Annotated in this window: 77 protein-coding genes, 1 tRNA gene and 7 pseudogenes; 38 read left to right on the top strand and 47 right to left on the bottom strand. The window is 72.3% G+C overall.

From position 1 onward, the window contains the following. Nucleotides 1-125: 125 nt before the first annotated feature. Nucleotides 126-731, bottom strand: coding sequence for a helix-turn-helix domain-containing protein (locus IMZ35_RS25130; RefSeq protein ID WP_199443655.1), 606 nt, complete (start codon nt 729-731; stop codon nt 126-128). Between the two features lie 91 nt (nt 732-822). Here IMZ35_RS25130 and IMZ35_RS25125 point away from each other — a divergent pair, with 91 nt between their 5' ends. Next, complete coding sequence (locus IMZ35_RS25125) at nt 823-1,848, top strand: alpha/beta fold hydrolase (RefSeq protein ID WP_199443654.1); 1,026 nt, start codon at nt 823-825, stop codon at nt 1,846-1,848. Between the two features lie 79 nt (nt 1,849-1,927). Here IMZ35_RS25125 and IMZ35_RS25120 read toward each other — a convergent pair whose 3' ends face one another. From IMZ35_RS25120 to IMZ35_RS25085, 8 genes are all read right to left on the bottom strand, one after another. Then, nucleotides 1,928-2,605, bottom strand: coding sequence for a TetR/AcrR family transcriptional regulator (locus IMZ35_RS25120; RefSeq protein ID WP_199443653.1), 678 nt, complete (start codon nt 2,603-2,605; stop codon nt 1,928-1,930). A gap of 33 nt (nt 2,606-2,638) precedes the next feature. Then, nucleotides 2,639-3,100 (bottom strand): carboxylesterase family protein, encoded by a 462-nt coding sequence (locus IMZ35_RS31945; protein WP_307868746.1) that lies wholly within the window; start codon nt 3,098-3,100, stop codon nt 2,639-2,641. Then, the gene (locus tag IMZ35_RS25110) at nt 3,081-4,442 is read right to left on the bottom strand and encodes an MFS transporter (RefSeq protein ID WP_199443651.1); all 1,362 of its coding nucleotides are present in this window, start codon (nt 4,440-4,442) and stop codon (nt 3,081-3,083) included. The genes IMZ35_RS31945 and IMZ35_RS25110 overlap by 20 nt, the downstream gene beginning before the upstream one ends. Nucleotides 4,443-4,603: 161 nt before the next feature. Continuing rightward, on the bottom strand, nt 4,604-5,944 hold the full coding sequence (locus tag IMZ35_RS25105; RefSeq protein ID WP_199443650.1) for a glycoside hydrolase family 10 protein: 1,341 nt from the start codon (nt 5,942-5,944) through the stop codon (nt 4,604-4,606). 120 nt (nt 5,945-6,064) lie between these two features. Beyond that, nucleotides 6,065-7,594: a glycoside hydrolase family 43 protein gene (locus tag IMZ35_RS25100; RefSeq protein ID WP_199443649.1), complete on the bottom strand. Its 1,530-nt coding sequence runs from the start codon at nt 7,592-7,594 to the stop codon at nt 6,065-6,067. An 85-nt stretch (nt 7,595-7,679) separates the two neighbouring features. Beyond that, the gene (locus IMZ35_RS25095) at nt 7,680-8,528 is read right to left on the bottom strand and encodes a carbohydrate ABC transporter permease (protein WP_199443648.1); all 849 of its coding nucleotides are present in this window, start codon (nt 8,526-8,528) and stop codon (nt 7,680-7,682) included. Then, a complete protein-coding gene (locus tag IMZ35_RS25090) occupies nt 8,525-9,472 on the bottom strand; it encodes a carbohydrate ABC transporter permease (protein ID WP_199443647.1) in 948 nt (315 codons plus the stop codon). Before IMZ35_RS25090 ends, IMZ35_RS25095 begins: the two co-directional genes overlap by 4 nt. Before the next feature lie 6 nt (nt 9,473-9,478). Further along, nucleotides 9,479-10,741, bottom strand: coding sequence for an ABC transporter substrate-binding protein (locus tag IMZ35_RS25085; RefSeq protein ID WP_199443646.1), 1,263 nt, complete (start codon nt 10,739-10,741; stop codon nt 9,479-9,481). A gap of 800 nt (nt 10,742-11,541) precedes the next feature. On the opposite strand from IMZ35_RS25085, the gene IMZ35_RS25080 reads away from it, so the two are divergent. Beyond that, nucleotides 11,542-13,101: a non-reducing end alpha-L-arabinofuranosidase family hydrolase gene (locus IMZ35_RS25080; protein WP_199443645.1), complete on the top strand. Its 1,560-nt coding sequence runs from the start codon at nt 11,542-11,544 to the stop codon at nt 13,099-13,101. A gap of 91 nt (nt 13,102-13,192) precedes the next feature. Further along, on the top strand, nt 13,193-14,224 hold the full coding sequence (locus IMZ35_RS25075) for a poly(ethylene terephthalate) hydrolase family protein (RefSeq protein WP_199443644.1): 1,032 nt from the start codon (nt 13,193-13,195) through the stop codon (nt 14,222-14,224). A 280-nt stretch (nt 14,225-14,504) separates the two neighbouring features. Here the strand turns inward: IMZ35_RS25075 and IMZ35_RS25070 are convergent, their stop codons facing one another. The 3 genes and pseudogenes from IMZ35_RS25070 to IMZ35_RS31940 all read right to left on the bottom strand — a co-directional run. After that, on the bottom strand, nt 14,505-16,139 hold the full coding sequence (locus IMZ35_RS25070) for a glycoside hydrolase family 27 protein (RefSeq protein ID WP_199443643.1): 1,635 nt from the start codon (nt 16,137-16,139) through the stop codon (nt 14,505-14,507). Nucleotides 16,140-16,266: 127 nt separating this feature from the next. Further along, nucleotides 16,267-17,568 (bottom strand): glycoside hydrolase family 6 protein, encoded by a 1,302-nt coding sequence (locus IMZ35_RS25065; protein ID WP_199443642.1) that lies wholly within the window; start codon nt 17,566-17,568, stop codon nt 16,267-16,269. 103 nt (nt 17,569-17,671) lie between these two features. Beyond that, nucleotides 17,672-17,854 (bottom strand): annotated as a pseudogene (locus IMZ35_RS31940) (cellulose binding domain-containing protein); the annotation flags it as partial. Between IMZ35_RS31940 and IMZ35_RS31935 the strand changes: the two are divergent. Next, on the top strand, nt 17,784-18,248 hold the full coding sequence (locus IMZ35_RS31935) for a hypothetical protein (RefSeq protein WP_307868742.1): 465 nt from the start codon (nt 17,784-17,786) through the stop codon (nt 18,246-18,248). The pseudogene IMZ35_RS31940 and the gene IMZ35_RS31935 sit on opposite strands and share 71 nt — an antisense overlap. A 716-nt stretch (nt 18,249-18,964) precedes the next feature. Here IMZ35_RS31935 and IMZ35_RS25055 read toward each other — a convergent pair. Both IMZ35_RS25055 and IMZ35_RS25050 read right to left on the bottom strand, forming a co-directional pair. Further along, entirely contained in the window at nt 18,965-20,116 is a 1,152-nt protein-coding gene (locus tag IMZ35_RS25055) for a glycoside hydrolase family 62 protein (RefSeq protein WP_199443641.1), read from the bottom strand. A 642-nt stretch (nt 20,117-20,758) separates the two neighbouring features. Then, nucleotides 20,759-21,799 (bottom strand): LacI family DNA-binding transcriptional regulator, encoded by a 1,041-nt coding sequence (locus IMZ35_RS25050; protein WP_199443640.1) that lies wholly within the window; start codon nt 21,797-21,799, stop codon nt 20,759-20,761. A 104-nt stretch (nt 21,800-21,903) separates the two neighbouring features. On the opposite strand from IMZ35_RS25050, the gene IMZ35_RS25045 reads away from it, so the two are divergent. Genes IMZ35_RS25045 through IMZ35_RS25035 form a run of 3 tightly spaced genes read left to right on the top strand, consistent with a single transcriptional unit; the run spans nt 21,904 to nt 24,868 of the window. Beyond that, the gene (locus IMZ35_RS25045) at nt 21,904-23,244 is read left to right on the top strand and encodes an ABC transporter substrate-binding protein (protein ID WP_199443639.1); all 1,341 of its coding nucleotides are present in this window, start codon (nt 21,904-21,906) and stop codon (nt 23,242-23,244) included. 2 nt (nt 23,245-23,246) lie between these two features. Continuing rightward, a complete protein-coding gene (locus tag IMZ35_RS31045; protein ID WP_199443638.1) occupies nt 23,247-24,065 on the top strand; it encodes a carbohydrate ABC transporter permease in 819 nt (272 codons plus the stop codon). Further along, nucleotides 24,062-24,868 carry a carbohydrate ABC transporter permease gene (locus IMZ35_RS25035; RefSeq protein ID WP_199443637.1) on the top strand — a complete coding sequence of 269 codons (807 nt, stop codon included), beginning with the start codon at nt 24,062-24,064 and terminating at the stop codon, nt 24,866-24,868. The genes IMZ35_RS31045 and IMZ35_RS25035 overlap by 4 nt, the downstream gene beginning before the upstream one ends. A 155-nt stretch (nt 24,869-25,023) precedes the next feature. Here the strand turns inward: IMZ35_RS25035 and IMZ35_RS25030 are convergent, their stop codons facing one another. Next, complete coding sequence (locus IMZ35_RS25030) at nt 25,024-25,746, bottom strand: MerR family transcriptional regulator (RefSeq protein ID WP_199443707.1); 723 nt, start codon at nt 25,744-25,746, stop codon at nt 25,024-25,026. A gap of 111 nt (nt 25,747-25,857) precedes the next feature. On the opposite strand from IMZ35_RS25030, the gene IMZ35_RS25025 reads away from it, so the two are divergent. After that, complete coding sequence (locus tag IMZ35_RS25025) at nt 25,858-27,075, top strand: erythromycin esterase family protein (RefSeq protein ID WP_199443636.1); 1,218 nt, start codon at nt 25,858-25,860, stop codon at nt 27,073-27,075. A 175-nt stretch (nt 27,076-27,250) separates the two neighbouring features. Here the strand turns inward: IMZ35_RS25025 and IMZ35_RS25020 are convergent, their stop codons facing one another. Then, nucleotides 27,251-28,117 carry a hypothetical protein gene (locus tag IMZ35_RS25020; protein WP_199443635.1) on the bottom strand — a complete coding sequence of 289 codons (867 nt, stop codon included), beginning with the start codon at nt 28,115-28,117 and terminating at the stop codon, nt 27,251-27,253. Between the two features lie 228 nt (nt 28,118-28,345). Here IMZ35_RS25020 and IMZ35_RS25015 point away from each other — a divergent pair, with 228 nt between their 5' ends. Both IMZ35_RS25015 and IMZ35_RS25010 read left to right on the top strand, forming a co-directional pair. Then, nucleotides 28,346-28,726, top strand: a complete 381-nt coding sequence (locus tag IMZ35_RS25015; RefSeq protein WP_199443634.1) for an enolase-like domain-containing protein — start codon at nt 28,346-28,348, stop codon at nt 28,724-28,726. Beyond that, nucleotides 28,723-29,469, top strand: coding sequence for an SDR family NAD(P)-dependent oxidoreductase (locus tag IMZ35_RS25010; protein ID WP_199443633.1), 747 nt, complete (start codon nt 28,723-28,725; stop codon nt 29,467-29,469). The genes IMZ35_RS25015 and IMZ35_RS25010 overlap by 4 nt, the downstream gene beginning before the upstream one ends. Nucleotides 29,470-29,617: 148 nt before the next feature. Here IMZ35_RS25010 and IMZ35_RS25005 read toward each other — a convergent pair whose 3' ends face one another. Further along, nucleotides 29,618-32,614, bottom strand: coding sequence for a 3-keto-alpha-glucoside-1,2-lyase-like domain-containing protein (locus tag IMZ35_RS25005; RefSeq protein ID WP_199443632.1), 2,997 nt, complete (start codon nt 32,612-32,614; stop codon nt 29,618-29,620). 283 nt (nt 32,615-32,897) lie between these two features. Further along, on the bottom strand, nt 32,898-34,205 hold the full coding sequence (locus tag IMZ35_RS25000; protein WP_199443631.1) for an MFS transporter: 1,308 nt from the start codon (nt 34,203-34,205) through the stop codon (nt 32,898-32,900). Nucleotides 34,206-34,739: 534 nt separating this feature from the next. On the opposite strand from IMZ35_RS25000, the gene IMZ35_RS31040 reads away from it, so the two are divergent. From IMZ35_RS31040 to IMZ35_RS24980, 3 genes are all read left to right on the top strand, one after another. Further along, the gene (locus tag IMZ35_RS31040) at nt 34,740-36,740 is read left to right on the top strand and encodes an aminotransferase class I/II-fold pyridoxal phosphate-dependent enzyme (RefSeq protein ID WP_307868740.1); all 2,001 of its coding nucleotides are present in this window, start codon (nt 34,740-34,742) and stop codon (nt 36,738-36,740) included. Nucleotides 36,741-36,742: 2 nt separating this feature from the next. Next, a complete protein-coding gene (locus IMZ35_RS24985; protein ID WP_307868739.1) occupies nt 36,743-37,726 on the top strand; it encodes a UbiA family prenyltransferase in 984 nt (327 codons plus the stop codon). A 70-nt stretch (nt 37,727-37,796) separates the two neighbouring features. Then, on the top strand, nt 37,797-39,062 hold the full coding sequence (locus IMZ35_RS24980) for an FAD-dependent oxidoreductase (protein ID WP_307868738.1): 1,266 nt from the start codon (nt 37,797-37,799) through the stop codon (nt 39,060-39,062). A gap of 8 nt (nt 39,063-39,070) precedes the next feature. Here the strand turns inward: IMZ35_RS24980 and IMZ35_RS24975 are convergent, their stop codons facing one another. After that, nucleotides 39,071-40,063, bottom strand: coding sequence for a methyltransferase (locus tag IMZ35_RS24975; protein ID WP_199443629.1), 993 nt, complete (start codon nt 40,061-40,063; stop codon nt 39,071-39,073). Between the two features lie 171 nt (nt 40,064-40,234). Here IMZ35_RS24975 and IMZ35_RS24970 point away from each other — a divergent pair, with 171 nt between their 5' ends. After that, the gene (locus IMZ35_RS24970; RefSeq protein ID WP_199443628.1) at nt 40,235-41,068 is read left to right on the top strand and encodes a TauD/TfdA dioxygenase family protein; all 834 of its coding nucleotides are present in this window, start codon (nt 40,235-40,237) and stop codon (nt 41,066-41,068) included. 84 nt (nt 41,069-41,152) lie between these two features. On the opposite strand, the gene IMZ35_RS24965 is transcribed toward IMZ35_RS24970, so the two are convergent. From IMZ35_RS24965 to IMZ35_RS24950, 4 genes are all read right to left on the bottom strand, one after another. Next, on the bottom strand, nt 41,153-42,361 hold the full coding sequence (locus IMZ35_RS24965; protein ID WP_199443627.1) for a cytochrome P450 family protein: 1,209 nt from the start codon (nt 42,359-42,361) through the stop codon (nt 41,153-41,155). Between the two features lie 55 nt (nt 42,362-42,416). Next, nucleotides 42,417-44,093: a prenyltransferase/squalene oxidase repeat-containing protein gene (locus IMZ35_RS24960; RefSeq protein ID WP_199443626.1), complete on the bottom strand. Its 1,677-nt coding sequence runs from the start codon at nt 44,091-44,093 to the stop codon at nt 42,417-42,419. A gap of 121 nt (nt 44,094-44,214) precedes the next feature. After that, the gene (locus tag IMZ35_RS24955; protein ID WP_199443625.1) at nt 44,215-44,439 is read right to left on the bottom strand and encodes a hypothetical protein; all 225 of its coding nucleotides are present in this window, start codon (nt 44,437-44,439) and stop codon (nt 44,215-44,217) included. A gap of 238 nt (nt 44,440-44,677) precedes the next feature. Continuing rightward, nucleotides 44,678-45,661, bottom strand: a complete 984-nt coding sequence (locus tag IMZ35_RS24950) for an NmrA family NAD(P)-binding protein (protein ID WP_307868737.1) — start codon at nt 45,659-45,661, stop codon at nt 44,678-44,680. 64 nt (nt 45,662-45,725) lie between these two features. Here IMZ35_RS24950 and IMZ35_RS24945 point away from each other — a divergent pair, with 64 nt between their 5' ends. Further along, nucleotides 45,726-46,094, top strand: coding sequence for a winged helix-turn-helix transcriptional regulator (locus IMZ35_RS24945; RefSeq protein WP_199443624.1), 369 nt, complete (start codon nt 45,726-45,728; stop codon nt 46,092-46,094). 486 nt (nt 46,095-46,580) lie between these two features. Here the strand turns inward: IMZ35_RS24945 and IMZ35_RS24940 are convergent, their stop codons facing one another. The 9 genes from IMZ35_RS24940 to IMZ35_RS24900 all read right to left on the bottom strand — a co-directional run bounded on the left by IMZ35_RS24940 (nt 46,581) and on the right by IMZ35_RS24900 (nt 55,341). Next, on the bottom strand, nt 46,581-47,000 hold the full coding sequence (locus IMZ35_RS24940; protein ID WP_199443623.1) for a hypothetical protein: 420 nt from the start codon (nt 46,998-47,000) through the stop codon (nt 46,581-46,583). Next, complete coding sequence (locus IMZ35_RS24935; protein ID WP_199443622.1) at nt 46,997-48,028, bottom strand: trypsin-like serine peptidase; 1,032 nt, start codon at nt 48,026-48,028, stop codon at nt 46,997-46,999. Before IMZ35_RS24935 ends, IMZ35_RS24940 begins: the two co-directional genes overlap by 4 nt. Before the next feature lie 351 nt (nt 48,029-48,379). Further along, entirely contained in the window at nt 48,380-49,657 is a 1,278-nt protein-coding gene (locus IMZ35_RS24930; RefSeq protein ID WP_199443621.1) for a YncE family protein, read from the bottom strand. Nucleotides 49,658-50,147: 490 nt separating this feature from the next. Continuing rightward, a complete protein-coding gene (locus IMZ35_RS24925; RefSeq protein ID WP_199443620.1) occupies nt 50,148-51,347 on the bottom strand; it encodes an isochorismate synthase in 1,200 nt (399 codons plus the stop codon). 220 nt (nt 51,348-51,567) lie between these two features. Beyond that, complete coding sequence (locus IMZ35_RS24920) at nt 51,568-52,359, bottom strand: 2,3-dihydro-2,3-dihydroxybenzoate dehydrogenase (RefSeq protein WP_199443619.1); 792 nt, start codon at nt 52,357-52,359, stop codon at nt 51,568-51,570. 477 nt (nt 52,360-52,836) lie between these two features. Further along, nucleotides 52,837-53,109 carry a hypothetical protein gene (locus tag IMZ35_RS24915; RefSeq protein WP_199443618.1) on the bottom strand — a complete coding sequence of 91 codons (273 nt, stop codon included), beginning with the start codon at nt 53,107-53,109 and terminating at the stop codon, nt 52,837-52,839. A 73-nt stretch (nt 53,110-53,182) separates the two neighbouring features. Next, nucleotides 53,183-53,710: a hypothetical protein gene (locus IMZ35_RS24910; RefSeq protein ID WP_199443617.1), complete on the bottom strand. Its 528-nt coding sequence runs from the start codon at nt 53,708-53,710 to the stop codon at nt 53,183-53,185. Nucleotides 53,711-53,876: 166 nt separating this feature from the next. Continuing rightward, nucleotides 53,877-54,626 carry a thioesterase II family protein gene (locus IMZ35_RS24905; RefSeq protein WP_199443616.1) on the bottom strand — a complete coding sequence of 250 codons (750 nt, stop codon included), beginning with the start codon at nt 54,624-54,626 and terminating at the stop codon, nt 53,877-53,879. Between the two features lie 115 nt (nt 54,627-54,741). After that, a complete protein-coding gene (locus IMZ35_RS24900; protein ID WP_199443615.1) occupies nt 54,742-55,341 on the bottom strand; it encodes a TetR/AcrR family transcriptional regulator in 600 nt (199 codons plus the stop codon). Between the two features lie 92 nt (nt 55,342-55,433). On the opposite strand from IMZ35_RS24900, the gene IMZ35_RS24895 reads away from it, so the two are divergent. The 5 genes and pseudogenes from IMZ35_RS24895 to IMZ35_RS32320 all read left to right on the top strand — a co-directional run. Further along, a complete protein-coding gene (locus tag IMZ35_RS24895) occupies nt 55,434-55,889 on the top strand; it encodes a nuclear transport factor 2 family protein (protein ID WP_199443614.1) in 456 nt (151 codons plus the stop codon). Continuing rightward, entirely contained in the window at nt 55,886-56,722 is an 837-nt protein-coding gene (locus IMZ35_RS24890) for an NAD(P)H-binding protein (protein ID WP_199443613.1), read from the top strand. The genes IMZ35_RS24895 and IMZ35_RS24890 overlap by 4 nt, the downstream gene beginning before the upstream one ends. Nucleotides 56,723-56,797: 75 nt before the next feature. Further along, nucleotides 56,798-57,655 (top strand): helix-turn-helix transcriptional regulator, encoded by an 858-nt coding sequence (locus tag IMZ35_RS24885; RefSeq protein ID WP_199443612.1) that lies wholly within the window; start codon nt 56,798-56,800, stop codon nt 57,653-57,655. A 307-nt stretch (nt 57,656-57,962) separates the two neighbouring features. Further along, a pseudogene (locus IMZ35_RS24880) lies at nt 57,963-58,835 on the top strand (NAD-dependent protein deacetylase); the annotation flags it as partial. A 41-nt stretch (nt 58,836-58,876) separates the two neighbouring features. After that, nucleotides 58,877-59,063 (top strand): annotated as a pseudogene (locus IMZ35_RS32320) (transposase); the annotation flags it as partial. Between the two features lie 105 nt (nt 59,064-59,168). Here IMZ35_RS32320 and IMZ35_RS31930 read toward each other — a convergent pair. Continuing rightward, a complete protein-coding gene (locus IMZ35_RS31930; RefSeq protein WP_307868761.1) occupies nt 59,169-59,471 on the bottom strand; it encodes an SDR family oxidoreductase in 303 nt (100 codons plus the stop codon). A 116-nt stretch (nt 59,472-59,587) separates the two neighbouring features. Then, nucleotides 59,588-59,830 (bottom strand): annotated as a pseudogene (locus tag IMZ35_RS31925) (SDR family NAD(P)-dependent oxidoreductase); the annotation flags it as partial. 78 nt (nt 59,831-59,908) lie between these two features. Here IMZ35_RS31925 and IMZ35_RS24865 point away from each other — a divergent pair. Next, entirely contained in the window at nt 59,909-60,544 is a 636-nt protein-coding gene (locus IMZ35_RS24865; RefSeq protein WP_307868759.1) for a TetR/AcrR family transcriptional regulator, read from the top strand. 579 nt (nt 60,545-61,123) lie between these two features. Here the strand turns inward: IMZ35_RS24865 and IMZ35_RS24855 are convergent. Beyond that, complete coding sequence (locus IMZ35_RS24855) at nt 61,124-62,188, bottom strand: cobalamin-independent methionine synthase II family protein (RefSeq protein ID WP_199443608.1); 1,065 nt, start codon at nt 62,186-62,188, stop codon at nt 61,124-61,126. A 238-nt stretch (nt 62,189-62,426) separates the two neighbouring features. On the opposite strand from IMZ35_RS24855, the pseudogene IMZ35_RS32315 reads away from it, so the two are divergent. Beyond that, nucleotides 62,427-62,937, top strand: a pseudogene (locus IMZ35_RS32315) (helix-turn-helix domain-containing protein); the annotation flags it as partial. 44 nt (nt 62,938-62,981) lie between these two features. Next, a complete protein-coding gene (locus IMZ35_RS24845; protein WP_438816895.1) occupies nt 62,982-63,830 on the top strand; it encodes a GAF domain-containing protein in 849 nt (282 codons plus the stop codon). A gap of 321 nt (nt 63,831-64,151) precedes the next feature. Here IMZ35_RS24845 and IMZ35_RS31030 read toward each other — a convergent pair. Next, nucleotides 64,152-64,343 (bottom strand): annotated as a pseudogene (locus tag IMZ35_RS31030) (IS5/IS1182 family transposase); the annotation flags it as partial. A gap of 539 nt (nt 64,344-64,882) precedes the next feature. Next, on the bottom strand, nt 64,883-65,977 hold the full coding sequence (locus IMZ35_RS24835) for a serine hydrolase domain-containing protein (RefSeq protein ID WP_307868733.1): 1,095 nt from the start codon (nt 65,975-65,977) through the stop codon (nt 64,883-64,885). A 263-nt stretch (nt 65,978-66,240) separates the two neighbouring features. Here IMZ35_RS24835 and IMZ35_RS24830 point away from each other — a divergent pair, with 263 nt between their 5' ends. Beyond that, entirely contained in the window at nt 66,241-69,366 is a 3,126-nt protein-coding gene (locus tag IMZ35_RS24830) for a SpoIIE family protein phosphatase (RefSeq protein WP_229373172.1), read from the top strand. On the opposite strand, the gene IMZ35_RS24825 is transcribed toward IMZ35_RS24830, so the two are convergent. After that, nucleotides 69,367-69,678, bottom strand: coding sequence for a hypothetical protein (locus IMZ35_RS24825; protein WP_199443603.1), 312 nt, complete (start codon nt 69,676-69,678; stop codon nt 69,367-69,369). A gap of 202 nt (nt 69,679-69,880) precedes the next feature. On the opposite strand from IMZ35_RS24825, the gene IMZ35_RS24820 reads away from it, so the two are divergent. Next, nucleotides 69,881-70,504, top strand: a complete 624-nt coding sequence (locus IMZ35_RS24820; protein ID WP_199443602.1) for an SGNH/GDSL hydrolase family protein — start codon at nt 69,881-69,883, stop codon at nt 70,502-70,504. A gap of 31 nt (nt 70,505-70,535) precedes the next feature. Here the strand turns inward: IMZ35_RS24820 and IMZ35_RS24815 are convergent, their stop codons facing one another. The 5 genes from IMZ35_RS24815 to IMZ35_RS24795 form a co-directional block, all read right to left on the bottom strand. Next, the gene (locus IMZ35_RS24815; RefSeq protein WP_199443601.1) at nt 70,536-72,131 is read right to left on the bottom strand and encodes a S8 family peptidase; all 1,596 of its coding nucleotides are present in this window, start codon (nt 72,129-72,131) and stop codon (nt 70,536-70,538) included. Between the two features lie 252 nt (nt 72,132-72,383). Further along, nucleotides 72,384-72,551: a hypothetical protein gene (locus tag IMZ35_RS24810; protein ID WP_199443600.1), complete on the bottom strand. Its 168-nt coding sequence runs from the start codon at nt 72,549-72,551 to the stop codon at nt 72,384-72,386. After that, a complete protein-coding gene (locus IMZ35_RS24805) occupies nt 72,548-73,504 on the bottom strand; it encodes a carbon-nitrogen hydrolase family protein (RefSeq protein ID WP_199443599.1) in 957 nt (318 codons plus the stop codon). The genes IMZ35_RS24810 and IMZ35_RS24805 overlap by 4 nt, the downstream gene beginning before the upstream one ends. Nucleotides 73,505-73,583: 79 nt before the next feature. Further along, a complete protein-coding gene (locus IMZ35_RS24800; protein ID WP_199443598.1) occupies nt 73,584-74,555 on the bottom strand; it encodes a PAS domain-containing protein in 972 nt (323 codons plus the stop codon). Between the two features lie 481 nt (nt 74,556-75,036). Further along, nucleotides 75,037-75,876: a class I SAM-dependent methyltransferase gene (locus tag IMZ35_RS24795; RefSeq protein WP_199443597.1), complete on the bottom strand. Its 840-nt coding sequence runs from the start codon at nt 75,874-75,876 to the stop codon at nt 75,037-75,039. A 130-nt stretch (nt 75,877-76,006) separates the two neighbouring features. Between IMZ35_RS24795 and IMZ35_RS32310 the strand changes: the two genes are divergently transcribed. Next, nucleotides 76,007-76,954: an MSMEG_6728 family protein gene (locus tag IMZ35_RS32310; RefSeq protein ID WP_199443596.1), complete on the top strand. Its 948-nt coding sequence runs from the start codon at nt 76,007-76,009 to the stop codon at nt 76,952-76,954. 7 nt (nt 76,955-76,961) lie between these two features. Here IMZ35_RS32310 and IMZ35_RS24785 read toward each other — a convergent pair whose 3' ends face one another. Further along, entirely contained in the window at nt 76,962-77,324 is a 363-nt protein-coding gene (locus tag IMZ35_RS24785; RefSeq protein WP_199443595.1) for an STAS domain-containing protein, read from the bottom strand. 198 nt (nt 77,325-77,522) lie between these two features. On the opposite strand from IMZ35_RS24785, the gene IMZ35_RS24780 reads away from it, so the two are divergent. Continuing rightward, on the top strand, nt 77,523-78,056 hold the full coding sequence (locus IMZ35_RS24780; RefSeq protein ID WP_199443594.1) for a GNAT family N-acetyltransferase: 534 nt from the start codon (nt 77,523-77,525) through the stop codon (nt 78,054-78,056). Nucleotides 78,057-78,077: 21 nt separating this feature from the next. On the opposite strand, the gene IMZ35_RS24775 is transcribed toward IMZ35_RS24780, so the two are convergent. Continuing rightward, complete coding sequence (locus IMZ35_RS24775) at nt 78,078-78,230, bottom strand: hypothetical protein (protein ID WP_199443712.1); 153 nt, start codon at nt 78,228-78,230, stop codon at nt 78,078-78,080. Here IMZ35_RS24775 and IMZ35_RS31920 point away from each other — a divergent pair. The 9 genes and pseudogenes from IMZ35_RS31920 to IMZ35_RS24735 form a co-directional block, all read left to right on the top strand. Further along, nucleotides 78,174-78,468, top strand: a pseudogene (locus IMZ35_RS31920) (ATP-binding cassette domain-containing protein); the annotation flags it as partial. The gene IMZ35_RS24775 and the pseudogene IMZ35_RS31920 sit on opposite strands and share 57 nt — an antisense overlap. Before the next feature lie 424 nt (nt 78,469-78,892). Beyond that, complete coding sequence (locus IMZ35_RS31015; protein ID WP_307868730.1) at nt 78,893-79,336, top strand: ABC transporter permease; 444 nt, start codon at nt 78,893-78,895, stop codon at nt 79,334-79,336. A gap of 49 nt (nt 79,337-79,385) precedes the next feature. Then, nucleotides 79,386-80,258: an oxygenase MpaB family protein gene (locus IMZ35_RS24765; protein ID WP_307868728.1), complete on the top strand. Its 873-nt coding sequence runs from the start codon at nt 79,386-79,388 to the stop codon at nt 80,256-80,258. 48 nt (nt 80,259-80,306) lie between these two features. After that, on the top strand, nt 80,307-80,885 hold the full coding sequence (locus IMZ35_RS24760; RefSeq protein ID WP_199443593.1) for a hypothetical protein: 579 nt from the start codon (nt 80,307-80,309) through the stop codon (nt 80,883-80,885). Nucleotides 80,886-80,951: 66 nt separating this feature from the next. Next, nucleotides 80,952-81,034, top strand: a tRNA-Leu gene (locus IMZ35_RS24755). A gap of 710 nt (nt 81,035-81,744) precedes the next feature. Beyond that, the gene (locus IMZ35_RS31010) at nt 81,745-82,251 is read left to right on the top strand and encodes a helix-turn-helix domain-containing protein (RefSeq protein ID WP_307868726.1); all 507 of its coding nucleotides are present in this window, start codon (nt 81,745-81,747) and stop codon (nt 82,249-82,251) included. A gap of 186 nt (nt 82,252-82,437) precedes the next feature. Beyond that, nucleotides 82,438-82,842 (top strand): integrase core domain-containing protein, encoded by a 405-nt coding sequence (locus IMZ35_RS31005; protein WP_229373171.1) that lies wholly within the window; start codon nt 82,438-82,440, stop codon nt 82,840-82,842. A 125-nt stretch (nt 82,843-82,967) separates the two neighbouring features. Beyond that, the gene (locus tag IMZ35_RS24740; RefSeq protein ID WP_368857025.1) at nt 82,968-83,507 is read left to right on the top strand and encodes an 8-oxoguanine DNA glycosylase OGG fold protein; all 540 of its coding nucleotides are present in this window, start codon (nt 82,968-82,970) and stop codon (nt 83,505-83,507) included. Beyond that, complete coding sequence (locus IMZ35_RS24735; RefSeq protein WP_199443591.1) at nt 83,504-84,070, top strand: hypothetical protein; 567 nt, start codon at nt 83,504-83,506, stop codon at nt 84,068-84,070. The genes IMZ35_RS24740 and IMZ35_RS24735 overlap by 4 nt, the downstream gene beginning before the upstream one ends. A 138-nt stretch (nt 84,071-84,208) precedes the next feature. Here the strand turns inward: IMZ35_RS24735 and IMZ35_RS24730 are convergent, their stop codons facing one another. Continuing rightward, complete coding sequence (locus tag IMZ35_RS24730) at nt 84,209-84,472, bottom strand: tachylectin-related carbohydrate-binding protein (protein WP_199443590.1); 264 nt, start codon at nt 84,470-84,472, stop codon at nt 84,209-84,211. 283 nt (nt 84,473-84,755) lie between these two features. After that, nucleotides 84,756-89,966 carry an NACHT domain-containing protein gene (locus tag IMZ35_RS24725; RefSeq protein WP_199443589.1) on the bottom strand — a complete coding sequence of 1,737 codons (5,211 nt, stop codon included), beginning with the start codon at nt 89,964-89,966 and terminating at the stop codon, nt 84,756-84,758. Nucleotides 89,967-90,129: 163 nt separating this feature from the next. On the opposite strand from IMZ35_RS24725, the gene IMZ35_RS31545 reads away from it, so the two are divergent. Next, a complete protein-coding gene (locus IMZ35_RS31545) occupies nt 90,130-90,261 on the top strand; it encodes a hypothetical protein (RefSeq protein WP_267877258.1) in 132 nt (43 codons plus the stop codon). A 150-nt stretch (nt 90,262-90,411) separates the two neighbouring features. Beyond that, nucleotides 90,412-91,318, top strand: a protein-coding gene (locus IMZ35_RS24720) for an IS5 family transposase (RefSeq protein ID WP_307868723.1) whose coding sequence is annotated in 2 segments (ribosomal slippage) — nt 90,412-90,593 and nt 90,592-91,318 — 909 coding nt in all. Because the reading frame shifts where the segments join, the coding sequence is not laid out codon by codon here. Nucleotides 91,319-91,649: the final 331 nt, after the last annotated feature.

Here is a 91,649-nt window from a genome sequence, read left to right as displayed (position 1 = left end):
GCCCCACCGTCGGGCGGGGGCCCCCCCCCCCCGGGGTCTCGCTGTTCGGGGGGCGGGGCGGCCGGGGCGGCGGGGGCCCGGGCCGGCGGGGCCCCGCGACGCGGTCCGCGCGCCGCCTCTCGCCCTCAGCCCCAGGTCCCGGTCCGGGACGACCGGCCGAGATCGGAGCGCACGTGCGCACGCACCCCCTGAGGGCCGTAGAGGACCAGCAGTTCCACCGCGCCACCGTCGGCGCTGCCCAGCCAGTGCGGCGAGGACGTGTCGAACTCGGCGGCCTCGCCGGCCGGCAGCGTGAGGTCCTGCTCCCCGAGCACCAGCCGCAGACGGCCGCTGAGCACGTACAGCCACTCGGAGCCGTCGTGCGTCTGCGGAGTCGGCTCGAGCGGCGCCGACCGGGCGGGGATGATCATCTTGAACGCCTGCGTCCCACCGGGCCGCCGGAACAGCGGCACGAAGATCATCCCGAACCGGTGGACCGGCTTCAGGTGGATGCGCGGGTCACCGGTGCGCGGAGCGCCGACGAGGTCGTCCAGCGGAACGTCGTAGACGCGGGCGAGCGCCAGCAGCAGCTCCAGGGTCGCCCGGCGCTGCCCGCTCTCCAGCCGCGACAGGGTGCTCTCCGACACCCCGATCGTCATCGAGAGCTCGGCGAGGGTGATGCCCCGGCCACGACGCAGTGCCCGCAGTCGCGGTCCCACCGCGTCGAGCACGTCCTCAGTTGGTCCTTCCACACGAGCGAGCTTGCCACTACCGCAAGTTCTCGTGCCAGATCGAGGTGAGCGCGGCGAAGGTGGACGCATCCCGATCGGAGGACCAGAACACGTGATCACCACACCTCGGAAGCCGTACCGCTTCCCCGTTTCCGCACGCCGGGCGGTCGCCACCGCGCTCGCCCTGCTGCTCGCGATCAGCACCGCGGCCTGCTCCGCACCCGTGACCGACGCCCCCGCTCCCCACACCGCCGCGACCGGGCAGGACCCGCAGTTCCAGAGCACCTTCTGGCACGAGTTCGCCGACGTCGACGGCGTGCGCATGCACTACGTGACCGGTGGCAGCGGTTCGCCGGTCGTGCTGCTGCACGGCTGGCCCCAGACCTGGTTCGGCTGGTGGTCGATCATGCCCGCCCTCGCCGAGCACCACACCGTCTACGCCGTCGACCTGCCCGGACTGGGCGACAGCACCGGTTCCCCGACCGGCTACGACAAGGCCACCCTGGCGCGGTACGTGCACTCCCTGGTCGCCGAGCGGCTCGGAGTGCGCGACGCCCGCGTCGTCGGGCACGACCTCGGCGCCGCGGTCGCCTTCCAGTACGCCGCCCAGTTCCCCGCCGACACCGCACGCCTGGGCTACCTCGACCTGCCGCTTCCGGGACCGGGGATCGACGCGCCCACCTACCGCTCGCTGAGCTGGCACATCGCCTTCCACTCCCAGCCGCGGGTTCCCGAGGCGGTGGTCGGCGACGACGTCCGCGAGTACCTGGCGCTGTTCTACCCGCAGGTCTCCTTCGGCGGCACGGCGTTCGGCGGCACGTCGGACCGCTCCCCGTTCACCGACGCCGAGATCGACGAGTACGCGCGGACCTACAGCAGGCCGGACGCGCTCTCGGGCGGCTTCGAGCTCTACCGCGCTCTCGACGAGGACGTCCGCGACACCGTGGCGGCCGCACCGGTGCGCGTCCCGGCCCTGCTCATGACCGCCGAGGGGCAGCTCGACGCGATCCGGACCATCGCGGCCCCGCGCATGACCGACGTCGTGCGAGCCGTGGACGTGCCGAACGCCGGGCACTGGCTGGTTGAGGAGAACCCGGAGTTCGTCACCGCGGAGCTGCTGCGCTTCCTCGACGGGTGACCGTCTCCGGCCGTTGCCCCGCACGCTCGTCACCCGTGCGGGGCAACGGCTCCCGGACGACGCGGGGACCACCGCACCGTCAGATCAGGTCCCTGGCCTGGTCGCGCAGCGCCGCCAGCGACTGCCGCACGGCCGCGGTGTCCGGCAGGACGGCCAGCAGCAGAGGGCCGCCGGTGCTCGGATCGGCGGCCAGCACCCGGCGAACCCACTCCACGCCCTCCTGGAGCTCGGCGCGCGCGTCCGAGGTCCCGCCGCTGCGGGCGAAGTTGCCGAGCGCCGAGCGGTGCATCGCGTCGATCAGCGCCGAGAGCGCCACCGGCAGGAACGACGGACCGTCCTGTGGCAGGTGGTCGCGCAGGTAGGCCCTGGTCAACGCGACGTAGCGCTCGTTCTCCAGCACCTCGCGCTTGCGGAGCTCCGGCACGAGACGGGTCAGCCGGTAGCGCCGCAGCACCAGTTCCGGCCGACCGAGGAAGTCGAGCATCACCGCCTCGGTGGCCGCGATGACGACGTCGACCGGCGAGCGTCCACCGGTGGGTTCCACCAGGGTGCGCGCCAGCAGTTCCAGGCGCGCGGAGTGGTCGGGGAACGCCAGCTCGTCCTTGCCGTCGAAGTAGCGGAAGACCGTGCGCCGGGACGTCCGCGCCGCGTCGGCGACAGCCTCGACGGTGACGCTCTCGTAGCCCTGCTCCAGGAACAGCGCCATCGCCGTCTCCGCGATGCGGTACTTCGTCTCCAGCGCGCGTTCGACCGCCACAGATCCTCACCTCCCCGACGTCCGGTGGCGAGTCTAGGACGGCGGGCAGGTGGGGTGGCGTCCGCCACGAACGGTCCGCGGTGCCCGGCCGAACGAGAACGCGAACACCCCCTCGGCGTAGGTGCGGACCGCCGTCCGCGTCGCGAACAGCAGGCCCCCGCCGAGGGGGATCACCTCGGCCACCAGGCCCTCGGTCAGAGGTGAGACCACCGGCGCCCGCACGTCGACCGCCCCGGCGGACCGGCCCGTCACGGTCACGTTCGCCGGGTCGCCGCCGAAGGCCCGCGCGTTGCGGTCGACGAAGCGGAGCGCCTCGATCTGGTCGAGGGTGCCGAAGTTCCCGGAGTCGTCGTCCGGCTTGCCGGTCTGGAGCCCCGGCGCGGGCTCCCGTGCGCGTTCGCGGACGAGGTCGCGACCACCGCGGTGGCCACCAGCACGACTCCGAGCAGGACTGCGGCGACGCGGTTCCGCACGATCACCGTCTCCCCTGCGCACCGGCCGGAGCTCCCACGTCCGGCGCACCACCGGAGCGCCGGTCCTCGGAGCGCACCGCCCACCGCAGCAGCGGCACGAGCAGCACACCGGCGACCGAGCCGCCGACGAGCACGACGAACGCCGCCGACCCGCTCCCCCGGCTCTCGACGAACCCGTACAGGTAGGGCCCGACGAACCCGCCCAGCAGCCCGACCGTGTTGATGAACGCGAGACCGGCCGCGGCCATGAGCCCGGACATCCTCGCCATCGCGACCGACCAGTACAGCGGGAGGACGCCGATGAGCAGCATCATGGCGACGTCGATCAGCAGCACGCGCAGGACCGGCCCGTCGGCGAACGCGTAGGCGAACGCCACCACCGCCGAGGCGACGGTGACCAGCGACAGGACCCGGATCTCGTTCTGCACGCGGCGCTGGATCCACGGCACGACCAGCACGCCGACGAACGCACCGATCCCCACGCTGCCGCTCACGACCCCGACGAGGAACGGCCCCTCGACGTCGAGGCCCTCGACGATCGACGGGAAGTTGTACTGGACGGCCACGCTGGTGATCTGGTTCGCGAAGTAGACCGCCGACAGCGCGAGAACGACGGGTCTGCCGAACGCGACCCGGAAGTTCCCCCTCAGGGTGCTGTGCGCCGGAGCCGTGCGCACGACCGCGCGGTCGTTCAGCACCTCGGCCTCCCGCGCGGTCAGCCACGGCGCGTCCTCCGGCCGGTCGGGCACCCGGCGCCACACGAGGAAGGCGACGGCGATCGTGATCGCGCCCTCGACGAGGAACATCCACTGCCAGCCGTGCAGGCCGCCCGCTCCGCGCAGCTCCATGAGCGCGCCGCCGAGGGGACCGCCGAGCGTGAGACCGGCGCACACGGCGAGGTAGACGATCCCGACCACCGTCACCCGCTGCTTCTGCGAGAACCAGACGGTGACGACGTACATGAGCGCCGGGTACAGGCCGGCTTCGGCCGCGCCGAGGAGGAACCGGACGACGTAGAACGACAGTTCGCCCTGCACGAAGGTCGTGCAGGCGCAGAGCGCGCCCCAGGTCACCGCGATGCGGGTGATCCACCGTCGCGGACCGACCCGGTGCATGATCAGGTTGCTCGGGACCTCCAGGAGCGCGTAGCTCAGGAAGAAGATGCCCGCGCCGACCCCGTAGGCGGCGGCGCCGATGCCCACGTCGGCTTCCAGCGAGCTCTTGGCCAGACCGACGTTCGTGCGGTCCACGAAGGCCATGAAGTAGACGAGGCACAGGATCGGCAGGAGGTGGAGCGCGGCTTTGCGACTCGCCGTGGCGTGCAGGACGTCGCCGTCGTCCGGCACGGTCCGCTGCTGGTTCACGTGAACCTCCGGTAACACTGAATGTCATCGTTATGACACTGCGTGCCAGACGACTGTGCCACGGGTCACATCAGCGCACAAGGGTCTCGGGACCCGCCGCTGCTCGGCGCCGAGCAGCGGCGGAGCGGGAGGGCCGGGGTCACCGGCCCTCCCACCGCGGTTCAGCCGACCCGGCAGGAGACGCTGGGCCAGTTCCAGTTGCCGTTGTGCTGCACGGTGAACCCGAACGCGCTGCCGCTGCCGTTGGGGCGAGCGGTCATCACGTTGCCGCTGGAGTCCCAGGTCGCGCTGGTGTTCCAGGTCGCGATGACCTTCTGGGGCGAGGTGACGGTGACCGTGACGATCCAGGCGTCGGTGCCCGAGACGGTGATCTGACCGTTGAAGCGGTCGTTCCACTTGTCGCCCTCGGAGTACGTCGCGGTGCAGTCACCGGGGTTCGGCGGCGTGGTGGTCGGCGTGGTGGTCGGCGGGGTCGTGCCGGAGCCGCTGTTCAGGACGTCGAGGACGGAGGTGTAGGCGGCCTTCTTGTTGCCGGAGCCGTCGAACAGCAGCGGGGTGCCCGACGCGCGCCAGGAGTCGGTGTCCCTGATGCCCCACACGGTGATGCCGGTGCAGCGCGCCACCGCGAGGCAGGCCTGCGTCACGCCCTGGTACTGCTGGGCCTGGCTCGACCCGGAACCCTCGATGTCCAGCTCGGTGATCTGCACGTCCACGCCCAGGTCCGCGAAGTTCTGCAACGTGGTGTGGTAGTTCGACGGCACGGGGTTGCCGCTGTTGAAGTGCGCCTGGAAGCCGACGCAGTCGATCGGCACGCCGCGGGACTTGAAGTCCTGCACCATGCGGTAGACGCCCTGGGTCTTGGCGTGCGACCAGTTGTCGGTGTTGTAGTCGTTGTAGCAGAGCTTCGCGCCGGGGTCGGCGGCCCTGGCGGCGCGGAAGGCCGCCTCGATCCAGTCGTTGCCGGTGCGCTGGAGGTTGGAGTCGCGGCGGCCTCCGCCGCTGCCGTCGGCGAACGCCTCGTTCACCACGTCCCACGCGTAGATCTTGCCGCGGTAGTAGGTGGCGACCTGCGTGATGTGGTTGAGCATCGCCTGGCGCAGCGCGCTGCCGCTCATGCGCTCCATCCACGGCGGTTGCTGCGCGTGCCAGGCCAGCGCGTGCCCGCGCACCCGCTTGCCCTGGTTGCGGGCGTGGTTGACGATCCGGTCGGCGTTGCCGTAGGAGAACTGGTTCTGGCCCGGCTCGGTCGCGTCCATCTTCATCTCGTTCTCGGCCGTGACCATGTCGAACTCGCGGTTCAAGATGTTCACGTAGGTGGAGTCCGAGAGTCTGTTCGCGGCGACCGCCGTACCGAAGTAGCGACCGTTCTGCTGCGCCGCCGCGGCGAGCGTGGAGGCGGCGCCGCTGGCGGGTGTGGCCACGAGGACCGCGGCACCCGCGGCGACGGCCACCAGTGTCGACACGAGTGCGACTCGTGAGACCGACTTCGCTGTCAGTTTCATGTTCAGCGCTTCCTGAGGAGCACCCGCGAGAACGCGGGCGGGGACGGGGACGGGGTGGAACTGGTGGTGCAGGTGCTGACCGGGTCGCCGTGCGGCGGCCCGGTCAGCGCCGGTACGTGGTCAGGAGTGCTCCTGAGCGTCGAGCGGACCGTGCTCGAACCAGTCGAACGACGCGGTGCCCGCGGTGACGTACACGCCGACGACCCGGCCGGTGAAACCGGTGGCGACCTCAGTGGACAGGTACCTGCCGTCGAGTTCCGCCAGCGGTTCCGGGTCGTCGCCGACGTGGAAGGCGAGGAAGTCCGGCGCCCCGACGTGCAGGCCGGAGGGTTCTCCGTCGGCCGGTGGGCGCTCCCGGGCCGGCCGGGTGGTGATCGCGAGGGTCACCGGGCCCGGCGGCACGGGGCGCGTGGCCGTGCTCTGGCGCAGGGGCCCGATGCGGGCGATGACGCTGGCCCGTCCGTCGGCGACCTCGACGTCGTAGTGGTGGGCCTCGTCCAGCCGCACCGACAGGCCCGCGCGACCGGACTCCGGGTCCAGGCGCACGACCGTCCGGCTCTCGGGGTACTGCTGACGCCAGCCGACGAAGGTGCAGCCGGGGTGGTCGAGCGAGGAACCGGTGGCGTGCAGGGTCAGCCATCCCGGTCGTCGCGTCAGCGACCACGAGTCGTCCGGGCGCGACCGGGGCGAGATCCACCGGGGATCGAGCTCGGTCGCGTCGAAGTCGTCGCGCCGCGGGGCCTCCTCCAGCGGCCGCGGCCGGCCCGGTGCCCGTTCCCGGAGGTTCACGGGGCCGACGCGCGGCCAGCCGTCCTCCCAGCGCACCGGCGTGAGGAAGGTTTCACGGCCCAGGACGTGGAAGCCGGGGCTGTACCCGCGGGGACGGGTGGCGAGCAGGACCATCCACCACTCGCCGTCCGGGGTGCTGACGAGGTCGGCGTGGCCGGTGCTCTGGACCGGGTGGTCGGTGCCGCGGTGGGTCAGGACCGGGTTGACCGGAGCGGCCTCCCAGGGGCCGCGCGGGGAGCGGGCGCGCGCCACCGCCACGGTGTGGCCGCGTTCGGTGCCGCCCTCGGCGATCACCAGGTACCACCACTCGCCGACGCGGTGGAGGTGAGGCGCCTCCGGCCACTGGAGCCCGGTTCCGGACCACGCCGGAAGCGGTCCCTCCAGCACCTTCCCCGTCTCGGGGTCGATGCGGGCCACCCCCACGCCCTGGAAGGCGCACCAGCAGTTGCCGTCCTCGTCCCACGCCAGGTCCGGGTCGATGCCGGGCAGGTCGATCCACACCGGGTCGGACCAGGGACCCGCGGGCTCGTCGGCGGTGACGATGAAGTTGCCGCCGCTCGACACGTTCGTGGTGATCAGCCAGAACCGGCCGTCGTGGTGCCGGATCGTGGGGGCGTAGACGCCGTCGGAGGCCGACGCGTCGGGCGGCAGCGGGAGCTGCGAGGGTCGGTCCAGGACGTTGCCGATCTGCCGCCAGTGCACCAGGTCGCGGCTGTGGAAGATCGGCACGCCGGGGAAGTACTCGAAGCTGGAGCACACCAGGTAGTAGTCCTCACCGACCCGGCACACGCTGGGGTCCGGGTGGAATCCGGGGATGACGGGGTTGTCGTAGTACCAGCCGGTCGTCGTCGGTTCCGGCAACCGGGTTCCGGGGGTTTCCGCGTGCACTGGTCTCTTCGCTCCGGGGTGTCGTGGGAGAAGGCGGGAACGGGTGTCCGAGCGGGCCTCAGCCCTTGAAGGCGCCGTCCAGGACGCCCGCGACCATGCGCCGCCCGACCAGGACGAACAGCACGACCAGCGGGACGGTGGCCAGGAAGGAGCCCGACATGGCCAGGCCGAGATCGATGTCGTAGCTGTTCTGGAGTGCCTTGATGGCGATCTGAGCGGTGTAGCGCTCGGGTGACTTGAGCACGATGAACGGCCAGAGGAAGTCGTTCCAGGCGGTGACGAAGCCGAACAGGCCGAGCACGAACGCGGCCGGGCGCACGACGGGGAAGACGATGCGCCAGAACACCTGCCGCGTGTTCGCGCCGTCGATGCGGGCGGCCTGCACCAGTTCGTCGCTGATGGTGAGGGAGATGTGCTGGCGCATCCAGAAGATGCCGAAGGCACTGGCCAGACCGGGCACGACCAGGGCTTGGAGGGTGTCCACCCAGCCCAGTTCGGACATGATCATGTACTGCGGGACGACCGAGAGCTGGGTGGGCACGGTCATGGTGAGCACGACGACGAGGAACAGGGTGTTGCGGCCGGGGAAGCGCAGCTTGGCGAAGGCGAACCCGGCCAGCGCGCACAGCACCGCTTGACCGGCGCCGATGGCGGTCGCCACGAACACGCTGTTGCGCAGCGCCTGGACGAACGGCACCGTGTCCAGGACCAGACCCACCAGGTGGAAGAAGTTGTCGCCGGGCACGACCTCGGGCGGCATCCGCGTGGCGGCCGCGGTGTCGGTGGTGGCCACGACGAACATCCAGTACAGCGGGAACAGGCTCACGACGGTGGTCGCGGACAGCAGCAGGTAGGTCCACCAGCGGACCCGGCCGGGGTGCCGACGGCGCGGCGGGGTGCTCGTCATCGGTCCGCCTTGATCCGGGTGGACAGCAGGTAGTTGATCGCGGCGATCAGCACGACCACGACGAACAGCGCGACGCCGACCGCCGAGGCGTAGCCGAACTCGAACTGACCGAAGCCCTGTTCGTAGAGGAACAGCGTCAGCGTCTGGCACTGCCGCACCGCTCCGCAGGTCAGCGGCGCACCGGAGGCGATGAGCAGGGGTTCGGTGAAGATCTGGAGGCCGCCGATGGTGGAGGTGACCACGGTGAAGATGATCACCGGCCGCAGCGAGGGGACGGTGATGTGCAGGAATTGCTGCCAGGCGCTCGCGCCGTCGATGACCGCGGCTTCGTGCACCGCGCGCGGAACGGCCTGCAGCGAGGCGAGGTAGAGCAGGGTGGTGTAGCCGAACCAGCGCCAGGTCACCATCGTGGCGATGAGGACGTGACTGCCCCAGGTGGACTGCACGAAGTCGACGGGTTCCACGCCCACCAGGCCCAGCAGCCAGTTGAGCAGCCCGTAGTCGCGGTCGAACAGCTGCGCGAACACGATCGCGGTGGCCGCCACCGAGGTCACGTACGGCACCAGCACCGACATCCGGAAGAACAGGGCGAACCGCAGCCGGGCGTGGTCGAGCACGTGCGCCAGCAGCAGGGCCAGCAGCAGCTGCGGCGCGGTGGACAGGGCCCAGATGCTCACGGTGTTGCGTGCGGCGTTCCAGAAGCGGGGATCGGCGAACATGCGGGTGAAGTTGTCCGTGCCGATGAACACGCGGTCGCCGATGGGGTTCCAGTCGAACAGCGCGACGTAGAAGGTGAAGGCGAACGGGAACAGCCCGAACACCGCGAAGACGACGAAGAACGGCGCGATGTAGGCGTACGGCGACAGGCGCTCGCCCAGTCGCCGGGTCCTCCGGGAGACCGGCGGCGGCACGACCGGGCGCACCGGGATCGACGTGACGGTCACGGTCGCTCAGCCGCCGATGGCGGTCTTGATGTTGCGCACGGCGTCGTCCCAGGCCGTGTCGGGGTTGCCGCCGCTCTGCTCGACGTTGGTGATGGAGTTGAGGAACTCCTGACCGATGGTCGCGCTGTCGGGACCGATGTAGAACGGCTTCAGCTCCAGCAGCGAGTCGGTGTAGATCTTGCCGGTCGGCGCGTCGGAGAAGAACGGATCCGTTGCGGCGGCGAGCCTCTCGTCCTGGTAGACCGACGGGGTGGACGGCAGCGCGCCGGATCGGCCGAAGTGGTCCAGCTGCCCCTGCGGGGACTGCATCTCCCTGATGTAGTCCCAGGCGGCCTGCGGGTTCTGCGCGCGCTTGGGGATGGCCAGGTAGCTGCCACCCCAGTTGCCCGAGCCGCCGGGGATGCGGGCGACGTCCCACTTGCCCGCCGTGTCCGGAGCGACGCTGCGGATGCGGTCGAGCATCCACGACGGCGCGGACACGGCCGCGTACTCGCCCTGTGCCATACCGGCGCTCCACGCGCTCTCGAAGGACGCCTGCCTCGCGGTGATGCCGGCGGTGGCCGCCTCGATGCCGAGGTCGAACGCCGCCCTCACCTGCGGGTTGCTGTCGTAGACCGGCTTGCGGTCGTCGTCGTAGTACTTCTGCGAGACCTGGTTGACCGCCTGGTAGAACACACTCGTGGCCGCGTTGTCCGTGAACGCCTTGCCGGTGGCCCGCCGGTAGCGCTTCCCGGTCTCGACGAACGCCTCCCAGGTCGGCCACAGCGCGCTCACGGACTCCCGGTCGGTGGGCAGTCCGGCGTCGGCGAACAGGTCGGTCCGGTAGGCCACGGCCATGCCGCCCACGTCCGTGGGGATGCCCAGCACCTCGCCGTCCCCCGCGACGCTCTGCGTGATCACCCAGTCCAGGTAGTCGTCCGTGACGTCGTCGGCGCCCAGCGTCCGCAGGTCGACGAAGTTCTGCGGCTGCTGCACGAACTTCGGCAGGTCGTCGCCCTGGATCAGCACCAGGTCCGGCACCTCCCCGCCGGCCAGCGCCGTCGTCAGCGCCTGGGCGGTCTCCACCGAGGTTCCCACCTCGGTCAGCTCGATCCGCACGTCCGGGTGCTTCTCCCGGTACGCGTCCACCGACGCCCTCTGGTCGATGGCCGCGAACGACCAGAACTCGAAGGACGAACCGTCCCCTCCCCCGCCTCCGCCCGTTCCCGGCGTGCAGGCGGCGATCAGGACGGAGACGGCGACGAGCAGCAGGGGCGAGCGGAGGGCCACGACGCTTCTCCAACGTGTGCGGGGTGAGCGGCGCGGCACCACACCGACCGACTGACCGACCGAAACTTTCGTTCTCAACTCCGATCGTTAACGTCCACGACGGTAAGCCGCATCACACCGGTCGTCAAGGACGGAGCACCGCGATTTCGCACGACCACGACGCCGCTGCGAGCAGAACCGGCGACAACGCCCGGATCACATTCACCACAACGGCGCAGAACCACCGCGTCAGCACGGGGGTGGGGCCGTGCTCCCACACGGGTGCGACATTGTCGCCGACTCCGGTGGCGCAGTCCGCCCAATTCCGCGTCAACACGGCCCGGAGGCGCACGCGTGAACGCTCGGGGTTCGCGGACCGGGCACGAAACCCGGACGCACCTCGCCGACCTCGGGTCGAGCGGTCCCGCGCGAAACGGTAACCAGAGCTGCGACGAACGGTCAACGACCTCGGTGGGCTAAAGATGTCCACATTATTTTTAGCCGTTCGCGCGGCGACGTCTCCGTGCCGCGTGTTTTCGTCGCTCCTTGACCGGCCGTGCGCCATGGTTCACAGTTCGATGAAGGCGGCAACCGTCCCGAACGACGATGTCGCGACCTCACCGCACCATTCGCGCAGAGGAGATGGCGAACCCCACCTGTCACCCCGACACACGTCGGCCGAGCACCGATCGGCACCGGGCGGGCCCTGCCGTCACGATGCCGGCGGCGTTCGACGCCGATCGATCGGGCACCGCTCCCACCGCGCGGGAGTCGTCCGCGCTCGACACGCCGCCCCCACCTCGACGAAGAGGAGCACGCTCATGGCCGGACCAGGCCAGCACCCACCCACCGCCCTCTCGCGGATCAGCAGGCGTCGCGGCCTGACCGGGGTCGCCGCCGCCGTCGTCACCGTGCTGCTCGGCGGCCTGGTGACGGCGCTCGGTGCGGCACCCGCGTCGGCCGCGACCGTCGACACGACCGCGTGGTACGTGCTGGTGAACCGCAACAGCGGCAAGGCGCTCGACGTCTACAACCTCGCCACGGGCGACGGCGCCCGCATCACCCAGTGGGCCCGCAACGACGGCAACCAGCAGCAGTGGCAGTTCGTCGACTCCGGAGGCGGCTACTACCGCCTCAAGTCGCGCCACTCCGGCAAAGTGCTCGACGTCCACAACTCCTCCACCGCCGACGGCGGAGCCGTCGTGCAGTGGGCCGACGGCAACGGCACCAACCAGCAGTTCCGCCTGGCCGACTCCGACGGCGGCCACGTGCGCCTGGTCAACCGCAACAGCAACAAGGCCGTCGAGGTCCAGGGCGGGGCCACCACCGACGGCGCGAACGTCGTCCAGTACAGCGACTGGGGCGGCACCAACCAGCAGTGGCAGCTCGTCCGCGTCGGCTCCGGCAACCAGCCCGGCACGGGTCTGCCGGCGTCGTTGCGGTGGAGCTCCAGCGGTGTGCTGGCCGGGCCGAAGTCGGACGCCGGGCACGACATCGTGTCCATCAAGGACTACACCGTGGTCAGGCACAACGACCAGTGGCAGGTCTACGCCACCACCGCCAGTCGCTCCGGCGGGTGGAACCTGGTGCACTTCGCCTTCCCCGACTGGCCGCAAGCGGCCAGCGCGACCCACACCTTCCTCGACACCGCGTCGGGCGTGGGACAGGGCTACCGCGCCGCGCCGCACCTGTTCTACTTCGCACCGCAGAACCTGTGGTACCTCGTGTACCAGACCGGCCTGCCGAGCTACTCGACCAGCAGCGACCCCGGCAACCCCCGCTCGTGGTCGGCTCCGCGCAACTTCATGTCCGCCGAGCCGGACATCGTCCGCCAGAACAAGGGCAACGGCCACTGGCTGGACTTCTGGGTGATCTGCGACGCCGTGAACTGCCACCTGTTCTCCAGCGACGACAACGGGCACGTCTACCGCGCGCAGACCAGCACGGCGAACTTCCCCAACGGGTTCGGCAACACCGTCATCGCCCTGCAGGACTCCAACCGCAACAACCTGTTCGAGGGCACCGCGGTCTACAAGGTCGGGGACAGCGGACAGTACCTGCTGCTCCAGGAGGCCATCGGTTCCACCGGCCGCTACTACAAGTCCTTCACCTCCAACCGGGTGGAGGGTCCCTGGACCCCGCACGCGGCCAGCGAGTCCAACCCGTTCGCCCGCACCAGCAACACCACCTTCCCCGCCGGTCAGTGGACGAAGGACATCAGTCACGGTGAGCTGATCCGCGCGGGCAACGACCAGACGCTGCCCATCAACCCCTGCCGGCTCCAGTTCCTCTACCAGGGACTGGCCCCGAACGCGGGCGGTGACTACAGCCAGCTGCCCTACCGCATGGGCCTGCTGACCCAGACCAACTCCCCCTGCTGACAGATCCCGGTGCCCCCGCGCTCCCCGCGCGGGGGCACCGGGCCGTCCGCGTTGCCGCACGACCGGCCGATCGCGAGGAGAAGTGATCATCGTGCCCAGAACGGACTCCCCCGCGCGGCGAACGGCCGCGCTCGTCGCCGCGGTGGCGCTGACGGCGACGACCGCGGCGCACGTCGGCTCGCAGCCCGCGTCCGCCGCCACCGGCTGCCGCGTCGACCACGCGGTCACCCCGCAGTGGCCCGGCGGCATCGCCACCTCCAGCGCCCGCCAGACCTTCCCCCCGGCCCCGCTGCTCGCCGGCGCGGCGTGCGGCGACCCGACCGCTGCCACGACGACAGCAGCGGACCGCCCCCTCGCGGAGAACGACTTCCCGGTCGTCCGGGAGGGCGCGCACGGCGACAACCGCTACACGGTGTTCCGCCCCTCGGACCCGCGGGCCGTCGGGCGTCCGCTGCCCGTCCTGGCGTTCGGCAACGGCGCGTGCGCGCACACCGACAACCGCGAGGTCACCAGAGCGCTGACGTTCCTCGCCTCGAAGGGCTTCGTGGTGGTCGACACCGGATCGGTCGACGGTTCGCCCAACGGTGTGCCCAGCGGTTCACCGATTCCGTCCCTGCTCACCGACGCGATCACCTGGGCGGGGCGCGAGCAGGGCCGTTCCGGCTCACCGCTGTCGCAGCGGCTCGATCTGACGAGGGTCGCGACCGCCGGTCACTCCTGCGGTGGCCTGGAAGCCCTCGTCGCCGGTCAGGACGCCCGCGTCTCCGCCGTGGTCTCCTTGGACAGCGGTCTCTTCGCCAACGGCTCCTTCGGCTACTCCCGGTCGGAACTCCGCAAGCTCCACACGCCCGTCCTGTTCCTGGACGGCGGGCCGTCCGACATCGCCCACGACAACACCAGGGCCAACTACGACCTGGTCACCGTCCCCGCCGTGCTGGCCGAGCAACCGCGGGCCGGGCACGTCGGGTTCATCACCGGTGACCAGATGACCGAGGGCATGACCGCGGTCGTGCACTTCCTCGACATGGTGCTCAACGGCAACCCGACCGCGCGGGCCTACGTCCTCAGCCCCTCGGGGCTCGCGGCCAGGCACCCGTGGACGGTGGCCAGCAAGAACTTCTGACCCACCTCCTCCGGGCCCCGGCCGTCGCGCGGACGCCGGGGCCCGGACGGGTGTCGAACGCGCTGGAGCCGGAAGCGCTGGTCGGCGGAGCCGGTGACGGTCCACTGCGAGCTGCGAGCTGCGCTGCGCGCGCCGTCCGCCGCCGACCACGCGTCCACGGGATCGGCGACCGGTGTCGTCCTCGATCCGGTCGACGTTCACCCCGCCGTCGCCGGAGGGCTCGGTCGCGATCCCGCTCCGCCGTCACCGAGCGCGGTGTCGGCGGAGCGGGATCACCCCCTCACGATCGCGACCACCGCTGGTTGGCCTGGCCGTTGCAGGTCCACAGCACCAGCCCGGTGCCGTTGGCGGTCGCGGCCTGCTCGACGTCCAGGCACAGCCCCGCGCGGACGTTGCGGATCGAGCCGTCGGAGGCGAGCGTCCACCTCTGGTTGTCCTGGCCGTTGCACGGCCAGGTGATGACCCGCGTGCCGTTGGTGGTGCCCCGGTCCGCGGCGTCGAGGCACTTGTCGCCGAAGACCCGCACCTCACCGCTCGCCCAGGTCGTCCACTGCTGGTTGGCCGCGGTGTGGCAGTCCCAGATCAGGACCGCCGCACCGGCGGCCGTGGAGGCGTTGTCCACGTCCAGGCAGCGCCCCGATCCGGTGCCGCGCAGACCGGAGGTGGTGGCGGCGACCGGGCTGCCGCCCGTCACCCGGAACGCCGCGACGCCGTGCGCGGGGACGCTCGCGGAGATCGCGCCCGAGCTGGCGGACGTGCCGCCGGTCCACAGGTCGGTGAGCGTGAACGACGAGCCGGACAGGCCGATCTGGGCCGCCGTGGTGGTGATGGTGGCGGTGCCGCTGCCCCGGTTGAGCAGACCGATCGCGACCGAGCCGTCGGCCAGGGGCTTGGCGAGGACCTCAGCGTCGCCGTCGTCGCGCACCCGCCGCCCGCCCGCGCCGAGCGGGTCCTGGTTGACCGCGAGCAGGCGCGGGTTGCGCAGGACCGCGCTGACGTCGGCCGACATGGTGCGGATGTCGTTGCCCGCCATGAGCGGCGCGGCCATCAGCGCCCACAGCGCGAAGTGCGAGCGGGACTCCGTCAGCGACAGTCCCGGACGGCCCACGACCAGCATGTCCGGGTCGTTCCAGTTGCCGGGGCCGTTCTGCGCGGCCAGCGGCGCGGTGACGTCCAGGACGTTCCCGACGCCCATCGGGTAGCTGTTGACGTTGCCGTTCTGCCAGATATCGAGCAGGTCCTCCGTGGTCCGCCACAGGTCGGCGACCTGGCCCCAGTCGTACCTGTCGCCGGTGATGGCGTGGAAGCTGTTGGGGTTGATGCTGTAGACGATCGGCCGTCCGGTGGCGCGCAGGGCGTCGCGCATCAGCGAGAAGCGGGCCACCTGCTCGTCGCGGCTGCCCTCCGAGGAGCACCAGTCGTACTTGAGGTAGTCGACCCCCCAGGAGGCGAACGTGCGGGCGTCCTGGACCTCGTGGCCCCTGCTGCCCGTGGCGCCGGGGTGCGCTCCCGTGGTCTGGGCGCAGGTGCGTTCGCCCGGCACCTGGTAGATGCCGAACTTCAGACCCCTGGAGTGGATGTGGTCGCCCAGCGCCTTCATGCCGCTGGGGAACTTCGTCGGGTGGGAGCGCAGGTTGCCCGAGGCGTCGCGCTGCGGGTCGAACCAGCAGTCGTCGACCACCACGTACTGGTAGCCGGCGTCCCTCATCCCGGAGGACACCATCGCATCGGCGGCTTGGCGGACCTGGGCTTCGGTGATCCCGCACCCGAAGCTGTTCCAGCTGTTCCAGCCCAGCGGCGGGGTGAGAGCGGGACTGCCGGGGGCGGCCTGCGCGGCGCGGCCCGCGGTGATGGTCGCGATCACCACGAGCAGGACGATCACCGGGTGGAGCACTCTGCGGAGTCGAGCGGGCATCGTTGCCTCTTTCGCGCGGGGTGGGACGCCGACGCGGGTACCGGCGGCGTGGATCGGGCGGTCGCGCCCGTCCCCGTCCGGAGGAGGTGGGTTCCGGACGGGGACCTCGGCGCGACCGATCACGGTGTCAGGAGCACGCGGTTCCGTTCAGCGACGGCGAGGAGAACGGCGGTGCGGTCCCGTCGTAGCTCGCGTTGTACCCGACGGTCGCCTGGCCACCGGTCGCGAGCGTGCCGTTCCAGGACTCGTTGCCGACGCGGACCGCGTCACCGGTGTCGGTCCACGTGCCGTTCCAGCCCTGCAGGACGGACACCCCCGGCGCCGAGAACGCGAGGGTCCACCCGTCGATCGACGGCCCCCGGTTGGCGATCACGATCTCACCGCTGTACCCGCCCGACCACCGGTTGACCACGCGGTGGGTCACCGTGCAGCCGCTGCCCGGCCCGTTGGTCGTGCTGGTCGTCGTCGGGCCGGCCGCCATCGCCAGTTCGTACGCGCGCTGCGGCACGAACTGGCCGGCCTGGGCGATGCAGCCGTCGGCCTCGCCCGGCAGCTTGACCCACAGGAAGGCGTCGATCCTGGCGTCTCCCGTGTTCGTGGTGCTGGGCGTGCCGATCGCGCGCCCTGCCGGATCGCACCACTCGCTGCCCAGCGGGCCGTTGCCGTTGCGGCTGGTGTCGATCACCGCCTTGAGCCTGCCGTCGCCGACGGCGTCGAGCACGGCTCTGGTATAGGCCACCTCGGCGGAGGTGGCGCGGTAGTTCGACACGTTGCTGGCGATGCCGTCCGCGCTGCCGGAGACGTCCGCGGCGCGCAGCCTGCTGGCCGCCTCCGACGGGGTCAGCCACGCCGAGTTGCCGATGTCGTAGTAGACCCTGGCCTGCGAGGAACCGGACTTCAGCTTCCTGCCCGCGTAGGACATGGAGGCCCTGGTCTGGCTCTGCTGCTCCGCGTTCTGGCAGTTGCTCATGATCGGCAGCACGTCGGGCTCCAGCACGATCGTCGCCGGACGACCGGCCAGCCCCGCCGCGACCTCGTCGACCCACGCCCGGTACGCCTGGTGCGAGGGCGCACCGCCGCCGCTGGCCCCGCCGCAGTCGCGGTTGGGGATGTTGTAGACCACCAGGATCGGGATCTTCCCCGCCGACGCCGCCGCGCCGACGAAGGAGCTGATCTCCGATCGCACCGACGAGGTGTTGGTGGTGGTGAACCACCGCGCCTGCGGAACCGAGGCGATCCGGTCGCGGATGACCGGCGTCCTGGAGTCGGCGGGGTTGGCGGCGACCCACCTCGCGCTGGAGCTCGACGGGTCGACGTAGAACGCCGACTCCACGGCACCGGCGGTCGCGCCGCCGACCACGGCCAGCGCAGTGGCTCCGGCCACGAGCCCGGCCGAGAGCGCGGCCGCGGCCAGCTTGCTCCGCTTCATGAGATCTCCTGTCAGAGTGCTGAGACACGGTCCGGGCGGTGGTGCACGCGGCGCCGTTGAGCGCGAACGACGCGGGTTCGTCCGCGTTTCCGGTGTGCGTCGCCTGGAAACCGGTGCTCACCGACGCGTTCGGGGCGATGTCGCCGTTGTGGGGCGCGTTCTTCGCCGTCACCTGACCGGACGACGGGGAGTACGCCGCGTTCCAGCCCGAGGTGATGGTCTGGCCGCCCGGCAGCGTGAACACCAGCGACCAGCCGCTGATCGGTGCCGGACCGGTGTTGGTGATGGTGATCTCCGACGTCAGACCGCCGTTCCAGGCGCTGACCGTGTCGGACACCCGGCACGAGGCGTCACCGGGCGGGTCCGTGGTGGTCGGCGGACCGCCCTGGAACTGGGAGAAGAACCGCCACACCTCGCCCTTGGTCCACGTCCTGACGCCGCTCTCGCAGTTGCACCCGTCCACGGCGCCCGGCAGGTGCCCGCCGTCGAAGGCCGCCCACACCACCGGGTACCCGGCCCGGCACCCGGTGTACGCGGTGGTGACGTGCGTCAGGCTGCCCGCGGCGGGTTCGCGGGGAGTGGTGGGCGTGCAGCCGTTGTTGCGCACGAACCTGTCGCGCAGGGACCGGCCCTGGGCGATCGAGAGCACCGAGTCGCTGATGCCGTGGATCCCGAGGTAGGCGACGGGCTGCGTGCCGCCGTCGCACCCGCTCAGCTGCGCGCCGGAGAACACCGCGACCGCCCGGAAGACGTTCGCCCTGCCGCACGCCAGCGCGTAGCTCATGCCACCGCCGTAGCTGAAGCCGGTCGCGAAGCGCAGCGCGGTGTCGACGCAGAGGTCGGCCTCGATCCGCGTGATCATGGCGTCGACGAACGCGACGTCCTGGCCGCCGGTGTTGGGCCAGGCGTTGTCGATGCCCTGCGGGGCGACGAGGATCGCGCTGTCACCGGACTGCTCCTGCTGCCCGTAGTAGGCCCACGGCGTGCCGCTCGTCCCACCGGAGGCGACCTCGTTCGCCGTGCCGTGCCACCAGTGGAAGGCGAAGATCAGCCGGTGCGCCCTGGTGCTGGTGTAGCCGTCCGGAACGCGCAGGACGAAGGTGCGGCTCCTGCCGCCGCTCTGGATCGTGTGCGTGCCGCTGCGCAGCGTCGGGGACTTGCCGCACCCCGCGCTCGTCCCCTCGGCGCCGAGCCCCTGGGGGACGAGCGCCGAGGGCGACGCCGCCGCACCGAGAGCACCGCTCAGCACCGTGACGCCCGCCGCGAGCACCAGGAGCGCCACGGCCGCGGCGACGGCTCTGGAAAATCTCTGTCCCGACATCACTCGACTCCTTCTGCGGTTCGGGGCGGCGGAGGTGGACGGCGCGCACGACGGCCCGTCGAGGCCGACGGACGATCAGCAGGTGGAGTTGGTCTGGGTCAGCAGACCCAGCCGCCAGGGCAGGCGGTTGTAGTCGCCACCGGCGTTGGGGTCCATGCCCTGGTAGAGGTAGCTGAGCTTGCAGGGACTGATCTCCATGCTCTGGTCGACGGTGGTGCGCACCATCTCGCCGTGGCTGATGTCCCTGGTCCAGGCGCCGCCGGGGAAGGTGACGTTGTTGGCGCGCGCGAAGGGGTTGGCCTCGGTGTCGGCCAGCGCCGCCCAGGGGCCGGTGATCGCGGGGGCCGTCCAGGAGCGGAACCAGCGGCGGCCGTCGGAGCCGATGGCCTCGTGCACCAGCAGCCACTGGTTCTTGCCCGCGATCTTGTAGACGTTCGCGGCCTCGAACAGCCGGTTGCGGTTGGAGTCCTGCATCGCGATCACCGTGTTGGTGAACCCGTTGGGAAACTGCGCCAGGCCGGTCTCCGACCGGTAGAGGTGGCCGTTGTCGTCGCTGGAGAACAGGTAGCACTTCACGGTGTCGCACACCGTCCAGAAGTCGACCCAGTACCCGTTGCCGATGTTGTCCCGGATGATCTGCGGCATCCCGCCCGCGTAGAAGTTCCTCGGAGCCGACCACCCCTGCGGGTTGCCGACGTCGCTGTTGGTGGAGTACGAGGCGTTCGAACCGGTCTGGTAGACCAGGTACCACAGGCGCTGGGGGGCGAAGTAGAACACCTGCGGCGCGGCGCGGTAGCCCGCTCCGACACCGGAGCGGTCCAGGTAGTGGTGCGGCGCCGACGACGCCTGCGACCAGTCGGAGAAGCTGGTGTACATCAGGTTGTAGCCGGTGGTGTAGGTCGAGGCGAACACGTGGTACTTGCCGTTGTGGTGGACCACGCTCGGGTCCTTCACCGCCACGTTCGCGTGCGTCGAGTCCGGCTTCGGACTGATCAGCACACCGCTGGACGACCACCGGAAGCTCGACGGCAGGTCGGCCTCCGCCGCGGTCGTCGTGGTGGGAGGAGCGGCCCGGTCGGCGCACCGGGCCGGGTGCGACACCGAGCACCCCGGTGCCGCCGAAGCCGGGGCCGACGCCGCGGTCAGCACCGACACCGCGGCCAGTGGCACCGCGGCAAGCACCGCGAGCCGAGATCGTCGTGGCGTGAGCAGTCGTGCCAGCAACATGATCGTCCTTCGTCGTCGGAACGGGTGGACGGTCACGGAGGACGGGCCGCGCGGGTGGCGGTGTCGACGGCCGCGGTTCCGGGACCTGGCGCGGGAAGCGTCACCGGGGCGCGCTCGACATCCCTTCGCGGAACCGCGGGTCACGCACGTCAGCCGGTGCGGTGCGGGCGGGAGGTGCCGGGAACCGGGGCTCCGGGAACCAGGAGTGCCGCCGGGTGGTCGACGTGCGCGCGCACGGTCGCATCGAGGTCTCCCCACGTCGTCGTTGACGGTCGGGCGGTGCGGCGGAGCCGGCCGATCGGTAGGGCGCCGGAACCGGACCGGAGTTCCGACTGTGAGCAATGAAACCAGCCGAAAGACAACGGGTCAAAGCTAAAGATGTTAACGCCAACGTTAGCTGAGCACCGAGTCGTTCTCGAAACTTTCGATCGAAGTGCGCGCATTTTCCCAGGTAAAGAGGAATTTTTCACCGCAGGAGCAGCACATTTGGCAAGTTGCGCACTTCTGTTTTCGATCAAGTCTTGTGAGCGTGAACAGGCAGGTGGCACACTGCGCACCGCCAGGTCGTCCACAGAAGGTGTCGCATGGAGCTGACAGCGGAGCCGCGGTCGCGTCCCAGCCGGCCACCGAACTGACGCGTCGTCAGGGAGCCTGCACGCGCACCGAACCGCCCCGGCGCAACGGCATCGGCACCCGGATGACGGTCGGCGCCCCTCCCGCGCGCCGACGCCGTTCGAACAGACCCAGGAGAACGTCGACCGCCCGCACGCCCAGTTCGTGGTGCGGCAGGGCGACGGTCGTCAGCCGCGGTCGCATCCAGGAGGCGATGGGATGGTCGTCGAACCCGATCACCGAGACGTCGTCCGGCACGGACAGACCCGCCTCACCGAGAGCCTGGTAGGCCCCGAAGGCCAAGCGGTCGTTGAAGCACACCAGTGCCTCGGGGCGGTGGCGCCGCAGGATCTCGCGGGTGGTGTCGTAGCCGTCCTCCGGCATCCACTTCGGACAGCGGTGCGCGCTGACCACCTCGACGCCCGCCTCCTCGAACGCCGAGCGCAGGCCGAGGAGCCGTTCCACGGCGGCGACGCTGTTGGGCGGGATGTCCTGCGGTCCCGGACCGGCGCCGATCAGGTGGATGCCCGACCGGTGCCCGGCGTCGAGCAGCTCTCGTGCGGCCGAGCGGCCCGCCCGCACCTCGTCGGGCAGCACGGAGGGAACGGTCGAACCGGTCGCGGGCACGGCGTTGAGCAGCACGGCCGGCCCGTCCCGCAGACCCTCCGGCACCGCGACCGACCTGGTGTACATGGCGGCGAAGACGACGCCGTCGACGCGCCGGTCGTGCAGGGCCTCGACCAGCGTCCGCTCGACCACGGGGTCACCACCCGTCTCGCCGACGAAGAGCATGAAACCGTGCCGGTGCGCCGCGTCCACCGCGCCCTTGATCATGTTGCCGGCGAGCCCGGAGGAGGCGACGGTGTCGGACACGAAGCCGATCGTCCGCGTGCGGCCGGTGCGCAGGCCCACCGACAGGGTGTTGCGCCGGTAGCCCAGCTCCTGCGCGTTCGCCAGCACCCGGCGCTCGGCCTCTTCGGAGATGCGCAGTTCTCGCGCGCGTCCACTCAGGACGAGCGACGCGGTCGTGCTGGACACGCCGCTCGCCGCCGCGACGTCGGCCAGCGTCACCCGCCTCCGTCCCACCGCACACCGCCTCCCGACCGTGCTCGCACCACGACCACACCCCGGATTCAGGACGCTAACACGATTTAGCAGGCGATGAGGAGACCGCGATGCAGCGCCCCGACCTCCACCGCGCCCGGCTGGCCGTGGTCGCCCTGGCACTGCTCGGAATCGGCTGTGCCGCGCCGGGCTCCGACCTCACATCCACAGTGGACGGTCCGGCGGTGGTGTCGGAGCCCTCCTGCGGGACGGAGCCGCTGACGTTGCGGGCCCGCTTCGAGACCGGCTCGGCACTGGCCGGGGCGCTGGCGGACGAGTTCACCCGGCAGCACCCGAACGTCACGTGGGACATCAGGGAGGAGCAGTTCGACGTCCTCACCCGCAACGCGCCGCGCGTGCTGGCCGACGATCCCCCCGACCTGATGCGCCTGCCGCAGGTGTCCGACGTCGCGGGCGCGGGCCTGCTGCGCGACCTCGACGGCTACGCGCGCTGGTTCGGGTGGGACCGCCTGCCGGAGTCGCAGACGCGGCCGCTGCGCGTCGGGCCGGGTGGCGGGCCGCGCGGCGAGGGACCGCTGTACGCGACGGGCCTGTCCACCAGCGTGACGGGCTTCTTCTACGACGAGGAACTGGCGGCGCGGATCGGTGTGCGCGAGCCGACCACGCTGGCGGAGCTGGACGACGCCCTCGCGCGCGCCCAGCGGGCGGGCGTCACGCCGCTGGCCGGCTTCAACGGCGGCGCGACGGGCGGGTTGACGTTCCCGTTGCAGAGCCTGATGGGCGCCTACGGCTCGCCCGAGGAGATCGACGACTGGACGTTCCAGCGGCCGGGGGCGCGGATCGACACCCCCGCGGGCGTCGAGGCCGCGCGACACCTGGCGCGCTGGCTCGCCGCCGGGTACTTCGACCCGGACCTCAACGCCACCGACTACGCCCGCATGATGGACCGGTTCATCTCCGGCCGGGCGCTGTTCATGGTCAACGGGGACTGGGAGTCCGCCACGCTCGACCGTCGCATGCCCGGCCGCGCCGGGTTCTTCCTGACGCCGCCGCTGCGCGCCGGGGAGCCCCGCGCGGCGATGGCCGGGCCGCCGTCGTTCGGCATCGCGGCGCGGGCCGAGCACCCGGACTGCGCGGCGGTGTTCCTCGACTGGGCCGTGTCGGACCCGGTGGCCCGCGATCTCGTCGTGCGCGTCGGCGGGGCACGCCCCCTCGGCGGAGCAGCCACCTCGTCACCGGTCGAGCCCGGCTCGGTCACCGCCGCCACGTTCGCCGCCACCGACGAGGTGCTGGCCCACGACACGGCGATGGACTTCATCGCCAACGCGACCGGTTCGGTGTACGCCAGGAGCTGGACGCCGCAGTTGCAGCAACTCGTGGAGGGCGAGCAGACCCCCGAGGGACTGCTCGCTCGCGTGCAGGCCGACTACCTCGACCAGATCGGGGGCTGAGCGTGCGCGGATGGCTGTTCGTCCTCCCCGCGCTCGCCGTGTACGGCGTGTTCGTGCTGCGACCGCTTGCGCTGACCGCCCAGAGCTCGCTGTACCGGTGGGACGGCGTGGGGCCGTCGACGTGGGTCGGTGCGGACAACTACGTCGCCGTGGTGACCGACCCCGGCCTGCGCGACTCCCTCGTGCACGCGCTGCTGCTGGTCGTGGCGTTCGCGGGCGGTCCGGTCCTGCTGGGTCTCGCCCTGGCCACCGCGCTGCGGCCGGGCCCGTCGCTGGTCCTGGTCCTGCCGCAGGCCGTGCCACCGGTCGCGGCGGGACTGGCGTGGAGCGTGCTGCTGTCGTCCACCGGCGCGGTGAACCGGGCGCTGGAGGCGGTCGGGCTCCACGGGGTCGCGCGGACGTGGCTGGGCGACTCGTCCACCGCGCTCGCCGCCGTGGGCGTGATCGGGGCGTGGGCGCTGCTCGGCGTGTGCACGCTGCTGCTGTCGGCGGGCGTGCGGCGGCTGGACCCGGCGCTGTACGAGGCCGTGCGCCTGGACGGGGCGCGGCGGTGGCAGGAGTTCCGCGCGGTGACGCTGCCGGGCGTGCGGCGGGAGGTCGGCGTGTGCGTGGTGATCACCTCGCTCGCCGCTCTGTCGAGCTTCGACGTCGTGTACGTCACGACCGGGGGTGGTCCCGGCGGTGCGACGTCGGTTCCCGCGCTGGAGGTGTTCTACCTGGCCTTCGCGGAGCGCGAGGTCGGCCTGGCGTCGGCGCTGGCCGTCGTGCTCGTGGTGCTCGTGCTGGCCGTGATCGGCCCGGTGCTGCGGTGGTCGCGGTGACGGCGCTGCTGCGCGCCGGGCTCGTCGCCGTGACGGTGCTGCCCCTGGTGGAGCTGTTCGTCACGGCCCTGCACCCGCCCGGCACCTATCCGCCCGGCCTGACCTGGCCGGCGGACCCGCACTGGTCGAACTTCGGCCTGGCCCTGCGCACGGCGCGGGTGGACCGGGCGCTGCTGTCGGGTCTGCTCGTCGTGCTCGCCACGGTGCCCGCGGTCCTCGTGCTGTCCGCCGTGGCGGGGTACGGGCTGGCGCGGTTCCCGCTTCCCGGCGGACGCGCGGTGCTCGGCCTGTTCGCGATCGGCCTGGTGCTGCCTCGGGAGGCGATCGTCGTGCCGCTGTACCAGCAGGTCCGCGAGCTGGGGCTGCTCGGCACGACCACCGGGCTGGTGCTGCCGCTGATCGCGGTGCACCTGCCGTTCGGGGTCGTGTGGATGCGGGCTCGCTTCGCGTCGGCGTCCGCCGAGCTGTCGGACTGCGCCCGCGTGGACGGGGCCGGCCCGTGGGCGGTGTTCCGGCTCGTGCACCTGCCGCTGGCCGGTGACGCTCTGCGGTCGCTGGCACTGCTGCTGGTGGTGTGGACGTGGAACCACCTGCTGCTCGCCCTGGTGCTGGTCGACGATCCGCTGCGGCGCACGGCGGCGGGCGCGCTCGGTGCGTTCCAGGGCCGTTGGGGCACGGACGTGCCGCTGCTGTGCGCGGGCGCGCTGCTGATCACCGCTCCGGTGGTCGTGCCGCTCCTCCTGCTGCGCCACCGGTTCGCCGACGCCCTCCTCGCGTGGACCTCGGTCCGGCGACGCCGGTGAGGCGCGCGCAGCACGAGTGCACCGACCCCACGAGCACCCCCGCCAGGCGTCCGGTGCCGTGACTGCCGACGACGTCCGCGACGCCGTCCGCCGGCGCAGCGGCAGGTCCCCCGATCACCGGGGCGTCCGCACGCCGTTCGGCCCGCGGACGGCGATCAGTTCGACGGGGAGTCCGCGTCCTGCCGTGCCCGGTCGAGCAGGGTGAGGTAGGTGTCGAACCGGGCCGCGCCGGAGAGGAGGTCGCGGCTGCGCGTGGTCAGCCTGTGCTGCCAGGAGTCGAGGAAGTCGCTCAACGCGTCCGCCCCGCCCGCCTCGCGCAGCGAGGCGACGAACTGGGCGACCTGGCGCAGCAGGTACCCGCCCCGGCGCAGCTGCCGGGCGATCTCGGCGTCGCGCACGCAGTCCGGCCCGTACTCGCGGTAACCGGTCACCCGGTCGCGCACTGGGCGCAGGATGCCCTCGGTCTCCCAGGTGCGCAGCGTCGCCGGGTGCACGCCGATGCGACGCGCGAGTTCGCCCACGGTCAGCGGACGGCCGTCGACGGGGACGGGTGTCGTGGTGGACAGGCCGTCCAGGGCCGTCGCGACCTCGGTGCGGGTGTCGCGTTCGGCGAGCAGCGCGACGTGCGCGGCGTCGATCAGCCGGTAGGCGGACTCGGTGTCGCCCCGGTTGGTCGCGCGCATGATCTCCAGCGCCTGCTGGTGCCCGTGGCCGCGACGCAGCGCGAGGAAGGCCCGCAGGGCCTGCGCGTGCAGGGGCGTGTAGCGCCGGTAGCCGGTCTCGCTGCGCTCGGTCGGCGGGAAGACGCCGGCACCGTCGTAGTTGCGGATCGCCTGTGCGGACAACCCGTGCTCACGGGCCAGGTCGACGGGTCGCAGCGCACACCTCCTGTGAGGCTTCACCCCGTGCTGGCCGGGGAGAAGTCGCCGAAGTCTTCCTCGCCCCTTCAACGATAGCGTCGAGGATCGTTCCTCCGGAAAGGGGTGTTCGTGTCCACTGCCGCATCACTGCGCGGAATCGCCCGCCAGCTCGACGACCCGGCGAGCCAGGGCCGTGCCGTCGACGAACTGCTCGCCGAGCGGTCCGAGCCGCCCGCCCTGCTCGCCCTCGGCGAACCGACCCACGGGATCGAGGTGTTCCCGGCGCTGCGCAACGAGCTCCTCGGTCATCTCGTGCACCGCGGGTACCGGTCGATCGTGCTGGAGACCGACGTCTTCGCCGCGTCGCTCGTCGACGACTACGTCCGCGGGGCGACGGCCGATCTCGACGCGGTGCTGGCGACCGGGTTCAGCCACGGGTTCGGTGCCGTGCCGGGCAACCGCGAACTCGTGCAGTGGCTCCGCGCGCACAACGCGGGCCGCGCGCCGCGGGACCGGGTCCGCTTCCACGGCTTCGACGCGCCGGTGGAGTCCTCCGGCGCGCCGAGCCCGCGACGCGCGCTGTCCGGGGTCCGCGATCACCTGCCCGTCGCGCTGAGGCCGGAGTCGGCCAGCGACCTCGACGCCCTGTGCGGCGACGACGCGGACTGGACGAACCCGGCGGCGATGTACGACCCGGCGGCGTCCATCGGCGGCTCCGACCGCGTCCGCGCCCTGCGCGTCGTCGCCGACGACCTCGCCAGCGCGCTGCGCCGCGCGGCACCCGCCCTGCGTCCCCCGGACCCGGCCGGGCACGCCCGTGCCGTCGCGCACGCGCGCACCGCTCAGGGCCTGCTGCGCTACCACGCGGCCATGGCCAGCACCGCACCCGGCCGCATCGCGACGCTGCTCGGCCTGCGCGCCGAGATGATGGCCGACAACCTGCTCGCGATCCTCGACGAGGAGCAGCGGCGCGGACCGAGCCTGGTGTTCGCGCACAACGGGCACCTCCAGCGCGCGACGTCGCACCTGTCGCTCGGCGAGGAGGAGGTGAGCTGGGGAAGCGCCGGGGCGATCGTCGCGCTCACCCTCGGCGAGCGCTACGTGTTCCTGGCGACCGACGCCGCTCCCGACAGCGATCCGGGCACCCTCCAGGGCGTGCTGGCCGAGGCGACCACCCGCCGCGCCCTGTTCCCGGCCCCGGCCCTGCGCGCCGCGCTTCCCCCGTCGATCTGCGCCGGTGAACCGATCGTGCCCGGCCACGTCCCGCTGACCCCGGCGGACCTGGAGGGCGCCGACGCGGTCGTCTTCGTCGCCGACACCGACGGGAAGCGGCACCGGTACTGGTAGCGGCACGCGGGGCCCGCCACCGCGCGGTCGACCGCGCGGTGGCGGGCGACTCCGCCGGCACCGGGGTGCGAGAGCCGCACGCCCCGGCCCTCGACGACCCGGCCGGTGATCGGCGACAGCGGCAGCACGGTGCCGCACGGCCTCCCGCGCAGCGCTCCTGGCCGGAACCCGGTCGTCACGGCGTCCGCGCGGCCGCCAGTTCCACCAGGCCCGGACGGTCGAGCACGTCGAGCCGCTGCTCCCCCTGCGGACCGGACCGCGCGACCAGGCCGCGCCGCTCCAGGAGACCCATCGCCTTCCTGAGCCGCTCGGTCACCAGGGAGCCCTTGCCCCTGGCCGCGAACTCGGCCCTCTCCTCGGAGGTCAGGGTCGGCGCGACCTTCTTCTTCCACACGTCCAGCAGGTCGGCGCGCGCGACCGACGTCGCGTCACCGGCCAGGTCCAGCACGATCTCCGCCAGCACCCGCCCGCTGTCGTCCTGCTGCGCCGCCTGCCGCTCGACCAGCGCCTCCAGCGACGTGCGGCTCGTCGCGCCGGTGGTGCCCGGCACGTCGAGCGCCGTCAGCCGCGCCCACAGCGCCCGGTCGGCCCCGGTCGGCTCGCTCCCGCCACCCAGCACGGCGGCGCGGTGGGTGTCGATCGCGGCGCCCAGGGTGACCACCAGGTTCATCAGCTCGTCGCGGACGTCGTCCCCGCGCAACCGGCGCACGGCGGCGGCGATCAGCCGGTGCTGCTCCCGCACCATCGTCTCGAAGTGCGCGGTCTTCTTGGCCCGATCACCGTCCTCGGCGGCGTCGCGGTCGAGCTCGGCCCTGGTGATCTCCCCCTCCGCGAGCCGGACGCGCGCGGCGTCGCGTTCGGCCCTGCGGTGCGCGCGGTCGGCGGCGATGCGGTCCAGCATCGCCAGCAGCACCCGGTCGGTCTGCTCCACGTAGGCGTCCGAGGCCAGTTCCCGCCACACCTCGGGCTCCCGGCTGCGCAGCGCGTTGTTGACGAACCGGTCCGCGGCGTGGTCGTCGTCGGGGCCGTAGGGCAGTGCCACGGTGTCAATCCTTACGTCGTGCGGTCGTGAGGACCGGCAGGCCGATCCGGGCGCACGTGTCGTGCGAGCTGGTCAGCACAGTGTCCCAGCTCCACGTCGGGCGCGTCGCGCCGGTCCGGAAGCACGCCTCCGGCACGTCGGACCCGTGCGAGGCGACCGTTGCGATCCGGAGCACACCGCCGGTATACCTGGGAGGGGCGGATCCGATGTGCGACGGGGCGGTGCCGGGTGGAACTGCTGCGCGTGGTCGTGCGCGTCGCCGACGAGGTCGACGGCGAGCACGTCCGCGACCGCGTCGTGTTCGAGCAGGTGCTCCGAACCGGTTCACCGTCCCGGCCGCGCCTGGACGCGACCCCGGCGGCCGGGGCCGGCGCGAGCGGGGTGGTGCCGTGCGCACCGGTGCAGCACCTGGCGGTGGTCGACCACGTCGCCGTCTCCGGAACGACCGGGGACCGGGTCGTCGACCACGTGGACCACCCGCACGAGCACGTCACCGGCCCCGCGCGCGTCACCGGGGACCGCCGCACCACGCACCCGGCGAGCACCACCCTCCGCACCCACCCGACGGACCCGGCGTGGGCGTCCGCGGCCGAGAGGAGCGTGTCGTGAACGACTTCGCCGGACTGCGCGCGATCGTCACCGGTGGCGCGTCGGGCATCGGCCTGGCCACCGCCACCCTGCTGGCGGCGCGCGGGGCGCGGGTCGCCTCGCTGGACCTGGTCCCGTCCGCCACGGCGCCCGTGCTGGGCTTCGCCGCCGACGTCAGCGACGCGGACTCGGTCACCGCGGCCGTCGAGGAGGTCGTGGAGCTGTTCGGCGGCCTGGACGTCCTGGTGAACAACGCGGGCATCGGCGCGCAGGGCACGGTCGAGGCCAACGCGGACGACGAGTGGCACCGGGTGTTCGACGTCAACGTGGTCGGCATCGTCCGCACCACCCGCGCCGCGCTGCCGCACCTGCGCCGCTCGGACCGGGCGTCGATCGTCAACACGTGCTCGATCGCCGCCACGGCCGGCCTGCCGAACAGGGCCCTCTACAGCGCCACCAAGGGCGCCGTCCTGTCGCTGACCCTGGCCATGGCCGCCGACCACGTCGCCGAGGGTGTCCGGGTCAACTGCGTCAACCCCGGCACCGTCGACACCCCCTGGGTCCGCAGACTGCTCGACAGCGCCGACGACCCGGACGCCGAACTGGCCGCCCTGCGCGCCCGCCAGCCGACGGGCCGCCTGGTCAGCGCCGACGAGGTGGCGGCCGCCATCGCCCACCTCGCGAGTCCCGCTTCCTCGTCCACGACCGGGACCTCCCTGGCCGTCGACGGCGGAATGCACGGCCTGCGGCCGCGTCGCCGGTAGCCCGCTCCCCACCGCACGACCGGTGGACGTCCGGGAAGAGCCCCTGCCGGCCCTTCGACGGTCCGGCCCCGACCGCCCGACGCGTCCGTCCCGTGTCGCTCGCCGGGCGGCGAGCGGCACGGGACGGGTGGTGCGACGGACGTCCGGGCTATCCCAGTGGTTCGACCCAGATGTTGCGGAACCTCACGTTCTCACCGGGATCTCCGTGGTCCTGGAGGCGGAACGGCCCCGCCGTCGGCGTCTCGGGAGCGCCGTTGCCGGTCGGTCCGTCGATCGCGAGGTCCCGGTGGACCGTGACCCCGTTCCACACCACGGTGACGCGGGCGTTCTCGGTCTTCACGCCCGCGCTGTCGAAGCGGGCCGCCCGGAACGTGACGTCGTAGGTCTGCCACGTCTGCGGCGCGGTGGCCGCGTTGGGCGAGGCGGCTCTCTTCAGGTAGATGCTCGCGGCGTCGTCGGCTGCGAGCGGTTGTTTGCCGTAGCTGTCCAGGATCTGGAGCTCGTAGCGGTCCTGGAGGTACACGCCGCTGTTGGCGCGCTGCTGCCCGGTGACGGAGGACGGCAGGTTCGGCAGCCAGAACTCCAGGTGCAGCCTGAAGTCTCCGAACCCCCTCCTGCTGCGGATGTCGCCGCCCAGCGCCTCCATCGACCCGTTCGCCACCGGCCAGGAGGGCGCGCTGCCGTCGGCGTTGCGCCAGTTCTCCGTTCCGCCACCGCTGTAGAGCGTGATGCGCGAGGCGGGGGTGACGGTCAACTGGTCCAGGTTGACGTGCCCGACGTCCCCGCTGTCCACCCGGTAGGCGATGGTGTTCGCCCCGGCCCGCAGCGTCAGCGCCTCGGTGTGCGTGGCCCAGGTGTCCCAGTTGCCGGTGTCGGCCAGGGCGACCTGTCTGACCTTCGCCCCGTTGACGTGGACGCTGACGGTCTTGGTCCCGGCGGACGGGTTCGGTCCGTTGCTGTAGCGCAGACCGACGTCGTGCGAGCCCGCCTTCGCCGCGTGCACGGCGAAGGCGGTGCTCGCCCCCTGAGCGCCGTAGTTGTCGACGAAACCCGCGCCGGAGTAGCCGAGGTGGTCGGTGTTGACGCGCGCGCCGCCGGACAGCGCCGCGCTCTCCGCCTCGAAGGACTGGGTGGCCGACGGGGCGCTGCCGACGAGGTTGTTGAGCGTGTACCAGGCCTCGGTGTTCCACAGCGGCACACCGGCGCTCGACGTGAACGGGCGCGGCGAGCGCAGGTGCACCACCCGGCCGGCCTTCAGGCCGTCGAGCTTGAGCGTGACCTTCCGGCCGTCCGCGGAGGGCGTCGCCGAGGCGACCCGCAGGTTCTCCTGGTCGACCTTGGGCCCGCCGTACGCGGGCGTGGGCGCGTACCGCCACTGCTCGGCCCGGTAGCGGCCGGCGAGCCCCGCCGCGGTCTCCGCCGAGACCGGCTGCGTGTACTCGAGCTCGAACCCGCCCGCGACCGCGCGCACGGCCAGCAGGTCGAACGTCCGGCCGCCGTTGGGCGCGAGCTTCTGCAGGCCGTGCTTGAGCTTGCCGTCCTGGCCCCAGTTGCCGTCGTCCCCGATGCCGCCGATGTAGATGGCGCCGTCCGGGCCGACGGTCGTGCGGTTGACGCCCGCTTCGAGCCCCTGGGTCATGCGGAACACCGCGCCCTGGTACTCGCCGTTCACCTTCTCCAGGAACGCGCGCTGGAGACCGCCGTAGGTGACGTCGCCGAAGATCATCTGTCCGGCGTAGAGGCCCTGGGTGAGCTGCACCGGCGTGCTCGGCGAGTTCGCGATCTCGTTCTGCGGCAACCACAGCACGGGTTGTGCGATCGGGTTCGCGTCGAACGGACCGGCCGGATTGGTGTAGTGGTTGAAGAACCGGTCCTGCTTGACGTGCACCAGCTTCGACGCGGGGAGCCAGCCGCCCTGGTTGTCGTTGACGAACACGCCCCCCTCCGGACCCCAGCCGATCCCGTTCGGCGTGCGCAGGCCGCCAGCCACGTAGCTGACCCGTCCGGTGGCGCGGTCGACCTTCACGGTCGTGCCGCGGTTGGCGGCGGGCTGCGGGTCGGTGGTCGCACCGCCGAGGTTGATCGAGACGGACAGGTTGAGGTAGAAGAACCCGTCCCGGTACAGCAGGCCGAACGCGAACTCGTGGAAGTTGCCGCCGTAGGGCCACGTCGCGACCGTGCGGGACCGGTCGATCACGTCGTCGCCGTTCGTGTCGGCCAGTTCGGTCAACTCGTGCTTCTGCGACACGTAGATCATGCCGTCGAGCACCTTCAGGCCCATCGGCTCGCGCAGGTTCGTCGCGATCCGCTTGGTGGTGACCCGACTCGGCGAGGTGGCTCCGGTGACGTTGCCCAGCACCCAGAGCTCACCGGTATCGGTGCTCTTGCCGTCCCAGGTGGCGATGGCCAGGCGGCCGTCGGGGAACCAGTCCATCGCGCTGACCCTGGGCTGGAAGCCCGCGGGACGCAGGTCGGTCAGGGTGAAGTCGGGGTGGACGGCGTTCAGGGGCAGGCCGTCGCCGGGTGAGTCGGCACCCGTCGCGCACTCCTTGCGGCCGGGAGCGGTGACCCGGACGACCCCGCTGTCCGTGCTGAGCGCGGAGTTCGGCACGACCGAGAAGTCCGCCGCGCCCGGCGGCTTCCACTGGAGGGTCAGCTGCTGCCCGCCGTCGCGCTCGAAGTGCTCGATCAGCAGGGCGTGGGGACCGGCGGACAGGGTGACCGTGCCGTCCTTCGGCTGCGTGCCGTGCACGCCGTCGTGGTCGACGACCACGGTGCCGTCGATCGACAGCCGCGAACCGTCGTCGCTGAGCAGCCGGAACGCGTAGCTGCCCGCCAGGGTGATGCCGACGTTGCCGGAGACCTCGGCCACGAAGCGGTCGGCGAAGCCGAAGTCGTCGGCCGACGTCCAGTCCACGGTCGGCATGAGCTTGTCGACGTTGGGCGTCTGAGCCGGCTTGAGCACGCACAGCCGGTCCAGCGACACCTGCACGTCGAACACCCGCAGCGTGACGCCCGGCTCCTGGGGCGGCGGGGCATCACTCCTCGGATCGGCGAGCGCGGGGCCCGGTACGCCGCTCAGCAGCAGTGCCGCTGCCAGCAGACCGAACGCGGACGCACGTGGTCGTCGCGTAGTCCATCTCATGTCCACACTCCCGGGGAGGGCCGCGACGATCGCGCGTGTCCGACGTCGTCGTCGCACGGTTGGAGGTTGTGCACGCGGTGGCGGAAACAGAAGCGGGAACTCTGAGTAGTTACAAGTTCACCCAAACGTGACGAAGATTAAGTGACTCGGATCACAAAGTCCAGGACTTTAGTCGATCCTGACCACACTTTTGTCTAGTCAACGCGTAAGTCGGTCGATGAGATGGCTGTTTTGACGCAAAGATCGTCGCCGCTCCTCAGCACGCCGAGCGAGCGCCCCGAGGTCAGCTCGACGGTTCGGCGGGGAGGCGCGTGAGCGGTGCGACGCCGGGCGCTCCTCCCTCCTGGCCGATCTCCGGCACCCGGCGCACGGCGATCGCGCCGACGACGCCGAGCAGCCCGAGGAAGCCGAACAGCGCGGTGAACCCGCCGATCCCGAGCAGCAGTGGCGCCACCAGCGGCACCAGCGACTGCGGCAGGGTGTTGGCGATGTTGACGATGGCGAGGTCCTTGGCCGCGTCCTCGTCGTGGGGCAGCACCCGCACGCACATCGCGAGGTCCACCGACAAGAACACCCCGATGCCGATGCCCACGACGCCGTGGATCACGAACACCGCGAGGATCGACGGCGCGAACGCCATCGTGCACATCGACGCGGCGGCGAGCAGTCCGGCGGCGACCACGAACGGCTTCTGCCGCGCGAGCCGGTCGGAGAAGTGGCCAGCGGCGAGGCTCGCGGTGACCAGGCAGACGGTGTTCACCACCGTCATCGCGAACACCAGCCCGCCGACCTCGGCGGGACCGGCGCCGAAGCGCTGGATGAGGAAGAACGCGAGGTAGGTGCCGCTGGCGTAGGCAGCGGTGATGAGGAAGCGCACCAGCCACGCCCAGCCGAAGGCGGGGTGGCGGCGCGGGTCCAGCCAGAACGTGCGCAGCACGCCGCCGAGACCGAGCGCGGGCCGCTCCCGGCGGACCGGTCGTCCCTCCCGGATCAGCAGCACCGCGAGACCGCCGCCGACGACGGTCGTGCCCGCGATGGCGTACCACTGCGTCGCGGACCCGGCGGGAAGGGCGTTGACGAGCGCGATGCCGAGCAGCGGACTGAGCGCGATGCCGAGACCGAGCGTTCCGGAGACGATGCCGCGGCGGTGCGGCGGGACCTGGTCCGCGACGGTGGCGGTCGTGGACGCGTGCTGGAAGCTCAGGGCGGCCTTGGCGACGCACCACAGCAGGACGACCTGCCACACGGTGGTGGCCGAGCCGAGCAGGACGAGCACCACCGCGCCGGTGACCGAGCCGACGAGGATTCCGGTGCGGCGGCGGCCGAGGCGGAACGTGGTGAGGTCGCTGATCCGCCCGGCGATCGGCGTGAACACCAGGGCCACGATCGCCCCGACCCCGGTGACGAGGCTGAACGCGGAGGTGGCGGCCGTGCCGCCGGAGATCCTGGTCAACTGGAGGGCGAGGAGCAGTTGCAGCGGGGTCAGCAGGGCGATGTACAGGCCGGTCTGCGACGCCAGCAGCGCGGCGGACAGCCTGCCGACCGGCGTCGGCGTGGTGGTGGGGTCGGCGGGCGGGGCGGCGACGCTCATCCGGTACTCCTCCGCGATGCTCCGGACCGCAGGTGGTCCACACCTTTTCTAGCGGGGCGGACGGGTTGTGGTCGGGGTGCGTTCGGGTGGCGCGCACCCCTGCCCCGAACACGCGCGGTGACGACGCCGTCTCGTTCGGCGCGACGGCCGCGCTGGTCCGTCCGAGTGCGGGACGAGCGCGCGAGCGCAGGTTCTACACCAGATTCCCAGAGCAGTGACATGAAATGCTTCACAGTATTTATTCGCGACGTCAAAATCTTCTCGAAAATGGTTTCACACGAATGGCCGTCAGCCGTCCAGGTGAACGCTGCTCCGGACGTGTGACCGAGGACCGATCGCGGTAGCACGACAGCCGTTACGCGCCCGAGACGCGGAGTTGACGACAGGTAAACCGTTCCTACCAGCAACGATGCCCGAAGCTTGCCCGTTCTGGACATGTTTCCGGCAATCTTTTGGCACCCCCCTTCCCTGAACGTCGCTGATTCGGTAAAGCTTGCTCGGAGCAGATTCAGCGATTCCTGACAGGCTCGACCGGTGAACGGGGACCTCAGCGTGCCGAACATCGTCCACCAGCTTTCTCTCAACGAGAACTTCGCCCCACCGCTGCCCGGAGTCCGGGACGCGGTGATCAGCACCGCCGATCGGTCCCACCTGACCCTGGACGCCCTCTCCGACGGGCTCACCGCCACGATCGCGGAGCGCCTCGGGGTGCCGGCCTCCGACGTGCTGGTCGGGGCCGGGTCCGGCGCGGTGCTCCAGCAGCTGCTCCACGGCATCGCCGGACCGGGCACCGAGGTCGTGCACGCCGCGCTGTCGTTCTGGGGGTACGGACCGCTCGCGCGCAACAGCGGCGCCACGCCGGTCGCGGTGCCGCTGGTCGACGGCTACGGCACGGACCTGGAGGCGATGGCCGCCGCGGTGACGCCGCGCACCAGGGCCGTCCTGCTGTGCAACCCGAACAACCCCACCGGCGCGGTGCTTGGCCACGCCGAGGTGCGGGGGTTCCTCGACGCGCTGCCGCCGGACGTGCTGGTGGTCGTGGACGAGGCGTACCGCGAGTTCGCCGACCGGGCCGAGATCGCCGACGCGCTGGCCCTCTACCGCGAGGACCCCCGTGTCGTGGTGGTCCGCACGTTCTCCAAGTCGCACGGGCTGCTGGGCCTGCGCGTGGGCTACCTGGTGGCGGCGGCGTCCGTCGTCACGCCGCTGCGCGGCACCACGCCGTTCTTCCGCGTCAGCACCGTCGCGCAGGCCGCGGCCACCGCCGCGCTGGCCGCCGAGGAGCAGATGCGCGCGCAGTGCGAGGCGGTCTGCGTGGAGCGGGACCGGCTGCGGGCCGCGCTGGTGAACCGCGGGCTGGAGGTGCCGCCGAGCGCGGGCAACTACCTGTGGCTCCCGCTGGGCGCCGACGGTCCGCCGCTGGTGGAGTTCCTGGCCGAGCACGGGGTCGAGGTCCGCGACGTGGGCGGGCTGGGCGTGCGGGTGACCGTGGGCACGCGGGAGGCCAACGACGCGGTGATCGCGCTGGTCACCGAGTACACCCGCACGGGCTTCTCCCCCGCGGCCGAGGCACTCGTGACCCGGCTGCGCGCGGCGCTGCACGCCGAGTGGCCCGAGCACACCGACCCCGTGCTCGGCATCTCCCGCTACGCGCTGCTCACACCGGGCAAGCTGCTGCGTCCGCTGCTGCTCGCCGCGGCGGCGGGCGCGGTGGGCGGCGACGTGGAGCAGGTCGTGCCCGCCGCGCTCGCGGTGGAGTACCTGCACGTCGGGTCGCTGGTGCACGACGACGTGATCGACGGCGACGAGATGCGCCGCGGCCAGCCGTCGGTGCAGCACCGCTACGGCACGTCCGACGCCATCGCCACCGGTGACGCGCTGATGATGCGGACGTTCGGCTCGGTGGCGGCCTGCGTCGAGCGCGGTGTGCCGGAAGCGGCGGCGCTGGAGGCGGTGCGGGCGATCTCCGACGCGGGCGTGGACGTGTGCCGCGGCCAGGCGCTGGAGGGCGCGATGGCCTCCGACCCCGCGCACCCGCTGGCGGACTACCTGACGGTGATGGCGCTCAAGACCGGCGCGCTGTTCCGCGGCGCCTGCCGGGCCGGTGCGGTGCTCGGTGGCGCGGAACCGGCCGTGGTCGACGCGGTGAGCCGGTACGCCGAGCACCTGGGCCTCGCTTTCCAGATGTACGACGACCTGCTGCCCTACCTGTCCGATCCGGCGATCACCGGCAAGTCCGGGCTGAGCGACCTGCGCAACCTGCGGCCCACCTACCCGGTGCTGCTGGCGCACGAGACGGGCACGCCGGAGCAGCGCGCACGGGTGGTGAGCGCGCTGAGCGGTGAGCTGCCGCCGGAGGAGGCGTTCACGGCCCTGCGGGACGTGCTCGACGAGACGGGCGCGCTGAAGCGGGCGGTGGAGCACGCGGAGGCCGAGGTGACCGCCGCGAAGGCATGCCTGGCCGGGCTGCCGCCCAACGAGCACACCGCGATGCTCGCCGAGGTCGCGAACACGTCGATCGACCGGAGCCGGTAGCCGTGGCGAACTGGCGGCGCACCGCCGAGGCGCACGTCCAGACGTGGCGCCCGTACACGTTGACCTATCCCGGTGTCGTCGGCCTGGCCGGTGCGTCCGTCGCCGGTGGCGACCCCGGCCCGCTGCACCTGGCCGCCGCCGTGCTGATCCCGGTGCTGGTCTGGCTGGGAGGGCACTACCTGGGCGACTGGTTCGACCGCGAGCTGGACGCGATCGACAAACCTCAGCGGCCCATCCCGTCCGGTCGGCTCAGCCCGCGCGCCGCGCTGCTCTCGGCGGTGGTGAGCGAGGTCGGTGCGGCGGCGCTGGCGCTGGCCGTGGACTGGCGGGTGCTGGTGCTGCTGGTGCTCGGCGTGGTCGGGATCGCCGCCTACAGCCGCCTGTACAAGGGGCGCGGCATCTCCGGCAACCTGGTGCGCGGCGCGCTGACGTCGCTGGCCGTGCTGGCCGGCGCCACCTGCGTGCCCGGTGGCGATCCGTGGACGGCCCTGCCGTTCGCGGTGGTGTTCCTGCTGCACGACGCGGCGTCCAACCTCGTCGGCGCGGTGCGGGACGTGGAGGGCGACGAGGCGGGCGGGTACCGGTCGGTGCCGGTGCAGCGGGGCGTCGCCTACGGCGCGCGCCTCGCGCAGACCCTCTACGGCCTGGCCCTGCTCGTGGCCGTGGCGTCCGCGCTGGCGCCGCTGCCCGACCGCACGTCCTACCTGGTGCTGCTGCTGGCGGCCACCGCGATCGGCGCGTGGGTGTTCGGCGGTCTGCTGACCCAGGGCGACGACATCACCCGCGAGTCGGCGCTGCGCGCCCACGAGGTGCTGGTGGCGGAACGGCTCGTGCTGGCGGGCGCGGTGACGGCGGCCGGTGCGGGCGCCCCGTTCGCGGTGGCGGTGCTCCTGCCGGTCCTCGCGTTCAGCGTGATCACCCAGAACGCCATGCGCACCCGCCACGAGATCCCCCCGGCCGAACTGCGGAAGGCGACCGCCTCATGACCCCGGTGTCCACCCCGGACGGAACCGTCCCACCGCCACCGCGTGTCTCCGTCCGAAGTGGAGGTGGCGCGTGAGCACCGACGTGGACGTGCTGGTGAGCGGGGCCGGGGTCGCCGGACTCGCCGCGGCGCACGCGCTGGGCGGACTCGGCCTGCGCGTGCTGGTGCTGGACAAGCAGCGCGAGATCAGGCCCGTTCCCAAGGGCGAGCTGCTGCAACCCGGCGCGACGGACGTGCTCGCGGACTGGGGCGTGGCCGACGAGCTGGCCGCGGACGGCGCGTTGCGCCTGTCGGGGCTGACGGTGCGCGACCCGCACGGCGCGGCGCTGCTGGCGCTGGACTACCGGACGCTGGACACCGGGCGGCCGTGGTTGCTGGTGCACGACTACCACGTGATCCTGGCGGCGCTGGCCCGCACCCTGCCCGCATCGGTGGAGCTGCGGCGCGGGGTGCTGGTGCGGGAACTGGTGCGCGACGAGCACGGCCGGACGACCGGTGTGCGCACGGACGGCGGTGACCTGACGGCGGGACTGGTCGTGGCGGCCGACGGGCTGTCGTCGCGGTTGCGGCGCAACGCCGGGATCGAGGTCGAGCGCGCCGACTACCCGCACAGGCTGGCCGCCTTCGAGCTGACCGGCCAGCCGCTGGGCGACGACGTGTCCACCTACGTCACCTCGCGCGGTCTGGCGATGCGGTACTCGCTGCCCGGCGAGCGGGCGCGGCTGTACGTGCAGGTCGAGCCGGACGAGCTGCGGGGCGTGGACGCGAGCGCCGCCGGGGGGTGGATCGACGGCCTGGTGCGCGACGTGCCGGCGCTCGCCCCGCTGCGCGAGGACGTCGCGCGCGCCTGGTCGGCGCGGCAGGTCCTGCCGGTGGGGCGGTCGCTGACCACGTCGCTGGCCGCTGACGGGCTGGCGCTGATCGGGGAGAGCGCGCACTCCGTGCACCCGGCCGCCGGTCAGGGCATGAACAGCTCGATCCTGGACGCGGCGAGCCTCGCCGCGCGGGTGCGCGAGCTCGACGGCGACCTGGCGCCCGAACTGCTGGCACCGCTGCTGCGCGCGTGGAGCACCGGGCGCCGTCCCGAGCTGATCGCCGTCGGGACGACCAGCCACAACGCGACCCGCATGATCAGCGACCTGTCGCCGTTCGGCCGGGTGCTGGGCCGTCGCGCGCTGCGCAAGACCGGACGCAACCGGCGGCTGCGCCACACGATCATGCACAACATGGCCGGACTGGGACAGCACTCGCTGAGTCCGCTGGACCGCCTGCACCAGCTCGGCGTGCTGCCCGACCCGAGAGGCGGGCAGCTGCCGAGCTGGGCGCGGTCCCGGTGACCCGGTCGCTAGAGCCCGCACTCCACGACGAGCAGGCCGCCGTCCCAGCGGCGTGTGGTGGCGGTGGAGAACCCGGCGCGTCGCGCCAGGGCCGTGAAGTCCTCCTCCGTGCGCTCCCGGCCGCCGAGCAGGGTCAGCGACTGGAGGTCGAACGACGAGTTGTTCTTCGCGTGCTCCCGACCCGCCAGCACCTCCACGACCAGCAGGCGGCCGGTGCCGACGACCTCGGCGGCGCGGGTCATGATCCGCAGCGCGTCCTCGTCGCTCCAGTCGGTGAGGACGCGGGAGATCACGTAGGTGTCGTAGCCGGTGGGCAGCGGGTCGAAGAAGCTGCCGGGCACGAAGGCGGCGCGGTCCTCCAGCCCGGCCTCCTTCAGCGCGGTGGTGGCCTCCGGCTCGACCGGGGGCAGGTCCAGCACGGCGCCGGTCAGGTGCGGGTTGGCCCCGAGCACCTCGATCAGCAGCGCGCCGGTGCCGCCGCCGACGTCGAGCACCCGCCGGGTGGACGACCAGTCGCACTCGGTGGCCACGACCGGTCCGGTCTGCCACGCGTGGACGGCCATGACCCGGCCGAAGAACAGCCGCAGCTCCTCGTCGGCTCCGTAGTCGTCCCAGAACGGGACGCCGTGCACGGTGGCGTAGGCGGACTCGCCGGTGCGCACCGAGTGGGCCATGCCCGCGTAGGCGAGGTCCATCTTCGTGCCGGGGCCCTCGATGTCGAGCCAGCGGCGGGCTGCGCCGTGGTCGTCGCCGAGCAGGACGCGCGACACGTCGGTCAGCGCGTAGGTGCCGGGCTGCGGCTCGGCCAGGAACCCGATGGAGGTGAGGTGGTTCAGCAGCCTGCGCAGCGAGTCGGGATCGGCACCCGCGGCGCCGGCCAGGGCGTCGAGCCGGGCGGTGCCGCCGTCGATCAGTTCGGGCAGGTGCAGGGTGACGGCCGCCCTGACCGCGAACGGCGTCGCGAGGTCGATCATCTTGGCCAGCTCGTCCTGTGCGGTCATTCCGATGAATTCCCCTCGTCAGCGGGAGAAAAAATTCGTCCACCACGATCCTGACACCGGCGGGCGAGCGGGGTCAAGAGCACCGAACAGCGCCCTGAGAATCATCAGTACCGCGCCGTGGAACACGCGCGCGGAATTGAACGACGCGTATCGAAAGAAAGCAGGGAAAACATGACCTTCCAGGTTCGCCCGATCTCCGGTTCGCTCGGCGCGGAGGTGCGTGGCGTCGATCTCGGCGCGATCGACGACGAACGGTTCACGGAGATCCACGACCTGCTGATGCGCCACCTGGTGCTGTTCTTCCCGGACGCCGGCGGCCTGACCCCGGAGGCGCACGAGGCGTTCGGCAGCCGCTTCGGGGAGCTGGAGGTCCACCCCTTCCTGCCGAAGCTCGACGGCCACGACAAGATCGTCGTGCTGGACTCGGACCAGGGCGCGCGCGCCGACGTGTGGCACACCGACGTGACCTTCGTCCAGAGTCCGCCGATCGCCTCCGTCCTGCAGATCACGGTGACGCCAGAGGCGGGCGGCGACACGATGTGGAGCAACCAGTACCTCGCCTGCGAGGCGCTGTCGGAGCCGGTGCGCGACATGCTGGAGGGCACCACGGCGCAGCACCTGTTCGTCCACCCGAACGGCTCGTTCCGCGGCGAGGTGGAGCACCCGGTGATCCGGACGCACCCGGTGACCGGCCGCAAGAGCCTGTACGTGAACCGCATGTTCACCCGGCGCATCCTCCAGCTCAGCAAGGGCGAGAGCGACGCGCTGCTGGAGCACCTGTTCACCGTGTCGGAGAGCCCCCAGCGCACCTGCCGCTACCGCTGGGTTCCCGGCGCGGTGGCGATGTGGGACAACCGGGCGACCCAACACTACGCGGTGAACGACTACGTGGGGCGCCGCGTGGGCCAGCGCGTGACGGTGATGGGCGACGAGCCGCGCGGCGCGGAGCCGCGCTGGGCGAAGTACCAGGAGCCGGGAATGTCCGCGACGGCCGTGAAGGACTGAGGCGCGGCACGTGCGGGCCGGGCCCCGCCACCCCTCGACGAGGAGGTGGCGGGGCCCGGCCGAGGTGCGCGCGCGGCGTTCGCGTCAGGTTCCCGCACGGGGCCCGAGCACGACCGGGAACGTGCGCGGGGCGTGCACGTGGACGCTGTGGCGGAACGTCAGCTCGGCGGGATCGGCCGCCGCTCGCAGTCGCGGGAAGCGGGTGAACAGGGCGGCCAGCGCGACCTCGCCCTCCAGGCGGACCAGGGCCGCGCCCAGGCACCGGTGGATGCCGTGGCCGAAGGCCAGGTGACCGGCGGTGTTGCGGTCGGGGTCCAGCTCGGCCGGTGCGTCGTACCGCGCGGGGTCGCGGTTCGCGGCTCCCGTCGACAGCATCACCGACTCGCCCCTGGCGATGGCGACCCCGCCGATCTCCAGGTCCTCCGCGGCGAAGCGCAGCGAGGCGTTGATGGCCGGGGAGAGCCAGCGCAGCAGCTCCTCGATCAGCGGCGGGACCGACTGCGGCGACGCCAGGCGCTCGCGCGACGACGGGTCGTCCAGCAGCGCCCGGACGCTGTTGGTGATGAAGACGGCGGTGGTCTCGTGCCCCGCCATGAGCAGCAGCATGGCCATCGCCACGATCTCCAGGTCGGAGAGCCGGTCCCCCTCGTCGGACGCGGTGATCAGTGCGGAGAGCAGCGCGTCGTCGGGCGCCGCGCGCTTGGCCGCGACCAGTCCCTCCAGGTAGGTGGCCATCTCCGTGGAGGCCCGCACGAGCTCGGCCTCGGGGCACTCGTCGATGAGCACCGTGGACAGGCGGGCGAACTCGTCGCGCTCGATCTCGGGAACGCCGAGCAGCTCGGAGATCACCACCATGGGGAGGACGATCGCGAAGCGCGCCACGAGGTCGATCGGCTCGTCCTCGGGCAGCGCGTCGAGCAGCTCGGCGGCGACGGCTTCCACGCGCGGGCGCAGCGCGGCCACCCGGCGAGCGGTGAACGCCTGGGCGACCAGGCTCCGCAGCCGGGTGTGCTCCGGCGGGTCGAGCGAGGTCAGCATGTGCGACATCGGGGCGGGCAGTCCGGGAGGCGCCGCGGCTCGTTCCTCCGCGGGCAGGGTGGACCGCCAGTCCTTGGCCAGTCGTGCGTCGGTGAGCCCCGCGCGCACGTCGGCGTAGCGGGTGACCAGCCAGGTCGGGCCGCTCTCGAAGTCGACCTGGCGGACCGGGCAGGTCTCCCGCGTCCTGGCGAGGGTTCCGTGCGGATCGCGCCAGTAGTCCTCGGTGAAGGAATCCTCCCGTGTCGCACCCGTCATGAGGTTCTCCGTTCCTGGGACGTCCGGTCAGAACTCGTCGACTCCTGGCACCCGGTCAGCGGATCGCCTCCCGGTAGCGGCCCAGCGCGCGCAGGGCCATCCCCTGCGCGAGAGCGGGGTTGGTGTACCGGCTGACGTGGCGCACGTACTCGTTGACGGCCTCCGACGGCCACCCGCCGCCGGAGTCGCGGTGCTCCAGCAGCCAGTCCACCCCCGGCCGCACCCCGGCCGGGTCGGTGCCGGCGGCCAGCAGGGCCGAGATCGCCCAGCCGGTCTCCTCCACCGTGCCGGGCGCACCGGCCCCGTCGCCCCACGAACCGTCGGGCAGCCGGGTCCGCTCCAGCCACGCCGCCGCCCGGCGGGCCGGTTCCCCGTCCGCCCTGCCGACCCTGGAGAAGGTCTCCAGCACGGCGGCGGTGCCCATGGTGTGGTGCCGGTACCACACGGACTCGAAGGCGCCGTCGGGGAGCTGGGCCCCGGCGAGCCAGCTCAGCGCGCGGCGCACGCGGCGGTCGTCGGCCGGAACGCCCGCGTCGAGCAGCGCGTCGACGGCCTGCACGGTCGTCATCGGGCAGGGGCCGCTGTTGGCCACCCTGGTGTTGCGCACGCAGAGCCCCCAGGACCCGCGGGTGTCCTGCATGCGGGTCAGCCAGTCGACGCCCCGCTCGACGGCGTTCGCCTGCTCGTCGCCGGGCGTCCTGGACAGCACGGACAGGATCTCCCCCGTCTCCAGGGTCGAGGGCCAGCCCTCGGTGCCCGCCCAGCCCCAGTAGCCCGGCGGGCAGCCGAACGCGAGGAACGGACGGTGCTGCTGCACGCGCACGAAGAACCGGGTCGACGCGGTCAGCCGCGGGTCGTCGGCGTAGCCCGCCTCGGTGAGACCGCGCACGGCGTACATCGTCCAGGCCGAGTCGAGCGGACCGGTCTGCCACCAGCCGTCGGGGTGCATCGTCCGGCGGAACCACCCCACGGCGGCGGCGACCATGTCCGGGGCCAGCCCGGCGCGGGCCAGGCCGGTGCAGACCAGACCGGTGACCCACGCGTTCTCGCACCAGGCCCCGGTCGAGCCCTCGTGCTCGTAGACCTGCCGGATCGCCTTCAGCGCGTTCGGCTCCGCCAGGCGGGCCAGCGCGCGCTGCACCGCGGTGAGCGGCTTGTGCCTGGCCTGCGCGAGGCCGAGCGCGAAGGCCATCGGCACGCGCAGGTCGAACACCCTCCGGTACAGCCCCGGCCACAGCGCCAGCTCCAGCGGGAAGCGGCGCATGTCCTCCGGGGCCAGCCAGCCGGCGAAGCCGTAGTACTGCCGGCACCAGGAGACGACCTCGGGGTGCGGGATCGCGTCCAGGCCGCCGAAGTCGTCCATCCAGCGCTGCCCGGCCCGCACGGACTCCGCGCTCCCCGCCCGGTCGACCAGGTGGAGCACGGCGGAGGCGACGGCCGTCGGTCCGGCCTCGCTGGACAGGCCGGGGACCATCGCCCAGCCGCCGTCGTCGTTCTGGGTGCGCCGCAGCCACCCGACGCCCGCCGCGACGAGGTCGGCGCTGCCGTCCGGATCGGCGAAGTGCAGCGCCGACAGCGCGCCGACCGTGCCCAGCGTGGAGGTCAGGTTGTCCTCGCTGTAGTCGAACACCCCGTCGGGGCGCTGCGCGAGGAACAGCGCCTCGGCGCCCCCGGTGATCGCCTTCGAGAGCACGTCGGGGAACGGGTCGAGGTCGTCGTGCACCGACGTCATGCGGAGTCCTCTCGCCCGGTCGCGGCGACCGGGAACTCGTGGCGGGAGCGATGGCGCGGCACCGGTGGAGCGAGGACCGCGGGCGAGGAGCGTCAACGCGCCGGGAGCGGTGGCGCCCCGGTCACCGGTCGTCCCTCCCGGCGAGCACCGCTTCCGGTGGCGTGGCCCCCGCGGCGGAGCTGGCGGCGGCCCGCGGCACGGCGACCGGTTCCGCCGGCGCGTGCGGATCAGCAGGGGGTACGTCTCGGAGGACGGCCAGGTCGGACACGAGACCGTCGACCAGCGGGTCGAGGGTGAGGTGGACCTGGTCCAGCGAACCCCGCAACGCCTCGCGCACACCCGGCAACGGTGGAGAATAATTCCCGTCGAGGGAGAGCTGGTGAAGGATTCGGGGCAAGAGACCGACCTTTCCCGAGGGAGGTGGACCACATTCCGCCACTCTTTTGCACCGCAACTTCGACGCAAGGCTAACGATCGCCGTCAGATCACGTCAAGACCGTCATCTCGATGAGAACTCCGACCGCTCCCGACCGGACTGGGACGATCTCCGCATTCACCACATCAGCGGTTGACCGCCGGATTGTTCATCCCGGTAGAATTCGCCGCTCCGGATCGGGACCGGTCGCGCGCAACCACTCCTCCAGGGTCGTCAGGTCCGGGAGCAGGGCGCGCAGCAGGGAGACGTCGCGGTCCCGTGCGGTCAGGTCGCGCTCCTGGAAGAACTGGAACATCGCGGCGAAGTCGTGGCCGTGGTCCGGGTCCGAGTCCCGCAGCACGTCCAGCGGCACCGGGACGTAGGCGGTGGGGACGCCCGTCGTCCGCTCGAAGGCTCCGGCGATCTGCTCGCCCGTCAGGCCCTCGGCGACGACGGCGAGGTCCCGGCCGCCCCAGGACTGCCAGCGCTCGAACAGCAGGTCCGCGAACCGGGCGATGTCGTCCAGGCCGATCATCGGGTACCGGCCGGTGCCGAGCGGGGCGTGCAGGACGAGGCCCTGCCGGCCGTCCGGCAGCCGGCCCGGCGTCGGCGCCAGACGGGTGGACAGGTTCTCGAAGTACGGGGCGGTGGTGAGGATCGAGACGTGGTGGGTGTACCAGCCGTCCTGCTCGCGGCGCACCACCTCCTCCGACCGCTGGAGGTGCACGTGCGCGGCGACGGCCGCCTTGGCGTCGTAGTGCGGCACGACGGTCCGGCCGTGCGTCAGGGCCGCGACGGCGTCCAGCGAGGACCACACGAACCGGTCCACGCCGGCGACCCTGGCCGCTTCGAGCACCGCCACGCCCTGCCGGTGCTCCTCCAGCGCGCTGCCGGTGGAGAAGAAGTCCGTGTTGCAGAAGACGCGGTCCGCGCCGGACACGGCCCGTCGCAGAGCTGCGGGGTCGTCCACGTCGCCGCGCACGAGGCGGACCCGGCCGCCGCCGCGTTCCAGCAGGGCGACGGCCCTGACCGAGGCCGGGTCGCGGGTGAGGACGGTGATCGCGTTGGCGGGGTGCGCCAGCAGCCGGTGCACGACCCGGCCGCCCATCGCGCCGGTGCCGCCCACCACGAGGGTGTTGATCTGGGGTTTCACGTGATCAACGCTAGGAGTCCGACGGGTACCGGGCGGTACCCGTCGGCGCTGGTAGCTTCCGCTCGTGACCTGCGCGACCCGCTACGGCTTCCTCGCCGACTGCCCGGCCCGGCTGACGATCGAGATCATCGCCGACAAGTGGGCGGCGCTCGTCGTGTTCGGCCTGAGCGACGGGCCGCGCAGGCACGGCGAACTGGTCGGCCAGATCGGCGGCGTCTCGCGCAAGGTCCTCACCCAGACCCTGCGCCGTCTCCAGGGGTACGGCCTGGTGGAGCGGCACGCCTACCGGGAGGCTCCGCCGCGCGTCGAGTACCGGTTGACCGAGCTGGGCCGCACGCTCGTGGAACCCGTCGCCGCCCTCACCGCGTGGGCGGAGCAGCACGGCGGCGCCGTCGCCGACTTCCAGGACGCCCACGGCACCTCGCCGCGCTGAGCCCGCGGGGCCTCACCGCGATTCCTCCGCTCCACAGAGGTCACACCCCCGTCGAGCGTCGCTCGCAACGCGCAGCACGGAAACCGGCGTTCACGCCACCTCGGTCCACTCCGGAGTGAACTGTCCACCGTGGTTGATGCTGTCGTCCCGAGACGCCACCCGTGCGACCGTCGTGACGGGCGTCGGATCTTCCTGTGGCACGAGTGGTGCGATGCCGAGCAGCTTCCACCGCCGTCCAGCGCACCAGAGATCCAGGACGCACGCGAACGGACTGGGCGGGCTCCGTCGTCAGAGATCCTCGGCGAGGGGAGCGACGAGTCGGCCGCCCTGCGGCGGAGGGAGGTGGACGAGCGACGCACTTCAGCCCGGTCGGCGGACCCGCGGGAGGTCGGCGCGGACAGCGCCCGGAGACCTGCGCGGCATCGCCCTTTCGGATCGGAGTCACGCTGCCGTCTCGACACGTCCCCGTGCCGTGGCGCATCCGGTTCAGCCGCCGGACAGCGCTCGGATCTCGGCCGGTGGATCGCGGTTGAGGTCGACCACGGTCGCGTCGCCGACCGGCTGGTCCAGCCGAACGGTCTCGGTGGCGGTGAAGGCGCTGTTCGACACCGCTTCGTCGTCGCCCGGCACGCGCTCGCGCACCGTGATCCGGATGCCGACGCTGTCCGCCGACTGGCGCACCTCGACGTCCGCGAGGGCGTCGGGGCCGCTCGACAGGGCCGAGAAGCCGATGCGGAGGACGAGTTCCCGGTCGGTCGGCGCGGGAGCGCGTTCGAGCACCACGCTCGGAGCGGGCACGACGCGGGTGCTCTGCCCGCCGTCGTGCCCGCCGTCCGAACATCCGGCGGGCACGGCCGCCAGCACGGCCAGTCCGGCCGCGATCAGGCGAGCCGTGCCACGCCTCACGTCAGGTTCCTCACCGAGTCGTAGAGGTTCTTCGCACCGTCACCGAAGTACGGGCCGTAGATCTGCGTCAGGTCGTCGCCGACGTGGTAGCTGTTCACGCTGACCGTGTAGCCCGAGCTCTGGTTGAAGTCGGCGAGCCACGCGCCACCGCTCGCGCCGCCCTGCATCGTACAGGCGAGCTTGAGGTCTCCGGTGATCACGAACCGCCGCGAGGTGGCCCCGTCGCAGGTGATGAGGTCCTCACCGTCGAAGGGCGAGTTCAGCGGGAAGCCGAAGTGCCACACCGACGGCGTGGCGGGCCCGTTCAACCGGATGCCCTGACTGCCGGTGACGTCCATCAGCTGCTGGCCGTTGAGCGGGTGCATCACGGCGGCGCCCACGTCGTAGCCGTTGTCGCTGTCGTTGATCCACCCGTTGAGAGCCCACAGCTGCCGTGCGCTCCAGGTGCCCCGCGGACGGTCGCCGTAGTAGTAGTCCGGGATGAAGGTCCAGTTCTGGTCGTGCCAGGTGCCGCCCTTGCCGCCGTGGACGCAGTGGCCCGCGGTGAAGACGGTGTTGCGCGCCTCGGTGCTGACGACGACCCCGGAGCAGTGCCACAGTCCGTTGTCCTCGAAGAGCACCTTGCCGTTGGTCAGCGACACCCAGTCGTGCCGGGCGGGCCAGGACGTCCCGGTCGCGCCAGCGAACGTGGTCGCCTCCCCCGGTCCGCCCACGACCGGACTCTCGCCCGGCACGTCGAGCGCGCCCAGCACGGACGTCTGCGCGGTGCTCCGCACCTCCTCCGGCGTGACGCCCCGGTCGGCGGGCTTGGCCGCCGCGATCCGCTCCGGGGTCCAGAACCGCTCCAGCGCGGTGTTCGGATCGGCCGACAGCGCCGCGGCCTCCGGGCTGAGCGACGTGGCCGCCGACTGCGGAGTGGCCGCGGCGGGCACCGCGGGCGCCGCCCCGGCCGTCGTCGGCACGGCGACCAGCCCCGCTGTCAGCAACGCGCCGGCCAGAATTCTTCGGGCGATTCTCGTACGTGACACCATCGTCTCCCCCGTGTTGTCGCGAAGCCTCATCGTGCCACCGGGATCATCGATTCCGAGACGTTCTTCACCGGACGACCCGATTGTCGCAGCTGTGCCGTCACAACAGTCCGATCGTCGTCCACCGCGCTCCGCCGCACAGCCCACTTCACCGGTGGCCGACACAGGCGACCCGCACCGATCGGACCATTCCGCGAGAAGTGGACGATTCCCGCGCCGATCGAATTCCGCTGCGCGACGTGCGCCGCTCGACCGCTGCGCGGCCTCCGGTCCGCGAGCGGTCCCGACGCGCGTCCGGTGGGCGCGCACCGCTTGGCACCCACCGGACCCGTGTCGAGCCGTGCCGACCGGTCAGCCCGTGGCCGGGCCGGTCCACCCGGCGGGGACGTGGCCGGTGCGGACCCGCTGCGGGTGGTCGCCCACCGGCACGGAGACCACCTTGCGGCCGGTGGCGAAGTCGATCGCGGTGACCTGGTCGGCGCCGCTCTCGGAGACGACGCAGCTGCGGCCGTCACCGCTGACGGTCGCCCAGTAGGGCTTGGAGGCGGGCACCGCGGCACCCTCTCGCAGGGTCGCCCGGTCGACGACCACGGCGTAGTCGTCCATCGTCCCGGCGACGCACAGCTTGTCGCCGGCCGGACTCACCGACATGCCGTGGTGGCGGGAGTCGTTGACCCAGGTCCTGCGGTCCTCGCTGGTGTCCGGGTTCTCGGGCAGCTCCTTCACCCGGGTGATCCGGTCGGCGGCGACGTCGTACTCCACGAACCCGTTGAAGAACGACACCTGGAAGTAGAGCGTCGACTCGTCGGGGGTGAACGCCACGGGCCGGACCGAGTCCGACAGGTCCGAACGGCCGAAGGCGTCCAGGCGCTGCCTCATGTCGATCACCCTCACCTGCTGGAAGGTGGTCGTGTCGACGACGGTGATGCGGCGGTCGCCCTTGGTGAAGTCCCAGAACGGGTCGTCCAGATCGGTGTTGACCTCGCCGATCGACATGTTCCACAGGTACCGGCCACCGTCGGTGAACACGTTCTCGTGCGGCTTGTCCCCGGTGGCGAACGAACCGACCTGGCGGCCGGTGAGGACGTCGAGCACGTGCACGGTGTTGGACGTGGAGGCCGACACCGCGACCCTGCGCCCGTCCGGCGACACCGCCATGTGGTCGGAGCGGTACCCCGAGACCGGGAAGCGCCACTTCACGCGGCCGGTGACCAGGTCGAGGGAGACCACGTCGGCGAAGCTGGGGCGGGAGACGACCACGGCGCTGCCGTCCGGCGTGGTGTACATGTCGTCGACGAACTGGTCGTGCCCCTCGCCGGGGCCGTTGCGGATGCCGAGGAAGTAGGCCAGCTTGATCGGGTTGAGGTAGATCTCGCGCAGCCGCTCGTCCCGGTCGGGGATGACGTTCACCCGGCCGATGCGGGCGAAGTTCCCGCTGGAGGCGATGACGTCGGCGGTGCCCTCCCAGTTGTTGCCGACGAACATCACCTCGCGCAGCGCGGCGGCCCCCTGCCGGGGGTCGGCTGCCGCGGGAGTGGCGGCGGTGATCAGCAGGCAGGTGGCGAGGAGGCCGAGCAGACGGGTGCTGCGACCGTTCCTCCTTCCCTTCAGGACGAACTTCTTGCTCATGTCCGCACCAACCCGGAAACAGGACTTGTCACATTCGCGCAGGAGGTGAGCTGATCCGTGGTTCTGTCGCGCAGGGAGTTCACCGGAATCACCTTTCGACGTTGACGAGGTGTTCGGTGAACCATTCTGGACTCGTCTGCGCGAAACGACGACGACCGGTTACAGCTTTGTGACGCGGCTCCGGGCGGCTCGGCCGTCCGGCACGCGGCCGCCGCGCAGTACCAGGTGAGCGTCGGGGTTTCCGGTGCTGCGCGGGGTCGTCGGCCGCCCGTCGTCCGCCACGCCGGGGAACGCGGCAGCCGGGGATCGCGGCGACGGTCTCCCGGTTCCGAGCCACCGCCGCGGGCAGCGCGGCCGTCGCGAGGAGGGCGAGCGCGAGCCGCTGCTGGAGGACCACCGCGAGGACGGCGGTGCCGATCGAGCCGCCGACCGTGTTGAGCAGGTTCAGCGCACCGGCCGCGCTCGGCGGGTGGGCGGGCTCGGCCCGCGCTCACGCGGCACCCTCCAGCCCGAGCGCGCGCAGCAGCGTGCGGAACTTCGCGCTGGTCTCGGCCAGCTCCGCGGCGGGGTCCGAGCCCGCGACGATCCCGGCTCCGGCGAACAGCCGCACCGTCCGGTCGCACACCTCCGCGCTGCGGATCGTGACGACCCACTCGCCGTCGCCGTCCGGGCCGGTCCAGCCGACCAGCCCGGAGTAGTAGCCGCGGTCCTCCGGCTCCAGCTCGGAGATCACGGCCCGCGCGCGGCTCACGGGCACCCCGCACACGGCGGGTGTCGGGTGCAGCGCCTCGGCCAGCCCCAGCGACGAGGAGCCGGGGTCGGCCGGGTCCGCGAGCCGCCCGGTGATCCGCGTCGACAGGTGCCACATCGTCGGCGTGCCGATCACCGCGGGTTCGGCGGGCGCGTCCAGGTCGACGCAGAACCGTCCCAGCACCTCGGCGACCTGTGCCGAGACGTGCGCGTGCTCGGCCCGGTCCTTGGCCGAGACCAGCAGGGCGGCGATCCGCCGCTGGTTCTCGGCGTCGTCGGCGACGCGCGGCAGCGACCCGGCGAGGGGGTTGGCCGTCACCTCCGTGCCGCGCCTCGCGACCAGCAGTTCGGGGCTCGCGCCGACCAGCGTGCGCGGCGCGGAGTCGCCCGGCGCGCTGACGTCGACCGCGAAGGCGTGCGCGGCGGGGTCGGCCCGCACCAGGCGGGCCAGCAGCGACGGCACGGACACCGGGGAGTCCGCGACCAGTTCCAGGCAGCGGGCGAGGACGACCTTGCTCAGCTCGCCGTCGTCGATGAGCGCGAGCGCCCGGCGCACTCCCTCGGCGTACCCGTCCGGCTCGGGCCGCGCGGTGATCGACCAGATCGCGCCGCCGGAGGCCGGCAGTGTCGCGGCGGCGGCGTTCGGCGCGGCGGCCCTGCGCACCACGGCGGGCACGACCAGGCTGCTCTCGGAGTCCGGGCGGAACCCGATCGCCCCGGCCACCACGGGGTCGGCGATCCCGGCCACCACCGCCGCGTCCAGGGCCTCCGCCGCCGCCCGCGCCCGGCTCCCGTGCCCGGCCCCGACGGTCGAGTGCACACCGTCGGCCAGCAGCGATCCGCGCCCCGAGGAGTAGTAGAACGACCCCGGCAGGTAGGCGGCCAGCAGGTCGGCCGCCCGGTGGACGGGCCGGGGACGCGCCAGTGCAGGTGAGGACACGGTCGGGTTCCCCTTCGGCGGGACGGTGACAGCGGGTGCGCGGCAGGACGCGAGTTCCGCGCGCCCCCGGCCTCGCGAACGAGGTGAGGCGGACCTCGACGCGGTCGTCCTGGAAGTCCGCTTCCGACCAGCACCGGCGTCAGCCGCACGGCTCCGGGCGCGGTCTGTCCACAGAGGACGCCGATGGCGCATCCCCTGCGAGACGAGGAGTTCTGATCGCTCAGGCCTGCAGGGTCGCTCCGCCGTCGACGTACAGGTTCTGCATGGTGATGTGCCGCGCGCGGTCGGACACCAGGAAGAGCACGGCTTCGGCGACGTCGGCGGGATCGGCGATGCGCCCCAGGGGGATGCCGACCCGGAACTCCTCGGGAACGCCCGCGATCACCCGGTCCGCGCCCGAGTCGTCCGTCCACAGCAGACGCTGCATCGACGTGTCGGTCGATCCCGGCGACACGACGTTGCACCGGATGCCGCTGCCCGCCAGTTCCAGGCCGAGACAACGGGTGAGCATCGTGGCCGCCGCCTTGGACGCCGCGTAGGCGGCCATCCCCGTGCGCGGCACCCCGGCCGCGTTGGACCCGACGGTGACCAGTGCTCCCCTGCCGCGCGGCACCATCCGCCGCGACACCTCCCGCAGCACGGCGAACACGCCCGTCGCGTTGACGGCGAACGTGGCCGCCCAGTCCTCGTCGGTCGTGTCGCACACCGAGCCCGGCCGCAGGATTCCCGCCACCGGCACCCCGATGCCGATCGGGCCGATCTCGCGCTCGACCTCGTCCACGACACCGGCGACCGCCGCGGAGTTCCCCACGTCGACGGCGAAGGGCGTGACCCGGCCGCCGGAGCGCGCCGCGACCTCGTCCAGCCCGGCGGCGTCGACGTCCAGCGCCGCGACCGCCGCACCGGCGCGGACCAGCGCGTCCACCACCGCGGCACCGATGCCGCCGGCGGCTCCGGTCACCAGCGCGACCGCACCCTCGATCCCCGGGTCCGAATGTCCTGACGAGGCCACCGACGCCCTCCTGCCGTCCGAAAGCTGTTCAGGCTTGCCCAAGCTATCGGACACGACCGGGGGACGGAGTGCTCGATCCGGGTGATCTGGGTCATGCCGATCACGACCGGATCGGCCGAATCCGTTGCACGACGCGGTTTCCGCGCCCCGGCGTCGGCGCGCGGAGCCCCACAGTGGACTGTGAGCGGTGGAGGATCGCCGCTCCACCGACGTCGCACCGCCGGTCCGCTGCGCGGAGCCGCACAGCTCGTGCGGTGCGACTTCCGTTCCGGCGCGTCCCCGGAGCGCGGGGTGCGGTCGTCACCGTCGACGAGGTGGGCGACGGCGCCGGGGGCGCGGAGCGGTGCACGGCCCGGACCGTCCCTGTCAGGGGTCACCGCCGGGCGGTGGCGGGAGCGAGTCGGTCCCACCACCGCCCGCACGCACGCCTGCGCGCGGGACCGCCTCGCAGAACGGCGTGGTGGACGGCGGGTCGGGTCAGCCGATCGCTTCGGCGGCACCGGCCGACAGGCCGGACAGGACCTGAACGGGAGCCGACGCCGCCCGCACGCCGCCCCCCACGCTCTGCACCACTCCGTCGGCCAGCGGGTGCGCCGCGGCGTTCGGCACGCTGAGCGGAGCCCCCAGCGACGCGGCGAGGTCGGACGCGGCGTCGGACCCCGGCTCGGTGGCCGCCGCGGCCGTGCCCGCCAGACCGGTGGTGAGGGCGATCCCGGCTGCGATCCCGACTGCCCTGGTTGCGAACCCCATGAACTGCACTCCTCGTCGACGCGTCACGGGCCGCACGTGCGTCGCCCGGCCCCGGATGCACGCATTGTGCAGCTCACCCGTCCGCGGACGGGCCCGCCGTTCCGACCCGGTCGGGTGACACGGGGTGTCCGGCGGAGGAAGTGCCGCGGACGGGGTCCGTCGTCCGGACGACTCGGGCGGCGGGCAGGAGTTCGCCCACGACCTGTTCGGCCACCCGCCGCGCCGTGGCGGCGTCGACACCGCGGTTCTCCAGGTGGGCGCGCACGACCGCCACGACCTCGGGCGTCCCGGCGGCACCGCCGGCCCCGCACACCGCGGTCGGGACGCCGCGTCGCATCCGGCGGGCCGCCCACCCCCGAGAGACCCGGTCGCGCACCGCGTCGAGCGCGGTGCCCGCCGTCCCGTCCACCGCGAGCGCGTCGAGGAACGACGCCGCCGCCAGCACGTGCGGCACGACCAGTTCGGGCTGGACGCCGGTGCGCGCCGGTGCGCGCAGGGGCTTCGCGGCCAGCAGCCGCTCGGGATCGGCCCGGAACTCGTGCAGCAGGTCGTCGAGCAGCTGCGTCTCGGCCGGGTGGTACCGCTCGACCACGTCGCGCACCAGGTCCACGCACGGGCGAGCCGCCCGTGATCTCCGCGAGCACATCCGGCCTCTCCTCCCCCGACCTCTCCCGAACACCGCGCGGCGGGACGGCGTTCAGCTCGTTCCTCGCGGATCGCGGCACGTTCGTTTCCGCGCCACGGGCACCGGGCGCCGCCGGGGTCGATCAGGTCGTGGAGGCCGCGGCGGCCGCCAGCGCGCGCAGCCGGTCGCCGACCAGGTCGACGACCTCCGGCTGGTGGTCCACGAGGTAGAAGTGACCGCCGGAGAACACGCGCAGGTCCACCTCGCCCGTCGTGTGCTCCTCCCAGGCCCGCGCCTCCTCGGGGGAGACCTTCGGGTCGTCGTCCCCGACGAGGACCGTCAGCGGCACGGTCAGCGGAGGTTCCGGCGTCCACCGGTAGGTCTCGACCGCGTGGTAGTCCCCGCGCAGCGCGGGCAGCACCATGCTGACCACGTCCTCGTCCGCCATCAGTTCGGCGCTGGACCCGCCCAGCGCCACCACCTCGGCGATCAGCTGGGCGTCGTCGCGCACGCGCACCGGCTCGTCCCGCCAGCGCGACGGCGCCCTGCGGGCGGAGGCGAAGACGTGCGCCACGGGGAGGCGACGCGCCAGTTCGAAGGCCAGGGTCGCGCCCATGCTGTGCCCGAACAGCGCCGTCGGGCGGTCCAGCCGATCGGCCAGCGCCTCGGCCACGAGGTCCGCCAGCTCCGCGAGGTCGGTCACGCAGGGCTCCAGCCTGCGCTCCTGCCGTCCGGGGTACTGCACGGCGACCACGTCGGCCACGGGGGCCAGGGCACGGCAGAACGGCACGTAGAAGCTGGCGGCTCCGCCCGCGTGCGGCAGGCACACGAGCTGCACGGGGCTTTCGGGGTTCGGCTCGAACTGCCGCAGCCAGGCGTTTCGTGGTGCCACTGTGCCGATCCTCTCGCCGGGTGACAGGACGCGCGGTCGTGGCGGGTGATCCGCCGCCGCGCCGCCCACACTTCCAGATCACCGCGCCGCGCGGTGGCCCGCGGCGGTCGAGCTGTCAGCGCGCGCCGAGCGCGCGCAGGAGGTGGTCGGCGAGCCGGTCGAGGTGCTCCGGCGTCGCGGTGACGTGCCGGACGCTCACCCGCCAGTAGACGGGGGCGGCCACCAGGTCGAGGGCCAGGTCGAGGTCCAGGTCGGCGGGCAGTTCGCCGCGCTCGACGGCGCGGCGCAGGGTCGCCGCGCCCTGCGTGCGGCGCGGTTCGCCGATGGCGCGCTCGACGGCGGCGGCCAGCACCTCGTTGCGCCCGGCCTCCGCGCTGAGGTCCGGCAGGATCTTGGAGAACCGGGGGTGGGTCAGCCACCCGTGGACCGCGTGCAGGGTCGCGAGCAGGTCGCCCCGCAGCGAGCCCGTGTCGGGGACCTCGGCGAGCGGGACGCTGAACTCCGACAGGACCGCGATCACCATGTCCTGCTTGGACGGCCAGCGCCGGTACAAGGCGCTCTTGCCGACGCCCGCGCGCTTGGCGACCGCCTCCATCGACAGCCGCCCGTAGCCGTGCTCGGCCAGCTCGTCGAGGACGGCCTCGGTGATGGCGGAGGTGATCTGCGGTTGCAGGACGGCGGCACCGGTCGGGGTGCGCCGGGGGTGGTCGGTCATGGCCGCAGCATACGGGTGGACGGTACGGACCCGTCCGGCGTATTGTTGACGTCGGGACGGAGCCGTTCCGTCCATTCCTTCGAGGAGTTCTGATGTCCGAATCGAGCCGCACCGCCCGCGACGTCGTCGACGAGGCGCTGCGCCTGCTGCTGGCCGAGGACGTGTCGGGGTTCGCCGACCTGTGGGCGGTGGACGGGGTGCTGGAGTTCCCGTTCGCGGCAGCCGGGTACCCGCAGCGCCTGGAGGGCCGCGAGGCCGTGCGCGAGTACATGCGCGGCTACCCCGACCTCGTCACGCCGCGCGCGGTCGTGGAGAAGACGGTGCACGACACGGCAGACCCCGGAGCGGTCGTCGTGGAGTTCGAGGTGGAGGGCACGGTCGTGAGCACCGGCCAGCCGTACCGGATGCGCTACATCGCGGTCATCACCACCCGCGACGGCGAGATCCTGCGCTACCGGGACTACTGGAGCCCGCTGGCCGCCGCCGAGCTGACCGGCGGACTCGACGCGCTGACCGCGTCCTTCACCGGCGGGGGGTCGACCGCGTGAGCGCCGTGCTGGTCACCGGCGGCACCGGCACCACCGGCAGCCTGCTCGCCGCGGCGCTGCGCGAGCAGGGGGCCGTCGCGCGGATCGCCACCAGGACGCCGGTCGACGGCGAGCACGTGCGGTTCGACTGGGCCGACCCCGGCACGCACGACGCGGCGCTGAGCGGGGTGGACCGCGTCTACCTGATCGCCCCGATCGGCGTCGTGGACGCGGTACCGGTGGTCGAGCCGTTCCTCGCGCGGGCGCTGCGGGCCGGGGTGCGGCGAGTCGTGCTGCTGAGCTCGTCCGCCGTGCCGGAGGGCGCCCCCGGTCTGGGCGCGCTGCACCACCTGGTCCGCACGACGGTGCCGGAGTGGACGGTGCTGCGCCCGTCCTGGTTCATGCAGAACTTCCTCGCCGACCACCCGGTCGCGCGGAGCGTCCGCACCAGCGGGGAGATCGTCACCGCCACGGGGTCGGGCCGGGTGGCGTTCGTGGACGCGGCCGACATCGCAGCGGTCGCCGTCCGCGCGCTGCTCGACGAGGTGCCGCACGACACGGCGCACGTGATCACCGGGCCGGAGGCGCTCGGCTACGCCGACGCCGCGGCGGTCGTCACCGAGGTCACGGGTCTGCCCGTGCGCCACCGCTCGGTCAGCACCGACGACCTCGCCGCCCGGCACGTCGCCGCCGGCTACCCGCCGGAGTTCGCCGCCCTGCTCGCCGGGCTGGACGAGGCCATCGGCGCCGGCGCCGAGGACCGCGTCACCTCCGTCGTGCCGGACGTCACCGGTCGTCCGGCCCGGTCGTTCGCCGAGTTCGTCACCGCCCACCGGGAGGCGTTCACCGGTTGACGCCGCACGGGAGGCGCGCAGGGTGGGAGCAGCACGGCCACCCTGCGCGCCTCCCCCGGCCCTACTGTGGAGCTCGTGGTCGACGAGAACCCGATCGGACAGTTCCTGCGAGCCCGCCGCGCTCTCGTGCGGCCCGAGGACGTGAACGTGCCGTTCTCGGGCCCGCGCAGGGTCTCCGGGCTGCGCCGGGAGGAGGTCGCGATGCTGGCGGGGGTCAGCACCGACTACTACGTGCGGCTGGAGCAGGGACGCGAGCGCAACCCGTCCGCGCAGGTGATCGACGCGCTGTCCAGAGCACTGGGTCTGGGCGAGGAGGAGACCGCCCACCTGCACCGGCTGGCGCACCCGGTGGCCGCGCGGCGCCGTCCGGCCGCGCGGCGCGAGCGGGTCAGCCCGGCCCTGGTGCGGATGATGGAGGGCTGGGAGCGGACCCCGGCCGTCGTCCTCGGGCACTGCCTGACCGTGCTGGCGCACAACGCGCTGGGCAGGGCCCTGTTCGACGGTCACGCCCACAGCGGGGACCTGGTGCGGCTGGTGTTCCTCGATCCGAGCGCGCGGGAGTTCTACCCGGACTGGGAGCGCGTGGCGGTCAACACCGTGGCCGGGCTGCGCGCGTCGGCCGGTCTGGACCACGACGATCCTCAGCTGATCGACGTCGTCGGCGAGCTGACGCTCAAGAGCGAGGAGTTCCGCAGGCTGTGGGCACGCCACGACATCCGGCAGAAGACCCGTGAGACCAAGCGCTTCCAGCACCGCCTGGTCGGCGAGCTGACGCTGGACTACGAGTCGCTGACCGTGAACAGCGCGCCGGGTCAGCAGCTGGTCGTCTACCAGGCCGAGCCGGGCAGCTCGTCCGAGCAGGCGCTGTCCCTGCTGGGCAGTCTCTCCGCCACCGCGCCCACCAGGACCGGACGGGTCGAGACGGACCGGTGAGCACGGCGGGTCCGGGGCCACCGCGCGGAGCCCCCACGTCGGGCACCCCCACGTCGGCGGGGTCGTCACGACCGTTCACCCGGAGCTCCACCTGCCCGGTCACCGCGCACAGCCCGCGTCTCCGCAGCACGGTGGGCGTGACGTGGCGCAGGAGGTTCCGCTGACCGCAGGCCGTCCTGACACGGTTCGCGCGCGGCCTGCCCCCTCCCGGACGGGGTGCGCGGGACAGCCGAACCGGACCCGGTCCTCCGTGCACCGATCGGCCGGTCCGGGCCGCCGCGCGCGGGTACGACGTACGCTGGTTGCCGTGCGCACACGACCGGCACCGAGCTGGACGCCCACGGGTGATCCACTGCCCAGGACGACCAGTCTGGACGACGTCGTCCGGGTCGTCGCCCGGCGTCGGGTCGTCGTGCTCAGCGGCGCCGGGTTGTCCACCGAGTCCGGGATTCCGGACTACCGCGGCGCCACCGGCAGCCTGCGGCGGCACACCCCCATGACCTACCAGGAGTTCGTCGGGAGCGTGGAGGGCCGCCGCCGGTACTGGGCGCGCAGTCACCTGGGCTGGCGCACGATCGCCCGCGCCGCCCCGAACGACGGGCACCGGGCGGTGGCCGTGCTGCGGGCGGCGGGCCACCTGTCCGGGGTGATCACGCAGAACGTCGACGGGCTGCACCAGGCCGCGGGCACACCCGACGTGGTGGAGCTGCACGGGAGCCTGGACCGCGTGATCTGCCTGGACTGCGGGCGGACCGGCGACCGCGAGGAGCTGGACCACCGGCTGCGGGCGGCGAACCCCGCGTTCGGCGGCACCGCCGACCGGATCAACCCGGACGGCGACGTCGAGCTGGCCGACGAGGACGTGCGCGACTTCCAGCTGGTCGACTGCCGCGACTGCGGGTCCGGCATCCTCAAGCCGGACGTCGTGTTCTTCGGCGAGAGCGTGCCGCGCCCACGGGTGCAGCGGTGCTACCAGCTCGTCGACGAGGCCGACGCGCTGCTCGTCCTGGGGTCCTCGCTGGCCGTCATGTCGGGCCTGCGCTTCGTCCGGCACGCCGCCAAGGCGGGCAAGCCCGTGCTCCTGGTCAACCGCGGGCAGACCCGCGGCGACTCCTGCGCGACCGTCCGCGTCGCCCTGCCGCTCGGCGAGGCGCTGACCGACCTGGCCGCCCGCCTCGGCCACCCGGTCCCGGACCACGGCCAGCGCTCCGACCGCACGGGTTCGCCGCCCTGGCCGGTGTCGTCCCATTGCCGGCCTCGTCGGGCAACACCCAGCGGCACCGCCTCCACCGCGGCGGGGACCGACGCCTCGACCGGGCCCTCTGCACCGTCGCCCTGACCCGGTTCGGACACGACCCGCGCACTCGCGCCTACCTGGCCCGCCGCACCGCCGAAGGCCGCACCCGACGCGACATCGTCCGCATCCCCCAGCGCCGCACCAGCCGCGAACTCCTCCGGCTCCTCACCGCCACCCAGCCGCGGCGGAGCACCACTCGACAGTCGTAGAAGCATCTCACCGGACGGCGGCGGGGAACACCTGGACCTCGCCGCCGTCGGCGAACAGTTCGCTGCCGGTCGTGAAGCTGGATCGGTCGCTCGCGAGGAACAGCGCCGCCTGCGCGATCTCGGCGGGATCGGCGATCCGGTGCAGGGGCGTGGTGGCGGCCATCTGCGCCAGGAGGGCGGCGACCTGCGTCTGGTCGTCTCCGGCGATGCCGCGCAGGCCGGGAGTGTCAGTCGGGCCGGGGACCAGGACGTTGACCCGGATGCGGCGGGGGCCCAGTTCGGCGGCCCAGACCCTGGCGTACTGCCGGATCGCCGCCTTGGAGGCCGAGCAGGTGCCGAATCCGGGGTTTCCGCGGCTGGCCGAGGCACGTTGGTGCCGAAGACGTAGTCGAAGCTCTCTGGCGGCAACACGGTGATCGGGGCGAGCACGTCGCCGCCGCCCGCGTTGGCGAACAGCACGTCCAGCCGTCCGGTGCTGTCTGCGATGTGGGCCGCGACCGTGTCGAGATCGTCCAGGTCCGCGATGTCCGCGCGGATGCCGGTGGCGCCGATCGTCTCGGCGGCCGCGTCGAGCTCGGCCCGCCGGCGACCGGTGATGAAGACCCGGGCACCCTCGGCCGCGAAAAGAGTGGCCGCCGCCAGGCCGATGCCGGACGTGCCGCCGGTCACCAGGGCCACTTTGCCGTCGAGTTCGGTCACGGGTCGCACTCCTCTGCAGTTCTGGACCGTACGGTCAAATGCAACCACATGTTGACCGTGCGGTCCAGAACAGAATACGGTTGCCGCATGGGCAGGCCCCGGAAGTTCGACGAGCACCAAGTGCTGCGCTCCGCGACCGAGACGTTCTGGACATCCGGCTTCGCGGGGACGTCGCTGGGCGACCTGATGAGGGCGACGAGCCTGGGCAAGGGCAGCCTGTACGGCGCCTTCGGCGACAAGCAGGCGTTGTTCCAGCGGGTCCTCGACGGCTATTGCGCGAACGTCACGGCGGGTCTGCGCGAGCACTTGAGTGGCCCGGACTCGTCGGCGGCCTCACGCCTGCGGGCCCTGTTCGACGCGGCGGTCGCCGCCGGCGCTTCGCCCGGCCCGCAGCGCGCCTGCCTGCTCGCGAAGTCGACCGCGGAGCTGGCCGCGTCGAACGCCGAGGTCGCCGTCCGGGCGCGGCAGACGTTCACCACGTTCGCCGACCTCCTGCAGGCCGAGGTGGAAAGCGCCCAAGCCGCTGGCGACGTCCCCGGCGACCGTGATCCTCGGCGGACGGCCCACCATCTCCTGGCAGTGCTACGCGGCATGGAAGCACTGACCGAGGCCGGCATGGACGAGTCGGTCCTGCGCGACGCCGCCGACACCGCCCTCGAGGCGGCCGGCCTCGACCAGGCATAACCGCCACGTCGACACGGGTTCCTCAAACTCGTCGCGACCTGCACCGTCACGACGAAAATCGCTCCTCGTCGGCCCGGCACGGGATGTCGGCTTCGGTGAGGGCGTCGACGGTGCCGTGGGTGTGGGCGGCGGTCAGGAGTTGGACGGCTCCGTGGGTGTAGCGGCGGACGGTGGCCGGGGGCGATGCCGATGCCGGCGGCGAGGCGGGTGCGGGTGTCGCCGCAGCGCAGGTGGGCCAGGACCAGCAGTGCCTGGCGTCCGGGGTCGAGCCCGCGCCACCTGCTGCCGATCCGCCGTCGATGCGCGGTCAGCTCCCGGGCGAGGAACTGAAGGTGCGAACCGGACAGGTCGATCGCGGACGGGCAGACAAGCACACGAAGCTCCTGGCGATGGCCCTGCTCCTGGTCGACAAGTCATCTACCAGGAGCTCCACCACGTCTCCACCACGACCACAGCCCACGCCACCAGGGTGAAAAGGTCTCACTGAGGCTTGTTGCCCGGTGACCGGGGCGGTGATCGACAGCGGGGCAGGAGATCGGCTTTTCGGGCCGGCGGGTTGCCCGACCCGCTGCCGGCCGGTCAGACGCCGAGTTTCTCGGCGGCCAGCAGAGTGCCCCGCACGCGGGCTTGGATCTTGGCGAAGGCGGTGTCGCGGGAGGTGGAGGTGTCGTCGGCGAACGGGGAGAACCCGCAGTCGTCGCAGGTACCCAGCCGCTCGACGGGGATGTAGCTGGCCGCCTCCAGCACGCGGTCACGTACTTCCTCGGCGGTCTCCACCCGGGGATCGATGGGGTCGATGACACCGACGAAGATCCGCTGGTCGTCCCGCGAGTGGTCCCGGACGATCTGCAGCACCCTGGCCGGGTCGGGTTCGCTGGCGAGTTGGAGGTAGAAGGTGCCGGCGTGCAACCGGAACAACTCGGGGAGCAGCCCGGCGTAGTCGACATCCAGACTGTGCGCCGAGTCCTGGTCGCCGCCGGGGCAGGTGTGCACCCCCAACCGGGCCCGTTCCTCTGGGGTGAACCGGTCCAGCACGGTGTTGTTCAACGCGATGAACTGGCTCAGCACACCGCCGGACGGGTCGAGCTTGAGGGAGAGCCGGCCCTCGGTGAAGTCCAACTGCACCGACGCCGCACCGGCGTCGAGACACTGCCGGATGTCGGTTTCGGCCTGGTCGGCCAGCTCTGCCAGGAACTCCTCCTGCGAGTAGTCGGTGATCCCGTCGGCCGGGTAGAGCAGGCTCAGCGCAGACGGGGCGATCACCGACTGTTTGACCGGCCGGGTGGTCAGCTGCTGGGCTCTGGTCAGGTAGGAGCTCGCGAACGCGCCGTAGCGGAACGGTCTACCGGTCAACCGGGGCAGTTGACGGGTGTGCCCGTCTGCGAACGGGATGACCGCCCCGTCTGGGACGAGCCCGTCCACGCCGCTCAACGGGTAGGTGACGAAGCTCGGCTTGCCCTGCTCCCCGTCGGTGAGCACCGGTGACCCGGTGACCTCCAACCGCTCGACGGTCTCCGTCAACGCCCGATCCACCAACACGTCCAGCTCGGCCTGGTCGATCGTTCCCGCCGCCAAGCCGGCCATCCCGTCCAGCAGGTACTGCGGGCGGGGGATGCTGCCGATCGGCTCGGTCGGAATAGGCATGAACATCCTCTCGTAGAGCAATCACCTGATCAATGCGAACCTAGCCACCTGATCACGCCTCCGTTAACAGCCAGAACGGTGAAAGAATCGAAGAACGACGCGCGATCTTCGCAAGCCGCTCGACGACAGTGAGCCCTTTCCACTCTGGTGGCGTGGGCTGTGGTCGTGGTGGAGACGTGGTGGAGCTCCTGGTAGATGACTTGTCGACCAGGAGCAGGGCCATCGCCAGGAGCTTCGTGTGCTTGTCTGCCCGTCCGCGATCGACCTGTCCGGTTCGCACCTTCAGTTCCTCGCCCGGGAGCTGACCGCGCATCGACGGCGGATCGGCAGCAGGTGGCGCGGGCTCGACCCCGGACGCCAGGCACTGCTGGTCCTGGCCCACCTGCGCTGCGGCGACACCCGCACCCGCCTCGCCGCCGGCATCGGCATCGCCCCCGGCCACCGTCCGCCGCTACACCCACGGAGCCGTCCAACTCCTGACCGCCGCCCGCACCCGCGGCACCGTCGACGCCCTCACCGAAGCCGACATCCCGTGCCGGGCCGACGAGGCCTACCGAGGAGCGGGCGACTCGGCCCACGTGCCCCACCCCGGCACGTCGCACAACCTCTCACCCGGCCAACAGGCGGTCAACCGCTCCCACGCCCGCATCCACGCCCCTGGCGAACGGGCGGGCTCCATCATGAAGACCTTTGGAAACGGCTCAGTGGTCCGGGTCTCGCCCGAGCCGTCGATGGTTACCCCGCTGGTGCTCGAGGTCGACGACTTCGCACTCCTGGGCGGCTCGGACCTGCGGTGGTCTTCGGCTATCCTCCTCGCGTGCTCACCCACACCGATCCAGAGCGCCTGTCAGCGGTCCGGCGTTACCACATCCTGGACTCGCCCGCCGACGGCAGTTTCGACAGCGTCGCCCGCGTGGCCGCGCAGGTTTTCGACACGCCGATCGCGACCGTGACGATCGTCGATGTCGACCGCGTGTGGTTCGCGGCCTGCCACGGTCTGCAGGGCGTGACCCAGATCGGCACCGAGCCCGGCCTGTGCGCCTCGGCCGTGTTGCAGGACGGGGTGTACGTGGTGAACGACGGTGCGGTGGATCCCCGCACCCTGGACCACCCGCTGGTGCGCGGCGAGCTGGGCCTGCGCTTCTACACCGCCGCTCCCATCACCACCGGCGACGGGCACCGGCTGGGCACGGTCAACGTGATCGACCGCGAACCGCGCGAGGTCACCGACAACCAGATCGGGACACTCACCGCGCTGGCCGGGATCGTCGCCGACCAGTTGGAGCTGCGCCTGGCGGCCATTCAAGCGGTGCGCGCGGAACGCGGCCTGGAAGAGGTTCCAGGCGTGCGTGCCACCGCGTCGGCGAAGTTGGCGGGCCAGTTGCGGCACCTCGCGGCCGACCACCTCGACGGCGAGCACCCCCAGGTGTGCGAGCTCGGCCTGTCGGGCTCGTGCGACGAGCCCGTGGAGGTCAAGGTCGCCGACCCGTGGGGCGACTCCGCGTGGGCCTGCATCCAGCACGCCGAGGACGCCATCATCAACGAGCGGTCGACGTTCATCGCCGACCAGAAGCTCAGCGGGCTGGCGCGCTACCTGCGGAGCGCGAAGCCCCGCACCACCCGGCTGACGGGCACACCTTGATGCGCCGACTGTGAGCGTTCACCGGGTTGGCGCCGTCCATGCGCAGCCTGGCCAACCCGGTGACGTTCGTGGTCGGCACACCGAGTTCCGGCTGCGACCCGTGGTGGGCGATCCCGCAGATCGGCGGACCTGTGCAGGGTTCTGGCACCCCACAGGGCCGGGTGGCTGCCCGCGACGGCAGTGAGCACGCCGGCACCGATGCCGGTCAGTACCCCGAGCAGCGGGATCAGCGCGGCGCGCTCGTCGTCGACGGGCCAGGAGATCAGTTCAGAACGAGCCTTTCCAACCTCGTCCGGCAGCGAGGTGGAGTGCGAGGACGGCTCAGGTCAGGTCGGTGATGCGGGTGGTGGAGCAGCGGAGTCTGCGCGGTGGTCGCCAAGCTTCGAGGATCGAGACGACACGTTCGCCCAGTGCGCGGATGCGGGCGTGAGAGCGGTTGACCGCCTGCTGTCCTGGTGAGAGTGTGTGCCACCTGCCGCGGTGGGGGACGCCGATCGCACTGCCGGCGCCTCGGCAGGTCCGTCCACCCGGCATGGGATGTTCGCTGTGCGCTGCCCGCCGGAGAGCGTGCCCACCCCGGCGGTGAGCGGCACGGTCGCTCTGGCGACGAGCTCCTCGGCGTACGCCTGCTCCCCTCCCGGATTCGCGTTCCGGCCGAACTTGAGCGTCTCGGCCACCGTGAACTGCGGGTACAGCGGCTTCTGCTGCGTCAGGTACGACACCGACGGGTGCGTGCCACGCCCGTCCGGCGCGTCGCCGACCACCTCGATCCGGCCCGCCGGAACCTCCAGCGAGCACTCGCTCAGGGCCCAGCCGCGCGAGCACTTCTTCCCCGGTGCGTCAGCCAGCACCGGTAGCTGTTCGTACGTCATGAGATCACTTCAACACCCTTCCCTGGACAACCAGGGAAGGGTGTTGAAGAGGTGAAGGCCCTGGTGGAGACAGTGCGAGCAGCGGTGACGTCTCGCCGTGCCGGGAGGTCGGGCTGCGGACCGGCCGACCGGACGGGAACGGCGGTGTGCGGCACTCGCGTGCCGCACACCGTCGCGGGGTCAGCCGCAGAAGACCTCCTCGGCCAGCGCGAGGTAGCTCTCCACGCTCCCGTCGCCGCCGTCGGTGGTCATGGACAGCTCCATCCGGGTGCCGCTGTCGCGGGTGCTCAGCATCAGGCTGAGGTAGCCGGGGATGCCACCGGCGTGGCCCCACGCCTGCACGCCGCAGGAGCTGGTCTCGCGCTGCAGCCCGAGGCCGTAGTCGGGGCTGACCTCCGTGGTCCTCGTCATCTCGGCGAGCTGCGCGGGCGGCACGACGCGGCCCGACAGCAGTGCCGCGGTGAACCGGTCGAGGTCGGCGGTGGTCGTCACGACCTCGCCCGCCGCCCACGCACCCGAGGGGTTGATCTCGGTGGCGTCGACGACGGCGCCGCCGACCGTGACGTAACCGTGCGCGTGGGGCTCGGGCAGCGTGGTGCGGTCGCCGGGGAACAGCGTCGAGCGCATTCCCAGCGGTCGCAGCACGCGCTGCCGCACGACCTCGCCGTACGGCCGGCCGGTGACCCGCTCCACGAGCATCCCGGCGACCACGTAGTTGGTGTTGGAGTAGTTCCACGCGGTGCCGGGCGGGAAGTCCAGCGGGCGCGCGGTGGCCAGCGCCACGAGCTCCTCCGGGTCCCAGTGCCGCTGGAGCGGTGCCAGGTCGTCCTCGGGGAAGACGTTGGTGTAGTTGAACAGGCCGCTGGTGTGCTGCAACAGCATCCGGACGGTGATCGCGTCCCCGTCGGGCAGCAGGCCGGGCAGGTGGCGCGACACCGGCGCGTCGAGGCTCACACGGCCGTCGGCGACCAGTTGCAGCACGACGGAGGCGACGAAGGTCTTGGTGATGCTGCCCGCGCGGAACCGCCCGTCGCGCGGCACGGGCCGGTCGCTGCCGAGCTCGGCGACGCCGCTGCGCGCCACCAGCACGTCGCGCCCGTCGGTGATCCGCACCTGCACCCCGGCCGCGCCCCCGTCGACCAGCTCGTCCAGCAGCTTCTGCACCGCGGCCCGGTCGATCCCCCCTCCGGTGTCGGCCTGCGCCGCCGGCGCCGCGCACACCACCGCCGCCAGGACCGCGCTCACCAGTGCGGTGGCTCTCGTCGTCCGTCTCACGTCGTCCTCCCCTGCTCGCTGTGTGCATCGCATCGTCGCGCGGCGCGGCGCGCGGCACATCGCCCTCCAGCGGTCTTCCGGCCGCGACTTCCGTCGCCGCGCGCCCCCCGAGGTGTAGGGGACTTCCCCGACGCGGTCCCCTGCACGGACGCACCGCTGCGCCACCTCACCGCTCTCGCGGGGCCGGTGGCGGATACCCTCGCAGGTGGCGGAGCCGGATGCCGCTGCTCGCGCCGTCCGGCGGTACCGGAAGGGCTCATCGGATGAGCGTCGCACCGAAGGGTGATGTGGAGCGGGTGACGAGCAGGATGCCGGGTCCGGACGTGCCGGCTGGACCGTCCTCGGACCTGGTCGCCCTCGTCGGCGCCGATCAGCGCCTCGTCCACCTCAACCCGGCGGGCCGCGCACTGCTCGGCCTCACCGCGGAGGCCGACGTCACGCACGTGCGCTTCCAGGAGTTCACCGCCGACCCCGCCGCGTTCGCCGAGGTGCTGGACGCGGCGGCGCGCGACCTGGCGTGGACGGGCGCGCTCACCCTGACCGTCCGCGGCGCACCGCTCGACGTCGTCCTCGCCTGCGCGCCCGGACTCGGCCAGGACGGCCACCCGTCCGGGTTCGCACTGGTCGCCCACGAGGCGGTGCCGCGGAGCGCGGAGGCGGAGGCCACCCGGCTGCGCGGTCTCGTGGACGACGTCGCCCTGGTCGTGTGGGAGGCCGACGCGCGGACCGGCGAGTTCACCTTCGTCTCCGCGCACGCCGAGGCGCTGCTGGGGTACCCGACCGCCCGTTGGCTCGGCGACCCCGCCTTCCTCACCTCGGTCGTGCACCCGGACGACCGCGCCGAGGTCCTGCGCGAACGCGCGGCGAGCACCCGGACGCGGGACGACTACGACCTGGGCTACCGCGCGATCACCGCGAGCGGACGGGTGCTGCGGCTGCACGAGGTGGTGCACGTCGAGCGCGACGCCGACGGCGCGCCCCGGCGGCTGCGCGGGTTCACGGTGGACACCACCGAGCGCAGGGCGAGCGAGGAGCGCGAGCACTTCCTCACCCGGCTGGAACAGCGGCTCCAGCCGCTGGAGGACCCCGAGGAGATCATGGCCCTCGCGTCCCAGCTGCTCGGCGAGCACGTCGGGGCGGACCGGTGCGCCTACGCGCAGGCCGAGGCCGACGAGAACCACTTCACCATGAGCGGCGACCACGCCACCGGCCTGCCGCACCTGCCGGGCCGCTTCGCCATGTCGGCGTTCGGCGCCGGCGCGCTGGAGGCGATGCGCGCCGGTCGGCCGTGGGTGGTGGCCGACAGCCGGGCCGACGACCGGCTGAGCCCCGCCGACCTGGCGGCCTACGAGACGACGGGCATCCGCGCGGTGATCTGCCTGCCCCTGCTCAAGGCGGGGCGGTTCGTCGCGGCGATGGCGGTCCACCAGGCCACCGTGCGGCGGTGGACGGCGGCGGAGGTCGACCTCGTCGGCGTGGTCGTCAACCGCTGCTGGGAGTCGTTGCAGCGCACGCACACCACTCGCGAGCTGCGGGACAGCGAGAAGCGCTACCGCCTGCTGGTCGAGCGGGCCACCGACGCCATCTGGATGGCCGACCGGGACCTGCGCTTCGTCGAGGTGAACCCGGCGGCGTGCGTGCTGCTGGGTCACGAGCGCGACCGGGTGCTGGGCAGGAGGGTCGCCGACCTCCTCGGGGCCGAGCACGAGAACAGGCTCCGGGAACTCCTCGCCGAGCCGTCGGAGGCGGTGGTGACCGAGGTCCGGCAGGTGCGCCGGGCCGACGGCAGCACCGTGGCGCTGGACCTGAGCATCCAGACGACGCCCGCCGGCGTGCAGGCGATCGGGCGGGACGTCACCGCCCGGCAGCGGGTCGAGGCCGAGCGGGAGCTGCTGCTGCAACGCGAGCACGAGATCGCCGAGACGTTGCAGCGCAGCCTCCTCCCGCGCGAGCTGCCCGCCCTGGAGCGGCTGGCGGCGGCCGCCCGCTACCTGCCGGCATCCGCGCACGCCCGGACCGGCGGCGACTGGTACGAGGCGCTGCCGGTCACCGACACGGTCGTCGCCCTGTCGGTGGGCGACGTCGTGGGCAAGGGCCCGACCGCCGCGGCCGTGATGGGACAGCTGCGCAGCGCCCTGGCGAGCTACCTGCTCGACGGCCACTCCCCCGCCGCCGCGCTGGAGCGGCTCGACGCGTTCGCCCGCCGGACCAACGGCGCCACGGGCAGCACCTGCGCCTGCCTGACGTTCGACTGGAGCACCGGCGAGCTGTGCTGGGCCGCCGCCGGGCACCCGCCGCCGCTGGTGGTCGAGGCGCGGACGCCCCGGTTCCTGTCCGACGCCACCGGCCCCGTCCTGGGCACGGCGGGCCGCAAGCCCTACGTCGAGCACGGCGACGTCCTGACGCCTGGCGCGTCGATCGTGCTCTACACCGACGGTCTCGTCGAGCGGCGGGGGGCGCTGATCGACGAGGGCCTGGACCGTCTCCTCGCCGTCGTCCGCGACGCCCACCAGCAGGAGCCGGAGGTGCTCGTGGGCACCATCACCGGTGCGCTCCTGGAGGGGGGCCAGGACGACGACGTCGCCCTCGTGGTCGTGCGCCACGTGCCGGAACGGCTGCGTCGCCGCGCTCCCGCGCAGGGTGCCGAGCTCGCCGTCCTGCGCCGCCACGTCGCGGCGTGGGCCGAGGCGGCTGGTCTGTCACCGGACCTGCTCGGCGATCTGCACCTGACGCTGGGCGAGGCCGCCGCCAACGCCGTGGAGCACGCCTACCCCCGCGGTCCCGGCGAGTTCGACTACGAGGTGGGCCGCAGCGCGAGCGGCGGTGTCGACGTCCGGGTCCGCGATCGGGGGCGCTGGCGTCCCGAACCGGCGGACAAGGGCTACCGGGGCCGCGGGATGCAGATCATCAGGGCGCTCGGCGAGAACGTCACCTTCCACCACGACGACGACGGGACCACCGTCGACTTCCACCTCCCCGCCCCACCCGTCGACGAGCGGGTTCCCGTCGCGCCCGCGCCCGCGGAGCCGTCCACCCCGGCCGGGCTCGCGGTGGACGAGACCGACGCCTCGGTCCGCGTCTTCCGCCTCACCGGCGACCTGGACGTCACCGGCGCGGAGGACCTGCGCGGCACGCTGCTGGAGCGGGTCCGTGCCGCCGGGGGCTGCCGCGTCGACGTCGACCTCACGAACCTCGACTACCTGAGCAGTTCGGGCATCGCGCTGCTGCTGGAGGCCGCGGCGACGGCCGCCCGTGCCGGCGCGACCACCACGGTGATCGCCGCGGAAGGCACTCCACCGGCCAGAATCCTCACCCTGTCCGGCCTGCACGGCATGTCCGCGGTCGACGACCTCGCGGTGCGCATCCTCACCCGCCGGCCGGAGAGCTGATCAGCGAAGCGGGTCCGCGGTCGGCACGCCGCGCGACGGGTCGGGCCCCGTCACCAGCAGCCGGGCCACCTCCGCGGGGTGCGCGCCCGGTCCGGCGCCCTGCGGACCGGTGCTCCACCCCATGTCCTCGCGCCACCGCAGAACCGGCCCCGAGCCGGTGACCAGCTGCCCGCGCACGGGTTCGCGCGGCACGATGTCGATCGTGACCGTGGCGACGGAGATCCCGCGCCTGCCGAGTTCGTCGACCACGTCGTCGAAGTACTTCGCGACGGCGATGGGCGTGAGCGGAGCGGCGGTCGGGCGAGTGGTCACAGCGATTCTCCACGGTCGGCGACGATCGGTGACGGTCGGCGATCAGCGTCCGCCGTCCGGACCAGCAGCACCAGGGCCGAACGGCCCACCCGGAGTCCCTGTCCGGCAGGTCCTTCGGCACCACCGGACACGGTGATGTGATCCGTCCCGGAGGCGGAGCGAACCGGAACACGGTGCGGACGCGCGAGCGTTGAACCGGGTGATGACGAACTCCAGCACCTCCACCGCACTGCGCTTCCGGGTTCTCGGCGACTCGCTCGCCGCGGGCGTGGGCTGCGCCCGCGCCGACGAGACACCCGGCCCCCGGCTCGCCGCACGACTGCGCGCGAGCGGCCGGGAGGTGGACCTGTCCGTGCTCGCGGTGTCGGGGGCGCGGTCGGCCGACCTGGCCGCGCAGGTCCGCACCGCCGTGGCGACCGGCGTCGACCTGGCGCTGATCGTGGTCGGCGCCAACGACCTGATCCGCTTCACCGCGCCCGAGGTCGGCGCGCGACTCCTGCGCGACGCCGTGGCCCGGCTGCGGGCCGCCGGGGCGGAGGTGGTCGTCGCAACGGCGCCGGACCTGAGCGTCGCGTCTCCCGTGCCACCGGCCTACCGCACGCTGGTCTCGCAGGTCAGCGGCTTCTACGCTCGCGCGCAGGCCGAGGCGGTGACCGGTGCGGGCGGTGTCGTGGCTCCCGTGGGGCGCGACCTCGCCGCGCGCTTCGCCGCCGATCCCCGGTTGTTCTCCGGCGACCGCTTCCACCCCTCCGCCGCCGGGTACGCGCTGGTGGTGGACGCGCTCGCGCCCGTGCTGGACGCCGCGGCGGGACGCGCGGCCGCCTGAGCGGGCGACCGCGCGTCCCGCCGTCACGACGTCACGGCGTGCCGGGGTCGGGATCGGGGTCCGGGTCGGGTTCCGGCACCGACACCGACACGACCACCGTCACCGTGCGGGTCGTGCCGTACGGGCCGGTGCCGGTCACCACGAGGGTGGCGTCCCCCGGCAGGTCGGCGTCGGCGGCGACGGACACGGTGAGCTCGGCGTCTTCGCCCGCCGGAACCGTCGTGCGGTCCAGCACGGCGGTCAGGCCCTCCGGGGCGCCGCTCACCTCCAGGGCGAGCTCCTGCGGCAGCGCGGCGAGGTTCGTGGTCGTCACCGCGACCGTCGCGCTCGCACCGGGCGCGACCTCGACCTCCTCGTCGTCCACGTCGACGCCGAAGTCGCGCAGCGGCGCCTCCAGCGCGCCTCCGACGTGCAGCAGCCTGTCCGGCGAGCCCTCGCCGAGGGTGGCCGCGTCCAGGGCGCCGCTCGTGGCGCGGCCCAGCAGGATGTCGGTGACCTCGGCCGGGGTGGCGTCGGGGTACTTCGACAGCACCAGCGCCGCGGCTCCGGTCACGTGCGGGGCGGCCATCGACGTGCCGTTGAGCGTCGCGCTCGCGGTGTCGGAGGCGTTGTGCGCCGACCGGATCTCGTCGCCGGGCGCGAAGACGTCCACGCAGGACCCGTAGTTGGAGCCGGGGCTCTGGCTGCTCCAGCCGCTGGCGCGCTCGTCGAGCGCGTTGCTCGCCCCCACGGTGATCGCCTCGGGGGTGCCCGCCGGGCTGTGGTCGCAGGCGTCGCGCTCGGAGTTGCCGGCGGACACGACGTAGGTGAGGCCGGTGCCGATCGACGAGGTGACCGCCTCCTCCTCGATCGCCGACCTGGCTCCGCCGAGGCTCATGTTCACCACGGCAGGGCGCCGCGCGTGCCGGGTGATCCAGTCGACGCCCGCGACGACCCGGCTGACCGTCCCCCTGCCTCCGCAGTCCAGCACCCGCACGGCGACCAGGTCCGTGCGGTCGGCCAGCCCGTGGACGCTGCCGCCGACCGTTCCGGCGACGTGCGTGCCGTGCCCCTCCGCCGCGCAGTCCTGACCCGTCCGGCCGTCCCCGACGAGGTCGACGCCCAGCGACGCTCGGCCGCCGAACTCGTCGTGGCCGGTCCGCATCCCGGTGTCCACGACGTAGGCCGTCACCCCGGCACCGGCCTCCTCCGGGTAGGTGTACGCGCTGTCCAGCACGGCCGACCGCTGGTCGACCCGGTCGAGGTTCCACACCGGGTCCGGCCTGCGCGCGTGGCTGGTGACGACCGTGTCCGCCTCGACCGCCGCGACCTGCGGATCACGAGCGAGCCGCCGGGCCTCCTCCTCGGAGGCCCCGAGCACGAACCCGTCGACGACGCGGCGGTAGACCCGCTCCACGGTGCCGCCGTGCTCGACGGTGAGCGCCCGCGCGGTCGCCTCGACCGACCGGCCCGGCGCCAGTTCCAGCGACACGAGGTAGCTGCCCTCGACGACCTCCGCGCCGACGGGAACGTGCACGTCCCCGGTCCCCGGTGCGGCCCGCACGAGTCCGGTCGACGCCGGTAGGACCATCACGACGGCGGTCGCGGTTCCGACGAGCGAGCTGCGCCACGAGACGAGGACACGCACGGGTTCCTCCTCGGACTCCCGCCGGCACGCCGTGTGCCCGGCCGGTCCAGGATCGCCACGATCGCCGGAGGTCGCCACCGTCGCGCCGCGCGGTGAACCGGGTGTCCACGACCGATCGGGCCGCGTCGCCACCGGCCGCCGTGATCGCCAGCGCGCACGCGCGCCGCAGGTCGGCCCGCACCAGGGCCGACCGGGAGCGCTGCGGTCAACAGGTGACGAACAGCTCCCGCTTCCTGTCGAGAATTCACACGATCAGGTGCGGACGTGCTCCGGCCGGCGCTCCCGCTCGGCGAGGGCGACGAGGCGGTCGAAGGTGGTCACCAGGACCGCGCGGCGCTCCGGCGAGCTGGTGAACTCCTCGCTCGTCGCGTCCCGCACGTCGGGGCGGCGGCGCTCCCGCTCCCGCTCCACGACGATCACGCCGGGCGCCCGTCCGCCCTCGGCGCCGGGGTGACGCGCGTGGTGGCGCGCGGCGTCTCGTCCACGTGCAGGCCGAAGACGTCGGGCCTGGCGTAGTGGCCTGCGGCGTCGAAGTCGAACTTCGCCCGCGCCAGGTCGTCGAGGTCGATCTCGGCGAGCAGCACGCCCTCACCACCGCGCAGCGGACCGGCGAGCACCTCCCCCAGCGGTGACACGACCACGCTGCCGCCGTCGATCAGCACGGTGTCCGGCGCGTCGCCCTGCACGGGGTGCACGTCGGGCGGCAGGTCGGCGCGCACCAGGTGCTGACAAGCGCTGATCACGAAGCAGCGGCCCTCCAGCGCGACGTGCCGCACCGTGGCCTGCCACTGGTCGCGGTCGTCGACGGTGGGGGCGCACCACAGCTGGACCCCCTTGGAGTACATGGCCTGCCGGAACAGCGGCATGTAGTTCTCCCAGCAGATCGCCGCCCCGAGCACGCCGAGCGGACTGGGCACCGCGGGCATGGTGGACCCGTCGCCCCGTCCCCACAGGTACCGCTCGGCGGCGGTGGGCACCAGCTTGCGGTGCGTGCCGACGACACCGGAGCCCGGAGCGAGGAACACCGCCGTGCAGTACAGCGTGCCGCCCGCGCGCTCGACCACCCCCGCGACGAGGTGGACGTCGAGCTCGTCGGCCAGGTCGGCCAGGCGTGCCGTCTCCGGACCCGGCACGTCGACCGCCGCCTCGGCGTAGCGGCGGAACGTCTCGCGACCCTCGGCGGAGCGGCTGCCGACGGTGACGCCGAAGTCCAGCCCCTTGGGGTATCCGCCGAGCAGCGCCTCGGGCAGCACCACCAGGCGCGCGCCGCCCGCCGCCGCCTCGCGGACGAGCGCCTCGGCACGGTCGAGCGTGCGCCGGGTGTCGAACAGGACGCTGCCCACCTGCACGGCGGCCACGGTCACCGGAGTCATGTCACGACGGTAGGTCCCCGGCCGCCGCCGGTGGCACCGGGGCGTGCCCGACCCGTCCGGTGTGGACGGTCCGGCGCGGCTAGCGCCGGGCCACCCGGCAGATCCGCGGTGGCCAGGACGCCGGGTCGAGCAGTCCGGCGGCGTAGGCGCGGGACACGACGTCGACGCGGGTGGTGGCGTGCATCCGGCGGCGCAGTCTGCGGATGTGGTAGTCCAGCCCCTGGCGGGAGAGGTTCATCCGGTCGGCGATGGTCGAGTTGTCCTCCCCCAGGGCGAGCAGTTCGAGCAGGACCGCCTCCTCGGTGGACAGGGTGTCGAACAGGTCGTCGCTGAGCGAGGTCCGCAGTGGTTGCAGAGCCAGGACCACCTCGGGGGTGTCGACGTCCGCCGTCGCCGTGGCGGTCGCGGGTCTGAGGCGTCCGCCCGGCAGCCGCACGCCCACCGTGAGCCGGACCGGGCCGCTGCCGCCGGTCAGCACGGTGGCCGCCTCCTCCGCCCCCAGGACGTGCCGCAGCGGCGTGCCCGTCAGGTCGGCGGCTGGACGGGCGAGCAGCTCGGCGAACGCCGGGTTGACCTCGCGCAGCGCCCCACCGGCCCCGACCAGCGCCAGGGCCACGCCGCTGCGCTCGAACACGCTCGTGTACCGGGACTCGAACCGCCGCACCTCGGCGCGGGCGCGGTGCAGCTCGGTCACGTCGGTGTAGATGCCGCCGACGCCGTAGCCGCCGTCCGGCAGAGCGACGCGGAAGCGCTGGCCGACCGCCTCGCCCACGCCGTCGTGCTTGGCCAGCGGCAGCGCGTGCCGCAGCGCGTCGCGCGAGCGCAGGACCTCCCGGTCCGAGTCGAGGTACGTCGCCGCCAGCAGCGGCGGGTCGAACTCGAAGAGGTCGCGTCCCACCATCGCCGCCGGCTCGGGGAGGTCGTAGATCTCGGCGTACGCCTGGTTGACCCACAGGTACACCCCCGCGTCGTCGCGCAGGAACGCCGCCGACGGGCACTGCTCCAGGAACAGGTCCAGGACGTCTCCGCGTATGCCGTTCGGGCCGTGCACGATCGTTCCCCTCCAGCTCGTCCGACGTGGCCCACCGTGAATCCGGGCCGACGACAGAGCCTGTCCACACCGGACATCCGACGCCAGGCTCCGATCGGATGGAGTGGCACGGCATCCGGCCACCACGTCCCGCCGTTCGGGTGATCAACTCACGCCGTTCTCCCGTTCGACGTCCCCCGACGTGTCGCAGGGGTGGCGCGGATCACCGCGCCACCCCCGAGGGCCACGAGAGCGCGACCTCGGAGGGGACGCCCCTGCAACGTCCGCTCCGCGTGCCACCGCGGGTGGGACGTCCCTGCAACGTCCCGTTCCGCGTGCTGCCGCCGGGGGCCCTGCTCCCCCGCACTCTCTCGTGCGCCGAGATCATTTCTACGGGGCTCGACCGGGAAAATCACCGGGCACACACCCACAGTCCGGCCACGTTCGGAGCAGTGATCACCCCGGCGGGTGCCGATGATCACATTGCGGACCCGCGACGCGGTCAGCGAGCCGTGATCAGCACGGCGGGCGCCCACCAGTAGTCCGCCAGGGGCTCGACCCCGACGTCGGAGAACCCGGCGTCCGCGAGCTGAGCGGCCCACGCGGCGACGGGCTGCTCCCACGTCTCGCGAGCGGCGTTCGGGGAGATCTGTCCCAGCAGCACCGGCAGCAGGAAGCCCCGCGCGACGAGGGAGGCGTCCCTGCCGTACTCGGCGACGCCCCGCTCGTAGCGGGTGGCCAGCGAGTCGAGGTGCTCGGGCGTGCCCTCGGCGAACTCGGGCACGTCGAACTCCGCGACGCTCAGCCGCGTCACCCGCTCCCGCAGCCCCCGCAGGACCGAGGTGCGCTCCCGCGGCTCGAAGGTGTGCAGCGAGAAGGTCGCCTGCGCGGCGTCCCAGCGCGGCTCGGCGGAGCGGGCGAGGAAGCTCTGCACCCTCTCGTTCCAGGCGCGCGCGCCGGGGACCGCGGCGCGCGCGGCGTCGAGCATGGTCCGCGACGGTTCCACGAGGTCGATGCGCTGGGGCACGTGCGCCGCGCGCTCCAGCGCGGGGACCAGTGCGAGCCCGTCGCCGCACCCGACGTCGAGCAGCGACTCCGGCCGGGTGGCGTCCCAGCCGCGGGCCAGCGCGTCGCTCAGTCGCGAGTACAGCTCGACGTTCCCCCCGCCGCGCACGAACCGCAGGAACGCCTCGGGCTGGTCGTAGACCCGCCCCTCACCGGCGCTCCTCCAGTGCGCGACCAGCTCGTCCCCCAGCAGCGTCCCCGCCGACCGCGCCCTCTCCACCGCCCCGTCGGCGTCGCCGTCCCGCCACAGCGCCAGGGCCTCCGCCACGGTCTCCATCCCGGCAGCCTACGACCGCCCCACCGCGAGTGGAGCGGTCAAGCACCACGAGTGGAGCGTTCGGCGAGCGGGCGCGACCGCGACACGCCCGTGTGGAGTAGAGCCGTCGAGCCGGGGAACCCCCTGCGGCGTGCAGACCTTCCTCCCCCACGCCGACTTCGCCGCGACTGCCGCCGTGCTCGACGACCGCAGGCTCGGCAAGCAGCGAGCGGAGACGCTGCAGATCCTCCGCGCGCTCGTGTGGCCGGAGTACGGCTGGAAGCACCACCCGGCCGTCACGATGTGGCGCGGTTTCACCCGCGCGCTCGTCGGCTACGGCGTGGCGATCTGCCGGGAGTGGACCGCACGGGGGCACGCCGACACGACGCTGGAGTCGCTGCTGGAGTTCAGCGGCAACCAGGTTCCCGACCAGCGCGCACTGGCCGCCGCCGACGCCCTGCCGCCGTGGCTGGGCACCGAGGCCGTGCACCTGTCGCACCGCTCCTCGCTGGTGCGCAAGGACCCGCAGCACTACCGCCGCTTCTTCCCCGACGTGCCGGACGACCTGCCCTACACGTGGCCGCGACCGGCGTTCCCCCACTGGCCGGTGCGGCGCGGGCACCCCGACTCGATGCCGCTGGACGAGGCGAGCGCCCTGCTCGGCGTGGACGAGCTGAGCCCCGACGAGCACGCGGTCCTGGCGGAGGTGCTGGCGGGGCGTTCCGCGCGGCTGAGCTCTCCCGCCGAGCGCGCGGGCCTGGTCGGGCTGCTCGCCGGGCTGTGCACGCCCGGCCGCACGCTGTGGGTCGTCGCGGGCACGCCGGTCGACGTCTCCCCCGCCCCTGCGCACGACCCGCCGCCGCACGCCCCGCCGCCGCACGAGGCACCGGCACCGGCACGGCCGAAGCTCGCCCGCCCGGCCGGACCGCGCGAGCTGGCGGCGACGAGGGACGAGTGGGTGACCGATCCGGAGTTCCTGTTCCGCAGGGCCGGTGCCGACACCGCCGTCGAGGTCCCCGACGTGGGGCTGGTCGTGCTCGACGGCCCGCTCCGCGAGCCGCGGACGCGTGTGCCGGTCCTGCGGCTGCACGAGGGGTGACCGGCGATCAGCCCCGGCCGCGCACGGCGGCGAGCGCGTCCTCGCGCGTCCGGTGCAGGTGCAGGTGGTGCTGAAGACCCACGGCGGTCAGGACGCGCTCGATGCGCGGTGTGACCACCACGTGCAGCGCCGTGTCCGTCGCGGCCGCGCGCTCGCTGGCGACGACCAGCACCCCGATGCCGGCAGAGCTGAAGAACGCGAGGCCGGACAGGTCGGCCACGACGGCGGCGCGGTCCACCGCCGCCAGCAGCGGACGCCGGGCCACGTGCTCGGTGGCCAGGTCGAGCTCGCCGCGCATCGAGACGATCACCACGCCGGACTCGTCGTCGACGGACACCGCCAGGACGGGTGCTGAGGAATCGGGTCGCACGAGGTTCCTCCTCATCGCGGTCGACGGGAACACGCGTCCGGCGCGCGTCGGTCCCTCCGCGCCGCCGTCCGCCTCACGACGCGAGCCCGATCCGACCACAGGTGCCCCGCCCTCCGCACGACGGGTGGCGCCACACCGCCCGACCGGTCGTGCGGAAACGGGGTGTCCGGCGACCCGCCGCACGACGAGGATGGGGTCATGACCGAGGTGCGCACCGCTCACACCGCCGACCTGTCCCCAGCCGCGCTCCAGGCGGTGCGAGCACTGCTCGACGACGTCTTCGAGGGCGACTTCAGCGACGACGACTGGGACCACTCGCTGGGCGGTGTGCACGTCCTGGTGCGAGAGGGTTCCGAACTCGTCGGGCACGGCTCCGTGGTGCAGCGGCGCCTGCTGCACGCCGGACGCGCACTGCGCACCGGGTACGTCGAGGCGATCGGCGTGCACGCGGAGCACCGGGGGCTGGGACACGGCGCGACGGTGATGCGCGAGGTGGAACGCGTGCTGCGCGGCGCCTACGACGTGGGCGCGCTCAGCGCCGCGGAGGAGGCCGAGGGCTTCTACGCGGCGCGGGGCTGGGAGCGGTGGCGCGGACCGTCCGGTGTGATGACCCCGTCGGGCGTGCAGCGCACCCCGGACGACGACGACGGCGTCCACGTCCTGCGACTGGCCGTGCCGCTGGACCTGACGCGCGGCCTGATCTGCGACTGGCGCGACGGCGACGTCTGGTAGCCCCTCGCCGAGCGCGGCCGATCAGCCGGGAACCGGCTCGGCCGCGCGCCGGGCGACGAGGGCCGCGAGACCGTCGAGGTGGAGGTCGACCCCGAAGAAGAAGTCGGCGTCCATCTCGTGCTGACCGGGCGCCGCCTCGGGCTGCTCGGCCTCACCGGTGAAGGCGCCGGACACGACCACCCCGTTCAGCGCGGGGAACCGCCGGGGGTCCTGGACCTGCGGGTCCCGGAGGGATCGGTGTGCGCGCTGCTGGGCCCCAACGGCGCCGGGAAGACCACGATCGTGCGGGACCTGTCCACGCTCACCCGGCCGGACGGGGGCACGGCGGCGCGCGACCGAGCTGCTGGAGCGCTTCGGCCTCGCCGACGCGGCCGACCAGCGGGCGAAGGAGTACTCCGGCGGGATGCGCAGGCGGCTGGACCTGACGATGAGCCTGGTCTCCAGCCCGCGGGTGATCTTCCTCGACGAGGCCGACCGGCTGGCCGACCAGGTCGTCGTGCTCGACCACGGCGTCGTCGTGGCCTCCGGCACCGCCGACGCGCTCAAGGCGCAGGTCGGCGGCGACCGGCTCGACCTGCGCCTCGCCGACCGGGCGGGGCTCGAACGCGCCGCGCACCTGCTGGCGCGCCCCGGCGCGCACGTGGACCACGAGCGCCTGCTCCTCGGCATCCCGTCCGACGGCAGCGCCACCCACCTGCACCGGGTGCTCGACGACCTGCGCGACGCGGGCGTCCGCGTGGCGCGGGTCTCCTCGCACCGTCCGACCCCGGACGACGTGTTCACCGCGCTGACCGGATCGTCGCGCGTCCCCGCCCGGCACGACCGTCGGCCACGTCGTGGCCAGCGTCACCCGCAACGAGCTGTCCACCGCGGTCGTCCTCGCGGCAGCCGTCGCGATGGGCTTCCGCCCCGACGGCAGCCCCGTCGAGCGGCTCGCCGCGATCGGCCTGCTGCTGCTCTACGTGCTCGCCCTGTCGTGGGCGGCCGCGGGACTGGGCGTGATCGCGAGGAGCGTCGAGTCCGCCAGCGGGCTGAGCTTCGTCATGCTGTTCCTGCCCCACCTGAGCAGCGCGTTCGTGCCGACGGAGACCATGCCGTCGTCCCTGCGCCGGATCAGCGAGCACCAGCCCGTCACGCCCGTCGTCGAGACGATCCGCGGACTGCTCACCGGCACGCCCGTGGGCAGCAGCGGACCGCTCGCGCTCGCCTGGCGCAGCGGCCTGTTCCTCCTGGCCCTCGCCGCCGCCGTCGTGCTGTTCCGGCGGCGCACCAGGACCTGAGTCCAGCAGGCGGTGTGCGGCGACGGGCCGCGCACCGCATGCTGGAGGAGTGCTGACCAGAACCACGCTGGACCTCGACGAGATCCGCCGCCGCGTCGGCGCCACCCTGTTCGAACGGGTCGCCGGCCCGCGGGGCGAGGCCAACCGCGCCCGCATCCACGACACCCCCGGACCGCGCTGGTTCGCCCCCGACCGGCCGATCCGCCGCGTGCACGCCGACGCGTCGATGTTCGTCGGCGGGCTGCGCGCGCTGCTGCTGCAATCGCTGCACCCGCTGGCGATGGCGGCCGTCGCCGGGCACTCCGGCTACCGCGCCGACCCGTGGGGCAGGCTCCAGCGCACCAGCACGTTCCTCGCGATGACGACGTTCGGCACCGCCGCCGACGCCCAGCGCGTCGTCGACCACGTGCGCCGCGTCCACGACTCGGTGAGCGGCACCGCGCCCGACGGCCGGGAGTACCGGGCGAGCGACCCGCGACTGCTGGACTGGGTGCACGCCGCCGAGGTCGACAGCTTCCTGCGCTGCCACCAGCGCTACGGCGCGAACCCCCTGACCGAGGACGAGTGCGACGGCTACGTGGCCGACGCCGCCCGCGTCGCCGAGGCGCTCGGTGTGCCCGCCCCGCCCCGCACCAGGGCGGAACTGGCCGCCACGCTCGCCCGCCACCGCCCCGACCTGCGCGGCACCCCGCAGGCGCGCGACGCGGCGAGGTTCCTGCTGCTGAACCCCCCGCTGCCCCTGCTCGCCCGCCCGCCGTACGCGGTACTGGCGTCGACCGCCGTCTCGACGCTGCCCGCGTGGACCCGCCTGCCACTGCGCCTGCCCTACCTGCCCGCCACCGAGGCCACCGCCGTGAGACTGGCCGGACACGGCCTGGTGAGCACCCTGAGGTGGGTCATGACCCCGCGTGCCGCCGCGTAGCGCGGACGGCGGCTGCTTCAAGATCGACTGGTGTGGTTGGCTCGCAGCATGACCGGATCCGATGATCATCCGGACCGTGCGGAGGTCCGACCACGACTCACCGCGACGTGGCAGATCGGTCTGGCGACGCTGGTCGTGGCGGTCGCACTCGCGGTGACGGCCACGTTCGCGACGATCTACACCTACGCCCAGCGAGATCCCGCCGGCGAGCCCTACCGCGTGGTGGCGACGCTGTGGCAGGTGCGGACGATCAGCGGGACGACGCCGTACGTGCCACGCGCGCACGGCGTCCTGGTGGTCGTCGCCGCAGCACTGCTCCTGGCGTCCCTGCTCCCCCTCCTGGCGTCGTCCGGCGCGACGTCGACCCGGGCGAAAGCGGCCGCCAGATCCCTCACCCTGGCCGCGAGCGCCTTCCTGTGCGGCACGGTGTGGATCGTCGACCGCCACACCGCGACCCTGGACGAGCGCTACACGTCGTTGGACACGGGCGTCCTGTTCACCCAGGGCAGCGGCCTGGAGGCTCTCCGGACGGCAGCGCTGGCGGCCGTGGTGGGCGGCGTCCTGGTCCTGCCCCGCGCGCGTCGCCGCACGTCAGAAGAACCCCGTCTCCCCCAGCCCGTCCCCTGACCAGGACCCGGATGCCGGGGTGTCCGGGGTGGTGGGCTAGGCTGTGAGAACCACGGCGAGAGCCGAGTCCGGGTGGCGGAATGGCAGACGCGCTAGCTTGAGGTGCTAGTCCCCGAAAGGGGGTGGGGGTTCAAGTCCCCCCTCGGACACGCACCACAACCCCAACTGTGCGGGTCGAGACTTTTCTCGACCCGCACAGTTCGTTTTCCGGGGTGGTAGGTCGCCGGCAACCGCAGCTGCCGGTACACCTCCGCCTCGTCGTCGGGATCGGCGTTGCCGAGCACCTGGCGCACGTCGCCCAGCGCCGCGACCATCGTGGCGATCTGCTCCCGCCCGACAGCGGCCTGCGACCACGACAGCGCCTCCGCCCGGCGTGCCGACACCTCGGCGGTCCACCGCGCCACCAACTGCGGATCGGTGCCGGCCTCCAACGCCGCTCGGTGCCGTTCCAGCTTCTGATCGCACTCCGCCACGACCCGCCACGCGTCCAGCGTCGCCGGATCTTCCTCCAGGTCGGGTTGCGAGCGGTAGAGCGCGTCCACAGCGTCGGACAACCGGTGCGGCGCGAACACCAGCGCCAGCCAGTCGTCCAGAGGACCGAGCAGGTCCCGCTCGGCCAGGTAGACGTTGCGCGGGTGTTCGACCTTGTTGACCAGCCCGTACTCCTGGGCGAAACGGCACCGGCAGTACAGGCCCTTCCCGCTGAACTGCCCCTGCATCCGCCGCCCGCACAACCCTGTGCCTGCCGATAACTCCATCCACGCAGGTCAGAAGCGAGCTCAGGACACGGGCTCGGGATAGCCCGCAAGGATGCTTGTGTTCCACGGGCTCGTCAGGTGACGCAGCATGATGACCGGCTGTGCTGCTCCAACTGGCCCACCTGAGCGTCACCAACGCCTTTGCGCTGCTGCGCCTGTTGCCCATGACCGGCCGGGACAAAGACACGGACATCCTGGCACTACGGCACCAGATTACGATCCTAGAACGCCAACCGGGCAAGGACCGCCCTCGGTTCTCCCCCGCCGACCGAGCGTTCCTCGCGGCGCTGCCGCACCGACTCCCGACCGCCACGCTTCATCGGCCTCGGCCACTGCTCCGTCCGGAGACGGTGCCGCGGTGGCACCGCGACCTCATCGCACGCCGCCACACGCCCAGATTCCGCCCCAAGCGGCCCGGCCATCCACCGACCATCCGCTCGATCCGACTCCTGGTGCTGCGCCTGACACGGGAGAACCCCACCTGGGGCTACCGCCGCATCCGCGGAGAACTCCTCGTGCTCGGCATCACGGTCGCAGCCTCCACCGTCTGGCACATCCTCCAGGACGTCGGGATCGACCCTGCTCCCGAGCGCACCTCGACGACCTGATCGACCTTCCTCCGCTCGCAAGCCGACGCTCTACCGGCCTGCGACTTCTTCGAGACCACCACCCCGAGCGGCACCCGCCTGTAGGAGCTCGCGGCCGTCGAACACACCAGCCGCCGAATCAGAGTCCTCGGCGCCACCGCACACCCCACCGCCCCCTGGACCACCCAAGCCGCCAGAAACCTCGTCATGGACCTCGACGACATCGGCAGCACCGCCCAGTTCCTGATCTGCGACCAAGACGGCAAGCTCCCCGCCCTGTTCGACTCCGCCCTCGCCGACGCGGGCACCCAGGTCGCCTTCAGCGGAGTCCGCCTCCCGCGCATGAACGCGATCATGGAACGGTGGATCCGCAGCTGCCGCCACGAACTCCTCGACCGCACCCTCATCTGGAACCAGCGGCACCTACTCCACGCACTACGTCAGTACGAGCAGTTCTACAACACCCACCGACCCCACCAAGGCATCAACAACGCACGACCACTACGCGCCTCGCCATCAGCCCTCACCGACCGAGCGGCCGCTGCCCGCCTCCGCATCCGCCAACGACAACGACTGGGCGGCATCCTCAACCAGTGCCACCGCGCCGCCTGACCTGCCGATGACCAATCTGACGACGGTGGTGTTGCCGCTCTGGGCGGCGCCCTCCCGTCCTTATCGGGCGAGCCTCAGCGACCACGCGATCGCCATCCCGGAGCAGTGGTGGCGCGAGGCAGTGAGTGCCCGCAGGCTGCCCCGGTACACCGCCGGTCGGGCCGACGCTCACCCGCGCCCAGGGGTGGGCTCCGGCCGATGACGTGTTCACGTTGCTGTGGCGGGTGCTGGCATGGGGTTCGGGCAACCACCTTCGACAGAACGCCCGCAGGCTGGACAGCATCGCCGCCGACGTGCCGCGCGCCGAGAAACTCCTGGCCGAGGCAGCGGACAGGTCACGACATGACCCCACCGGCGCGTACGCAACGCTGTGGCCGGACAACCGCAGCGCGATCCGGTTCTTGGGTCCGTCGTTCTTCACGAAGTTCCTCTACTTCGCGGGAGGCGGCGCTCCAGGACATCCGTGCCTGATCCTGGACCGGGTCGTGGCCACCGCGCTGCGCGATGACTGCGGCTGGACCTCTCTGAACCCCGCGGGTTCGTGGACGGCGCAGACCTACCAGCGCTATTGCGACCTGCTGACCCGCTGGACCGGGGAGCACCACTGCGTACCCGACGAACTGGAACTCCGCCTCTTCACCGGCACGCCAAAGGACCACCTGTGATCATCACCTGTCCGAAGTGCTTCAGCGCCGACGACGTGCTGCCTCCCCGCAGGCTGCCTGACGGCCTGCTGCAGTACCGCTGTATCAACCGGCAAGCACACGACGAGAGTGAGTGGCTCACCACGAGCAAGGCGCTCCAACCGCCGAGCGAGGTGCGAGAAGGAGTGACCGACGACCTGCTCGAACCGCTCGAGCACTGCGTCAGTCCTGACGACCCCTTCCTGGAGTACGGAATCGTCGAGCACCGCCTGCGCACACGTTTCCCCGACCTGTTCGCCGCGCACGTCGCCGAGCAGGGACACTCTATGTTCGGCTCCCGCGCCTACACCGCCTCCAGCGTCCGCTTCGGCGTCGCCCTCAGCCGACTGGAACGCACCGGCACCCTGGTCAGCCAGTACGGGCCGACGACAGGCGCCTGGCGCTACAACGGCCAGGTCACCTACTGGACCAGGGCAGTGCCGTCGATCCAGCGCCGCAAGACCTGGGCCGAGTACTGCGCCGAGATCGGCCGCTCCCCCGAGTGGACCGACGACGACCGACACGGCCTGACCATCCCCGAGTGAGCCGTCCCAGACGAAGACACAGGTCGAAGAGGGGAGCCAGCCGCATGGAGCCGTGCTCGTGAGGCGTTCACCAGTCCCGGCTCGGGTCAGAGCCGACATCCACCTCGGACTGATGCAACTGGCCTGCGCACTGATCTGCTACCGCAAGCTACCCACCTCATTATGAAACGAGCTGTAAGACGATCGGCATGGCAGCGATCTGGAGCGCGCACGGCTCGTCGCCGCGACGTCGAACGTGGTGCCGTTCCAGCGGAACCTGCGCAACTCGCCGTTGCCCATGATGTTGTAGACGAGGCCGTCCGGCCCGGCCAGCACCCGCCCGGTCCAGCCCACGGCGATGCGCTTCTCCGGAGTCCAGTTCGCACTGCCCGTGATCGGATCGTCGTGAAAGTACTGCCGCACATCACCACCGCCTATGCGAGCGGCGATCGGCACCGTGGCGGTGCAACGGCAACGACTGGGCGGCATCCTCAACGAGTACCACCACGCCGCCTGACCTGCACGGACGACATTTTCGGCAAGCACAGCGTTCGTCAAAGTTCTCTTCGAAGAAGTTGCGCAGGTCGGTGATCACTCGGTTCAGTGGATCCCTCTCACACATCCTCTCCGACCCGTTGGCGGAGCACCTCAGCCCTCGACACACAGACATCTGGTGGCGTCAACGGCTATCCGAGCGGTAGAGCGCTCAGATAGGATCCACTTCGGACTCACTGCGGGCATGGTGCCGAACCGGGCCAGTCAAGGCGCCCAACAACTCCTGGGCCTCGGCACGGCAAAGGTCACTCCACCGGGCCAGATCCCGTGCGGCGCGAACCCGGACGTGCGCGGGAACGGCGCTGTCGTGCGCTATCTCGCGTGCGACAACCGCGACGACTTCCCGGTAGTCGCGGCGCAACTCCGCCATCGCCTCAGCGCAGCGGATCCGCACCACCGGCCCCAGCGCGCGGTCCTCGGCCATGGCACGCAACCCGAGCACACCCTCGGTGGATTTGAACGAGCCGATCGCTTCGAGCACCAGCTTGCGGTGCAAGGGTGGCCCAGCGTCCTTGAGCCCACGCAGGACTTGAACGACCTCAACCCGGAGATCCGGCCGGGACCGACCCAGGACACGGGCCGCGTTGGCCCGCGCGGTCACCGACAGAGAGGAGCCGTCGACGATCGTCTGTAGCGCGTGCGCCGCCAACTCGCGGCCACGGACACCAAAGTCGGTCAAGGCTTCGGCCGCACGCCACCGCAGTGCAGGCCGGCAGGTGGCGTCGATCGCGATGGCGTTGAGCACACGCGCCGCAGCGGCCCGGTCTGCCACGTCGTGGTCGAGGAGCAGCTTCGCAGCCGTCCACCGGATCGCGGGCTCGGCTCGCTCGTCGTTCAGGATCGCTCGAACTGCGTCGAGCCCGTCCGTCCGCCGCAGCACGTACCTGATGTGCACCCGTGCCAGGGTCGACGTCCGCTCGTCCTGAGCCAGAGTTCGCCAGTGGTCGATCACCGACCGGCCGGGATCAGCGAGGAATTCGGCGAGGAGCCTGGCTGCTGTGAGGCGCTCGCGCCACGGGCAGGCTTCGTCCTTAAGGATGTCTTGGGCGTCGGCCAGCACCCGACCGCGCCACACCCCGCCCAACTCAGCCAATTCCCGGCGGGCTTTAAGCGCCGCGCACCGGCCGCGGCTCAGCTCGTCCAGCAGACCGGCGGCCTCCGAGGTGAACTGGTGCGACAGCCTGCTAAGCGTCGCGGCAGCGGCGACCCGTTCGGCAGGTCGCGATTCGGGGGCCGTGAGCACGTCCCGAACCGCCTGTTCCGCTTCCGGCGCAAGAGGATGGTGCCCCCACATGTTGGTGTTGGGGACTCGTCGCCCGATCGGGATCGTGCGGTCGGCGAGCAACGACCGTTCGAGGTCCGACCGTGCCGCGCCGGACAGCCGATCGACCAGTCGGGTGCGCACGAGATGGCCCGCGGCGGGATCATGCACTACCGCGAGGGCCAACCGGAAGACCTCCGCAGGCCGTATCGAGGTGACGTACTTGAGCCAGTACACGGCGGTCCGCTGTTCCGCGGGCATCAACTCCGAGTCCGTGGCCAACCGCCGCAGCGTGTCAACCGCCACCCGCCCGAGCGAAGGGTCCAGTTTCACGAGTTGACAGGCGGCCTCGCAACGGTGGTCGATCAGATCGCGCTCGTCGTTTAGCACCGCCAAGTGGACGGCGACCGCAGTGTCGACGGTATCCGGGTCGAAGCGGGTCACCTCCAGCATCACGTCGGTGCGCCACATGAACTTCAAGTACTCGTCCGCGGCTTGTCGTCTGAGTTCCCGCAGCGCCTCTCCCACCAGGTCGGGACGCAGTTGGGCGAGCGTCGAAGCGGCTTGTTCGCGAGTCCCCCGTTCAGCGGCGGAGTCCTCCACTAGCGACCGGATTCCCGGAGCCGGGTCGGCTCCGAGGACCGCTAGGGCACACAGCCAACTCGCCCACAGACGCGGATATTCGGCGCTGATTCGCAGTATCACGGCGGTGGCCTCCGAGAGGTGCCGCGGATCGGCACGCGCCAGGGTCATGCTCACCTGTCCGCGAACACGCCAGTTCTCCGATTCGTCGACCATGATGGTATGCAGGGCGGCCAACACATCGGGGTCATCGCCGTGACCCAGCGCGTTCATCGCTTCGGCCGCCTGCCAGACGTGCTCGGCGAGCGACTGCGGGCACACCGCGACGTCGCGCAAGACCAAGGCCAGCTCGGACCGTAGAGCTGCCCCCACCTTGACGAAGTTCCGGACTGCCAACCTGAGCTTGGTCCTGGGCACCGCACCAGAGCTGATTAGATCGACCATCCCGTCGATGGCGGTGCGGTGGAACGGCCGCCCGAGATTGACGAGGCTTTGAGCCGCGTGCATCCGAAAGGCGGAGGTGTGCGAGGGCTCGGCGAGCACCTCGCCGAGCACACCCGCGGCGATATGGGGAACGTCAGTGTCCGTCCGGTAGTACAGCGTGTGCGAGCCGCGTGGATCGTGGTCGCACCCCATCAGGTTGAGCAGAGCGGCCAGTGCCCGACACCGCAATTCGGCACCCATGGTCGCGAGCTGTCGCCAAGCGCTGACGCGGACCGCGCGGTCGAACGGTCCCGAAGCGATCTCCAGCAGGTGCCCGCGCACCTCGGGGTGGAAATCCGGTCCCAACCGCGCAAGTTCGTCCGCGGTTCGGTAACGGCATTCCGGATCTATGCCGCGATCTTCCAGATCAGCGCGGAGCGCCGCCACCGCTGGGATCCGGTGGGGGTCGCCCAGGTCGGCCAGCCGCCCCAGCGCGGCTGGGCGGTCGTAGGTGCCCGTCCGCGGATGTGAGGCCACACGGTGAAGTGCGCGGGCGGCTTCAGCGTGGTGGGCAGGTCCGAGATCCGCGAGTGTCCGCGCCGTCCACAGGAGCGTGTTGGCACTGACCGTGTGATCGGCCAACACGGAACATAGGAGGTCTGCGGCAGGCTGCTGGAACTCCCCACCCAACCGGTTGAGGGAGGACGCGTAGTTCCAGCGGTCGTGGACTTCGACACCGGGCTCGGCGGCGATCGCCAAGAGCAGCTCGCCCGCCGCGACGCGGTGCTGCGGTCCCAGTTCGGCGAGCACTTCAGCGGCGTCGGCGCGTTCAACGTGGTCGAGCTGCGGGTTGGTCACGAACCCGGTGAGCGCGGTGATTGCCTCGGCCGACCGTGAACTCCCCAGCGAGGCCAGCCCGAGCGCCGTGTCCCGGAGGCTCACCGAACCACCCCGACGTCGTAATAGGGTGTGGAAGACATCGGCACAGCGTTCGTGGAACTCGACGCCGATCTCGACCAGACCAGTAGCGGCTTCCATCAGGTCGTGGTCGGGTGTGCACGGGTCGTCCAGGAACCGCGTCAACGCCTCCACCGCGTGGACGCGGGCAGTCCCGCCGAAGCCCGCCAGCACCACCGCGGCCGTCCGGCAGCTCGATGCGGTGGCCAGTGGGTTCGCCAGCACCGAACGCAGACCGCGGTCCGCAGCCTCCCGGTCAGCGCTGCCGCACTCCGCCAGTGCCTCGGCTGCCGCGAGCCGGTGGTCCACCGTTGTCGCCTCGTCGTCCACGGTGGCATGCAGCTCCGCGACGGCGTCGGCCAGGTACGCCCCTCGCAGCCGGGTAGCCAGCGCGGTGGCCGCTTCCACCCGCGACTGCCACGGAGCCTGCTTGTCCCTCATCAGGTCCGCGAGCCACCTGTGCAGGCCAGGGTGGTGCGCAGCGCGGCTGGTCTGGCTCAGGATCTCGCGGCCGGGGTACTGGGTGGTCATCGCCCACGCCCGCACAGTCGTGAGGAACTCGTCCACGGCCTCGGCGCCTGCGGGCAGGTGCCGGGCCAGCAAGCGTGCGGCAAGCAGGTGGTGACATGTGTGCAGCCACCGCAGCTGCCGGTCCGCTTCGGCTGGGTGCAGGCGGGTGTGGTGGAGCAGCACCGCTCGGGCGCGCCGCCCGCGCTCGTCCGGCTGGGCCGCGTGCACCAGGCGGACGAAGTCCTCGTGTTCCGGATCGAACCGTTCCGGCAGCAGGCGGGCCATGGCGGTCGCGGCCAGGTGTTCGGCGAAGCTGTGGTGCAGGAACCGCAGGTCGGAGCCGTGCCGGGTGAACGGGCCCACTGCGGTCAGGTAGGCGATCAGCTCCTCGCCAGTGGCGCCGGTCCAGGTGACCGCGGCGGCGAGCAGGGACGTGTCGGTCTCCAGTTGCGTTCGCCCCAGGTGTTCCAGCAGGGCCTCGCGCGACTGGTCGAGCGGGTTCGGCGCGATTTGGTGGCCGCAGCGCAGGTACTTCAGATAGGCCTCGTACAGCTCGTACTGGTTGTCAGGCAGCGGCCGGTCGTCGTGCTGCTCGAAGATGATCGCCGCGATGGTGGCCAGCAGGGGCACCCGCACCAACTCGTCCAAGTGGGCCGTGCGAATCTGCCGGATGAACCGGCCCGCATCATCGCCGTCGTCGAACCAGTTGTCCGCGAAGCGCCGCAGCGCCTCGTCGTCGAACGGCTGCAACTCGTACCGGGCGGCCCCGATCCGTTGCAGCGGCGCCAATGCCGCGCCTTCGATGGGTCTCGTGGTGAGCACGACGCGATACGGCGAGTCGGCTGACGTCCAAGCGGCGAGCACGGTGATAAGACGGTCGCGTTCGGCGCTGTCGGCCACCTCGTCCAAGCCGTCCACCAGCAGCAGCCAGCGGCAGCCGACGACGCGCTCGGCCAGGGTCCGCTCCTCCACCGCAGACAGCAGGAGCGCGCCATACTCGACGGCCACGGCGGCTGCCAGTGCTTGGGGGAACGGCAAGTCGAGCCGGGAGGCCAGTTCGCGTGCGGTGAGGCGCAGTGGCACGACCGGTTCGGCGAGCGGGGTGACGGCGGGCGAGGTCCACCGGGTGGCGACGTCCGCGGCGAGCCGCAACGACAGCGTCGACTTGCCCTGCCCTGGTCCGGCAGTGACGAGCAGGTGTTCGTTGGCGTCCAACGCTTCTCGCACGGTTCGTGACGGCGGGCGCACCGCCTGCCGGACTACTGGAGGGCTGGGAAGGTCCACCGGTTGCCCGTGGCTATCCAGCACGGGGGTGGGCCGGAGGTGTTCGAAGGGTGGTTTCTCACCACCGCTGCCCAGATCCTGCCGTACGTAGACTGTTTCCAATGACGGCCTACGCGCGCCCGGCAGCCGGTAGGGCAGTTCCTGCGCGGCTTGGACCTGGGCACGGAGCAACGATCGAACCCGCTCGGGCAGAACGGGGAGCTCCGTCCACTCGGTCAGCGGCGGATAGACGGTCGTGACTTCGACCGAGGTGGCGTAGAGGTGCACGTCGCCGTGAATGGCGCCTACTTGGACGGCGTGGCCGGAGACGTCTCCGCTTAAGTGGTTCTCGGTTGACGACTCCACCTGCCCCCCTGCCCGTTGGTAGGAAGCATAGTCTCACGGGCAGGCGCCGCACCACCGACCTACGCCCATTGATTGATCCTGCGGGAAATCTGCACATCAGCCGGTTCTGGAGGGGCCAGTCGAAGATTCCTGAGGGGCAGGGGTTCAGCCGCACGATCGGCGAGTGTTCACAGATCTGAGGGACGGCGTGTCGCAGTTGCGCATTCGCTTCATCGACGCGGAAATCGTACGGACGCGATTGAAGCTAGAGATCGACCTGATGTGGGAAGTCGTCAGCAGCGCCCAGGTGAACTGAAACCGCAGAAGTGTGGTCAAATAAGCAGCACGTATGGCCTAGCGCGTGTTTCAAAGGTGAGGTGATCGGCGGCGTGTCGGCGGCCGGAACGTGGCGAGGTCTCCGGTAAGTGGGTCAGCGACCAAGCAAACCTGCAGTACCGGAGACCTCGTGGCCAGCGTAGCGGCAGCGGGGAGGGCCGACCTGACCGACGCGCAGTGGGATGTGTTGCGACCGTTGCTGCCCGTGGGTGCCAGGCCGGGTCGTCCGCCGAAGTGGAGCAAGCGGCAGTTGATCGACGGCATCCGGTGGCGGGTGCGGGTCTGCACCCCGTGGCGTGACGTCCCCCGACTACGGACCCCGGCAGACCGTCTACGGGTTGTTCCGCCGCTGGCAGTGGACCGGGATCTGGCAGCAGGTCCTAACCGTGTTGCAGGCCCGCGCCGACGCCGCCGGGTCGATCGTGTGGGACGTCAGCGTGGATTCCACGATCATGCGGGCGCACCAGCATGCCGCCGGCGCGCGAAAAGAGGGGGATCTGCAGGTCGAACCGCCCGACACCGCCGCGGGCGGGACCGAGCCGGACGATCACGGGTTGGGGCGGTCGCGGGGCGGGTGGACCAGCAAGCTGCACCTGGCCTGCGAGCAGGGCCGCCGTCCGTTGTCGCTGCTGCTCACCGCCGGACAGCGGGGTGACAGCCCGCAGTTCGCGCCGGTGATCGAGCGGATCTCGGTGCCGCGCCTCGGTCCCGGCCGCGCCAGGACCCGGCCGGACCGGGTCCTGGCGGACAAGGCCTGCAGCTCCCAGGCCAACCGCGCCTACCTGCGACACCGCGGGATCAAGGCGACCATCGACCAACCCCGCGACCAAGCCGCCCACCGCAAGGCCACAGGCTCCACAGGCGGGCGGCCACCCACGATCGACCGGCAGGTCTACACACAGCGCCATGCCGTCGAGTGCGGCATCAACCTGCTCAAACAACACCGCGCGGTGGCCACCCGCTACGACAAGCTCGCCGTCCGCTACCAGGCCACCATCGACATCGCCGCCATCAACATCTGGCTACGCCACATCTGAAACACGGCCTAGCGCTGGGTCGCCGGACGATCCCCGCGTGCGCGGGGACGAGCGGCGCCCATCTCAATTTCGCTCGACTCTGCTCGTCCCCGTGTACGCGGGGGTCTTCCCGCGAGCAGCTCGGCCTCGTCCCCGCGTACGCGGGGTGGGCCTTGCCCAAGATGGAGGACACGACGTCACGGCTCGACCTGGTGGTATACCAGGAGAGGTGTGGGGGGGGGGGGGGGGGGGGGGGGGGGGGGGGGCCCCCCCCCCCCCCCCCCCCCACGCGCGGAGAGAGAAGACGCGGGGGGAGACGAAAGCGGGGGGGGGGCGGGGCGGGGCGGGCGGG

It is taken from the genome of Umezawaea beigongshangensis (assembly GCF_016464305.1).
Taxonomy (GTDB): Bacteria; Actinomycetota; Actinomycetes; order Mycobacteriales; family Pseudonocardiaceae; genus Umezawaea_A; species Umezawaea_A beigongshangensis.
This window is presented reverse-complemented; position numbering and strand designations above follow the sequence as displayed.

Excerpts from the sequence above, each read along its gene's own strand:
- IMZ35_RS25105 (WP_199443650.1), bottom strand. The coding sequence starts at position 5,944 with ATGAAACTGACAGCGAAGTCGGTCTCACGAGTCGCACTCGTGTCGACA.
- IMZ35_RS25095 (WP_199443648.1), bottom strand. The coding sequence starts at position 8,528 with ATGACGAGCACCCCGCCGCGCCGTCGGCACCCCGGCCGGGTCCGCTGG.
- IMZ35_RS25080 (WP_199443645.1), top strand. The coding sequence starts at position 11,542 with ATGGCCGGACCAGGCCAGCACCCACCCACCGCCCTCTCGCGGATCAGC.
- IMZ35_RS25070 (WP_199443643.1), bottom strand. The coding sequence starts at position 16,139 with ATGCCCGCTCGACTCCGCAGAGTGCTCCACCCGGTGATCGTCCTGCTC.
- IMZ35_RS25065 (WP_199443642.1), bottom strand. The coding sequence starts at position 17,568 with ATGAAGCGGAGCAAGCTGGCCGCGGCCGCGCTCTCGGCCGGGCTCGTG.
- IMZ35_RS31935 (WP_307868742.1), top strand. The coding sequence starts at position 17,784 with ATGGTCTGGCCGCCCGGCAGCGTGAACACCAGCGACCAGCCGCTGATC.
- IMZ35_RS25055 (WP_199443641.1), bottom strand. The coding sequence starts at position 20,116 with ATGTTGCTGGCACGACTGCTCACGCCACGACGATCTCGGCTCGCGGTG.
- IMZ35_RS25045 (WP_199443639.1), top strand. The coding sequence starts at position 21,904 with ATGCAGCGCCCCGACCTCCACCGCGCCCGGCTGGCCGTGGTCGCCCTG.
- IMZ35_RS25005 (WP_199443632.1), bottom strand. The coding sequence starts at position 32,614 with ATGAGATGGACTACGCGACGACCACGTGCGTCCGCGTTCGGTCTGCTG.
- IMZ35_RS25000 (WP_199443631.1), bottom strand. The coding sequence starts at position 34,205 with ATGAGCGTCGCCGCCCCGCCCGCCGACCCCACCACCACGCCGACGCCG.
- IMZ35_RS24975 (WP_199443629.1), bottom strand. The coding sequence starts at position 40,063 with ATGACCGCACAGGACGAGCTGGCCAAGATGATCGACCTCGCGACGCCG.
- IMZ35_RS24970 (WP_199443628.1), top strand. The coding sequence starts at position 40,235 with ATGACCTTCCAGGTTCGCCCGATCTCCGGTTCGCTCGGCGCGGAGGTG.
- IMZ35_RS24965 (WP_199443627.1), bottom strand. The coding sequence starts at position 42,361 with ATGACGGGTGCGACACGGGAGGATTCCTTCACCGAGGACTACTGGCGC.
- IMZ35_RS24960 (WP_199443626.1), bottom strand. The coding sequence starts at position 44,093 with ATGACGTCGGTGCACGACGACCTCGACCCGTTCCCCGACGTGCTCTCG.
- IMZ35_RS24930 (WP_199443621.1), bottom strand. The coding sequence starts at position 49,657 with ATGAGCAAGAAGTTCGTCCTGAAGGGAAGGAGGAACGGTCGCAGCACC.
- IMZ35_RS24915 (WP_199443618.1), bottom strand. The coding sequence starts at position 53,109 with ATGGGGTTCGCAACCAGGGCAGTCGGGATCGCAGCCGGGATCGCCCTC.
- IMZ35_RS24900 (WP_199443615.1), bottom strand. The coding sequence starts at position 55,341 with ATGACCGACCACCCCCGGCGCACCCCGACCGGTGCCGCCGTCCTGCAA.
- IMZ35_RS24895 (WP_199443614.1), top strand. The coding sequence starts at position 55,434 with ATGTCCGAATCGAGCCGCACCGCCCGCGACGTCGTCGACGAGGCGCTG.
- IMZ35_RS24865 (WP_307868759.1), top strand. The coding sequence starts at position 59,909 with ATGTTGACCGTGCGGTCCAGAACAGAATACGGTTGCCGCATGGGCAGG.
- IMZ35_RS24855 (WP_199443608.1), bottom strand. The coding sequence starts at position 62,188 with ATGCCTATTCCGACCGAGCCGATCGGCAGCATCCCCCGCCCGCAGTAC.
- IMZ35_RS24830 (WP_229373172.1), top strand. The coding sequence starts at position 66,241 with ATGAGCGTCGCACCGAAGGGTGATGTGGAGCGGGTGACGAGCAGGATG.
- IMZ35_RS24820 (WP_199443602.1), top strand. The coding sequence starts at position 69,881 with ATGACGAACTCCAGCACCTCCACCGCACTGCGCTTCCGGGTTCTCGGC.
- IMZ35_RS24805 (WP_199443599.1), bottom strand. The coding sequence starts at position 73,504 with ATGACTCCGGTGACCGTGGCCGCCGTGCAGGTGGGCAGCGTCCTGTTC.
- IMZ35_RS24795 (WP_199443597.1), bottom strand. The coding sequence starts at position 75,876 with ATGGAGACCGTGGCGGAGGCCCTGGCGCTGTGGCGGGACGGCGACGCC.
- IMZ35_RS24780 (WP_199443594.1), top strand. The coding sequence starts at position 77,523 with ATGACCGAGGTGCGCACCGCTCACACCGCCGACCTGTCCCCAGCCGCG.
- IMZ35_RS24760 (WP_199443593.1), top strand. The coding sequence starts at position 80,307 with ATGACCGGATCCGATGATCATCCGGACCGTGCGGAGGTCCGACCACGA.
- IMZ35_RS31005 (WP_229373171.1), top strand. The coding sequence starts at position 82,438 with ATGGACCTCGACGACATCGGCAGCACCGCCCAGTTCCTGATCTGCGAC.